The sequence below is a fragment of the Amycolatopsis sp. GM8 genome (assembly GCF_021653975.1).
Classification (GTDB): domain Bacteria; phylum Actinomycetota; class Actinomycetes; order Mycobacteriales; family Pseudonocardiaceae; genus Amycolatopsis_E.
The window spans coordinates 1,390,563-1,503,143 of the sequence record NZ_JAJKFK010000001.1; the positions used below are offsets into that span (position 1 = coordinate 1,390,563).

Sequence of the window (112,581 nt, forward strand, 5' to 3'; positions counted from 1 at the left end):
ATCCTTCGGCATGGCGTCGAAACGGGCGGTCGCCGGCCGGACCCGCACCGACAACGTGTTCGACCGGGCCCGCAAGGCATTGTTCGAGGAAGGCATCTCGTCCTCGCGGATGATGCTCGACCCGGCGCGGCCCGGCGTCGAGGATCTGCTCGACTCGATCTGCTCGGGCGTGCGGTCCTCGTTCACCTACGCCGGCGCGCGCACCACGGTGGAGTTCCACGAACGCGCGGTGCTCGGCGTGCAGTCCGCCGCCGGGTTCGCCGAGGGCCGCCCCCTCCCCTCCGGCTGGTGAGCAGGGGGCGGCGACACTCGTCAGCCGTGGTCCTCCAGCATTTCGGTGACCAGGGCGGCGATCGGCGAACGCTCCGACCGCGTCAGCGTGATGTGCGCGAAGAGCGGGTGGCCCTTCAGCTTCTCGATCACCGCGGACACGCCGTCATGCCGCCCGACGCGCAGGTTGTCGCGCTGCGCGACGTCGTGGGTCAGCACCACGCGTGACGCCGTGCCGAGCCGGGACAGCACGGTGAGCAGGACGTTGCGCTCCAGCGACTGCGCCTCGTCCACGATCACGAACGAATCGTGCAGCGAACGGCCACGGATATGGGTCAGCGGCAGGACTTCCAGCATTCCGCGGTCGAAAACCTCGTCCAGCACCTCCTGGCTGACCAGCGCCCCGAGGGTGTCGAACACCGCCTGCGCCCACGGCTGCATCTTCTCGGTCTCGGATCCCGGCAGGTAGCCGAGATCCTGACCGCCCACCGCGTAGACCGGGCGGAACACCACGACCTTGCGGTGCTCGCGGCGTTCCAGCACCGATTCCAGGCCCGCGCACAGCGCCAGCGCCGACTTGCCGGTGCCCGCGCGGCCGCCCAGCGAGACGATGCCGATGTCCGGGTCGAGCAGCAGGTCGAGCGCGATGCGCTGCTCGGCGGACCGGCCGTGCAGGCCGAACGCCTCGCGGTCACCCCGGACCAGCCGCACCTGCTTGTCACCGGTGAGCCGCCCGAGCGCGCTCGAACTGCCCCCCAGCATCCGCAACCCGGTGTGGCACGGCAGCTCGCCGATATCCGGCCGGCCGTACGCCGCGATGTCGATCGTGCCGTTCTGGAACAGCGCGTCGATGGCCTCCTGCGGCACGTCCACGTCCGCCATCCCGGTCCAGCCCGACGGCGTGACCTCCTGGGCGCGGTACTCGTCCGCGTCCAGACCGACCGCACCCGCCTTGACCCGCAACGGGATGTCCTTCGTCACGAGGGTGACGGTCCGGTGCTCGACGGCGAGGTTGAGCGCGCAGGCAAGGAGCCGGTGGTCGTTGGAGTCCGTCCGGAACCCGGGCGGGAGCACGGTGGGGTCGGAGTGGTTCAGCTCGACGTGCAGGGTGCCGCCGGCGTTGCCGATCGGCACCGGGGAATCCAGACGGCCGTGGGTGCGGCGCAGGTCGTCGAGCATGCGCAGGGATTCCCGCGCGAACCAGCCCAGCTCGGGATGGTGCCGTTTCGCCTCCAGTTCGCTGATCACGACCAGCGGCAGCACAACGGCGTGCTCGGCGAACCGGGTGACAGCCCAAGGGTCCGAAAGCAGGACCGAGGTGTCGAGCACATAGGTGTGCCGCTGGATTTCGGGGGATAGCGGACCAGCCGCTGATTCTCCGGCGCCTTCCGCACCGGACGAGGCCTTTCGGGGCAAACGCTGCGCAGTCACGACGGCATCTCCCTTAGGCGTGGCACCACGCCCGCACTCGCTGGGCCGGGCACCGCCCTGGCTGACCGTTCGTCCTCCGACGCTGGTTCGCGTCAGCGGGCGCGGCCACGAGGGCCGGGTGCCGGCCCCCTCGTGCGTTGCGCGAACGACGTCACGGCTGGTACCGCCGTCGTCCCGTCAACTACTGCCACGTCCAGGGCCTCCCGCGATGACCCGCAAGGTCACGGACCATCACTTCGGAAGTTACCTGCGAATCCCGGATCGTGCAGGCAGCCAACGAGGTGATTCGCCAAGTTGTCATCTCACCCACGGTAGATTTAACGTGACGGGGCAGCCACGTTCGGTGAGATGTCAAGTACCGAATCGGCGGTGCCGCCAGGCGTAATCCCGCAGTGCACGCAGGAAATCGACCCGGCGGAAGGCGGGCCAGTAGGCCTCCGTGAACCAGAACTCCGAATGCGCGGACTGCCAGAGCAGGAAGCCGGAGAGGCGCTGTTCACCCGAGGTCCGGATGATGAGATCCGGGTCGGGCTGGCCCGAGGTGTACAGATGCTCGGAGATGTGGTCGACGTCGAGGATCTTGGCCAGCTCGCGGATCGAGGTGCCCTCGTCGGCGTGTTGCAGCAGGAGCTTCTTGACCGCGTCCGCGATCTCCTGGCGGCCGCCGTAGCCGACCGCGATGTTGACCTCCATGCCGTTGCGCCCCTCGGCGCGCGCGGCGGCGGCCTTGAGGCTGCGCGCCATGTCGGCGGGCAGCAGCTCGAGTGCGCCGACCATGCGCAGTCGCCATGGCTTCTCGGGGCCGGCCAGTTCGTCGACGACGTCAACGATGATCTTCAGGAGTGCCTCGACCTCTTCCGGCGCACGCGAAAGGTTGTCGGTCGAGAGGAGCCACAGAGTGACGACCTCGACGTCGGCCTCGCGGCACCAGGACAGGAAGTCGGCGATCTTCTTGGCCCCGGCGCGATGGCCGTCCGCGACGTCGGCGAAGCCGGCTTCGCGCGCCCACCGGCGGTTGCCGTCGAGCATGATCGCGATATGTCGGGGGTGCTTGCCGGCAGCCTGCTGGATCAGCCGCTTGCTGTAGGCGGTGTAGACGAGACGGGACCCGATCGCGCGAAGACTCACGTCGGCCAAGCGTACGCAACTTGGTGTGAGGACGTGGTTCCGGCCACGGAGACTGGCATAAACCCTACGCTCCCGTAACCTCAAAGCGTGACCGTTGCTGAGCCTGTCGTGCAGGACACTCGCCCGCGCCTTCGCGGTCATCTGCATTTCTGGTCGTTCTTCGGCGCGCTCATCGGATCGGTGACGCTGGTGGCGCTGGCCGGCTCCACCGTGTCGGGCATCGCGGCGGTCGCGACCGCGGTGTACGGCGTGACGGTGATGGGTGTGTTCGGCGTGAGCGCCCTGTACCACCGGCGGCGGTGGAGCCCGCGCGGGTACAAGTGGATGAAGCGCGCGGACCACTCGATGATCTTCCTGTTCATCGCCGGGACTTACACGCCCTTCACGGTGCTGTCCATGTCGAAGCCGACGGGCTGGGTGATCCTGGGCGTCGTCTGGGGCGGGGCGCTCGCCGGGGTCGCGCTGAAGATGCTGTGGCCGTCCGCGCCACGCTGGCTCGGCGTGCCGATTTATGTCGCACTGGGCTGGGTGGCGATTTTCGTCCTACCCGAACTGGCCCGGCACGCCGGCGTTGCCGCTTTGGTGCTTCTGTTGGTGGGTGGCTTGTTCTATACGGTGGGCGCGGTTTTTTATGGCACCCGCTGGCCCAACCACTGGCCGGAGACGTTCGGATATCACGAGTACTTCCACGCCTGCACCGTCCTGGCGGCGATCTCCCACTACATCGCGATCTGGTTGGCGCTATACGCGTAGGCGGGGTTTGGCTTATGGACCATGATCAGGCCGTCACGCCGCCGCCTTTCCGACCGGGCGGCCTGGACGCACCATTCAACGGAGTTACCCCGACGCCTGTGTTCCGCGATGGTCCTACCTTGAACACGCAGAGCGAGATCTTCGACTCTGATGCCCTCGGCATTCGGGCTGCCAAGGAGATCGATCGCGGCACGGTCCTGGTCGTAACGGGCAGCGGCTGCCCACGCCGCGGCGACCTGGTCTGGCTTCGCATCAGCGGTTGACCAGTCCACCCGCTTGCCGATCGCAAACTCGAACTGCTTCACGATCGTGGCTCGGTAACGCTCGGATGACTTCCAGTCGGTTTTATGAGACCGCCGCCGACGGAAAGCCTCGCGTTCTTTGCAGTTGAGCCCGAACTCACGTAAGCCCTCATCAACGCGGTCAGTGACGTTTTTGATCTCGACGCTCCTAATCGGATCACGTAATCCTGCCACTGCCGCCTCCGACCCAACGTCGTCTCGACCAGAGAGAAGCCACGCCAGTAAGGCTTTGTCCTCAGATTCTTGGCTCACGTCAACCTCTCCTTTTTGATCAACTGGCGACGCTGCCCACCCATGACCGTACATGTGTTCGACTGGCATTCCTGGCAGCTCTGCGGCGTGTCTCGATATTCGTCAGGCGGCCTGCTCTCGGTCGACGTCCAGAGCGCTCGCGAAGAAAGCGTCCAGTGCACGCCGGGACCGCTCGTGACTCGTCGGCATCAGGTGCGTGTAGATGCGGAGAGTGAAGCCCGGATCCGAGTGGCCGAGGTACCCTGGCGGCGCCTTGATCGACTCTCCCGCATCGAGCAGGACCGATGCGTACAGGTGCCTGAGCGCGTGCATTCCATCGTCCCGAGTCGGCGCGGTGATCCCGGCACGCCTGAGCGCCGGGAGCCAAACGCTGAGCCGGAACCCGCCACGCTGGAAAGGCAGGCCGTCGTGATCCACCATCAGCAGGTTCACCGTCACCGGCTTCCCGTCGGGGTGAATCCACGGCAAGGTGATCGGAGTCGGCGGAAACTCTTCGGTGTACTCGTCCAACTCGCCGAGCAGGATGGCTCCGATCGGCACCTCCCGCGTCTTGCCCCCTTTTGGGAAGCGCGAAGGTCAGCACGTTGTCGACGATCCGGACCTGCCGCTCGACCCGCACAATGTTCCGCTCGCGATCTACGTCATCGAGCGAGAAGCCGAACACCTCGCCCTGCCGCAGCCCTAGCCCCGCAGGCACTTTCACCGCAGGCCGATACCAGCGCGGCAAAGCCTTCAGCACCACTTGTGCACGCTCAGGCGACAACGGCTGGACTCGGCGCTGATCCTTGGCTCTATGGGATCAAAAGCGGCGCAAGCGCGCCGCTGGGCGGTCCGGCCTGGCCTCCCGCTCCGCTCCGGCAGCCGGCCGCCCGTCGATACCGCGCACCTACGTCTCCGCGGGCCAACACCGTTACGGCGCTTCGATCGTCGGTGGCTCGTCGAACCACGGCTGTGCGTCGCGACTTTCAACTTCGCGGTCCAACTCGTACCTGACCTGCCGTTGGACATTGCCGCGACGCGACCAGTACGTCCAGACGCCATCTTGCGCGCCGTCGACATAACGCCCATGCATGCACACCTGTGCGCCCTCGTCCCAGTACACGGTGTACGAACCGTGGAAGGTGCCATCGGGCAGCACATGCCAAACCTGCCTGAAGCCTTCAAACTGCTTGTCCACCCGACGAAGGTCGCCTCGGTCCGTCACACGCCCAGCATGGCCGGACGCGCAACAGCCAACAAGCACCAGGGCTCTGCCCCGGACCCCGGCACCGCCTCAGAGATCAGCCGAACGGACCAGTCCGGTCATCGCCTCGCAGCGCGCCCGAGGGCTACCAGACCGGGCGGCATCGATCAAGGGCGCTTCGCGGCCTCCGGCAAACCCCTTGACCGGCACCACCCGGCCCGGCAGGGATGAACCCGCGCCCCGAGGAGATCACCTCAGCCCGGAGGAGTAGGGGAGGGGACAGAGCCGTGCCCCCCGCGTGCCCCGAGGGACGGCGATCAGCGGTAAACGAAGGTCAACGGTGGGCAGGGCCGTGATCGACCCTGGGCATGAAAACCCGCCCCGACCTGCATCGGAGCGGCTTCCTGAAGGGGGGCCAGGGCCGGGGTCGAACCGGCGACCTTCCGCTTTTCAGTCAGGCCGTCTACAGGCCGTGTCGCGTCGGGCACAGGCGAGAACCCGCGAGAACTGACCACAAACATCAGCGCAGGTCAAAGCCGCTAAGAGCCGAGTTCGCCCAGGTCAGCTCGTTCTCGTGATCAAATCATCGCGATCTGGTTGGCGCTATACGCCTAGCTCGGCATCCAGTTTTGCCGGCCAGTCTTCATCCGCCAGGCCGCTGGCTACGAGCACATCGCGCCAATCGGCGCAGGCCAACTGAGCTGCCTCGTCGAGACGGTCCAGATCACCGTGCGCGAGGATTACCACGCCGCATAAGATCCGCTCGACCGCATGATCGTTCGCGGGATCAACGACGGGAAAACGCAGGTCGGACAGCACGCTCAGGACGAGATCCGCGTCTAACCCGAAGTCCGCGCATATCCGGCGGGTGAGGCGCTCAGAACATCGCAGCTCAGGCAGGCGGATCACCCGGCGAGGGGGCCGGGGCCGGAGCCTCCTGCCGCGCTTCGATCTCGAAGCGCATGCGGTGGGCTTCTGGGTAGCCCCAGATTTCCTCGATCGGGCCCAGGAGGCCGGCACCGACGCCGCGGCGGCGGACGCGGGCCGCGAGCCACGGCAGACCGGCCAGGGGCACGCCGAACACGACCAGGATCGCGATCAGCACAAAGAGCCCGTTCATGGGTGCGAGGGTACGCCGCCTAGACGTCCAGCATTTCCGCTTGCAGGAACGGTTCGGGGATCGCGAAGGCATCCACCAGGGCACGGGCCCGCGGCCGCAACTCACGGCACAGGTCGTTCACCGTGGCGACGACCGACTTCGCGTGCGCCGAGGTGATACGCCCGTGTTCCAGGAACCACGCCCGATCGCCCTCGATGTTCGACAGCGCGTACAGATCACACAGCTTGCCCAGTAAAGCCGCCGCCTCCGCATCTTCACACCGCGAGATCGCCCCGACGAAAGCCGTCAGCACCACCCGGTCGACATGCGCCTGCGCCGCCCGCAGGATGTGGTCCTGCGCCCCGTTGAACGTGTCGAACGGGTCATCGCCCGCCCGCAGCCGCCGCGCGGCGCCTTCCAGCACGTGCCTTTCCCGGTCCTCGAACATCGCCAGCTGCCACTCCCGCTGCAACAGCGCGCCTTCGGAGGTGGCGAACGCGCGCACCGCGGTCCGCTCGATCACCGTCTCCACAACCTGTTCCGCCACGAACCGCGCGATCGCCAGCGGGCTCAGGTCGGCGAAGTGGTCGCGATAATTCGTCAGCAATCCCTTCGCGACCAACTGCAGCAACACCGTGTTGTCACCCTCGAACGTGGTGAACACATCGGTGTCCGCCTTGAGCACGCCCAGCGCGTTCGCGGCGAGATATCCCGCGCCACCGCAGGCTTCCCGCGCCGCCTGAATGGCCCGTGTCGCATGCCAGGTCGCCGTCGCCTTGATGCCGGCCGCCCGCGACTCCAGTTCGCGCTGCGTGCGGTCGTCGACCTCCGAAGCGCTCTGGATGTCGTGCAGCGACTGGACAAGCTCCTCCTGCGCGAAATGCAGAGCGTACGTCTTCGCCAGCGCGGGCAGCAGTTTCCGTTGGTGCGCAAGGTAATCCAGGACGACAACCTCGCCGCCGCCATCCGGTCGCCCGAACTGCCGCCGCCGCTCGCCGTACCGGACGGCCAGCGTCAGCGCGCGTTCCGTGGCACTGACCGCCGCGCCCGCCACGCTGATCCGGCCGCGGATCAACGTGCCGAGCATCGTGAAGAACCGCCGGTTGTCGCTCTCGATCGGGCTCGAATAAGTCCCGTCCTCGGCGACATCGCCGTACCGGTTGAGCAGCGCTTCCCTTGGCACACGCACGGAACGGAACGTCAGCCGCCCGTTGTCGACGCCGTTGAGCCCCGCCTTGCGCCCGCAGTCCCCGATCTCCACACCGGGTAGCGGCTCGCCGAGCTCCAACCGGATCGGCACCAGGAAGGCGTGCACCCCGCGCTCGTCGCCGCCGGTGACCAGCTGCGCGAACACCACCGCCATCCGGCCGTCCCGGGCCGCGTTGCCGATGTAATCCTTACGCGCCAATATATCCGGCGTGTCGATGACGAACTCACGCGTCCGCGGGTCGTAGGTCGCGGTGGTCCGCAGGTGCTGCACGTCCGAGCCGTGCCCGGTCTCGGTCATCGCGAAACAACCCGGCAGCTCCAGGTCCATGATCCGGGCGAGGTACCGCTCGTGGTGCCGCCGCGTGCCGAGCAGTTGCACCGCACCGCCGAACAGGCCCCACTGCACCCCGGCTTTGACCATCAGCGACAGATCGCCGTACCCGAGCATCTCGAACGACACGACCGAGCCGCCGATATCGCCGCCTCCGCCGTATTCGCGGGCGAACCCGAGCTGTGGGTGCCCGGTCTTCGCCAGCACACGCAGCTGTTCGAGCACCCACGCCCGGTAGTCCTCCGTGCTGACGTCGCGCGGCTCCACATAGCCGTTCTCCGTCAGCCGCGCCCGGACCTCGCGCCGCAGCGACGCCCACTGTCCGTCCAATACGACCGTCAACGGGTTCATACCGACAGCTTTGCCCAGCGGGCGCGAGTTCGCAGCCCTCAGCCGAGATCGGGTCCCTTGGCGCGCAGGTCATCCACAGTGGACATCGCGTCGCGCAGTTCGGTGAGCCACGCGTCGGCGTGCTCCCCGACCAGCCGGACCGCCCAGGCCAGCGCCTCGGAACGGGACCGCGCCACGCCGGACGAGACCAGGGTGTCCAGCACCTGGCGTTCCGGCTGGCGCAGGCGCGTCATCACCGGGACCGAAAGCGTGGTGAACAACTCCTGGGTGTCCCCGATCTTCGCGCCCCAGGCCACCTTGCGCTGGTACCGGTGCTCGGCCTGCCGGGCGATTTCGATTCGCTGGTCGCGCGTGTCCTCCCGGAACCGGCTGATCCGGCCGGACTCCGCCGCGGCACGCGCCGCGTCGTCGGCGAACTCGTCCGTCAGCGGCGGCAGCTCACCCACCACCAGGATCTCTTCACGATCGACGGTCAGCTCCGGTGCCCCGGTGAACCAGCCATCCGGCAGGCGTCCGGCGAACCAGCCCGCGGCGTCTTCGGCCGAGGGCACCTCGCCCTGTTGCCACCCGCCGCGTCCTTTCCAGCCTCGCATCGCAACCTCCTTGATTACATGATTACGACGCTACAAACGCTACGCCGATACCGCGCTGAACAGGAGGTTGTTTGCCGAGGGCTTAACTCTCAGCGCGCGAGGGCGGCTTCGAGGGCATCCGCCGAGGTGACCGGCCGGTCGCAGACGTAGCCGCGGCATACGTAAGCGGCGGCGGCACCCTCGACGAGCGGGCGTTCAGCCAGCAGCGGCGCGCTGTCCGGCTCACCGGCCAGGACCACGCCGCCGCCGTGCACGAGCTGCGCCGCGGTGGTCCGCAGCTCGGACCAGGCCTCCGCGTCGAGACCGACGACGGCGACCTGCACCGGACCCGCCGCCAGTGCCTCGGCGACGGAAAGCCAGTTGCCCGCGAACCGCGGCACCTTCTCGACCAGTCGCCCGACGCGGCTCAGCGCCTGCTCAGCCGCGTCGCGATACGCCGCCGCGCGTTCGGGGCCGGCGAGCACCGACGCGGTGACCAAGGCGCTCGCGAGCGCGGACGCACCCGACGGGCTCGCGTTGTCACCCGGGTCGGAAGGCCGCTGTACCAACGTTTCCGCGTCGTCCGCGGTGTCGTGGTAAGCGCCCGGGGCATCACTCGCGGCGAACCGGTCGAGCGCGATGTCGAGCAGTTTCGTGGCTTCGCTGAGCCAGTTCGCGTCGCCGGTCGCCTGGTGCAACGCCAAGAGCCCGTCCGCGAAACACGCGTAGTCCTCAAGTACCCCAGCAGCTTCGCCGACCTGACCGTGCCGGGAACTGCGGCGCAAGCGGCCGCCGACGAAATGGAGGTCCAGGATCGCCGCAGCGGCACGATCGGCCGCCACGATCCAGCGCGGCTCGTTCAGCGCGACGCCCGCCTCGCACAACGCGGTGATCGCGAGACCGTTCCAGGCGGCGATCACCTTGTCGTCCCGGCCGGGCTGCGGCCGCTCTTCGCGGATCACGAGCAACGCGGCACGCACGCGCTCGAATCGTTGCCAGTCATCGGGATCGCGCCGCAGCTGCAACACCGACGAGCCGCGCTCGAACGTGCCGGACCCGGTCACGCCGAACAGTTCCGTCGCCCACCCGGCATCCTCGCCGAGGGCCTCCCGCAGCTCGCCCGGCGTCCAGACGTACGTCAGCCCTTCCTCGCCGAGCGTGTCCGCGTCGAGTGAAGCGGCGAACCCGCCTTCGTCCGTGCCGAGCTGGCCGACGATGAACTCGCCGGTCGCCCTGGCCACGGCCAGCGCCCGCGTCGAACCCGTCAACCGCGCGAGATGGGCGTAGACCCGCAACAGCAAAGCGTTGTCGTACAACATCTTTTCGAAATGCGGGACCACCCAGTGTGAATCCACCGAGTACCGCGCGAAGCCACCGCCCAGCTGGTCGTACATCCCGCCACGGGACATCGCCTCGGCGCATTCGTCCACTAAGGACAATGCTTCGGCGGAGCCCGTGCGTTCGTGGTGGCGCAGCAGGAACTCCAGCACCATCGACGGCGGGAACTTCGGTGCGGCACCGAATCCGCCGCGTTCGTGATCCGCGTCGGCGTCCAGCTTCACGACCGCGTCCGCGAGCACCCGCCCGTCGACCGGAGCCGCTGGCAGAGGCCCCGTCTGCTGCGCCAACTGCTCGACGATCCGCCCCGCGCCCTCCCGCAACTCGTCGCCGCGGTCCTGCCAGGCCTGGGCAACCGCGACGAGCAGGTGCTGGAACGACGGGATCCCGGGGCGCGGCTGCGGCGGGTAGTACGTGCCGCAATGGAAAGGTTCGCCGTCCGGGGTCAGGAAGCAGGTCATGGGCCAGCCGCCCTGGCCGGTCATCGCCTGCGTCGCGGTCATGTAGACGGCGTCGATGTCAGGACGTTCTTCGCGGTCCACCTTGATGTTGACGAAGTTCTCGTTCATCAGGCGCGCGGTTTCGGGATCTTCGAACGACTCGTGGGCCATCACGTGGCACCAGTGACAGGCCGCGTAGCCCACGGACAGCAGGATCGGCACGTTCCGGCGGCGCGCTTCGGAAAGCGCTTCCACACCCCACTGCCACCAGTCCACCGGGTTTCCGGCGTGCTGGAGCAGATATGGCGAAGTCGCGCTGCCGAGCCGGTTCATGGAACCCACTCTCCCACAGCAGCGACGTCAGGAGCTCTTCTCGGTCTTCTCCGGCTCGACGGCCTCCGACGGCTCCGCGGCCTGCTCGCCGGGCTCTTCCTTGTCGAAACTCGCCGGAACGCGCTTGAGGTGCTTGGTCATCGACCGCACCAGGAACGCCACCGCGATCAGGAACACCAGCAGCAACAGGAAACCGACCGGCGAGGACTTGCCGAAGTCCTCACCCTGCCCGCCGTTGTCGCCACTGTCGGGCTGCTGCACCAGGACCAGCGCCGTCGTCGCGACGGGCGCTACTCCCGGCAACACGAAACTCATGCGGTCACCTTCTCCCGTACGCCTGCGAACAGATCGTCCTCCGGCAAGGTGCTGTCCACAAGCGAACGGACCAGTTCGTACTCCTCCGTCGGCCAGATCCTGCGCTGCATCTCCAGCGGCACCGCGAACCAGCGGCTGGTCGGGTCGATCTGCGTGGCGTGCGCCTTGAGCGCCTCGTCACGGATCTTGAAGTAGTCGGCGCATTCGATGCGCGTGGTGACCCGCTCCATCACGTCCGGGTGTTTCGGATCCCACTTCTCCAGCCACTCGCCGTACGGCGATTCGAGACCGGCCTCGAGCAGCGCCTCGTGGAACAGCTGCATGCGCTGCCGCGAATGCCCGTGCATGTAGTAGAGCTTCAGCGGCTGCCACGGCTCGCCCGCCTCCGGGAACCGGTCCGGCTCGGCGACCGCGTCGAACGCCGCGACCGACACTTCGTGCGTGCGGATGTGGTCCGGGTGCGGGTACCCGCCGGTCTCGTCGTACGTGAGCACCACGTGTGGGCGGAACTCCCGCATCACCTTGACCAGCTCGCGCACCGGCTCCTCCAGTGGCACGACGGCGAAGCTGCCCTCCGGCACCGGCGGCAGCGGGTCGCCCTCGGGCAGCCCCGAGTCGATGAAACCCAGCCAGTGGTGTTCGATGCCCAGGATCTCGGCGGCGCGCGCCATCTCCTCGCGGCGGATCCGCGGCATGTTCTCGTGGACGCCCGGCTTGTCCATCGCCGGGTTGAGAATGCTGCCGGCCTCGCCACCGGTGCAGCTGACGACCATGACCTCGGCGCCTTCGGCCACGTACTTGGCCATGGTCGCCGCGCCCTTGCTGGACTCGTCGTCCGGATGGGCGTGCACCGCCATCAGGCGCAAGCGCGAACCCGGCTCGGAACTGCGCTCATCTGCTTCCACCATGCCTGCAACGACCCCTTCTGCACTGCTATTCCGAGCCTGACGGATACTCGATCCGTGCCCCATTGTTCCCCAGGGGTACGACAAGACGGATCAGGAGGCCCGGCTTTGACGACGCGTGCGCTGCCGGAGGGTCGCTACGGCGCGGCGCGCGGCGGCACGCCCAAACGCTGGCGGCGATGGCTGTTCACCGCGGTGGCCCTGATAGTCAGCCTGGCCGTCGCGTGGATTGCGTACCTCAACCTCGGGCCGGCGCCGATCGACGCCGAGCGCGTCTCCTACGACGAGGTCCCGGGCAATGCGATGTCGGTCACGATCAACGTGACCCGGGACGCCCCGTCGAAGCCCGGCGTGTGCATCGTGCGCCTGCGCGACCTGTCCGGCGCGGAGAGCGGCCGCAAGGAGGTCTTCGTGCCCGCCGGGGACAACCACGGCCTCCAGACCACCGTCGTCCGCAGCACCGACCGGCCGGTCACCGCGGATGTTTTCGGTTGCTCGTACGACGTACCAACATATTTGTCAAGCAGCTAGCGGCCAACGGGGTGAATCGCGCGCCGAACGCCGGGAGGGGGCGAAAACGGGCGGTCTCCCACCGTGTCATCGTGCTATCCTGGTCTACCGGCACGGCCCAACGGGCCGTGTTTTTCCTTTATCACGAGCCTCGCCGGGCCCCGGTTCGGTGAGGCTGCCGGCATGTATACCCATGCCCGGCAGGGACGACGAGGAGATGGTGACCGTGAGCGACACCCAGGTGACCTGGCTGACGCAAGACGCCTTCGACAGGCTCAAGAACGAGCTCGACAAACTGATCGAGGATCGTCCGGTCATCGCCGCGCGCATCAACGACAGCAGGGAAGAGGGCGACCTCAAGGAGAACGGGGGCTACCACGCCGCCCGTGAGGAGCAGGGCCAGGCGGAGGCCCGGATCCGGCACCTGCAGGAACTGCTCCGGTCGGCCAAGGTCGGCGAGGCGCCCGCGAACGACGGCACGGCGGAACCGGGCAAGGTCCTGACCGTGCGCTACGACGGTGATGACGAGGACGAGAAGTTCCTGCTCGCCACTCGGGAGGAAGGCGCCGAGGGGGCGCTGGACGTGTACTCCCCCGAGTCGCCGCTGGGCAGGGCGCTGCTCGGGGCCAAGGAGGGCGAGTCGCGTGAGTACGACCTGCCCAACGGCAAGAAGCAGAAGGTCAAGCTGGTCAAGGCCGTCCCGTACGACGCCTGACCCGGCGCGCGTGCTCGCGGGGGCGTGACATGAGCTTTCCCCTGTGCCAGACGTGCGGTATGCAGTACGCCGCCCCTCGGTCCGACTGCCCGATCTGTGAGGACGAGCGCCAGTACGTGCCGCCGTCCGGTCAGCAGTGGACCGATCTCGACACGCTGCGCGCCGGCGAGTACACCGGTGTCGTCCGCGAGCAGGGGCCCGGCGTCATCGGCATCGGCTGTGAGCCCAGGTTCGCCATCGGACAGCGGGCGCTGCTGGTCCGGGCGGCGTCCGGCAACTTCCTGTGGGACTGCGTCGCGTACCTGGACGACGAGCTGATCGCGGCGATCACCGAACTCGGTGGGATCACCGGGATCGCGATCAGTCATCCGCACTACTACTCGACGGTCGTCGACTGGGCGCACGCCTTCGACGTGCCGGTCTACCTGCACGAGAACGATCGTGCGTGGCTCGGCCGGCCCGATCCGGCCGTCGAGTGGTGGAGCGGCGAGACGAAACAGGTCGCCAGGGACCTGACGCTGATCAACCTCGGCGTGCACTTCGCCGGCGGCACCGTGCTGCACTGGCCCGACGGCGACGGCGCGCTGCTGTCCGGCGACATCGTGCAGGTCATCCCGGACCGCAAGTTCGTCGGCTTCATGTACAGCTACCCGAACCTCATCCCGGAGCGGCCGCCGGTGGTCCGCCGGGCCGCGGAAATCCTTGCGGGCTACCGGTTCGAGGCGATCTACGGCGCCTGGTGGGACGCGGTCATCCCGGCCGGCGGGCAGGACGTCGTGCAGCGCTCCGCCAAGCGCTATCTGGATTTCGTGTCGTCCTCGTAGGCGACTCGCTCCAGCAACGGCCGCACCCGGGGCGGGATCGGCGTGGTCAGCGCGAGCGAGGTGCTGGTGCGCTGCACCCCCGGCAGGGCGACGATCTGGTCGATGGTGTCCTGCAGGTCCTCGTGGTCGCGGGCGACCATCCGCACGAACAGGTCGCCCTGCCCGGTGGTCGCGTGCGCCTCGCAGACCTGGCCGATCGCGGCAAGCCCGGCCGCGACCTCGACCCGGCTGCCCTGCGCGATCTCGATGACGGCGAACGCGGTGAGCCCATAGCCGATCCCGGCCAGGTCGACCCGCGGCGGGAACCCGTCGAGCACGCCCTGTTCGGTCAGCCGATCCAGGCGTGCCTGCACGGTGCCGCGCGCCACGCCGAGCCGGCGCGCGCATTCGAGCACCCCGAGCCGGGGCGCGTCGGTCAGCAGGAGCAGCAGCTTCGCGTCGAGTGCGTCCACGTTCGTGCTCCTAGAAGGGCTGTTCGCGCACGAAGCGCTGGAGTTCGGCGGTGACTTCGGCACAATGCGCCGCACCGCGGGTTTCCAGGTTGAGCGCGACCTCGACCTCGCCGAGCGCGAGCGCGCCCGCGACCCGCGAATGCTCGACGTCCAGCACGTTCGCGCCCAGCTCGCTGACCCGCGACAACACCGCCGCGAGTACCCCCGGCCGGTCCGGCACCTTCAGCCGCAGCGAAAGGTAACGCCCGCCCGCGGTCATCCCGTGCTGGATGATCTGCAGCAACAGCAACGGGTCGACGTTGCCTCCGGACAGGACGCCGACGATCGGGCCGGCGAACTCCCCCGGGTACTGCAGCAATGCCGCGACCGCCGCCGCACCCGCGGGTTCGACGACCAGCTTGCGGCGTTCCAGGCACAGCAGAACCGCACGCGAGAGCGACTCCTCCGTCACCGTGACCACGTCGTCGACCAGCGTTTTCACATGCTCGAACGTGATCGCGCCCGGCTCGCCGACCGCGATGCCGTCCGCCATCGTCTGGGATTCCCGCAGCCGCAAGGGTTTCCCGGCGGCAAGCGAAGGCGGGAACGCGGCCGCGCCCTCGGCCTGCACGGCGACGATCCGGACTTCCGGCCGCAGCGCCTTCACCGCGCCTGCCACGCCCGAGACGAGACCACCGCCACCCGCCGGGATGAGGATCGTGCCCACGTCCGGCGCCTGTTCGAGCACTTCGAGCCCGAGGGTGCCCTGGCCGGCGATGATGTCCTCGTGGTCGAACGGGTGGATGAACACCGCGCCCGTCTGCTCGGCGAAGCTGATCGCCTCCGCCAGCGTCTCGTCGAACACCGCGCCGTAGAGGTGCACGTCGGCGCCGTAGCCGCGGGTGGCGGCCAGCTTCGGCAGCGGCGCGCGCATCGGCATGAACACGGTCGACTTGATCCCCAGCAGCGACGCGGCCAGTGCCACCCCCTGCGCGTGGTTGCCGGCGCTCGCCGCGACCACCCCGCGGGCGCGTTCTTCCTGGCTGAGCCCGTGGATCCGGGTGTACGCGCCACGAATCTTGAACGATCCGGTGCGCTGCAGGTTCTCGCACTTCAAATACACCGGACTGGCGTGAACCTTTTCCAGATCCCGTGCGTGTTCCATCGGAGTGACACGGACGATCCCCTCGAGGAGCGCGCGCGCCTCGTTGATCCGGTCCAGGGTCACCAATCGCATAACCGGGATCATGCCACCGGCGGTTCGTGCGGTTTAGGTACCCTGGAGCCGGCCGGGACAGGAATCAGGGAGTGACCATGCGAAGGCGGAACGAAGCGGACGGCACCACTCGCCGCGCCAGTCGTTCGGCCGGGGTGCTGCCTCTGGCCGCGGCCATCACCTCGGCACTGGCGCTCACCGGCGCCGCGTTCTACACGGTCGACCGCGCCGCCTGCACCGATCCGGCGCAGTACATCCGCCATGACAACCACCTCGAACTGGTGGGCGGCTGCGTGGACCAGACCAAACTCGACCAGATGCGGTCCACACAGTCCCAGCCCGTCGGCCAGATCGCCGAGTACAACAACTTCCGCCCTTAGCCGAGGGCGTGCAGCAGGTCTTCGACGAGGTCCCGGCCGTCCTCGATACCGACCGACAGCCGCAGCAGGTCGCTCGGCACCTGTAGCGTCGAACCGGCGACGCTCGCGTGCGTCATGCGGCCCGGGTGCTCGATCAGCGACTCGATCCCGCCCAGTGACTCGGCCAGGATGAACAGCTTCGTGCGCGCGGACGTGTCCAGCGCGGCCTGCTCCCCGCCGGCATGCCGGAACGACACCATCCCGCCGAACCGCCGCATCTGCTTCGCGGCCACCTCGTGCCCCGGATGCCCGGGCAGCCCCGGGTAATAGACCTGCGCGACCTTCGGGTGCGCGACCAGCGCCTCGGCGACCCGCTCGGCGTTGTCGCAGTGCCGCTCCATCCGGACCGCGAGCGTCTTGACCCCGCGCAGCGTGAGCCACGCGTCGAACGCGCCGGGCACCGCGCCGGCCCCGTTGCGCAGGAAGAACAGCTGCTCGCGCAGCTCGTCCTCGTTGGTCAGCACCGCACCGCCGACGACGTCGGAATGCCCGCCCAGGTACTTCGTGGTGGAGTGCACGACGATGTCCGCGCCCAGCTCCAGCGGGGTCTGCAGGTACGGCGTCGCGAACGTGTTGTCCACGACCAGCCGCGCCCCGGCGGCATGCGCGACCCCGGCCAGCGCCGGGATGTCCGCGATGCCGAGCAGCGGGTTGCTCGGGGTCTCGCACCAGACGAGCTTCGTCTCCGGGCGGACCGCGGCGCGCACGGCGTCGATGTCGGCGAGGTTCGCGACGGTGTACGTCACCCCCCAGTTCGTCAGGATCTTGTCGATCAGCCGGAACGTGCCGCCGTACGCGTCGTTGCCGAGCACGAGGTGGTCACCGGGACGCAGCGTGGTGCGCAGCACGGCGTCCGTCGCCGCCATGCCCGACGCGAAGGCGAGCCCGTGCCGGGCGCCTTCGAGCGCCGCGAGCTGCTGCTCCAGCGCGGTGCGGGTCGGGTTCGCGGTACGCGAGTACTCGTAGTCACCCTCACGGGTGCCCCCGACGCCGTCCTGGGCGTAGGTCGAGGTCTGATAGATCGGCACGATGACCGCACCGGTTCGCGGATCAGGCTCCTGACCAGCGTGAATGGCGCGCGTCTCGAAACCGAACCGGGAGATTTCGTCCGTCATACGCCCAGGCTACGACCAGCCGCTGGTGACCCACCGTGCGGTCGGCCGCAGGCTCGCCAGCACGATCGTCGCAATCGCGGGAATGCACAGCAGAGCGGTGTACCCGATCGGCAGCGTCTGGTCGGCCAGGCCGAGGAAATAGACCCCGAACGCGCCCAGGACCAGCACCGACGCGTACAACACCAGCGCCAGCAGGGCGCCCGCGATCGTGTAGGAACGGCCGAACGGTTTGGCGAGAATCAGCCCCACCCCGCCGATGATCAACGTCGCGGCGACGATCAGGTGCAGCAGGAAGGTCAGCAGCGCGCGGCCGAGGTTGCCGTCCCCGGCCAGCAGCACCGCACCGCCGGCGACACCGACGAGATGGAAGATCCCGCCCAGCAACGCGAGCACCGCCGCGGGGATACCGGTACCGCCGCCGCGGGATTGCCGAGGTTCCATGCCAATGGCCTACCAGCCCGCGGGCGGGTGGCTGCCTTCTGGGTGGGTTTGCGGCGCGTTCGCGTACTCGCCCGGCTGGTACCGCAGATACCGGAATGTCCCGGGAAGTGCGGAAAGGACCAGGACGACCGGCCCGCCGACGGTCGCCGCGACCCGCACGAACGCGTCGTCCGGCTCGAACCGGAAGATCGCGGTGAAGAACTGCGTGAAGAACCCCGGGTAGAGCAGCACCGGCTCGGTGACGACCGCGCCGATCGTGGTGAGCGCCCCGATCAGCAGCAGCACGGCCCCGGTGACGGCTCGGAGGAACGCGACGAGCGCGCCGATCACCAAGAACAGCGCGGCCACGAGGTACAGCCCGAGGACGATCTTCGTGTCCCGCGGCAGATCGTCGATGCCGTAGTCGATGAACACCTTCACCGGCAGGTACCCGAGCGCGGCGGCCAGCGCCAGCGCGGCCAGCCCGGCGAGGATCGCCGTGACGCCGCTGGGCCGCCGAACGGAAGCCACGCGCTGTTCCGACTGGCCGTACGGGTTCGTCACGATGGCCCCCAGAGGCGAGCGCAGGCTGGTGCGCTCACTGTAGCGGCGGGCCGGTCTTTCCGGACACGATTCCGTTCCCCAGAACACCGATGCCCCCGGCCATGATGGCCGAGGGCATCGGTGTGGTTTCAGCCTGTCACCAGGGCTGTTGCGGCGGCTGTCCCGGCTGCTGGGGCGGCTGGCCGTACGGACCCGGCTGGCCCGGCTGCTGCGGAGGCTGCCCGTAAGGTGCCGGCGGCTGCCCGTAGGGGCTGGGCTGCTGCGGGAACCCGCCGCTGCCCGGCATCGGTCCGCCCGGCTGCTGGCCGTATGGCGGGGCCGGCTGGCCGAACGCCTGCGGCGGCTGGCCGTAGGGCGCCGGCTGGCCGAACCCGCCGGGCTGGCCCGGGTACCCGCCGGGGGGCGGTCCGAAGCCACCGGGCCCACCCGGTCCGCTGGGACCACCCGGCCCGCCGAGACCGACGTACTGGGCCGTCTGCGGGAAGAGCGCCAAGGCGCCGACCGCGGCGATCAGGATGCCGAAGATCAGCTCGAACACCACGCGGGTCAGGTTGCCCAGATCCGAGAGGAAGACGATCGAGATGATGAGCAGGACCGCACCGGCGCCGACGATCACGTAGCTGGCGAGCTTGTTCTTCAGGTACAGCAGCACCGCGCCACCGACGGCGGCGAGGCTGGCGAGCGCCAGCAGGATCACGTAGATCCAGCCACGGGTCGTCTCGCCACTGCTGGCGTCGGCCGCGGCCTGGCAGAAGCTCGGGTCGAGACCGTACTGCCGTGCCTGCTCCGCACACGAGGAGCTCGCACCGCCGATGTCACCCATGATCGTGAAGGCGAGGATCGCCCCGATCAGGCCGAGCACCCCGACGACACCGGCCGCGATCCAGCCGAACAGCTGGGAGTTGCCACCGCCACCGGCGGGCGCGCCGTAGGGCGAGCCGAACCCGGGCGGCGGTCCGCCGAACCCGCCGGGCTGACCCGGCTGGCCGGGGAACCCACCGGGCTGGCCGTACGGGCCCGGCTGCGGCGGCTGGCCGGGGAACCCACCGGGCTGCGCACCGAAGCCGCCCGGCTGCCCGGGCTGACCCGGCTGGCCGAAGCCCTGCGGCGGCTGGCCGAAGGCGCCTGGCTGCTGACCAAGCGCGGCGGGGTTGTCCGCGGCGCTCGGCGGCGGGGCGTAGGGGATCGACGACGGCGGCTGCGTGCCCGGGGGCACCAGCTGCGTCGACTCGCCCTCCTCGCCCAAGGCCTGCTGGCCGGGCTGCACGACCTGGGTCGGCTCGGCCGTCTCGCCGAACGAGCCGCCCTCCACCGGGGGCGTCTGGCCTGGCTGCACCACCTGGGTCGGCTCCGACGAACCGAACGGACTGTCTTGCTGCGGCTGTGGACCACTCGGTGGGCCCTGCGGCGGCTGTTGCCCGCCGCCCCAGGGCTGGTTCGGTGGCTGCGGAGCGCTCATGTGGGCCTGGAACCCCCTTGCAAAAGGCTGTGTGTGGCTCTGGCCGCACACGCTATCGGATGCCGAGACTCCGTGCTCGTAACGGCCCGGACGAAAAGGACGATAAGTCTACCCGCGCCGGCCCGCGAGAAAACCCAGCAGATCGTGGCGTGTCACGACGCCGGCAGGCTTGCCGTCGAGCAGCACGAGCGCCCCGTCGGCGCCGGAGAGCGCTTTCATCGCGGCACCGACCTGCTCGCTCGCACCGATCGTCGGCAGCGGCGGCGACATGTGGCTGTCCAGCCGGTCGGCGAGATTGGCCTTGCCGGTGAACAGCGCTTCGAGCAGGTCCCGCTCGACGACCGCGCCGACCACCTCGGCCGCCATCACCGGCGGCTCCGCGCTGACCACCGGCATCTGGCTGACGTCGAACTCGGACAGGATCGCGATCGCCTCGGCGACGGTCTCGTTCGGATGCGTGTGCACCAGGTCGGGCAGCGCGCCCGTCTTCGCCCGCAGCACGTCGCCGATGGTGGCGCCGGAGCTGTCCGGGGAGAGGAAGCCGTACGACGACATCCACTGGTCGTTGAACACCTTGCCCAGGTAGCCGCGGCCACCGTCGGGCAGCAGCACGACGATGACATCATCCGGGCCGAGCCGCTTCGCCAGCCGCAAGGCCGCGGCGACGGCCATCCCGCACGAGCCGCCGACGAGCAGCCCTTCCTCGAGCGCGAGGCGGCGGGTGATCTCGAACGACTCGGCGTCGGACACCGCGATGATCTCGTCGGCGATGTCGCGGTCGTAGGTCTGCGGCCAGAAGTCCTCGCCGACACCCTCGACGAGGTACGGCCGCCCGGTGCCGCCGGAGTACACGGAGCCTTCCGGGTCCGCGCCGACGACGGCGACCTGCCCGTCCGAAACCTCCTTGAGGTACTTGCCGGTGCCCGAAATCGTGCCGCCGGTACCGACGCCCGCGACGAAATGCGTGATCCGGCCGTCGGTCTGCCGCCAGATCTCCGGGCCCGTGGAGTGGTAGTGGCTCGCCGGGTTCTCCGGGTTGGCGTACTGGTTCGGTTTCCAGGCGCCGTCGATCTCCTCGACGAGCCGGTCCGACACCGAGTAATAGGAGTCGGGATGCTCGGGCGCCACCGCGGTCGGGCACACGACCACGCGCGCGCCGTACGCCTTGAGCACGTTGCGCTTGTCCTCGCTGACCTTGTCCGGGCAGACGAAGACGCACTGGTATCCCTTGCGCTGGGCGACCATCGCCAGCCCGACGCCGGTGTTGCCGGAGGTCGGCTCGACGATCGTGCCGCCCGCCTTCAGCAGCCCCGCGCGCTCGGCCGCCTCGACCATCCGCAGCGCGATGCGGTCCTTCACGCTGCCGCCGGGATTGAGGTACTCGACCTTGGCCAGTACGAGCGGCTCCAGACCGTCGGTCAGGGCGTTCAGCTTGACGAGCGGGGTGTTGCCGACCAGGTCCACGACGTGCTCCACGTATTCCACGCGCTCACCTTAACGGCCTAGCCGCACCACTCGCTTGGCCGTGGAACCGCGGTGACTACGGATCGTATGGTCACGAATACCGGCGGCGGTAGGGGAACCGCGCATGAAGCTGAACGTGCACCTCTTCGGCGAACAGACGCAGACCTTCGACGACCTGCTCGACCTCGACGGCGAGGGCGTGCACATCCAGCGGGAACCGGCGCGGGGCCTGCCTTTCCGGTGCGACGTGGTGCTGGTGACCCGGCGGCGGGACCGGCCGCACTGGGCCGGCTACCTGCGGGACTTCTTCGACCTGCAGTGGTCCGCGACCTCGGCCAGCTCGGCGGTGCTGCTGGTGAACGTGCACAACCGGTTCTTCGCGGTCACCTTCGGCCAGGGCCGGCACCTGCTCGACGTCACCCGGCTCGTGCCGGACTTCGGGATCAGGGTCGCGGCGAACTCGGTGGCGCCCGACCAGGTGCGGGCGATCGGCAGCAGCACGCTGAGCGCCGCACCGCGGGTCACGCACCAGAGCGTGCGGACACCCGGGCGCCTGTCCGATTTCTCGATCGACTACGAGACGGAATGGGTACGGACCCTGTCCGGCGGCACCGATGACGGGCTGACCAGGAGCATGTCCGGCGCGCAGTCGGTAACGGTGGACGTCTCGGGCGAGCACGCGGAACTGTCCCGGCTCGACGACGTGCTGCAGTACCTGCTCAAGCAGTACCAGGACACCGGCTACCGGGCGCACTACCCGTTCCTCGACCTGCTGCGGCCGATCCCGGCGCGCGACCCGAGATTCGGTGCGCTGGAACGGAAGCTGCTGGAACGCCTGCTCGAACTGCCGCACCGGGACGTCGGTGTCGCCTGCCCCGACACGTTCGCCGCGGATGCCGACGTGCGGTACGACATCCAAGGCAGCGTCCGGCACGAGATCGACCTGCACTGGGTGCACGGCCGGATCCGCAACGGCGGCTCGGATCCGTTGCGGCGCTTGAAGGTCACGCCGATCGACGCCGATGACAACCGGCTCGCGAGCCCCCGCCCACTGCGCGATTACCTGACCGCCGAGGTGACGCTGGCGGACGAGAAGTACGTGCTGGCCAACGGGTTGTGGTTCCACGTCGAGGAGGACACGCTCGCGCTGATCGACCGCGGGCTCGACCGGATCGAGGAGATCGACCTCGCGGTCCCTCCGTGGCACCTGGGCGAGAACGAGAACGACTACAACGAGCGTGCCGCGCGGGCGAAGAACTGGATCAACATGGAGCGGCACCACATGCAGCTCGTGGACCACTACGGCCGCGTCGAGGTGTGCGATCTGCTCAACCGGGAGTTCCAGTTCATCTGCGTGAAGAAACTCAAGCAGTCGGCCACGCTGTCGCACCTGTTCAGCCAGGGCAGCGTGTCGGCGCGGCTGTTCCACGGCCGGTCGGCGCTGTTCAACGGCAGTGGCGACTACCAGTCGTACGTGCGCGAGCTGCACGCCTCGGAGTGGCCGCTCGCCGCGAGCGAGCGGCCGAGCCCGACAGTCGTGTATGCCGTCGGCACCGAACGCCGGGGTTCGGTGCGCGAGCTGCTGCCGTTCTTCAGCCGGGTGAACCTGGCCAACCAGGCCGAAACCATCACGAATCTCGGCTACCAGGTGCGGGTGGCGAGGATCTCGATCGAACAGCCGCTTTCCCGGCCGGCACGGCCACGGCCCGCGCGGCGTGGTAAGCAGGGCGAACTGTTCTAGGCGGGTGTTCCCCGTCGCGTTCCGGTTTGCCCGGAAGCTTTGAGAGGGCAGGATAGACCTAAGCAGTCGCTTAGTTCGACCCGAAGGAGTGTCACCCCATGCCCGAAGCCGTGATCGTGTCGACCGCCCGCTCGCCCATCGGGCGCGCGGGCAAGGGATCGCTCGTCACCATGCGCCCGGACGACCTGGCCGTCCAGATGATCAAGGCGGCGCTCGACAAGGTCCCGCAGCTGGACCCGAAGGACATCGACGACCTGATGCTGGGCTGCGGCCTGCCCGGCGGCGAGTCCGGGTTCAACATGGGCCGCGCCGTCGCCGTCGAGCTGGGCTACGACCACCTGCCCGGCTGCACCATCACCCGGTACTGCTCGTCGAGCCTGCAGACCACCCGGATGGCGCTGCACGCCATCAAGGCCGGTGAAGGAGACGTGTTCATCTCCGCCGGGGTGGAGACCGTGTCCCGCTTCGGCAAGGGCAGCTCCGACTCGTGGCCCGACACGCAGAACCCGCTGTTCGCCGACGCCGAGGCGCGCACCGCGAAGGTCGCGGCCGAGGGCGCCGACACGTGGGTCGACCCGCGCGAGAACGGTCAGCTGCCGGACATCTACATCGCGATGGGCCAGACCGCGGAGAACCTGGCGCGGCTGAAGAACGTCTCCCGCGAGGAGATGGACGAGTTCGGCGTGCGCTCGCAGAACCTGGCGGAGAAGGCGATCGCGGACGGGTTCTGGGCCAAGGACATCACCCCGGTCACGCTGCCCGACGGCACCGTGGTCGCGAAGGACGACGGCCCCCGGGCGGGCGTGACGATCGAGGGCGTGTCCGGGCTCAAGCCGGTGTTCCGTCCCGACGGCCGGGTCACCGCGGGCAACTGCTGCCCGCTCAACGACGGTGCCGCCGCGGTGATCATCATGTCCGACACGAAGGCGAAGGAGCTGGGCCTGACCCCGCTCGCGCGCGTCGTGTCGACGGGCGTGACGGGGCTGTCCCCGGAGATCATGGGTTACGGCCCGGTGGAGGCTTCGAAGAAAGCGCTTGCCAAGGCCGGACTGTCCATTTCGGACATCGACCTGGTGGAGATCAACGAGGCGTTCGCCGCGCAGGTCATCCCGTCCTACCAGGACCTGGGCATCGAGCTGGACAGGCTCAACGTCAACGGCGGCGCGATCGCGGTCGGCCACCCGTTCGGCATGACCGGCGCCCGGATCACCTCGACGCTGATCAACTCCTTGCAGCACCACGACAAGCAGTGGGGCCTGGAGACGATGTGCGTCGGTGGCGGCCAGGGCATGGCGATGGTCCTCGAGCGGCTCAGCTGACCTCGAGCTGACGCGGCCGGGGCGCCTTCGGTTGCCGAGAAGGCGCCCCGGCTCCGGTCAGATGTTGTTGATCTCGCTCGTCGCGCAGATCGTGGTGGCGGGCTGGGTGTAGGTCAGGACCAGGTCCGCGTCGCCCCCGTCACAGGCCGAATCGCTCGCGATGCCCCCGACCACCTTGAGGACCTTCACCTCGGTGGTCGGATCGGTGCACGCCACGCGCTTGTAGCCGTCGCTGGTGTTCTTGACGCTCGCGAAGCAGTCGCCGTCGTGGGCGTTGAGCATCAGGCACAGCTTGTACGACTTCTCGCCGCTCACGGAGTACTCGCCGTAGTCCCCGTCGGGGCAGTTCGCGCAGGCACTCACCGGCACCGGCGCGGTCGGTGGGCGTGCCGATGAAACGGATGGCGAAGGATGCGACCGCGATCAGTACGACGACCACCGGGATCCTGAACCGGAGTACGGCCGCGGTGGGTACGGATCTGGTTGCGGCGCATAGGGATTCGGCTGGCCATCCGGCGGGACACTCACGGAGAACATCTAACACCGCGCGATCTCCGGTGAAAGCACAGTTACCGAAAGACAACAGAGGACGCTCGTAGCGCACGAGCGTCCTCTGTCTCTTCCGGGAAAGTCCGCTAATCCCGTAGGTACGAAAGCAACCGCAGGATCTCGAGGTACAGCCAGACCAGCGTGGTCATCAGGCCGAACGCGGCGAACCACGCCCATTTCGACGGGTAGCCCTCGCGGATCATCTTGTCGGCCATGTCGAAGTCGAGCAGGAAGTTGAACGCCGCGATCCCGATGACCACGAGGCTGAAGATGATCGCCAGCGCACCGCCGTCGCGCAGCCCCATGTTCACGCCGAACAGCGAGAGCACGAGGTTCGCGAGCATCAGGATGACGACACCCGCGGTGGCCCCGATGATCCACTTGGTCAGCTTCGGTGTGACCTTGACCGCGCCGGTCTTGTAGACCACCAGCATCGCGATGAACACACCCGCGGTGCCGATGATCGCCTGCAGCGCGATCCCCGGGTAGATGTACTCGAACAGTCCGGTGATGGCACCGAGGAAGACACCTTCGACCGCCGAGTACGCGATCGTCATCGGGCCGCTCGGCTTCTGCTTGAAGATCATCACCAGCGACAGCACGAGGCCGACGAGCAGCGCGACGATCATGACGCCGAACAGCGCGCCGGTGGAGCGCCCTTCGACCTGTCCCTGCGCCCAGATCGCCGTGATGATGCCGGTGACCAGCGCCGTCCCGAGCGAGAGCCCGGTCTTGATGACGACGTCGTCGACCGTCATGGGGCGGTCGCCGGCGCCGGCCGGCGCCTGTGGCGTCCCGTATCCGGGCACTCCGCCCTGCGGCTGGTTGAAGCCTACGTTCGGCCCGTACTGGCCGTGGCCCGCGTTCGCCGGCAAGCGGCGGAACGCGGGATTGCTTGTGGAACGCACCTTGATCCTCCTGGATCTCCTGGCACCTGCATGAGGTCTAACGCCGGCGGCCGCCGGCCAGTTCCCGTCAAGTAAAGGAGACTTTACCCAGTCTCCCGGCGGCGCTCATCAACGACACCAATCACGATTTCGGCGGATGGTTCATGAATCATTTTCTGCGACCCTCACTGGGGGTGCCCGCCCGGTCACCTGATCCGTGTCGGGGAGAACGATAGCGAAGGAGCCGGCGCCCGATGGGCAAGACTCGGTCCCTCCTGGCGATCCTTGCCGCCTGTGTCCTGTGTGTCCTCACCGTGGCGCCGGCGTCGGCCGCCTTCCAGCAGCAGACCGGTCATCTGGTCACGCCGGGCCAACCCTACGGTGGGAAGGGCCGTTCCGGCGACTGGCTCGGCTCGTATCTCGTGGGCGGCAAGCAGGTTTTCTGCGTGCAGTTCGAGTACAAGGCCCCCGACACCGACGAGCAGTACCAGCCCGGCGACGAGCTGAAGACGAAATGGGGCGACCCGCTGCCCGCGGACGTCTCGGCGAACATCTCCTATCTGTTGCTGCGCTACGGCGACACCACGAACCCGGACCAGGCGGCCGCGCTCGCGCACCTGCTGCATTCGTGGACGTCGCCGCCGCGACCGGGCCACGACGATCTCAACCCCGCCAACGACTTCCGGCACATCGCTTACGACGCACCGTTCCACCTGTCGAAGCTGCCCGCCGGGGCGCAGCAGGCGGTGCAGGCGCTGACCGCGGACGCCGAGGCGAACCGCGGCCCGTGGACCGCGTCGGTCACCCCGCCCAAGGCCGCGCAGACCATCGGCACCGCGGACAAGTGGACGATCACCGTGCGCAACGCCAAGGGCACGGGCATGGCCAAGGTCCCGCTGACGCTCACGCTCGCCGGCGCGGACGGCCCGAAGACCGTCACCACCGGCGACGACGGGACGGCGACCGTGCAGGTCGCGCCCACCGGGGACGATCCGCAGCTGACCGCCGCCCTGTCCGCGCCGGCCGACAAGCCGTACGTGCGGGCGCCGGTCGACGTCGACACCCAGCGCGTGGTGTCCACCGGTGGCGAGAAACAGTTGACGGCGAAGGGCAGCGTCAAGGCGCGCACGAAGCCCGGCGCGGTGCAGGTCACCAAGATCGACGCGCGAAGCGGCAAGGGGATCAGCGGGGTTGCCTTGCGGCTGACCGGAAAGGACAAGGTTTCGCCGGCCAAGGACCAGGACGGCAAGCCGATGGCCGGGCCGGACGGCAAACCCGCGGTGCTCACCACGGCGGGCGACGCGGGTACGGCCGGCGTGCCGAATCTCCAGACACCGCAAGAGATCTGCGTCATCGAGGTCACCCCGCCCGATGGATACGACCAGGCGTTCGATCCGGCGAACCCGCCGACCGCGTGCGGGACCGTCCAACCTGGACAGACGCTCGCACTCACGATCAAGAACACCCCCAACCAGGTGCCGACAGCCATTCCCGCGGGTGTCGAACCACCGTCGGCGGTGCTGCACGCGAGCACGACGATGACCACCTCACCACTGGGCTTCGCCGCCTTGGGCGTGCTCGCGATCCTCGGTTCCGCGCTCGTCGGCTTCCTCGCGCGGCGCCGCTCGCGGCCATGACCCGGCCGAGCCCGGTGCTGGTGTTCATCGCCGGCCTGCCGGTGGTCCTGGCCGCCGGGGCGATGCTGTGGTCACCGGCGTCGCCGGTGACCGGCACGGCGCACGCACTGCCCGCGCCGCCCGCCCCAGTGGTCCAGACCGCGCCGGTGCCGACCACGACCCTCCCACCGCCGCCTCCTCCCCCACCCCCGGCGCGTTCGACCGCCCCGGCTCCGCCAGCCACGTCGAGCCGGGTTCCGGCGCCGCCCGCCGCACCGGTGGTGACGCAGGCGCCGGGCACGGTTCGCCTGCCCAGCGGAAGCACCGCGCAACTGGTGCGGCAGGAGGTCGTCGGCGGCGTGCTGCCGGTGCCGAAGGGCTTGGGCGAGGCCGCGTGGTGGGGCGCCGATCTCGACGCGACACGCGGCGCGAGCGTGTTCGCCGGACACGTCAACTGGGGCGGCCACACCGGCCCGTTCGCCGAACTGTGGCACGCGCAGGCCGGACAGCTGATCACCGTCGTCGCGCCGGACGGCCGGCGCGCGCAGTACCGGATCTCGCAGCTCATCAGCGTGGACAAGGGCGAGCTACCGCAGCGGGCCCCGGACCTGTTCGCCCAGACCGGCCCGCACCGGCTGGTCCTGGTCACCTGCGGCGGCGAATGGATCGGCGGCGAACAGGGCTACGCCGACAACCGCGTGGCCATCGCCGATCCCGCCTGACGGGTCATTCGGCGAAACAGGACAAAGACATGACAATTCCCGGCTGATCGTTACGTTCGCCGCTATGGCTTCGATTGAACGGGCGCCGCGTCGCCCGATCAATGGAGTCCTTGTGAGAAACAGCGAAGCCTTGGCGGGCAAAGTCGTGTCCGCACTCTCCCAGTACCTGAGCCACCAGGCGAAGACCGGTGGCTCGGCATTTCGCCAGGACCTGGAAATGGTGCGCGGCGAAGTCGAGATCATCCTGTCGGACCCTTTCCACGCCGAAGCCTTCGCCCGTTTTCTTGATCATCCCGGCGACGCCACCGAAATGGCGACCCTGCGGCTCTACCTGGCCAGGGCGCTCGAAAAGAATCCGGCCGGCTACGACCGGCTGGAAGCCAGCCTTGGAGGTTCGATGCACACCGGGCGGAACAAGCGGCGCCGCGGATTCCTGATCGCGGCCACGGTCGTCGGCCTGGTCGTGGCGGTGGGACTCGGGTACCTGCTCGCGAGGACCACCGGGACGGACAGCGCTTCGCCGTCCAGCGCCCCGCCTGTCGTACCGCCCGCGAACACCGTGCAGACCACCGTGCAGCCGATCACCTCGGGCTCGGAAGAATCCACCACGCCGAGCTTCCCGAGTTCCAGCGCCACCGCGTCCGCCGCGCCGGGCGACGGCAGCGCCATCAGCAAGGGAACTCCCGTGTTCCTCACGGAATTGCCGCGTCCGAGCAGCAGCGGATGGGAGTACGAGCACGGCGACCACGACGTTCAGCTCACGCCGTACCCGAACTCGTTGTGGCACGGGCTCAACACCTGTGGCAGCAACGCCAGCAAGGAACAGCAGTTCCGGCTGAAGAACTTCGACCACCTCGAAGTCAAGGCGGCCGGCACCGACTCCACTTCGGACCCCGGGCTCGGCGTCAAGTTCGAAGTGTTCGCCAACGACAACGAGGTCAACCCGTTGTCGTCGGTGGTGGCGGGACCGGGAGAGACGAAGACGGTGTCGGTGGATCTGCCGGCGAACACCTTCTCGCTCACGTTGAAGGCGTCGTTGACGACCGTCGACAAGTCGAAGTGCCGCACGGTCAACGCGGTCTGGGGCGCGCCCTACGTCGTCGCGGCCGGCAGCTGAACCGGGGTCACTCGACCACCATCGGGTTGCCCCAGGCCAGCTCCGGCGTCCGGCCGCTCTGGCCGCCGGTCATCAGCACCCCGACCTGCATCGGGGAATTGACGGAGTCGGGCCGGTACGCCACCAGGCGCATCCGGAGCGCGCCGGAGATGTCTTCGTTCACGATGACCGGCCGGCCCAGTTCCGTCCTGAACTCCGCGTGCAGCTGGTTGTCGAGCCAGATCTGGAAAAAGCCCGTCTGCCCCGCGTCGGTGGCGTCGTCGAGCACGCCGGCGACGGCCTGGAAGTTGCGGAACCTGCGGGCCAGGTTGAACTCGATCTCGCCTCTCGGCGCGTTCACGAACAGCGACGGCCGCAGCACGATGCTCTCCCCGTAGTGCGTCGCGTTGATCTCCGCGCTGCCGAACCGGATGTCGTGTCCTTGACTGGCCGGTTTCAGCGAAGCGGTGAGCATGGTGGCGCGGACGCGCGTGCGCACCGGGCTCGCGGCCGGCGATGAGCGCGGTCCCGCGAAACGCCCCAGCGGCGGCAGCTGCACGGCCGGGATCCCGGTGAACGCGCGCAGCAGCTCGTCGACGCCCTCGATGGTGAACTCGTCGATCACGTAGTGGGTGGTGGAATAGGCGGCCAGGAAGGTCGGGATCTCGTCCAGCGAACTGCCGGGAAGGACGATCGGAAGCACTCGTCTCGTTTCCTCGGGCAGGTTCCGGGTGAGGTTGTTCCGGATGATCGCGGCCTCGAACTGGCTTCCCCGGCCCACATTCGGCGGCGCCTCGCCGTCGGCACGGCGCCGGTACTCGGGTGAGGCGATGACCAGAATGAAATCCGCCTCGTTCAGCTCACGCAGCGCCCACAACGACCAGTCCCGCCGCTGCCCCTCGACCCAGCGGTCGAGGCTCACGTCCACTCCCGCATCGGAGCGCAGGAACGTCGCGAACCGCAGCACGGAGTCCTTGTGCTCTTCGGAATCGTGCGAGTACGAGATGAAGACCCGGGGAGAATGCGGGGCCTCGGCGTCAGCGGCCTGATTCCGCTCGAACACGGTCACGGTGCTTTCCTTCCACCCGGATGCTGCGATACGACCCGGTATTCGGCCGGACCGGGCCCGCCATTACCGGCTGGGGTGGATCTGTCATGTTTCTGACCGGAAACGCCCGGCGGTGGTCCTCGCACCGGTGAGCGAGCACAATGCCCCCACAGGTTCCGCAAGCAATGAGGGGGCGCACCCGATGCCCGGCTATCTCGTGACCGGCGCGACCGGCCTGATCGGCCGCCAGTTCACCCGGCTCCTGCTGGCCCAGGACGACACCGAACACGTCCACCTGCTGGTCCGCGCCTCATCCCGCGACCGGCTCGCGGACCTGGTGCGACGCTGGCCCCACCCGGAGAAGGTCACGCTCGTGACCGGCGACCTGTCGGCCGACCGCCTCGGCGTTGACGACCAGGCCCGCGAAGAGCTGCGCGACACGATCGACCACCTCGTGCACCTCGCCGCGCTCTACGACATCACCGCGGACGACGAGACCAGCATCCAGGCCAATGTGGACGGCACCCGCAAGGTCGTCGAGCTGGCCGCCGACATCCACGCCGGCTGCCTGCACCACGTGTCGTCGGTCGCGGTCGCCGGGGACCACGAGGGCGTGTTCACCGAGGACATGTTCGACGTCGGCCAGCGGTTGCCCACCGCGTATCACCGGACCAAGTTCGAGGCCGAGCGCTTGGTGCGCCAGCAGGAGGACGTGCCGTGGCGGGTGTACCGGCCCGCCATCGTGGTCGGGGACTCCGAGACCGGCGAGATGGACAAAGTGGACGGTCCCTACTACCTGTTCACCGCCATCGAAAAGCTCAACCGGGTGCCGAACGTGCCGCTCGCCGGGCCGGATCTCGGCGACACCAATATCGTCCCGGTCGACTACGTGGCCGAGGCGCTGGTCACGCTGGTGCGCAAACCGAACCTCGACGGCCGCACCTTCCATCTGGTCAACCCGAAGCCGCAGCCGGTGGTGTCCGTCTACAACGCGTTCGCGAAGGCCGCCGGCGCGCCGACGATCAACGTGCAGCTCGACGAGCGCGTCTCGGACGGCATCCTGCGGCTGGTGAAGCTGTCCGAGCACGTGCCCGGGGTTTCGCTGGTCCGCGACGCGTTCCTGCACCGCCTGGGCATCCCGCCGGTGCTGCTGGAAACGATGTCGTTCCCGTCGGTTTTCGCGTCCGCGGCCACCCGCAAGGAGCTCGCGGCCGCCGGTGGTGTCGACGTGCCCCGGCTGGAGAAGTACGCCGATGTGCTGTGGCGGTACTGGCGGGAGAACCTCGACCCGTTCCGTGCCCGCGCGCACGGTGGCCGCGGCGAGCTGGACGGCCGTCGCGTGATCATCACCGGCGCGTCCTCCGGGATCGGCCGCGCGACCGCGCTCAAGGTCGCCGCCGAGGGCGGGGTGCCGCTGCTCGTCGCCCGCCGCCGGCACGAACTGGAAGAGGTGCGCGACGAGATCCTGGCCGCCGGCGGCACCGCGTCGGTGTATCCCGCCGACCTGACCGACGAGGAGTCGATCACCAAGCTGGTCAAGCAGATCCTCGACGAGCACGGCCGGATCGACATGCTGGTCAACAACGCGGGCCGGTCCATCCGCCGCTCGATCAAGCTGTCCTACGACCGGATCCACGACTACGAGCGCGCGATGGCGATCAACTACTTCGGCGCCGTGCGGCTGATCCTGGCCGTGCTGCCGCACATGTCGGAGCGCAAGTTCGGGCATATCGTCAACGTCTCGTCGATCGGCGTGCAGGGCATCGCGCCGCGGTTCTCGGCGTACGTCGCGTCGAAGGCGGCGTTGGACTACTTCAGCAAGATCGCGGCGACCGAGACACACGGTGACGGCATCACGTTCACCACCATCCACATGCCTCTCGTGCGCACCCCGATGATCCGGCCGACCAAGATCTACGACGCGTTTCCCACGAAATCGCCCGACCAGGCGGCGGACATGGTGCTGCGCGCGCTCAAGGAACGGCCGAAGCACATCGCCACCCCCGAGGGTTACCTCATGCAGGCGGCGTACACGTTCCTGCCGGGAGTCGTGGATGCGCTGGCGTACGAGGCGTTCCGCGTCTTCCCGGACTCCGCGGCGGCGGGCGGCACCGGCGAGCTCAAGCTGGGCAAGGGTGAACGGCATCTGTCCAAAGCCGCCACCCGCTTGATCAAACTCACCCGGGGGTTCCACTGGTGAGTCCACGGCTGGAGGCACCGCACGAGCAAGCGTGACGCAGGAGCGCGGCGTGGAGGACCGATCGGGTGCGGGGTGTCCCGCTTGGACACTGCCGGACACGCGGTGACCTGGCGGCGCTAACGCCCTGTACGCGGGTACCTTCGTCGGCATGGTTCCCGAGCGAGACAATGCCCTGCTCCCGCTGAAGCGTGACTACAACCAGGTGTGGCACGGTTTCGACCGCGGCCAGGTGCTGCAGTACCTGGATCACGTCGAGATGAATCTCCGGCGCGTGATGGCCGACCGTGATGCGGCCATGGCGCAGGCGAGCACGATGTCCCGGGAACTGGAGAACGCGCGCGGCGAGATCCAGCGGCTGCAGGCCCGCGTGGAGGAGCTGAAGAAGCCGCCGGAGCGGGTCGAGGACCTCGACGAGCGGATGCAGCGCACGGTCGAACTGGCCAACGCCCGCGCCGACGAGATCGTCACGCGCGCGCAGGCCGCGGAGGAGCACTGGGCGTCGAGTACCGACGTGTCGCGCAAGCTGCGGGAACGGTTCCAGAAGCTGATCGACAAGCTCGAGGTGCACGCGGAGGCGCTGGAGGCCGAGCACCGGAACGCGCTCGACTCGACCAAGGCCGAGGTCCGCAAGCTCACCACGGAGGCCGCCCAGCGGCGGGCCACCCTCGACATCGAGGCCGAACGCAAGCGGCGCACCGTCGAGCACGATTTCGACGCGGCCATCGCCTCGCAGCGGGCCGCGCTGGAGAAGCACATCGCCGACCAGCAGACGGCGAGCAAGAACCAGGCCGAGCGGCGCATCGCCCAGGCGACGGGCGAGGCGAAACGCCTGGTCGACGAGGCCAACGCGCGTGCCAAGCGGCTCGTCGCCGAGGCCACGGCGGACGCCGAGCGGCGCGAGGACGAGGCGAACCGCCGGGTGCAGCGCCTGAACTCGCTCAGCGAGCAGGCCGTCGCGCGGCTGCGCAAGGCCAACGACGTGCTGGCGCGCAGCCACTCGTCGCTGTCGCCGCTGCGCGAGGAGTCGGTCGTCGACATGAGCCGCCCGGCGCCGGTGGACCCGCCGACGAACCCGGTGTCACCCAAGCCGGTGGCCGCGTTCACGCCGCCGACGAAGGTCGCCAAGCCGGTCGAGAAGCCGTCACCGGCGACGAAGCCCTCGCAGGAGCCGGTGCAGCCGGCGTCCGCGAAGAAGGTCTAACCCGGCAGCCGCGGCCAGGGGTTGCGCTCTTCGAGCTGGGCCGCCAGAGCCAGCAGCCGCGCCTCGCCCCGCGGCGGCGCGACGAGTTGCACGCCGATCGGCAGGCCACGCGGGTGCTGCCCGGCCGGCACGGACATCGCCGGGTACCCGGCCAGGTTCCACAGGCCCGCGAAACCCGCCAGCCGGATCGACGGGATCGCGTTCGCGAGGGCCGAGCGCTCGTGCCAGCGCGCCGCCTTGGGCGAAAGCGTGGCGAGCGCCGGGGTCAGCAGGATGTCGTAGCCGTCGAAGAACTCCTCGGCGCGGGCGAGCCAGCGCGTCCGGGTCCCGGCTTGGATCACCCCGGCCGTGCGCAGCGCGCGGCCGAGCTTCACGTGTGCCCGGGTGCGCGGCTGCAGCAACGCCTTGTCCAGACCATCCGCCTGTTCGGACGGTCCGGCGAACCAGCGGGCCAGAATCCCCAGCGTGGCCTCGATCCCGTATCGCGGGGTCGCCCGCTCGACCGCGTGTCCCGCCGCGGCGAGCACGTCCGCGACGCGGTCGACGGCGTCGCGCAGGGGTTTCGGCACCGGCGCGTGCGTCATCGGGACGTCGGTGGAGACCGCGATCCGCAGTTTCCCCGGCTCGCCTGGCCGGGCGAGGTCCGGCCGGTCGGCCAGGACCGAGAGCAGCAGCGCGGCGTCGGCGACCGTGGTGGCGAGGCTGCCGTGCGCCGACATGCCGTACCAGCCGGTCTCGGCGAGCAGGTCCGCGCCCGGTTTGATGCCGACGAGCCCGCAGTTGGCCGCCGGGAAGCGGACGGAGCCGAGCCCGTCGGTGCCGTGCGCGACCGGCACCAGCCCGGCGGCGACGGCCGCGGCGCTCCCACCGGACGAGCCGCCCGCGGTGTACGCGGGGTTCCAGGGGTTGCGCGCGATGCCGTCCGGCGAGTCGCTCATCGGCCAGATGCACAGCTCCGGCACGCGGGTGATGCCGACGAGCACCGCTCCCGCCCCCCGCAGGCGTTTCACGATGTCGGAGTCTTCTGTGGACGGTGCGCTCGGGGTGGCCGCGGAACCCCAGGACGCGTACTCCCCGGCGATCTCGGTGACGTCCTTGACCGCGACGGGCACCCCGGCGAGCGGCAGCTCGGCGAGATCCGCGCGGCCCGCCAGCTCGCGCGCTTCGCCGACCGCCTCGGGGCGAATCTTCCGGAACGCGCCCACCACGCGGTCCGCCGTCTCGATCCGGTCGAGCACGCGCTCGGTCAAGGCGACCGGGTCGACCTCGCCCGCCCGGACCGCTTCGGACAGCTGCGTCGCTTCCATGGACCTGACCCTAACCGCTTGTTGAGGAAGCCGTTGGTACGCGCGTGATCAGGTGAACAACGCGAGGTCGATCGAGGCCGCGAGCGCCGCATAGCCGGCGTCGTTGCCGTGCAGGTGATCGCCCATGTGGAAATCGTCCCTGATGTGGCCGGGTGTTGGGGGTCGCGCCACACGGCGTCGAAGTCGAGGACCGCGTGGCGCCGAGCACCGTCAAACCGTGCGCGTGCGCTCGTTCGATGATCTGCCCGTGCGCGCGGAGGAGATCCGCGGCGTCAACGGGCGCGTCGGTTTTCATGATCCCGGCGAACTCGGGGTCCACTTCGCCGGGCGCGATGGAGAAGGCGATGTCGTTGGCGCACCGGGCGGCGAGCAGCTCGGGCCAGCCGCCACCTATCGCTCCCGCGCCGTCGGTGGTGGAACTGCCGATCGCGACAACACCGACGGCAGGCTCCGGCACGAAGGTCTCCACGGCCGAGAGCAATGCCCGGCCGTGCAACGGCTGCGCGGCGGGCGGCAGGCCGGCGGTCGGCGTGTGGTCGCCGGGAATGATCCAGCCCGGCCCGGCGACCAGGTTGTGGCCAGTGACGTCCTCGACGCGTCCGGGCAGATACACGCTGACGACCAGCGTGGCCATCGGCGAAACGGTGAGATCCACGGGGTCGCTGACCGCCGGTGCGCCCGCCGGGACGAACGTGGCTGGGCTCGCTCCGAAGGTCACGGGTCGGTCGCTGCCCGGCAGCACTGTCCCGTCCGGGCCTGCGATGCCCACGCGTGCGGCCCCGATGGTCAGCCCGGTGCCGCCGAGTTCGTTCGTGAACCGGATCCGGACCCGGCTGCCGCCGCAGCTGATGCGCACCTCCTGGCGCAGGGTCGCGTCGGCGATACCGGGGATTTCCCACGTTGTTCCAAGAGACAGTTTGGAACAACGTTCCGGTCGCTGGCCGCCCGGTTGTCGACGGGGGCCGGCGCCATCTACCACCACGTCGCGAACAAGGACGAACTCCTCGCCGCCGCGGCGGTGGAACTGGTCGCGCGCGTGGCTGGCACGGGGCCTTCCGACGCGAGCGTGCGGGCGCTCATGCTCAGCGTGTTCGACGTGATCGACGCCCACCCGTGGCTCGGCGCGCAACTCTCGCGCGCTCCGTGGCAGACGGCCGTCCTGCTGATCCTCGAAAGCGTCGGGGAGCGACTGGAGGCGTCGGGTGTCTCAAAGCGCCACCGCTTCGACGTCGCGACCGCGCTCGTGAACTACATCATGGGCGCAGCGGGACAATACGCCGCGGGCTCGCGCCTCCCACCGGGCGTCGGCCGGACCGCCTTCCTCGAAACGGTCGCCAAGGACTGGACATCGCGAGCGGGCCGGGAACAGTTTCCGTTCGTCCACGCGATCGCCGCGCAGCTGGCGCGCCACGACGACCGGCGGCAGTTCGCGGCCGGCGTCGATCTCATCCTCGCCGGCGCCGCGGCCCTCCCGTAACGCCTTCTCCGCCCAGCGCGACTCCGAATGGTCCAGGCCACAAAGGAGTCGACTTGTCCGCCAAGAGACTTTCGAGCTGGGTCGGTGCGTTCGCGCTCGGCGCCGTGCTCGCGGGATGTGGGGTCACCACACCCAGCACTCCCGTCACCCCGCCGACCACCACGACGATCAGCAGTTCGGCCGTCGCACCGGTCGCGCCCGCCCCGGTCATCACAACCACGACCACGCCACCGGCCGCCGCGGCCCCGGCTCCGGTGGTGCAGCAAGCGCCACCGCCGCCCGCCGCGCACACCACGGCGAAGCGCACGACGGAAACCACCCAGAAAGCGGCTGTCGGCTGCTCAGGCGGGTACATCAACGTCGACGGCAACTGCGTGCCCCGGCCGACGCACGCGGACTCCCCGCCCGCGGGCGCGACCGCGCACTGCAAGGACGGCACCTACAGCTTCAGCCAGCACCGGCAGGGCACCTGTTCGGGCCACGGCGGCGTCGCGCAATGGCTTTAGCCGTCGGTCGTCGCGGGCGCTGAGATCGTCCGGTCCGAACCAAAGCTGATGCCCTTCGCCTCCTTGCCCACCAACGTCAGCACCGTGACCACGACGAGCACCGGGATGACCGTCACCATCAGCGCGAACGGGTAGCCGTGGCTCTCCGCCAGGCTTTCCTGGATCGGCAGGTTGAACGCGGCGAGGCAGTTGCCCAACTGGTAGGTCACGCCGGGGTAGAACCCGCGGATCGCGTCCGGCGACATCTCCGTCAGGTGCGCCGGGATCACGCCCCACGCGCCCTGCACCATGACCTGCATCAGGAACGCGCCAAGACACAGCATCGCGGCGGTCGTCGACAGCGCGAACAGCGGCACGATCGGCAGCCCGAGCACGGCGCAGAACGCGATCGTGTAGCGGCGGCCGAAACGTTCCGACAGGGAACCGAAAATGAGGCCGCCGGCGATCGCGCCGATGTTGTAGATCACCGCGATCCAGGTCGCCGTCGTCGTCGACAGGCCCGCGCCGCCGTTGGTGTGCGAGGAAAGGAAGGTCGGGTAGACGTCCTGCGTACCGTGGCTCATCCAGTTGAACGCGGTCATCAGCAGCACGAGATAGACGAACCGGCGGATGATCTTCGGGTCCAGCAGGATGTCCTTTATGGACGTCCGGGTGACCCGCATCTTCTCCCGCGTGCTCTCCCACACCTCGGATTCCTTGACGCGCGCCCGGATGATGAGGCTGATCAGCGCGGGAATGATGCTCAGTGCGAACAGCCATCGCCAGGACAGTCCCGCCCAGTCGAGAATCAGAAGCGACGCGAGCGAAGCGAGCAGGTAGCCGAAGGAATAGCCTTCCTGCAGCATTCCGGAGAAGAAACCGCGCCGCTTCACCGGAATCTTCTCCATCGCGAGCGCGGCGCCGAGCCCCCATTCGCCGCCCATGCCGATGCCGTAAAGCAGCCGCAGGATCAGCAGCACCGTGAAGTTCGGCGCGAACGCGCACAGGAAACCGACGATCGAATAGAAGATGACGTCCACCATCAGCGGGATGCGACGGCCGACCCGGTCCGCCCACAGGCCGAACAGCAACGCCCCGACCGGCCGCATGATCAGCGTCGCGGTCGTGATGAACGCGACGTCGGCCTTGCCCATCCCAAAGCTCTTGGCGATATCGGCGTAGACGAACACGACGATGAAGTAGTCGAACGCGTCCATCGTCCAGCCGAGCACCGCGGCGAGGAAGGAGTTCCGCTGATCGGAGGTGAGGCGCTGACGCGCTGACGACTCTGCCATAGCTGGACACCCTATTGAGGCAATCACCAACGAACCAGCCCGCAATGGCGGGAATTTTCCTACATTTCGGGCAAAAGGTCGGGGCTCAGAGCAAGAGTCCGGCCAACTCGTCCAGCAAGGCGATCACCTGAGCGGCCCGTGCTCGATCGCCGACCGCGGACTCGACGGCCTTGTCGATCCGGCGGCCGGCCCGGCGACTGATCGCCCGCATGGCCTCGCCGGTCACCTGGACCTGGGTGCGCCGCCCGTCGCGCGGGTCGGCGACAGAGGTGATCAGCCCGCGCTCACGAAGCCTGGCCACCGACGCGGACACGTGACTCTGCACGAACCCGGTCCGCTCACGGATCTCGCCGACCGAAGCACCGGGATGCCGGATCACGTCCTCCAGCACGGCCCGTTCGCCCGGCGTGAGCACGAGGTCGCCGGGTTTTCCCGTCGCCACCGCCGAAATCTCGATCAGCCGCCTGCCGAGCCGATGCACCTGCCCACCGTCCATGCCTGCCAAGATACATCGCTGAAGATGTATCGTTGGCGATATGTCTTTGACCGGAGTCGGCAAGACCGCGCTGGGCGTAGCGGTCATCCGCGCCCACGAGAGCCGCCGTGCGGACCGGCTCTTCGACGATCCCTATGCCCAGGCCTTCGTCGACGCGCTGCCGGATGCCTTTCCGCAAACCGCTGACACGACAGGGATCGGCGCCACTTTCGTCGCGCATGCCGCCATCCGCACCAGGTTCTTCGACGACTACCTGCTGGGCGCCGGTTGCGCACAGGTCGTGCTACTCGCGGCCGGCCTGGATACCAGGGCGTTCCGGCTGTCCTGGCCGCCGGGCACCGGACTGTTCGAACTCGATCTCCCGGATGTACTGGCGTTCAAGGAAAAAGTGCTCGCCAACGCAACGCCCCGGTGTGCGCGCACAGTGGTCTGCGTCGACCTCCGTATGGACTGGACCAGTGCGCTCTCCGAAGCCGGATTCGATCCCGGCGTGAAAACCGCCTGGCTCGCCGAAGGTCTGCTCACCTACCTGACGGCCGACGAGGCCAGGCGCCTGATGACCGCCGTCTCGGAACTTTCCGCGCCCGGCAGCACTCTCGCGCTCGAACACGGCTCCGTGCCCGCGCAGGCCTGGAGGCTACCGGCGCAGTACACCTCGCTCTGGAAAGGCGGCCTGGGCGACGACGCACCGGAATGGTTCGCGAGCCACGGCTGGCAGGTGCGGTTCACTGCGTTCTCTGACGTGGCAATCTCTTACGCGCGAACGATTTCCGTGGAAGGCGGTTTCCTGACGCTCACTCGTCCTTGACCTCGAATTCGGCCCGTACACCGAGCAGCCGCACCGGGCGGGTGCTCTCGAAGCGGGCGAGCACCCGCAAAGCCGCTTCCCGCAAGACTTCCGCGTCGCTGGTCGGCGCGTCGAGCGTCATGCTCCGGGTCTGGGTGATGAACGGCGCGAACCGCACCTTGACCGCGACGCGCGCCGCGGGACGTCCCTCGGCGACGACGTCGTCCGCCACCAAGGCGGCCAGCGCGGCGACCTCGCGAGCGATCTCCGCCGGCTCGGTCAGGTTCTGCTGGAACGTCACCTCGCGACTGCGCGACCGCGGCACATACGGCGTCGCGGTCACCTCACGATCGCCGAGCCCGCGCGCCAGCAGCCGGAACCACGGCCCCATCGTGGGCCCGAACCGCGCGGCCAGCGCGTCCCGGTCGGCCGCGGCGAGCGCGCCGACGGTCTCGATGCCCAGCTCCGCCAGCTTCTTCGCGGTCCGGCGGCCGATCCCCTGCAGTGCCTCGGTGGGACGGCCGTCCATCACCTCGGACCAGTTGTCCTCGGTCAGCCGGTACACGCCCGCGGGTTTGCCGAACCCGGTCGCGGTCTTCGCGCGCAGCCTGTTGTCCCCGATGCCCACGGAGCAGGACAGCCCCGAGTCCTCGGTCACCGCGCGCCGGATCTCGGCCGCCAGCGCCTCCGGATCGTCCGTGCTCGCGCCGACGAACGCCTCATCCCAGCCGAGCACCTCGACGACGACCGGGAACCGGCGCAGCGTCGCCATGACCCGCTCGGACACCTCTTCGTAAGCCGGCTTGTCGACCGGCAGGAACACCGCATCGGGGCAGCGCTTGGCTGCGGTCCGTAACGGCATGCCCGAGTGGACACCGAACTCACGCGCCTCGTACGAGGCGGTCGCCACCACCGCGCGCTGGGTCGGGTCGCCCGTGCCGCCGACGATCACCGGCCGTCCTCGCAGCTCCGGGTGCCTGGCCACCTCCACGGCCGCGATGAACTGGTCGAGGTCCACGTGCAGGATCCAGTTCCCAGGCACCCGCCCAGTATGCGCGCGGGCCCGGTTTTCCGCGCGAAACTCTTGCCCGCTGGGGTGTGTCACACGATAGGGTGACCCGGGCTCAAAGCGGCCCGCTAGGCTGTGGCCACCCAGACGAAGGACGAGGAGGGCACGCTCCGTGACGACAGCGACCCACAGTCTCGACGCTACGTCCGGGGCGACCACCGTCGCCGAACTGCTGGCCCGGAACGGTGCCCGCGCCGGCCAAGCGCCGCACCGCCGTTCCCGGGTGAGCGAAGAATGCTTCGAAGGCACCCTCCCGGCGTTCCCGCCGGTCGACGACACGCCGACCACCCAGTACCGCTACGACAAGACCACGGTTGCCGCGCTGCTCGAAACCGCGCCGGCCGAAGAGCCGCGTGCTGGTGTCGAGAAGGTCCGTCCCGCCCGCGCCGGGCTCAAGATCGCCGGGCTCGCCTTCGCCGGCGCCGTCCTGGCGGGTGGCTGGGCGCTGGCGAACGCGCAGGCACCCGGTACCGAGGACGGCGGCACCGCCTCCGGCCCGGTGCCGAGCAACAACACTCCCGAGTCCGACAGCCAGCTGCTCGCGTCGGCCCCCGTCGGGGCGCAGGTCGTGACGCTGGCGTCGTCGTCGCCGACCGGCACCGCCGAGATCCCGGCGAGCGCCCCGGCGCAGCAGCCGGACCGCGGCAAGTTCAGCGGGACGCTGCCGAACACGACGACCCAGTCGAAGACCACGCCGCCCAAGACCACGGCGGCCGCGCCGCCGGCGCCGCAGATCAGCGCGCCGAAGCTGCCGCCGGGTACCTACGTCTGGCCGGTCAACCCGTACCAGTGGCCCGGCAGCCACGACAACGGTGGCAAGTACAACGGCGGCGGCCACCACCGTCACCGCTGAGGCCGGCTTATTTCGGTCGGTAGGTGCGTGAGGTACGTGCTACCGTCCGCGGCATGATGCGCGCCGCAGTCACGACGACGCCGGAAACGCTCCCGGCGCGCTGAATCATGTCCCGGGGCGAGCGGCCCCGGGAGGTGTTCTTCTGGCGCGGTCCTCGCCCACTACTCGCGAGGAGACCACAGCCATGCACGATCACCGCAAACTGGGCCGCGAACTCGGCCTGTTCGGCAGCGATCCCCTGATCGGTGCCGGACTGCCGTATTTGCTCCCCGATGGGGCGACCATTCGGCACATCTTGGAAGAATATGTTCGCGCGCTCGAACAACGGGCGGGCTACCGGCACGTGTATTCGCCGGTGCTCGGCAAACGCGAGCTTTATGAAATCTCGGGTCACTGGGCGAATTACGGCGACGACATGTTCCCGCCGATGGACGTGGGTGGCGAGCAGGTCGTCCTGCGGCCGAGCCTGTGCCCGCATCACGCGCTGATCTACCGGTCCCGCGCGCACAGTTATCGCGAGTTGCCGTTGCGGTTCGCGGAACTGGGCGGGATGTACCGGTCCGAGCTGTCCGGTGTGCTCGGCGGGCTGACCCGCGTGCGCGCGATTCAGCTCAATGACGCGCATATTTTCTGCACTCCGGAACAGGCGGTCGGCGAGGCGCGCGCCGCGCTACAGCTGATCCGGCGGGCGTATGAAGACCTGGGGATCGAGCCTTCCCGGTACCGCCTTTCACTGCCCGGCGCGGACGGAAAATACGTCGGGGACCCGGAATTGTGGCAACGTGCGAATGCCATGCTGCTCGACGTTCTCGCCGATTTCCCTTACGAGGCGGTCGAAGGCGAGGCAGCATTCTACGGGCCGAAAATCGACGTGCAGATCATCGACAACGCGGGCCGTGAATCGACCCTGTCGACCGTGCAGATCGACTTCTATCAGCCGGCCCGGTTCGACCTGCACTACATCGGCGCGGGCGGCGACCGGCACCGGCCGGTCATGGTGCACCGCAGCGTCATCGGCAGCATCGAACGCGCCCTCGCGCAGTTGATCGAAGTACACGGCGGCGCGTTCCCGGCGTGGCTGGCACCGGTCCAGGTGGTCATCCTGCCGGTGTCCGACGCGGAACACCTTGCCGCGGAAGGGTTTCTGCAACAATGCGTCGATGCCGGACTGCGGGCGGAGGTCGTCGACTCAGCGCACGGCAGCCTCGGCGCGCGAATCCGGACCGCGCGACTCGTGCCGTTCCAGGCGATCATCGGTTCCCGGGAAGCGGCCGACGACCGGGTCGCGCTGCGCCTACGCGCCGGACAACGACTGGATCCCTTGCCGCGCAAGGAAATCCTGGCACACTTGGGGGCAGCGGGTAAGCCGCCTCGCAGGGGCTGAGCCCGTCAGCCGATCCAGCGGCGCATTTGGCCGGCCAGAACGCGCCCGAATCGCAGTTCGGGGAAATGCGCGCCCACGCCGTACGTGTTGTCACCCTCGAGCTCCCGGAAGAGCCGCTCACGAACCCGGGCGGCGAGGTCCGGGTCGACATCACCGATCGACCGCCAGGTCGGCTCGTCCAGCTGGACCGGGCAGACGATCGCGTCCCCGAGAATGAGCACCCGATGCGCCCCTGAGGACACGATGACCGAGAGGTGGCCGGGGGTGTGTCCTGGCGTCATGATGATGTCGACTCCCGGCGCGACCGTCGTGTCGTCGGCGATCAGACGCAGCCGGGACCCGTCCACGTTCTGCAACCCGTGGCGAATGTGGTCGAACATCCAGACATTCGGATCCTGCACGAAATGCTGCCAGTCGGGAGCGCCGATCCAGATCTCGGCATTGGGGAAGACGGCCGCGGCGGTGGCGTCGAAGAGCCAGCCGCAATGGTCCGCGTGGAGGTGAGTGCAGATCACCGCGTCGATTTCTTCGACGCCCACCCCCGCGGCACGGAGACCGACGAGAAGTTGCCCGCCGACAAGCAGCCTCCGGTCACCGTCGTCGCGCATTTCGGGGCCCATTCCCGCGTCGATCAGAATTACCCGTGATCCGGTCCGGACGAGGAAACAGCCGATGGGCAGCCAGGCCTTTCCGTACCGGGTGAACAGGTCTTCGTGGCCGTGGGCCGTGACGTGGTCGCCGAAATAGCCCGGCCCGGCACGGAAGGTGCCGTCGGCGATCGGGTGAATGTCGATCTCACCAATACGCATCAGCGGATCCTGTTCCGAATAGAGCCGAGCCGGGTGATACCGCATTCCACGACATCGCCCAGTTTCAGGAAGCGGGGCGGTTCGAATCCGATGCCGACACCGGCGGGCGTCCCGGTGGCGATGATGTCGCCGGGCAGGAGTGTGATGCCCGCGGAGATGGTCGCGATGAGCTGCGGCACAGAGAAGATCAGGTCGGCCACAAGCGCGTCCTGCCGTGGCTCGCCGTTGACGCTGCTGGTGACGCGGAGCGTGCTGAGGTCGCCGGCCTCGTCCGCGGTGACGGCCCACGGTCCCATCGGGCCGTGGGTGTCGAGGGACTTGCCCAGCAGCCATTGTTTGTGGTCACGCTGGAGGTCTCGGGCGGTCACGTCGTTGATGATCGTGTAGCCCCACACGTGGGCCATCGCCTCGGCCTCCGTGATCGCGCGGCCGCCACGCCCGATGATGACCGCAAGCTCTGCCTCATAGTCGAGCTCCGAAGTGACCTCAGGGTGGGATTCGATGTCGTCGAAGGGGCCGGTCACCGTCGTCGTCGCTTTGGAGAACACGATGGGCTTGTCCGGCAGTTCCTCGCTGCGACTGGGAGTGTCATAACCGGAGCGGCCGAACTCCGCCACGTGCTCCCGATAGTTCTTGCCCACGGCGAAGATGTTTCGTCGCGGTCGCGGGATTGGTGCCAGCAGGCGATATTCGTCGATGACCGGCAGGTCGTTCGCCTGTGTCAGCTTCTCGGCCACACCATCCCAGTTCTCGATCAGTTCGAGCAGCGACTGCTCCCCGACGAGCGCGTGCGCGGTGCGTTCGTCGTCACCGATGACAGCGACCGTTTGGCCGTCACCGGTTTGCACGGTTGCCAGTTTCACGAGCTTCCTTCCTACCAATTCAAACCAATACGTGCTTTGGACTCGATTGATTTCACCAGTATGTAGGGGCAATGCAGGGCACGCAAGGCGCCCTGCCTGCTACAATTGGTTCAGATTGGTGAGAGAAGGTTGGATATGTCAGGGATACCGGTCGTCGACCGGCTGCGGTCGGTTCTCGAACGCGGGCAGGAGTCGGGAGAACTGCGAGCGGGATCACGCCTGCCGACGGAGCGAGCCTTCGCCGAGTCCTTGTCGGTTCCGCGCAGCGCCGTCCGGCAAGCCCTCGGCGTGCTGGAGCGCGAGGGCCTGATCAGCCGCCATGTCGGGCGAGGCACGTTCCTGACCACGGATGGCGGTCACGTCGACGCGCAGGAACTCATGACGAGCCCGGCCGAGATCATGGACACCCGTCTCATGATCGAACCCGAGATCGCCATTCATGCCGCTCGCAACGCCACACCGTCCGACCTGGCCGAGATCGAGCGGTGCATGCGCCGCGGGAACGCGTGCGAGCCGTATCTGGAGTTCGAAGCCTGGGATTCGGCGTTCCACCGGGCGATCGCCGCGTCGGTGCACAATGGTCTGCTCCTGCGCATGTTCGACACGATGAACGCCGCCCGGGACCTCCCGGTCTGGGGCAACAGCAAGCTGCGCTCAGCGACGAAGGACCGCCGGGTGGCCTACGAGCAGGAGCATGCCGCCATCTTGACGGCCTTGGCCGATCGCGACCCCGGTTCCGCACAGGTCGCCATGCGCGAACACCTCAACAGCGTGAAGTCCAACCTCTTGAATCCGCCGCGCTAGACCGCGCCCCGACACGACTGTCAGTGCCGGCGAAGGCGCCCATCGCACGTGGCCAGGTTGACGCCTTCGCCGCTGGACGCGGTGAGGTGGGCGGCGTCGCCGAGCAGAGTCACCCCTCGGCGTCCAGCCCCACCGGCGCCCAGCTCTGACACCCAGCCGTCGAACTCCCACGCGATCCGCCCGATACCTGGCCGGCAGCGACACGGACCGTACCCTGCCAACTGACCACTGTGGACGGTCGAATGTCTCCCCGATCTACATGCGCACCCCGGCATTTGACACTTTGTTAGGCACCTAGCTATATTCGTTAGGTGGCTAACGAACAGGCGGATCCCGAGCACCAGTCCGCGGGTGCGTGGGCGAAGAAGTACCACTTGGCGACCCGCGTCGTGATGGAGACCGTCCTTCGCCCGTTCGATCTCGGGCCCACCCAGTGGTACGTCATGTACCAGCTCATGACCGTGGGGCCGACCTCGCAACGTGACCTCGTGCGCATGCTCCAGGTCGAGCGCGCGACGCTGACGGGTGTCGTGGCCGCCCTGGTCCGCAAGGGTCTGGTCGAGCAGAAGCCTGATGCCACCGATCAGCGCCAGAAGGTGTTGACCGCCACCCCTGCCGGCGCCGCGCTCTGGCGTGAGTTGCCCGATCCGATCGCGCTGATCCTCCAGACAGCGTTCGACGGCGTCCCGCAAACCGACATCGACACGACCGCCCGCGTACTGCGCGAGGCGACCGGCAGGCTCACCAAGCGCTTTCCGAAGGGAAACGAATCATGACCATCCTCATCACCGGCGGAACCGGCCTCGTCGGAACCCGCCTGCTCCGCCGTCTCGTCGACGCGGGCATCGAGTGCCGCGCCCTCGTCCGCGCGGGCAAAGAACTCCCGGCGGGTGTGACGCCCGTCGCGGGTGATCTGCTCGACCCGGCGACGTTGCCCAAGGCTGTCGAAGGCGTCTCCGCGGTCATCCACCTCGCCGCGGTCCTGCGCACTCCCGACCCCGCGCTGATCGAGCAGGTGAACGTCGGCGGCACGAAGAACCTCATCGACGCCATGCTGAGCCACGCTCCCGAAGCACGCGTCATCATGGCCAGCACCAACCTCGTCTACGACGCCGACCTGTCGCGGCCGGCCCGTGAAGAGGACCCGGCCAACGCGCAGCAGCCGTACCCGGCGACCAAGATCGTCGCGGAACGCCTCGTGCGCGAAAGCGGTCTGGCGTGGAGCGTCCTGCGATTCGCCTTCGTCTACGGCGACGCCGACGGCCACCTGCAGTCCGCGCCGCAGCTGCTGGGTTCCTGGGACTGGCACCCCGCGGCGACGATGAGCCTCATCCACCACCGCGACATCGCAACCGCGATGCTGCTCGCACTGACCGGCGTGATGGACGGCCGCGTCGTCAACCTCTCCGACGACGCCCCCACATCGGTCTACGAGATCGCCCGCATCGTCGGCGCCGAGTACAAGGAATCCGGAGAGCCGTTGGAGAACCCGTGGCGGGGACACGTCGACGGAACTCTCGCGCGGGAACTCGGCTTCCGGCCGGTCGTCCGCAGTGTCCACCAGGCCGCCGCCGAAGGCGTGCTGTGACGACATGGAATTGCCTCGCGAAGCTTCGGCGGGTGGCGGCATGAGCACGACCGATGTGCGGTTCCTCGATCCAGTTCGATGGTCGGAGCGGATCTGGGTGGATGGTCAGTGGCGGCCCGGAGCCGGCGGCCACCACGCCATTGTGTCCCCCTCGACCGGCGAACAACTCGGAAAGATCGGTTTCGCGTCACCGGCGGATGTCGACGCGGCGGCCGAGAGCGCCATGATCGCTCAGCGAGAGTGGGCGGCACGAAGCTACGAGGATCGTGCCGCGGTGCTCCGGCGGGCGGGCGACATCTGGAACGCCCAATCCGCCGAGATCGTCGAGTGGCTCCAGCGCGAATCCGGCTCTGCTACGGCGAAAGCCGAGCACGAGGTCGCCACGGCGGCACAGGAATGCTACGAGGCCGCCGCGCTGGCCGCGGTGCCCTACGGCGAGGTTCTGCGAAGTACCGAACCACGTCTCAGCTTCAGTCGCCGGGTTCCCGTCGGCCTCGTCGCGGTCATCGCGCCGTTCAACGCACCGATCGTCCTGTCGATCCGCGCGGTCGCTCCCGCTCTCGCGCTCGGCAACGCCGTTCTGCTCAAGCCGGACAGCCGGACCTCCGTCAGCGGCGGGGTCACACTGGCCGCGGTGTTCGAGGAAGCCGGTCTGCCCAAAGGACTCCTTCAGCTGTTGCCCGGCCGCGGCGTGGACGTGGGCGAGCGGCTCATCACAACGCCGCACACTCGCGTGGTCGCGTTCACCGGCTCGACGGGTGTGGGCCGCCGGGTGGGCGAACTGGCGGCGCACCATCTCAAGCGCGCTCACCTCGAACTGGGCGGCAACAACGCGCTGATCGTCCTTGACGACGCCGACCTCGCCCATGCCCCGGGCGTCGGCGCGATGGGTTCCTTCATCCACCAGGGCCAGATCTGCATGGTTACCGGCAGGCAGCTCGTCCACGAGTCGATCGCGGACGAGTACGCGACCAGGTTGGCCGAACGGGCGCAGGCGCTCGTCGTGGGTGATCCGGCCGGGTCACAGCCGGTCCAGCTCGGTCCCATCATCGACCAGAAACAGTTGCACAGCATCGATTCCATCGTGCGCGACACCGTCGCGGCCGGAGCCCAATTGAAGGCGGGCGGCACGTTCGACGGTCTGTTCTACCGGCCGACCGTGCTCGACCACGTCACGCCGGAGCATCGCGCGTTTCGCGAGGAGATCTTCGGTCCGGTGGCTCCGATCACCCGATTCGCGACCCTCGACGAAGCGGTCGAACTGGCCTGCGACACGGAGTACGGCCTGTCGCTCGGAATCCTCACCGGCAACGTCATGCGCGGGCTGGCGCTGGCCGATCGGATCCCGTCCGGCAATGTCCACATCAACGACCAAACCGTCAACGACGAGGTCCCGGTTCCGTTCGGCGGTGTCGGTGCTTCCGGCACGGGTTCTCGTCATGGCGGCCATCAGGCCAATCTGGAAGCGTTCACGGAACTGCAATGGGTGACGGCGCGCGGCGAGCTTCCGCGCTATCCAGAAATGGAGCACGTGTGACTCACCTGTCTTCGACGACCGGTGCACCAGTGCAGGGCCTGTCTCTGCATGAGAGGGATCGGCGGTGGACCGTGACGCGTGAGTTCATGCGCGAACGCGGCCTCGATCTCTTGCTGGTCGGCGGATTTCGCAGTCGTGACCACTACGAGCACTACCTGAGCAACGACTACATCGAAGGGGCGGTGGTCTTCCCTATTGCCGAAAACCCGGTGGCCGTGACCTGGGCGGGCACCCGCATTCATCGCGCGGAGGACAGTTTCGCCCGGGGCATGGTCCCCTGGATCACCGATTACCGCATCGGCTCGGACGGCGGCGCCGTCGCCGGCCTGATCAAAGATCTGAGCCAGGGCGGGAAAATCGGCGTCGTTGGGCTCGACACCCAGACCGCAGGCGAGTTCAGTGGATTCATTCCCGCCCGCTTCTGGCTGGATCTGACCGCCGGCTTGTCAGGTCGCGAGATCGCCGATGTTTCCTGGGACTTCAACGAAATGATGCTGCCCAAGAGTGCGGAGGAACTGACCCTGCTGCGCTGGGCGGGCAGTGCCGCCGAGGCGGCCGGCCAGGTCATGCTGGACGTCGTCGCCCCCGGTGTGCCGGAAACCGAGATCTATGCCGAGATTCTCGCCACGCTGTTCCGGCGCGGGTGTGGCGTGCGCTATCCGACTCTCATCCTGAACTCGGGCTATCCGAGCTTGTCGTGGGGGCCGCCGCGGTGGACCACGACGGCCGAACCGCCGCGCCGGATCGCCGCCCGGGACCTCGTGATGGCGGAGATCTTTCCGACCTACGGCAATGCCGAAGTCCAGGTGCAGATGTCGATCGCCGTGGGCAAGCCGGATCCGGTCGTCGCGCAGTGTGCGGCCGTGGCGCGAGCCTCCTACGAGGCGGGCCTGTCCGTGCTGCGGGCCGGCATCACGTTCGGCGAGCTCGTGCGGGCGATGGAACAGCCCTTGCTGGAAAACGGTTGCTGGGCTCTGACGCCGCTGGTCCACAGTCTCAACCCGCAGGCGTTCCTCGGCTTCACGCGCGTGAGGCAGCAGGACGCGGCCACGCTGACGTCACTTCCCGGTCCTCCGCCGCGGAACCTGTCACGGCTTCAAGCTGCGGATTTGGTGCTGCCGGCGGGTACCACGCTGGCCTTCGAACCGAACGCCTGCATCGAACGCACCCGGGTCGTCGTCGGTGGCACCATCATCGTCACCGACGACGGCTACGAGGAGGTCAACAGTCTCTCCTGCCGGATGCACGTGATGGATGTCTAGACCCGGCGATACGGATTAGGCTCCGGCTGTTTCACCACTGAACGTCGAACACTGGAGATTGGCCGTTATGACCGAGCGCGCGGCGGAAGCTGCGGCACTGATCGAATCTGTCGTTGCCTGGGCCCGTGAACAGCCCGGAACATACGGATTAGTGCTTGTCGGTTCGTACGCGCGCAATGCGGCACGCCCCGACTCCGATGTCGATTTCGTGTTGCTGTCCACCACCCCGGACTTCATGCCGCCGGCTGACTTCGGCCCTCCGATTCGGCGACAGCGTTGGGGTGACGTGTGGGAATACCGATTCCGCACAAGAAGAGGATTGGAGTTCGAGATCAACGTTACCGATCCGGGCTGGCCCGGCGCGCCGGAAGCGACCCGGGCACCCGGCGCGTCGTCACTGACGGGGCACGCGTGTTGTTCGACCCGAGCGGGGAGGTCGCCGAACTCCTGGCCGCATCAGCGAGCCCCGGAACAACCCACTGACCAGCGCAAACGTGCCCCCGACGGGACTCGAACCCGCACTGGGTCGATTCCCAGGCGGTGTTGCGCGACGTTTCCCGACGCTTCCCGATACGTGGCGCTAGCTGCTCAGATAGCGAAAGCAAACATGCGAAGGTGTCTGTCGTTTGCCGTCGCGCGACAGCCAATGTGGGGCGTAAGTGGGGCGGCGATCAAGCGAGACGAGCGGATGCCTCACTTGGGCCGTAGTCGTCACACCGGCGACTGAGCGCCCGGACGTGTCCCCTAACAGGAAGCAACTCGGTCAAAGCGTCTCACACCCCTCCCGCTCATACGAGCCGGGCGTAAAGAGTTATCCGATCCCGGCGGTCGATGACCTTGTGGTTTCTCTAGTGTGATCTCGTGACAAGCACTGAGCGTGGAGACGACTCAGCTTCATCGATACCTGAGCCGGCCGCGAGCGGCAGGCGGTCTCGACCGAGCTCCATCAAGGCGGCTTTCATCCTGTGGATGGTCGCCGCGGTCTTGCAGCTTCTTGACGTCGTATTGGGTCTTGTCGCGGGCATTCAGACCACGGGAAGTGCGATCTTGCTCGCACTCCTTACGGCCTTGTTGATCGCTCTGGCACTGAAGATGCGCAGCGGCGAGAGGTGGGCCCGCACGGTGCTCACCGTGTTAGCAGTGCTCGCACTTCTTGGAGCGGTCGCTGAAACCGCCAAGTTCGGCGTGCACGCCTGGCTCACCACTTCGCCGCCGGGCGGGCTGGCCGTTGGTCTGCTGCTGTTGAACAACCTGCAATTCATCCTGTGGGTTGTCGCGCCAATTCCGATGTTCACTGCGAATGCAGCTCGCTACTTCGGGGCGGTCCGACGTGCAAGGTAGGAGAACCGGCCTTATCGTGCAGGCTTCGAGTTTGTCGCTCGCCTCACCCGGTTGCCTTGCCCGAACGTGGTGCGCAGCGACGAAACCAGCAGCAGCTCATGGCTCAGGGAGTGTTCCACGCCGGACAACTCCGACACCCGCTTTATGGCGGGACGTCTGCTGTCGTTGCTGGTCGGCTGCCGGTACCGCACGTGAGCTGGCCTGATCGCGAACGCAAATGGTGGCCGTTCGTCCTTGGATTCGGTCGTTTGCTGTTGATTAGCGAGGGTAAAGCGTGGGAGATGAGTCCTGCCCAGCTCGCCTGATGCCTAGCCCCGAGCAAGGTCACGGCGCGCACTTCTATGTGTTCCCCTGGGAGCACATAGACAACGACCAGTTCGGGAGCGCACTGCCAGCAGCAGAAATACGACCAAGGCGACTGGTGGTGACCCCAAGGCAACGAAGCGGGCCGCGATCACGGGCAGCCCAGCCTTGGGGGGCGGGGCGCCGGCGGGTACGGGCGGCGGCGTGAACCGCAGCCGCGAGTCCATGTGGTGCCACCTGGTCACTTCCAGGTAGATCACGCGCCAGCTTCCTGCCCAGAGCGCCAGCGCAATGGAGAACAGGCACCACAGAAATCGGGTGGAACGTCGAGACGAGCATAGAGTCATGTCGTTCATCGTGGCCGCCTCGCCTTCCTGGGTGTTACAGGCCCGGTTCCCGACCGAGACGGACACGGACACGGGAAACATCGGGGCCTACGTCAAGGTGCGACGCAGCGACTTGACCACCGATCCTTCTGATCCAGCTTCCATGATCATCGGTATTCGCCGTCGCCTGCCGAACCCCTTCGTGACCTTCAAGAACCCTGAGACGACGCTTCATACGCCATGCCATCGTTCTCGGTCGCTTGCGGTTGATTTTTGGCGATAAGTTGGCGATCACGGTGGTTTTCATCCGAACCACGTCACGTTGACCACGTCGACTCTGTCCTGGTCTTCGAGCACGAGGTAGGTGATGAAACCGCGGGCGTCGGCGAAGTCAAGGTTCCGCATCCAGCCATCCGGATCCGATCGCCTGTACGGCCGACCATTCCACGGAGTCAGCCCAAGGACACTCAGCGCCTCGGCGATCAGGGGCAACGCTTCGACGGGAAGGGCACGAATCTGGGCACGGACCTGCGAGTCCGTCACGATGCGATAGGCCACCGGCCGGTCAGACGCCCAACTCGGTCCGGAACTGCTGCCAGTCCATCGCGCCTTCGGGCAGCTCCCCGGTCCTCATCGTCCGCTTAGCCTGCTCCAGCATCCGACGGTGCCCGGCGGGGTCCGCCTGCGTCATCTGTGCGATGCGCCGCCAGTTCGCCAACGTCGCCTGTAGGTCCTCCAGGCTCAACGTCTCCGACGCCTGCCGAAGGGCCTGCTGGTAGTCCGCGTCGAACTCCCCAGCCTCTTCAGGCAGCAACGCAGCCCGAATCTCCCGAGGCGAGTCGAAACGGGCCCCGCCCGGGGTCGGGCCGTGGTTCGCAGCGGCGGCAGTCATGCGTCCACGATAGCCCCTGACGCGCGTCGGACGCGCAACCCGAGCCTGCGCCCCGTTGACCTTATTCGGGTCTTCGCTGACCAGCAGGGGAGCGTCGGTACAGCCCCTGGCCTGCGGCTTGAGTACCTGTCAGTCAGCGTCGTTTGTCGTGCTTCGCCGCCGCCATATTGCACGAATGTGGTATGCGGGGGTCACTCCTCTGGTAACGCCTCTACGGCCGGATCACTGGTCTGCCACCAGATAGGCGGCCACCCTGCCGTAGGCGGCGCATACCCAACATGGTTCACGATCTTCCAACCGTCATCCGTTCGCCTCACAAGGACGGTCATTGCGTTCGGCAGAGCAGTCGCGCTCATCACAAAATAAGCGCCTCTACTTCCCATCGGCACCAGGATGACTAAATCGATATCACGCGCAAGACGGCGGCGGCGTCCAGCGAATCCATATTCGTCGGTTTTAATGGCTCCCCAAGCAGCGATAAACTGCGCCGTTTCCGTGGCGACAAAGTCGTTCCATGTTGGATGAGTTTGACGTTTGTTAAGCATACTCTGAGCCAAAATCTCAAGCGTTTCGACATCGTCGCCAAAGCTCTGGCTTGCCTGGCAGGAGCGGCGCGTCGAGTCCGGTGAGCGGGCACCCGGGACGGTCGACAACTACCGGAGCATGATCGACAACCACGTGCTCGAAGCGTTCGGAGAGCTTCGGCTGTCCGAGGTAACGGTGCCTCGACTAGACAAGTTCTTTCCGACTCTGCAGGCCAGGAGCAGTGCGGCGCATGCTCGGGACCGCGCGAGCAGTGGTCGGTGGGATTCTGCGATACGCCGCGCGGCACGGCGCGATCACCACGAACCCGATTCGGGATATCGAGCCGATCGCGGGCGGGACGAAGAAGAAAACTCGCGCGTTGACGCCCGAGGAACGGCGGGAGTGGTTGTCCCAGCTCGAACTCGATCCGAAGGCAGTCGCGAAGGATCTGCCCGACCTGACGCGGTTCATGCTCGCAACGGGAGTCCGGATCGGTGAAGCTCTGGCCCTCTGCTGGGAGGACGTCGACCTCGACAACGGGCGGGCCTCGATTAGGTACACCGTCGTCCGGGTGCGCGGAGCGGGTCTTCAGCGGAAGGAACCGAAGACCGAATCCGGGGTGCGAGACCTGCCGCTGCCATCGTGGGCGGTCGAGGTGCTGAAGCGGCGCCATAGCATCGCTACGGCAGAGAATCGGCCGGGCGCGAGTCCGGTGTTCCCGGACACGTTCGGCGGACTGCGGGATCCATCCAACACCCGGCGGGCGCTGCGGGAGGCTCGGGGCAACGACGGGTTCGCCTGGGTCACCTCGCACGTGTTCCGGAAAACTGCGGGCACGGTGATGGATGAGGCCAAGCTCAGCGCTCGCCAGATCGCCGATCAGCTCGGGCACGCAAAAGCCGTCAATGACGCAGGACGGCTATATGGGTCGCGGTACGGTGTCAACAGAGAACGCCGCCGCTCTCGAAGACATGTTGTGAGGGTTCAGGCGTAAATGGGGCGGATGATCTTGCACGCGCCCCACCTCGACCCACTGATCAGCGTAAACGTGCCCCCGACGGGGATCGAACCCGCACTGGGTCGATTTTAAGTCGACTGCCTCTGCCGATTGGGCTACGGGGGCACCGCTGAGCATAATGCGGTGCCTCGCGCCGTCAGGACTTGGACGCCCTCGCGAACTCTTCCTTCGGGTTGTTGATCTGCCCGAGCGACACGACCTCGCGCCGGAAAAGGCCGCCGAGCAACCAGTCCAGCAGGATCCGGGTCTTCCGGTTGAACGTCGGCATCGACTTGAGGTGGTAGGCGCGGTGGAACACCCACGCCGGGAAGCCCTTGATCTTCAGGTTCAGCGCGTCCGCCACACCCTTGTGCAGGCCCAGACCCGCGACCGCGCCGAGGTTCTTGTGGAAGTAGTCCTTCGGCTGCCCGCCCCGCAGCACGCGGATGATGTTCTCCGACAGCACCTTCGCCTGGCGCACCGCGTGCTGGGCGTTCGGCGGCGTGGTCGCCGTCGGGTCCTGCTCGGTGCGCGAAAGGTCCGGCACGGCCGCGTTGTCACCGGCGGTCCACACATCCGGATGCCCGACGACCTGCAGTGCGGCGGTCGCCTCGACACGGCCGCGCTTGTCGATCGGCAGATCGGAGGTGGCCAGCACCGGGTTGGCCTTCACACCGGCCGTCCAGATGATCGTGTCGCTGTCGAACTCGGTGCCGTCGGACAGCACGACATGCCCGTTCTCGAACGACTTCGCCGCCGTCGACAGGAACACCTCGATGCCGCGCTTCTCCAACTGCTCGACCGTCCACACACCGAGGGTCTCGCGCACCTCGGGCAGGATCCGGCCGGCCGCCTCGACCAGCACCCAGCGCAGGTCGGACGGGTCGATGTTCTCGTAGTACCGGGTCGCGAACCGGGACATGTCCTCGAGTTCGGCGAGCGCCTCGATACCCGCGAACCCGCCGCCGACCACGGTGAACGTCAGCAGCCGCTTGCGCAGCTCCGGGTCCAGGGTGCTGGACGCCTGGTCGAGCTTCGTCATCACGTGGTTGCGCAGGTAGATGGCCTCACCGATGGTCTTGATGCCGATCCCCTGCTCGGCCAGCCCCGGAATCGGCAGCAGCCGCGCGACGGCGCCGAGCGCGACCACGAGCACGTCGTAGTTCAGCTGCTCGATATGCCCGTCCGCGGCCTCGACCGTGACGGCCTTGCGCTCGTGCTCGATCTTGGTGACGCGCGCCGTGAGCACGTGGCACCGCTTGAGGACCCGCCGCAGCGGCACGACCACGTGCCGCGGCTCGATGGCGCCGGCCGCCGCCTCCGGGAGGAAGGGCTGGTACGTCATGTGCGGCTGGGGGTCCACGATGGTGACGGACGCTTCGTTCGCGCGAAGCTTCTTCTGCAGCCCCAACGCGGTATAGAGCCCGACGTAACCACCGCCCAGGATCAAGATCCGGGTCGGTTCCGACTTCACTGCGGCCATACCACTATCTTTCCACCACCCCAAGCCCTGCGCTTGCATACCCCAGCCTGCTGTGACGCGGGTCGCCGTCCCAGCGCGAAACGATTCAGACGAGACAGCGGGTCAAGCCAATCCCGCCGCGTCCTTGGCCCGCGCGAGCACGTCACACAGCATCGCGGGCGTCAACCGGCCGGTGAAGGTGTTCTGCTGCGAAACGTGGTAGCAGCCCAGCAGACGCAGATCACCGATGACGACCTCCACGCCGTGCCCGAACTTCGGCAGCGGCCTGGGCAGCGGCCGGCCGTGCGCGAGCACCGGCAGCAGGGCCTGCCAGCCGAACGCACCCAGCACGACGATCGCCCGCAACGTCGGCTTCAGCAGGTCCAGTTCATGTTCCAGCCAGGGACGGCAGTTGTCGCGCTCCGCGGGCGTCGGTTTGTTGGCCGGCGGCGCGCAGTGCACGGGCGCGGTGATCCGGGTGCCGTACAACTCCAGACCGTCGCCGCGGCGAACGGAAGTCGGCTGCGAAGCCAGGCCCACGTCGTACAGGGCTTGGAACAGCACGTCGCCGGACCGGTCGCCGGTGAACATGCGGCCCGTCCGGTTGCCGCCGTGCGCCGCGGGCGCGAGGCCGACGATCGCCAGCGCGGCGTCCGCCGGTCCGATGCCGGGGACGGGTCTGCCCCAATACTCCTCGTTCGCGTAGGCCGCCCGTTTCGTCCGGGCGACCTCCTCCCGCCAGGCGACCAGGCGCGGGCAGCGGCGGCATTCGCTGACCTGTTGGTCGAGCTGCGCGATCGTGTCCGGCCTGATCTTTGTCACACCTCCACAGTATGTTGAGCCCATGGCCGACACCCCGGAAGAGGAGTCCGACGACAAGAAGGCTCCTGAGCCGAGCGATGACCTGGTGACAACTGGGCACACGCTCACCGTCGAGGGCCGCGAGTTCGCCTACACGGCGCGCACCGGCCGCATCGTCCTGCGTAAGGAGGTGTTGACGGACGGCAAGTTCGAGGGCCACCAGGCCAAGGCGGAGGTGTTCCTCACCTCGTACACGCTGGACGACGCCGAGCCCGGCGACCGGCCGGTCACGTTCGCGTTCAACGGCGGTCCCGGATCGGCGAGCGTGTGGCTGCACATGGGTCTACTCGGCCCGCGGCGGGCGGTGTCCGGCGACGTAGACTCCCCCGAACCGCCCCCGTACCGGCTGGTCGACAACCCGGAAACCCTGCTCGCGCACAGCGACCTGGTGTTCATCGATCCGGTCTCCACCGGGTACTCGCGCGCGACGAAAGGCGAGAAACCCAAGGAGTACCTGGGTTTCACGCCGGACATCGAGTCGGTCGGCGAGATCATCCGGCTGTGGACCTCGCGCAACGGCCGCTGGCTTTCGCCGAAGTTCCTCGCGGGCGAGTCCTACGGCACGCTCCGGGCAGCGGCGCTCGCGGCGCATCTGCAGGAGCGGCATGGGATGTACCTCAACGGGTTGATGCTGATCAGCAGCGTCCTCGACATGGGCACGATCCGGTTCACCGAGGGCAACGACAAGCCGTTCCCGCTGTACGTGCCGACCTACGCCGCCATCGCGCACTACCACGGCCGGCATGGCGACCGCCCGCTCGACGACGTGCTCGCCGACGCCGAGGAGTTCGCCGCGCGCGAGCTGCCGTACGCGCTCGACCGTGGCGCGCGCCTGACGCCGGAGGAGCGCACCGCGGCGGTGCAGACGCTCGCCTCGCTCACCGGGCTTGAAGAGTCCTATGTGGACAGGGTGAACCTGCGCATCGAACACATCCGGTTCTTCACGGAACTGTTGCGGGACCGGGGTTTGACGACGGGGCGAATGGACGGCCGGTTCACCACGTGGGAGCCGGACGGCGGCCGCGAGCAGATGAGCGACGACGCGTCGATCTCCCGGATCATCGGCGCCTATTCGGCCGCGTTCAACCATTACGTGCGCACCGAGCTCGAATACGAAAACGACCTGCCGTACGAGATCCTGTCGATGGACGTCGTGCGCGACTGGTCCTATTCCGATTTCGAGGGCCGCGCGGTGTCCTCTGTGGACGCACTCGGCTCGGCGATGCGGGCGAACCCGCACCTGAAGGTGCACGTCGCGCTGGGCTACTACGACGGCGCCACGCCGTACTACGCGGCCGAGCACGTGCTGGCACGCTTGCAGATCCCGGAAGAGCTGCGGGAGAACGTCGAGTCGGCGTACTACCCGGCCGGGCACATGATGTACGTCCACGAGCCCTCGCGCGTCCAGCAGTCGGCCGATCTCAGGGCGTTCATCGCGAGCAGTTCGAACAGGTAGCCGTCTGGCCGAGGCTGGACGGGAATCGGACAAACGTGGGACCGAAGGGCCATCGCTCCGAGCGGGCTGGTCCCATGGCCCCTACCTGTTCCGGCCGTCACCGACTGCTGTGGGCATAACTACACGCCCAGCGCGCCGCCTGGCTGCACGTGCCGGAAGGTCAGCAGATCACGCTCAAGGTGTGACCACGGCCGTTAGCGCACGCCCGTCTCGTCGACGGTGAGGGACGCTTGCGGGCCACCGCCGCCGCAGGTGGGGCCGTTGGGGTACAACAACTTCGGCGTCACGGTCACCGTCTCGCCGGCGAACGTCGCTTGCACCGGAGCGGCGGGAAGGTCCGGAATCGTGGCGAATCCGGTCTTCCCGCCGGTTTCCCGCATGTGCGCCGTGCACGCGTCATCGGGGCCGGTGCCGGTGCAGCTCGTCTCGGCAGCCGCCGTCGCCGCGTGAAGCTGGACCTGGTACGTGTGGCACGAACCGTTCCAGCACGCGTCCAGGCTTGTCGTGTCCATGAACCGCGCGGCGACCGCCGGCGCGATCTGCACGCCGATACCCACCGGCGTGCCGATCCCGGTGCACGGCTGTCCGGGAGCGCCGGCCTGAGTCCCACAGGCCGCGAGAACCACCATCAGCAGCAACAGCGTCAGTCTCCGCATGACTGATGGACGTCCGGCGCTCCCGGATCGGTTGCACTCAGCCCCGGACGTACGGCGAACCGTGCGTCACGGCGGCGTAGGCGTCGACGGCACCGTTGCCGTAGAAGCCGTTGAACTCCGGCGTACCATTGCAAGTCGCGGTGAACGACGCGTCGCGGCCCTCGTCGAGGTAATCGAATGTCCGCGGAACCGGGCACGCGATCGGCGCGGCGGTCCCTTCGATCACCCGCTGCACGGCGTCCGGGCTCAGCCCGAACCCACCATGGCTCGCCTTGCCGTACTGCGAAACGATCAGCGCGGCGACCCCCGTCGCGTGCGGCGTGGCCATCGAAGTCCCTTGCAGGAACTGGTAATAGCCCACCCGACCATCCGCCGCGACCGCCTTCTGCACGCCGAGCGCGGCCCCGTCCGGGGTCACGTTGCCCGCCGCGTCGATGTTGCCCTCCGCGACCCCGACGTTCTTCGGGTACGCCGACAGGATCTCGTTTTCGTTGGTGCGGTACCAATCCGTGCCGAACCCGTCGCGGAAGTACCCGCCCGGCGCCGAAACGGAGATCTGCTCGGTGCCGTAGTTCGAGTAGTCGGCCTTCGCCCCGGACGGGCCGAACGCGCCGACGCCGATCGTATGCGGCCCCTCGGTGGGCAGCGACAGGCAGCTCGCGTTGTCGATGGTGCGGGGATGCGTCGACGCGGCCGGGTAGTCCGGGCTGGTCGTGTCGGGCTGCGGCGCGCCGAGGTCGGTGTGCTGGTTGCCCAGCGCGACGACCGACGTGACGCCCTTGCGGTAGGCGTAGTTCAGCGCCCGGTTGACGGCTTCGGTGATGGTCCGCTGTTCGAGCTTCTCGGCCTGCGAGTCGGCCGGGTTGTTCGCGCAGTTGTAGAGCCACGGGTCGACGTAGAACGACATGTTCACCACGTCGATCCCCGCGTCACCGGCATAGGTCAGCGCGTCGACGGTCGGCTGCAGGAAGAAGAAACCCGAGTCCTGACCGGCGCGGACGTTGACGATCGTGACGTTCGGGGCGACGCCGGAAACGCCGAAACCGTTGGCGGCAGCGGCAATCGTGCCGGCGACGTGGGTGCCGTGACCATTGTCGTCGTGGTTGGCGGGGTCGACGCAGCCGCGGTATTCGCACGGCCCGTCGACGACAGCGCCGGTCTCGTCGGTGGGGATGTCGCGGGTGAAGTTGCGGGAGTCGGCGGCGTCGAAGTTCGGCGCGATGTCGGGGTGTGAGCCGTCGACACCGGTGTCGATGATGCCGACCTTGACACGCTTGTCGCCGGCCTGGACCGTGCGCGCGAGGTCCGAACGAGTGGATTTGAGGCCCCACAACTGGTCGTCGAGCGGGTCCGTGCCGACGGGCTTCGGGGCGGCCGGCTTCTTCTTCGAGGCGCCGTGCTCCTGCTCGGCGCCGGGCTTGGCGGCCGCCCGATCCTTGGGCGCCCGGCCGATCGAGGTTGCCTTGGCCGCACCGTAAATGGCACGGTCGGCCGAGACGCGTTCGGTGAATCCGTTGGCCGGTGCGCTGGCGGTGATCAGCCCGACGGCGCTGTTGGTGTGCACCACTGTGCCGCCCGCGTCGCGGATGGCCTGTTCGGCGGCGGCGACGCTCTGCCCCTCGGCCGCCAGGACGGTGAATTCCGTTGTCTCGCCGGAAAGCCGCGGTTGTGCCACGGCGGCCGGCCCGGCCACCACGATGCCGCCGATCAGCGGTATCGCGAGCACAGCGATGAGTAATCTGGATCTTCTCAAGATCAGCTCCTCCTCAGCCAAGAATGAGGAGGAACATACCTAAGGTTTTGGTAAAGCGGAACGAAAACCCGACTAAAGTCAGGCCAGCGAAAGCGCGATACCGTCGAGGATGTCGTGCTCGCTGACGACGAGTTCCGCCGGGCCGCCGCGCTCCGCCAGTTGCTCGGCGAGCACTCGCACGATGAGCGCGCCGCCGCCGATGACGTCGACGCGGCCCGGGTGGATGACCGGGTTCGCCGCCCTGGCCTCATGATCCTCGCCGAGCAACCGGTCCGAGACCTCGAAGAGCTGAGCCTGCGACAGGCGGGAGAGGTGGGTGCGCTCGGAGTCGTACTCCGGCAGCTTCTGCGCCACGGCCGACAACGTCGTCACCGTCCCGGCGACCCCGATCCACGTCTTCGCCTTCGCCTTCGCGACATCAACCGCGTCGAAAGCCTGCTCCAGCACCCCGGTGGCGAACTCGCGAGCGGCGGCGATCTCGTCCGTGGTGGGCGGATCCGACCGCAGGGCCCGCTCGGTGATCCGCACGCAGCCGACGTCGACCGACTTCGCCGCGGTCACCGTCGCGCGCTGACCGTCCCAATCGCCGAGTACGAGTTCCGTCGACCCGCCGCCCACGTCGACCACGAGGAACGGGCCGTCGTCGGGATCCTGCTCCCCGACCGCGCCGGTGAACGACAGCCGCGCCTCTTCGTCGCCGCTGATGACCTCGGCCTCGACGCCGAGAGTTTCCCTTGTCATGGCGAAGAACTCGTCGCGGTTGCGGGCGTCGCGGGTGGCCGAGGTGGCGACCATACGCACGCGCTCGACGCCCTTGCGCCGCGCGGCGATCGTGTAGTCGGCGAGCGCGGCGCGGGTGCGCTCCAGCGCTTCGGGCGCCAGCTCGCCGGTCGCGTCGACGCCCTGCCCGAGCCGCACGATGCGCATCTCGCGGTGCAGGTCACGCAGGTCGACGGTGCCGTCGTCGCGATGCGTCAGCTCGGCGACGAGCAGGCGGATGGAGTTCGTTCCACAGTCGATCGCGGCAACTCGGGGCATGCGCCGAGCTTAGGGGATCACCGGGGCACAGTCGCCCGACGGCCAGTCCGGGCGAAGCAGCTCCACCGTCTCGTCGCCGAATGGGTTCACACCAGGGCCGCAGGCGAGGGTATGCGCGAGATGGACGTGCAGGCACTTGACGCGCCCCGGCATCCCGCCCGCGGTGACCTGGTGCCCGAGCGGTTCGATGGCGTCCCGCTGGGCCAGGTACGACTCGTGGGCGCGCTGGTACGCCGCGGCCAGCTCGTCGTCGACCGCGAGGCGATCGGTCATCTCCTTCATCAGACCGGACGCTTCGAGTCGCCCGACGAGCGACGCCAGGCGCGGGCAGGTGAGGTAGTAGAGCGTGGGAAACGGAGTGCCGTTCTCGAGCCGTGGACTGGTCTGTACCACTGCGGGATGGCCACTGGGGCAGCGCGCCGCGATCGCCCGCAGCGCGCGCGGCGGGCGGCCGAGCTGCTGCGCGATCGTCTCCCGGTCGGCCTCGGTCACCGGCTCGAACATCGTCTCCACGACACCATTGTCGCAAGCTCGGTTCAGTGCCCGACCGTGGACCAGAGCTGCTGGTACCAGGCCGTGTCGCCGGGACCGGCCTGGCGCTGCGCCAGCTGCTGCTGCCCCTGCGGGGTGTCCTCGGGCAGCTGCACGAGATACGGCGTCTCGCCGGGCATCACGTATCGCAGCCGTTTCCGGGCCTCGGCCTCGACCTGCGCCGGGTCGTTGAGCGCCGCCTGCCGCGCCTGCAGCTGGCTGACCTCGTCGCGCAGCTGTGCCTGGCGCTGCTCCTGCTGGGAGATCTCGCCCCGTTGGCTCAGGTAGGTCCGCAGCGGCACGGCGAGCGTGAACGCCAGCGCGCACACCACGATCGCGATCACCGCGGCCCGCCGGGTGGTGGACATGCCCAGCACCCGGGTCGCCCCGGCGGCTTGCTTGGCGCCGAGGCCGCGGCGCAACCGCGTCCGGACCGACTCCCGCCGCGCGCGAGCGGGCCGGTCGCGCCGGACGGACTGGCCGTCCGCACGGCGTACCGTGCGGCGGCCCCGTCTGGTGCGCTCCCGGCCCCCCCGCTGGCTCATCGGCCGCTCAGCTCTCCGGCGTGAACCGCGGGAAAGCCAGCTCGCCCGCGTAGCGCGCCGCCTCGCCGAGAGTCTCCTCGATGCGCAGCAGCTGGTTGTACTTCGCGACGCGCTCGCTGCGGGCGGGCGCGCCGGTCTTGATCTGGCCGACCCCGGTCGCGACCGCGAGGTCGGCGATCGTGGTGTCCTCGGTCTCGCCGGAGCGGTGGCTCATCATGCTCTTGTAGCCGTAGGAGGTCGCGAGCGTGATCGCGTCGAGGGTCTCCGACAGCGTGCCGATCTGGTTGACCTTGACCAGCAGCGCGTTCGCGGCACCGCGGTCGATGCCCTGCTCGAGCCGGTCCGGGTTGGTGACGAACAGGTCGTCGCCGACGATCTGGACGCGCTCGCCGAGCTGGCTCGTCAGCGCGACCCAGCCGTCCCAGTCGTCCTCGGCCAGCGGGTCCTCGATGGACACCAGCGGGTACGCGCCGAGCAGTTCGCCGTAGTAGGCACTCAGCTGCTCGGCCGTCTTCTTGCTGCCCTCGAAGCTGTACGTGCCGTCGGCGAAGAACTCCGTCGCGGCCACGTCGAGCGCCAGCGCCACATCCCGGCCCGGCCGGTAGCCCGCCTTCTCGATCGCGGTGGTGATCAAGTCCAGCGCCTCGCGGTTGCTGGACAGGCTCGGCGCGAACCCGCCCTCGTCACCGAGGCCGGTGGCCAGGCCGCGGCCCTTGAGCACCGACTTGAGCGAGTGGTAGACCTCGACGCCCCAGCGCAGCGCCTCGCGGAAGGACTCGGCGCCGATCGGCGCGATCATGAACTCCTGGATGTCCACATCGGTGTCGGCGTGCGCGCCACCGTTGAGGATGTTGAGCATCGGCACCGGCAGCACATGCGCGTTCGGGCCGCCCAGGTAGCGGAACAGCTCCAGCTCGGCGGACTCGGCGGCGGCCTTGGCGACCGCGAGCGAAACGCCCAGCAGCGCGTTCGCGCCGAGGCGGGACTTGTCGGGGGTGCCGTCCAGGTCGACCAGCTTCTGGTCGACGACGCGCTGCTCCACCGCCTCGATCCCGGTCAGCTCCGGGCCGATCTCGTCGAGCACCGCGGAGACCGCGCGCTCGACGCCCTTTCCGTTGTAGCGCTTGGCATCGCCGTCGCGGAGCTCGACGGCCTCGTGCTCACCGGTCGACGCCCCCGACGGCACGGCGGCGCGGGCGAGTGTCCCGTCGTCGAGCGCCACCTCCACCTCGACAGTCGGGTTGCCGCGCGAATCCAGGATCTCGCGGGCGCCTACCTGCTCGATGACCGCCACTCGTCGCTCCTCATGGTTGTGCCGGGCGCTGACCCGCTCAGCCTAACGGCAGGTCCTGATCACCCGTTGGAGGCTCGGCCCGGATTTCCTGCCAGCCCGGCGGCAGCTCCGCGGTGTCCGAGGTCTGCTGCCAGAACGTCCAGCTGTTGCCGCCGATATCGGCGACCGTGAACACGCGGGCGCCATAGGGCTGGTCCTGCGGCGCCGTGACGTCGCCGCCCTCGCCGAGCGCCGCACACACCCGGTCGAACTGGGCGTCCACGTCGTCGACGTAGACCACGTTCAGCTGGCCGACGGGCCGGTCGACACCCTTGCTCTCCCAGTAGTCCGAGCCCACCCCGGCCAGCACGATCTCGGCGGCACCGGCCGCGACAGTGGCCTGGAAGACCTGGCCGGCGCCGTCGACGTAGCGGACCCGCTCGCTGAAACCGAACACGCGGACCAGCCAGTCGAGGGCCTCGGTCGCGTCGGTGTAGTACAGGTACGGCGAGAGACCTAGGTACCGAGCTTCGCTCATGGACGTGTAGTGCATCAGATGGGCATCCCGCCCTGTGATCGCACCCCTGCCGAAAGTGGGTGATCCGGGGTAACGTCGATCTGACTATGGATGACGAGAACAGGACTCTGGACCATGTCGGCGACAACCGGTTCAAGGCGTTCCGTCAGGCCGAGGCGTTGGTCGAGAACAGACGCCCGCTGGACGCGCTGAAGGCACTGCAGCCCGTGCTGGAAGCCGAACCGGACAAACCCAGTGTGCAGCTGCTGGCCGGCCGCGCCTACTTCCATTCCGCCCAGCTCAACCACGCCGAGCAGGCGTTCACGCGGGTGCTGGAGCTCGATCCGTCGGACCACTACGCCCGGTTCGTTCTGGGCCGCACACTGCAGCGCCTCGGCCGGTTGGTCGAGGCGCTCGGTCAATTACGGATGGCTTGGGCGATGAACCCGGTGCCGGAATACCAGGACGCGCTGTCCGAAGTGAAGGCCCGGGTCCAGCTCCGCGAGACCTAGTCCGCGAGTTCGACACTCGCGACGCCGAGTTCGACGTTCGCGACGCCGAGTCCGACACTGGCGACGCCGAGTCCGACATTCGTGGAGCCGAATTCAGTGCTCCTCTCCGGCGAGTGCCGACCCCGCGGGCCGACACCTGCCCGAACGTCGAACTCGCGGTCCCGAACGTCGAACTCGCGGTCCCGAACGTCGGACTCGCCCTACCGAACGTCGGACTCGCCCTACCGAACGTCGAACTCGCCGTACCGAACGTCGGACTCACTGTCGTGAGTGTCGGACTCGCCGTGGGGGTGGTGGCGCGTCGGCCGTGCGGCGTTTGCGTGGGGCCGCGGAGCGGGGCGGCTGCGCGCGCATGTGGTCGCGGACGCGCGTCATGATGTCGCCGAGGTGGCGCAGATCCTCCTCGGACAACGGGTCGAGCAGCAGGCGGCGGACGTCCCTGACGTGCCCGGGCAGCACCCGGTGGAACAGCTTCCGGCCGTCCTCCGTGATGGCGACCAGCGTCGCGCGCTCGTCGTCCGGGCTGGGGCCGCGCGTGATGAGCCCGGCCTTCTCCAGCAGACCGGCCTGGTAGGTCAGGCCGCTGCGGCTGTAGACGACACCATCGGCGAGTGCGGTCATGGTCAGCTGGCCGTCGGCGCCGATGAGCAGGCCCAGGATCTGGAACTGCACCGGGCTGAGGTTGCCCTCGGCGCGCAGGTGCTGTTCGACCTGGTGCTGCAGCAGGCTGTTCGCTTCGGTGAGCGCGAAATAGGCCGCGAGCTGCCGGGCATCGAGCCCGTCGCCGGCGTCCTTACCCCGCTCCGTCATGCCTCCATCGTATCTGCTTTGAAGTCGAAGCAATCTCGCGGTAGCCTGGTGCTTCAAGTTCAAAGCACTTTCCGAGGAGAGCTCATGAAGGCAATGCGGTACCACTCCTACGGCGACAGCGACGTGCTGGTCTACGAGGACGCGGACCAGCCGGCCGCGGGCGCGGGGCAGGTCGTGTTGCGGGTGGCCGGCACGTCGTTCAACCCGCTGGACGCCGCGATCAGGACGGGACTGATGCAGGAGGTTTTCGCCGTCGCGTTCCCGCACGTACCGAACTACGACGTGGCCGGCGTCATCACCGAGGTCGGCGAGGGCGTGACCGGCTGGAGCACCGGGGACGCAGTGGTCGCGTTCCTGCCGCCGGCCGAGCCGGGCGCGGCGGCCGAGTACGTCGCCGCACCCGCCGAGTTGCTGGCCAGCGCTCCCCGCGCGGTCGAACTCGCCGACGCGGCGGCGCTGCCGTCGACCGGCCTCACGGCCATGCAGGCGCTGTTCGAGCACGCCGAGCTGAAGACGGGTCAGAGCATCCTGGTCAACGGTGCGGGCGGCGCGGTGGGCGGGTACGCCGTCCAACTCGCCCACCAGGCCGGGGCCACCGTGACCGCGACCGCCAGCGCGCGCAGCATCGACCGGCTGCGCTCCTACGGGGCGGACCACATCGTCGACCACGCCGCCACGCCACTGCCGCAGGCAGTGGCCGGGCAGCGGTTCGACGTGGTGCTGAACCTGGTGCGCACCACCCCGGAGGAGACGGCGCAACTGGTCGACCTGGTCGCCGACGGCGGAACGCTCCTCAGCGCCACCGGCCCGGTGCCGGACGATGCCCGGGTTCGGGCGGCCTGGGTGTTCGTGCGCAGCGACGCGGCTCAGCTCGCCGAACTGGTCACCCGGGTCGATGCCGGTGAACTGAAGATCGACGTCGCGGAGCGGCGGCCGCTGACCGACCTGCCCGCGGTCCACGAGGAAGCCGCCAGCGGGCGACTCGCCGGCAAGACCGTGCTGACTCCCTGATTCAGGGCTTCGCCGAGGCGTAGACGTCGGCGGCGGTCAGGGTGTCCTGGGTGTCCTGAAGCGATTGCGTGTAGCCGAGAATCGTCGTCCACCACCCACCCGCCGTCGACAGGTCCGCGCCCGTCGAGCAGAGGTACCGGCTCACCGTGTACGCGGCGTCGGCGGCGTTGCGCATGTCCGCGGGCTTCGAGTCGTGCAGCGCCCGCGAGGACCAGCGGTCCCAGATCGGCTGCGGCACCGGCAGCGGACCGGTCCCGACGGCCTGCACCTGCCCGAGCCCGGCGAGCGTCGCCCACGACAGGTGACAGTTCGGGGCTTCGCCGCGCATCCGCATCTCGGCGCGGCCGTAGGCCGACAGCACCACCGGCGCGAGCTTGGCCGGACCGGCGAGCTTCCGCGACCATGCGTCCAGTTCGGCTTCGTCGGACTGGGTGGGCCGGTCGACCGGTGGGGCGGCGGCCGGTTTGGGCGCGGCGGCCGCGGGCGGCGGGGACGGCGGCGCGGGCGTCGTGGGCGCGGGCGCTTGGGGGTTGCCGGGCCGGCTGGTGCCCAGCGTGAAGATCAGGACGAGACCGGTCGCCAGGACGCCGATCGCGAGCCACAGCGACGACGAAGACCGACGCTGGGTGACATCCCCTGATGGGGTGGGCTCAACCACCGGATCAGGTTAGCGACCTCACCCTCAGCGCCCACTGCCGCCGGGATCACACAATTCGTTATCAAGCCGCCGATTGATGCCCTGACCAGCTCAAACACTCTCAGCAAGATCCGTTTTGCCCGGATTGGGACACCCTCAGAGCACTTCGCCACTAGACATACAGGCAAGGCTTACCTAAAAACATCTGGACGGACCGCACTGAGGAGGCCCTAAGTTGTTGCTCTCGAGCCTGCTCATCGGCCTGCGGGAAGGCCTTGAGGCCGCCCTGGTGGTCAGCATCCTCGTCGCGTTCCTGGTCAAGACCGACCGGCGGCCGGCGCTGCGCTGGGTCTGGCCCGGCGTCGGGCTCGCCGTGGTGCTGTCGATCGCGGTCGGCGCGGTGCTGACCTTCACGACCGCACAGCTTTCCTTCGAACAGCAGGAGTTGCTCGGCGGAAGCCTGTCGATCGTCGCCGTCGCCTTCGTCACCGTGATGATCTTCTGGATGCGCAAGGCGTCCCGCAGTATCGCCGCCGAACTGCGCGGGAAGATGGACGAGGCGCTCGCCGTCGGACCGCTCGCCGTGTTCCTGCTGTCGTTCCTCGCGGTCGGCCGGGAGGGCCTGGAGACCGCGGTCTTCTTCTACGCCACCGTGCAGAGCGCGCAGGGCGGCACCACCCAGCCGCTGATCGGGTTCGCGATCGGCATCGCCGTGGCGGTGATCATCGCCTACCTGATCTACCGCGGCGCCGTCCGGTTCGACCTGGCCAAGTTCTTCAAGATCACCGGCGTGCTGCTGGTGTTCGTCGCCGCCGGCGTGCTCGGTTACGGCCTGCACGACCTGCAGGAGGCCGCGTTCCTGCCCGGCCTGCACAACCTCGCGTTCGACGCGTCGAACGCGATCCCCGAGACCTCGTGGTACGGCGCGCTGTTGAAGGGGATCTTCAACTACTCGCAGCAGACCACCGTTCTGCAGGCCGTCGCGTGGGTCGCCTACGTCGTCATCGTGCTGCCGCTCTTCCTGCGGCGGACCAGCCCCAAACCCGCGCTCGCGGGCGCTACCAAGGAGTGACCTTGCCGAAGAGACTGTTCGCGCTGGCCGGTACGGCCGCGCTGCTGACGCTGGCCGCGTGCTCGGGCGGCCAGGACTCCGCGAGCGGCGGCGGTGCCGGCGGGCCGATCACCGTCGCGGCTTCGGACACCGCCTGCGAGGTCTCCACCGCCACCGCGAACGCGGGCAACCTGACCTTCGAGGTCACCAACAAGGGCAACAAGGTCACCGAGTTCTACCTCTACGCCGAGGGCGACCGGATCATGGGCGAGGTCGAGAACATCGCGCCCGGCCTGACCCGCAAGCTCAACGTCGAGGTCGCCGACGCGGGCACCTATCAGACCGCCTGCAAGCCCGGCATGGCCGGCGACGGGATCCGCGGGCCGTTCACCGTGACCGGTGGCGCGACGAAGCAGGCCGACGCGAACACGGAACTGGCCGACGCCACCAAGAGCTACGCCTCGTTCGTGGCCAACCAGACGGACGCGCTGGCGACCGAGACGCAGAAGTTCGCGGACGCGGTCAAGTCCGGCAACGTGGCGGACGCCAAGGCGCGCTACGCGACCACCCGCGTCTACTACGAGCGGATCGAGCCGGTCGCGGAGAAGTTCGGCGATCTGGACCCGGCGCTCGACGTCCGCGAGGCGGACCTCGAAGAGGGCCAGCAGTTCACCGGTTTCCACCGGCTGGAGAAGGACCTGTGGGTGACCGGGCTGCAGCCCGACAGCGCGCAGATCGCGGACAAGTTGGTCACCGACGTCAACGACCTGGTCGGCAAGACCAAGACCCTTCAGCTGACCCCGCTGGACCTGGCCAACGGCGCCAAGGAACTGCTCGACGAGGTCGCCACCGGCAAGATCACCGGCGAGGAGGAGACCTTCTCGCACACCGACCTGTGGGACTTCCAGGCCAATGTGGACGGTTCGAAGGGCGCGATCCAGGCGCTGCGGCCGGTGCTGCAGGCCAGGGACGCCGCACTGGTGTCCACAGTGGACACCCAGTTCGCGAACGTGCAGAAGCTGCTGGACGCGACCCGCAGCGGTGACGGGTTCAAGCTCTACACCGAGCTGACCCAGGACCAGATCAAGCAGTTCGCCTCCGCGGTGGACGCGCTGAGCGAGCCGCTGAGCAAGGTGTCGGAGGTCGTCGCGCAATGAGCGGTGACGACCGGAGGGAGGAGGCGCTCAAATTGACACAGCCACCTCGTGCCTCATGGGCGTTCATGCGGGCCGAGGAACGAGCGGAGCGTGAACGCCCATGAGCACGCTGTCCCGGCGGCAGATGTTCGGTATCGCGGGCGCCGGTGTCGCATTGGCCGGCGCGGGTGCCGCCGGGGCCGGGATCGACCGTGCGCTCGGCACTTCGACCGCCGAAGCGGCGACGGACATCGTGCCGTTCAGCGGCGAGCACCAGGCCGGCATCGTCACACCCGCCCAGGAGCATCTGCACTTCGCGGCGCTGGACGTCACGACGACCGACCGCGCGGCGCTGGTGTCGCTGTTGAAGACGTGGACCGATGCCGCCCGGAAGATGACCGCGGGACGGGAGGTCGGCGCGACCGGTGCGGTCGACGGGCCGAAGGCCGCGCCGCCAACCGACACCGGGGAGGCGCTCGAACTGCCGGCGTCGGCGCTCACGCTGACGATCGGCTTCGGGCCGTCGCTGTTCGACGACCGGTTCGGCCTCGCCGCGCACCGGCCGGAGTCGCTCACCGAGCTGCCGTCGTTCCCGAAGGACAAGCTCGACCCGGCGCGCAGCGGCGGTGACCTGTGCATCCAGGCCTGCGCGAACGACCCGCAGGTGGCGGTGCACGCGGTGCGCAACCTGGTCCGGCTGGGCTTCGGGAAGACCGAGGTGCGCTGGTCGCAGCTGGGTTTCGGGCGCAGCTCGTCGACCTCGACCACGCAGTCCACGCCGCGGAACCTGTTCGGGTTCAAGGACGGCACGCAGAACCTGAAGGCCGAAGACCCGACGCTCGGTGACTACGTGTGGGCCACCGCGGGTGACGGCCAGCCGTGGCTCGCGGGCGGCTCGTTCCTGGTGGCGCGGCGGATCCGGATGCACATCGAGACGTGGGACCGGACGTCGCTCGACGAGCAGGAGAAGATCATCGGCCGGTCGAAGGGCAGCGGCGCCCCGCTGGGCCAGAACGCCGAGTACGACCCGATGGACCTGCAGGTCGGCGGCGCGGACGGCGAACCGCTGATCCCGGCGGACTCGCATATCCGGCTGGCCGCGGCGGAGTCGCTCAACGGCGTGAAGATCCTGCGGCGCGGCTACAACTTCGTCGACGGGTCCGATGGGGTCGGGCATCTGGAGGCCGGGCTGTTCTTCATCTGCTTCAACCGGGATCCGCGCAAGCAGTTCATCCCGATGCAGAAAGCGCTTTCCGCGAAGGACGCGATGATGGAGTACGTGCAGCACACCGGTTCGGCGCTGTTCGCGGTGCCGCCCGGCGTGTCGGACACCGGCTACTGGGGCGATTCCCTCTTCGGCCAGTAGGAACGCCAGCCGTCGGCTTCCAAAGTGGACGGATCGACACCGGCCGCCCGCGCGTTCGTCTCGGCCGCGCGGACGGCGGCGGCGAACCGCTTCGCCACGGCGCGTAGCTCGCCCTCCGGGTCCACTCCGGCGCGGCGGGCGGTGGCGGCGAGCGTGAAAAGCCTTGCGGGCGCGTCGAGTCCGGCCGGGAACAGGTCCAGCGGGATGCCCGCGCGGCCAGTGCGCTGCCCGAGCTTCCCGGCGAGCGCGGCGGCGGGCTGACCGAGCGCGACACCGTCCACAATGGACTTACGCTGCTTCTCGGCCTGCTTGAGCTCCTCCCACTTCGCTTCCTGGTGCTCAGGCGTGTGGAGCTTCTCCCCGTCGGCGAACACGTGCGGGTGCCGGCCGACCAGCTTCGCCACCAGCGCACCCGCGACGGCGTCGATGTCGAACGGGTCGTCCGTGTCTTCGGCGGCGAGCCGGGCATGGAAGAGCACCTGCAGGAGTACGTCGCCCAGTTCCTCGCGCAGCGCCGGACGGTCGTTCTCCTCGATCGCCTCCAGCAACTCGTACGTTTCCTCGACGAGGTACTGGCGCAACGATTCGTGGGTCTGCTTGGCGTCCCACGGGCAGCCGCCCGGCGACCGCAGCACGTCCATCACCTGTGCCGCCTCGATCAGCCCCGCGCCCTGCGGTTGCGCGATGACCCGGGCGCCGGGCAACGCCCGCACCGCGGGGTCGTCGGCCGAGGCCGCGAACAGCACGAGCGGCCCTTCTTCGGCCGCCAGTGTGTGCGGAGCGGGCGCCGGTTTCGCACCGGCCAGCTCGAGCCCGCTGGCGTAAACGGTTCGCGCGTCGCGGAGATACGGGATCGCGGCTAGCGGCACACCGGCGTCGGGGTAGGGCAGGAGGACGACCGTGGCGGTCAAGGCTGGGCTGGTCCCTTCACGGAGACGACGGCACCGGTGGTCTCGGCGGCGCTGGCCGCGACATCCATCGCGACCGGGTCCCACACACCGTAGCGCGGGTTCAACCGCAGCCCGGACTCGTCGACGTACGGCTGCAGCAGCCGCTGCCCGATCGCGACCAGCTGGCTCGCCGTCGGCTCGGTCGCCTGGTCCACGGACTGCGGGGTGGACAGGTCCCGCTGCCGGATCACCGCGACGATCCACGCGGCCTGCTGGGCGCTGGGCTGGAAGGCGACCACCGTGCCCGGCAGGGCACCGAACACGACCGTGGCGGCGAGGTCCGGCGCCTGCACGGCGGGCACCCGCTCGCCGATGCTGGTCTGCTGGCCGGCCGCGGTGTCGGCCTGGATGACCTGCGCCGCGGCGGCCGGGCTCGCGGCCATCTCGTCGGCCTTCGCGAAGGCCTTCTCGCGCATGCTCGCGGGCTGCGCGCCGCCGTCGTCGGAAACCACTGAGGTGTAGTCGAAGGTGACCGACAGTTTCTCGAAGTACTTCTGTGCCAACGCCCGCATCAGCACCTGGTCGGTGATCGCCTCGCGGTGATCGCGCGTGCGGTAGGCGATCTGGCCCGGCAGCTGCGACGGGTCGACTCCCGTCGTCGGCACCGGAGTGGCAAGCGGATCCTGGGCCAGCGCCTGATTGACGAGCTGCTCGTCGGCCGCGAGCCCTTCGCGCTGCGCGGCGCGGGTCACCAGCTCGTGCACGACGAGCTGGGAGACGATCGCGCGGCCGAGCTGGTCGAGCTTGTGCTGCTGGGCCAACTGCTGGGCGGCGGGCTGTTCACGCACCGCCTTGTCGATGAGCTCCTGCACCTGGTCCTGGGTGACTTCGCGGTCTCCCATCAGGAACGCGGCCCCGACCTGGCTGGGCCCGGACCCGCACCCGGCGAGCAACAGGCAAGCGGCGACGGCGGCTACCAGCGCACGAGGACGACCCATGATCCGCATCACACGCGTACCCTCTCACAGCCCCGCCACTTTCGGGACCCCGGCGTGTCCGACATTAAAGACGCTGTGTCCGACGCTCACGACGGTGAGTTCGACACTCGCGAGTCCCGAATGTAGAACTCACGATCCCGAGCGTCGGACTCGCCCGGGGTCAGCCGACGGGGGCTGGTTCCTTGGTGAGGTTCGTCAGCAACTTCTGGCACCACTCCAGCAAGGCTTCGTCCCGCAGCGGGGGTGCGCCGATCCGCCCGCCTGCCGGGCCTTCCGTCGGCTTGGGCACCGAAACCGTGTTCGTCACGGCCTTGAACATCGCCTTCGGGTACAGGCGCTTCAGCCGGATCTGCTTCGAGTCCGCCAGCGGTAACGGTGCGAAGCGGATCGTGTTGCCCTGCATGGTCACTTCGGTCACCCCCGCCGCGCGGCAGGCGTGCCGGAACCGCGCGACCGCCAGCAGCCGGTGCACCGGCGCGGGCGGCTGGCCGTAGCGGTCGATGAGCTCCTCTTCGACCGCCGCCAGTGCCTCCGAGTCCGGCGCGGCCGCGATCTTCCGGTACGCCTCCAGACGCAGCCGCTCACCCGGCACGTAGTCGTGCGGGATGTGGGCGTCGATCGGGAGGTCCACCCGCACCTCGCCGAGTTCCTCGTCCTCGATCGGCTCGGCGCCCGCGCTGCGGCGGAACACGTCCACCGCCTCGCCGACCAGGCGCACGTACAAATCGAATCCGACGCCCGCGATGTGACCCGATTGTTCCGCGCCGAGGATGTTCCCGGCGCCACGGATTTCCAGGTCCTTCATCGCGACCGCCATGCCCGCGCCCAGTTCGGTGTTCTGCGCGATCGTCGCGAGCCGGTCGTGCGCGGTTTCCGTCAACGGGGATTCGCCCGGGTACAGGAAGTACGCGTACCCGCGCTCACGGCCGCGGCCGACCCGGCCGCGCAACTGGTGCAGCTGAGCCAAACCCAGCAGGTCACCGCGTTCGACGATGAGCGTGTTGGCATTCGAGATGTCGAGCCCGGTCTCGACGATCGTCGTGGAGACGAGCACGTCGTACTCGCGCTCCCAGAAACCCTGGATGATCTTCTCCAGCTTCTCCTCGTTCATCTGCCCGTGCGCCGTCACGACCCGCGCGTCCGGCACCAACTCACGCAACCGCCGCGCGGCCTTCTCGATCGAGGAAACCCTGTTGTGCACGTAGAAAACCTGGCCGTCGCGCAGCAGCTCACGCCGGATCGCGGCGCCCACCTGCTTGTCGTCGTACGCGCCGACGTAGGTCAGGATCGGGTGCCGGTCCTCCGGGGGCGTCAGGATCGTCGACATCTCGCGGATGCCCGCGAGCGACATCTCCAGCGTCCGCGGGATCGGCGTCGCGGACATGGTCAGCACATCGACGTGCGTGCGCAGCGCCTTGATGTGTTCCTTGTGTTCCACGCCGAACCGCTGCTCCTCGTCGACGATGACGAGGCCGAGATCCTTGTACCGCACACCGGTTTGCAGCAACCGGTGCGTGCCGATGACGATGTCCACCTCGCCGTCGGCGAGCCCGGCCAGCACACCGTCCACTTCGGACTTGTCGGTGAACCGCGACAGGCCCTTGATCGTCACCGGGAACGACTGCATGCGCTCGCCGAACGTGTTCAGGTGCTGCTGGGCGAGCAGCGTCGTGGGCACCAGCACCGCGACCTGCTTCCCGTCCTGCACCGCCTTGAACGCCGCGCGCACCGCGATCTCGGTCTTGCCGTAGCCGACGTCACCGCAGATCACGCGGTCCATCGGCACCCCGCGCTCCATGTCCGCCTTGACCTCGTCGATCGCGGCGAGCTGGTCGTTGGTCTCGACGAACGGGAACGCGTCCTCCAGCTCGCGCTGCCACGGCGTGTCCGCGCCGAACACGTGCCCTGGCGCGGCCTGGCGGGCGGCGTAGAGCTGCACCAGCTCGGCCGCGATCTCCTTGACCGCCTTGCGCGCCTTGGCTTTCGTGTTCTTCCAGTCCGACCCGCCGAGCTTGTTCAGCGCGGGCAGTTCGCCGCCGACGTACCGCGAGACCTCGTCGAGCTGGTCGGTCGGCACGTACAACCGGTCGCCCGGCTGGCCGCGTTTCGACGACGCGTACTCCAGCACGAGGTACTCGCGGGTGGCGCCGGAAATGGTGCGCTGCACCATTTCCACGAAGCGTCCGATGCCGTGCTGGTCGTGCACGACGTAGTCGCCCGTCTTGAGCGCGAGCGGGTCGACCGCGTTGCGCCGCCGGGACGGCATCTTCGTGCCGAGGTCCTTTGTGGACGATCCTGCGGTCGCGCCGCGACCGGTGAGGTCCGCCTCGGTGAGCACGACCAGACCCAGCTCCGGCGCGCTGAAACCCTCGGTCAGCCCGCCGCACACGACGGTGACCACACCGGGTGCGGGCTCCTTGACCAGCCCGTCCTCCGCGAGCGTCGCGGCCACGTCGGCGCTCGACAGTTGCTCGACCGCGCGGCTCGCCGTGCCGTGTCCCGCCACGACGAGCACACCGGTGCCCTGGGAAGCGAGATGCGCCCGCAGGTCCGCGATCGCGCGCTCCAGGTCACCGCGATACGCCGGCGCGGGCTCGACCGCGACCTGATAGACGTCCTCGCTCGTCAGCTGCGAAAGCGTCCACCATGGACGGTCGGTCGCGCCGGCATGCGCGGCCACCTCGGTGAGATCGCGGTACGCGGACGCGCCGAGATCGATCGGCGCCTGGCCGCCGCCGGCCGCGGCCAGCCACGACGCTTCGAGGAACTCCTGACCCGTGCGCACGAGGTCGTGCGCACGCGCGCGGATCTTCTCCGGGTCGGCGAGCAGCACGTGCGTACCCTCGGGCATCGCATCGGTCAGCAGCTCCAGCTCGCCCTCGCACAGCACGGGAATGAGCGCCTCCATGCCTTCCGACGGGATACCGCCGGCCAGCTTGGTGAGCATCTCGGCCAGCTGCGCGTCCGCCGCGTACTGCTCGGCCAGCTCGCCCGCGCGGGCTTTGACCTCCGGCGTGAGCAGCAGTTCGCGGCACGGCGGCGCGTGCACGGCCTGGATTTCGCCCGGCAGCGACCGCTGGTCCGACACCGCGAACGCGCGGATCTCGCTGACCTCGTCACCCCAGAACTCGACGCGGTACGGATGATCAGCGGTCGGCGGGAACACGTCGAGGATGCCGCCGCGCACCGCGAACTCGCCGCGCTTCTCGACCATGTCCACGCGCGTGTACGCGAGCACGACGAGGCGGTCCAGCACGCCTTCGAAGTCGTTCTCCTCGCCGACGACCAGGTCGATCGGTTTCAGCGCGCCGAGTCCGGGCGCCATCGGCTGGATCAGGCTGCGCACGGTCGCGACCACGACCCGCGGCGCGTCGCCGCCGCGCAGCCGGTGCAGCACGTCGAGCCGCCGCCCGACCGTGTCCGCACGCGGGGACAGCCGCTCGTGCGGCAGCGTCTCCCAGGACGGGAAGTCGGCGACCTTGTCCCCGCCGATCAGCGAGGCCAGCGCCGCCGTCAGCTCGTCGGACTCGCGGCCGGTCGCGGTCACGGCCAGCACCGGCCGGCCGCCGCCCTCGTCCGCCGCGAGCGCGGCGACGACGAGCTGGCGGGCGGCCGTCGGGCCCTGGAGGTCGAGCAACGGTGAACCGGCCCGCTCGAGGACGCCACGCAGCGCGGGGTCGGCGAGGACGGAGGACAGCAGACCGGACAACACCCCGTCTGTCACGAACATCTCCCCTGTGCAGACATGCGGACACACCTCTGCCCAGGACGAGACGGGGCACAGGCTCTCGCTAACCAGCGTACGGCAGGACGTCCACCAGCTTTTCCAGCTGTCCGGCGAAGGCAGCGGGGTCGACCGCGGCTATCCGCAGCAGGACGTGCTCGGCGTCGGTGAACCGGCTCAGCTGAGCGAAAATGTCCGGCCCGGTGAGCATCACCTGGATCCGGCCGATGACGTCGAGCGGTTGCCGGTAGGTGGCCCGGCAGTACGCGTCGAGTGCCGCTGTGCCGCGCTCGACATCGTCTTCGAGGTACACGGTCGCGAAGAGGGCCGGCGTGACGGGGCGGTCGGTGGTCCCGCGGATCGTGGCGAGCGCGCTCGCGTATTCGGCCGGGTTCGGCGGGTACGGCAGCCAGCCGTCGTAGAGCCGGGCGGTGCGGTCCAGTGCGGCCGGGGTGATCCCGGCGAGCCACACCGGCGGGCCGCCGGGCCGCGCGGGGCGGGGTACTTCGGGGAGCCAGTCGTAGTGGAGAACCTTGCCGTGGAACGACTCCGGGTTGCCGGTCCACAACTGGCGCCACAGCGTGACGGTGTCGTCGAGGTGCGAGAACCGGGTCTTGAACCGCACGCCGACGAGGTCGAACTCCTGCTCGCTGAAACCGGGAAAACCCGCGCCGACGCCGAGTACGAGCCGCCCTTCCGACAGCAGGTCGAGCGAGGTGATGGTCAGCGCGGCCTGCGCGGGGTGACGGTGGGCCGGGATCAGCACGGCGGTGCCGAGCGTGATCCGCTCGGTCGCCTGCGCGATGGCGGTCAGCAGGGTGAGGGGTTCGATCCGGGCGCGGACCAGCGAATCACCGACCCACACCGAGTCGAAGCCGAGTTCTTCCAGCCGCACGGCGGTTTCCACGAGCGCGCGGGCGGAGCCGCCGGCCTGCAGCTGGGCTTGCCCCGAGGGCAGGAGTAGTCCGAATTTCATGGCTCAACCGTTGTCGCGGCGGGGTATACGCTCAATTCCCTGGAGGGAATGGCACGTGAGCGGTTTCGGCGGTGCGCTACGCGAATGGCGTGGACGGCGGCGGTTGTCGCAGCTCGAACTCGCGGTGCGGGCGGGGACGACGCAGCGGCATGTGAGCTTCATGGAGAGCGGCCGGTCGACGCCGGGGCGCGGGATGGTCGTGCGGGTGGCGGAGTCGCTGCAACTGCCGCTGCGGGAGCGGAACGCGTTGCTGCTCGCCGCCGGGTACGCGCCGAGCTACCCGGAAACGCGGCTGGAAGACCCCGAACTGAAACCGGTGCTGGACAGCCTGCGGCGGCTGTTGGAGGCGCATTACCCGTATCCGGCGATCGTCGTCGACCGGTTCAGTGATCTGGTCGCGGCGAACGGCGCGCTGGACATCCTCACCGAAGGTGTCGCACCCGAGCTGCTCGAACCGCCGGTCAACACGCTGCGGATGGCGTTGCATCCACGCGGAATGGCGCCGCGGATCGTGAACTTCGACGACTGGGCACAGCACGTGCTGGAACGACCACGCCAGGAGCAGGCCCGCGCGCCGCACGACCGGCACGTCTCGATGCTGGCGGAACTGACGAACTACCTGCCGCGGCCGCTGAGCCCGGGCCCGGAGCATCTCGGTTTCGCCGTCCCGTTGCGGTTGTGCTCGCGGCTCGGTGAACTCCAGCTGATCAGCGCGATCACCACTTTCGCGACAGCCGTCGATGTCACGATTTCCGAACTGCGGCTGGAAACCTTTCTTCCCGCCGATCACGCCACCGCGGCGGCGCTCGCCGGGCCACAATGACGGCATGCGCCGAATCGGAATCGTCCTGTTCGCCCTGCTTCTGACCGCCTGCACGGGTTCGCCGTCGGCGGTCCAGGTTCCACCCCAGCAGACGAACCTGCACGTCGACGTCCTCGCCCGCGGGCTCGAGCACGGCTGGGATGTCGGTTTCCTGCCGGACGGGAACCTGCTCGTGACGCAGCGTCCCGGGCGGCTGTCACTGGTGGATTCGTCCGGCGCGCACGATGTGAACGCGGATCTGTCGGATGTGTACGCCCAGGGTGAGGGTGGCTTGATGGGCCTGGTTGTGCATCCGGACTTCGCGCAGAGCCGCCAGTTCACGGTGTGCCACACGCACCAGGAAGGCGGCCGGCCGGTCGACATCCGGCTGACCACCTGGACCCTGTCACCCGACGACCGCGCCGCGACGCGGGTGCGAAACCTGCTGACGGGCCTGCCTCTGAACCCGAGCGGCCGGCATTCCGGCTGCCGCCCGGTAATCGGCGCCGACGGTGCACTGCTGGTCGGCACCGGGGACACCGCACGGTCGACGATCTCGCAGGACCGGCACCAGCTGGGCGGAAAAGTGTTGCGGATCGACCTGCACACGGGCGCACCCCTGCCGGACAACCCGTTCATCTCGTCGGCGGACCCGAACGAGCAGCGAATCCTCAGCTATGGACACCGGAACGTGCAGGGAATCGCGGTCCGGCCGGGCACGGGCCAGGTGTTCACGGCGGAGCACGGCCCCACATTCGACGACGAGATCAACCTGATCCGCGCGGGCGGAAACTATGGATGGGACCCGTCGAAGGGCGGCACGGACTCCTCGTACGACGAAAGCGTCCCCATGACCGACACGACGCGCTTCCCGGGCGCCGTCAATGCACTGTGGACGTCCGGCCACATCACAGAAGCCATCTGCGGCGCTGCTTTCCTCACAGGCTCACAATGGGGCCCACTCGAAGGTCGGTTGGCAGTCGTGGCGCTGAAGGGCCAGAAGATGCTGCTGTTCAGCCTCGACCAAACAGGAACCGTCACAGACGTAACCCTGCCAGCAGAATTCGACGACACCTACGGACGATTGCGTGCAGCAAGAACAGGCCCAGACGGCGCCCTATACGTAACCACCTCAGACGGCAACGACGACAAGGTCCTACGCATCACGCCGCAGGCGTGAAAGGCCACGGGCCGAGTTGGGTGGTCATCCCGTCGCCTGAAACAGGAACGATCACTTTTCGTCAGGGCCGCAACATCCCTGCACGGCGCGCAGCCGAAAGACCAAAGCTTGCGGCCCTGAGGAAAAGTGATAAATGAAAACCGCAGGCGACGGGATGACCACCCAACTCAACCACCCACCCAAGGTGAGATCCCCTGGCCCCCTCATCCTGGAGCCTGCCCGCCGGCGAGGCATCTTTTGATCTTTTTCTTTTGTCTTTCGACCCTCACGGTGCAAGTTCGCCGTAGAGACTCCCAAGCCACCCCGCGCCCCGCCACCACCCCGATCGCGCGATCGTCTAACGGTCGCCATACCGCGTCAAGGCGGGAAAGAGTGCCTTGACCCGGCATGGCGACCGCTAGGGCGCTGGGGATCGGGATGGAGGCTCCGGAGTGGGTGGTTGTCGTCGTGGGTTTTGTTGCCGGGTGGCGGTTTTGTGGTGGTGGTGGTGCTCGCCGGCTTCTGGCCCCGGGCTAGTTCAACCGTAGTTTTGGTTTGTGTTCCAGGTTGGACAAACCGTTCCACGCCAGGTTCACCAAGTGTGCGACGACCTCGTCCCGTTTGGGGCGGCGCGCGTCCAGCCACCATTGGCCGGTCAAAGCGACCATCCCGACCAGCGCCTGCGCATAGAGCGCCGACAGTTTGTCGTCGTAGCCGCGTGCGTCGAATTCTTGGCCGAGGATGTGCTCGACCTGGCTCGCGATGTCGTTCAGCAGCGTGGAAAAAGTGCCGCTGGAACTCGCGACCGGCGAGTCCCGGACCAGGATCCGGAACCCGTCGTGCGATTCTTCAACGTAACCCAGCAATGCACTGGCAGCCTGTTCCAGCATCGCCTTCGGATGCCCACCGTGCAGAGTGGACACCATGCGATTCAAGAGTGCCTGGGTCTCCCGGTCGACAACGACCGCGTAGATCCCTTCCTTGCCACCGAAATGTTCGTACACGACGGGCTTGGAGACGTTCGCGCGGTTCGCGATCTCTTCGATCGAGGTGCCGTCGAAACCCTTTTCCGCGAACAGCGCGCGGGCCACGTCGAGCAGTTGCTGCCGGCGTTCCGCGCCGGTCATCCGGACACGTGTCACCGGCACCGGCGGACGTGCACCGGTCGCCGCATCGCGTTTGGCCCGTCGTCTTCCTGCCACCGCCGCAGGCTACCCGCCCCTATTCGGCCCGCAGCCGTGCGAGGCGCGTCGGCGTGGGCCAGCGGACGTTGTCCACCCAGCCGAACTTCTCGAACAACCAGATGAGACGCGCCGAAATATCGATCTGCCCGCGCTGCACACCGTGCCGCGCCGAGGTCGGGTCCGCGTGGTGCAGGTTGTGCCACGACTCACCGAACGACAGGATCGCCAGCGGCCAGAAGTTCGCCGACCGGTCCCGCGCGCTGAACGGCCGCTCGCCGATCATGTGGCAGATCGAGTTCACCGACCACGTCACGTGGTGCAGCACGCACACCCGCACCAGCCCGGCCCAGAAGAACCCGGTCACCAAACCCCACCACGACCACGAGATGAGCCCGCCGAGAATGCCAGGCGCGACAAGGGTGATCACGGTCCACAGCCAGAAATACTGGTCGACCTTCTTGATCGCCGGGTCCTTCAGCAGATCCGGCGCGAACCGCTCCGCGTTGCTCTGGTCGCGCTCGAACAGCCAGCCCATGTGCGCGTGCCAGAAGCCCTTCACGATCGCCAGCGGCGAAGTGCCGTACGCCCACGGCGAATGCGGGTCGCCGTCACGGTCGGAGAACGCGTGGTGCCTGCGGTGATCGGCCACCCAGGTGATCACCGGCCCCTGCACGGCAAGGCTGCCCGAAATCGCGAGCGCGACCCGCAGCCAGCGCTGCGCCTTGAACGATCCGTGCGTGAAATACCGGTGGAAGGCGACGGTGATGCCGAGGCCGCTGAGGCAGTAGAACACCGCGGACAACGCGACATCCACCCAGCTCAGTCCCCATCCCCAGGCGAAGGGCACGGCTACCGCGAGCGCGACGATCGGGAGCAGTACCCCGACGTACACCGCGAACTGAAGGCCGCCCGGGCGCTGCCCGTTGATCAGCGGTTTTGGACCTTTGGTGGGAGTCGGCTCCAGCGTAGCCGTCATGCGCAACCACTTCTTCCTGCGGAAACGACCCGGGAAAGGGTCACCTAACCTACGATGCCGTAAGTTACGGTACAGGAGGTTCCGGCGGCTGGGGAGAGCACAAATGCCCGCCGTACCCCAAGCCTGGAACCACTTTCCCGTTTCGCTATCCTGACCAGGCACGATCCGCCGTAGTGTAATTGGCAGCACTCCAGATTTTGGTTCTGACAGTTCAGGTTCGAATCCTGGCGGCGGAGCTGCTGTGCCCGACCCCGACGAGCGAGGGGGTGTCCCGCTGCAAGGCGAAAGCGAGACCAGCAAGAGGCCGGCGCTGGCCGAGTTGTCCGACGCCTGGCTGGTGGGGCGCGCCCGCGAACTGATCGCCGCGGTACAGCACACGAATCACGAAGAACAACTCGAGATCGTGCGCACGATCGACGAGCTGCTCGACGAGACCCAGCGCCGCGGCGAGCCGATCCTGATCGCGCAGCTGCTGCGCGCCGCCGCGCTCGCCAGGCTCGTGACGCGTGGGTACGCCGCCGAGTCCGAGCCGCTACTCGACGAGATGCTCGCGCACACCCGCCGGCACGGCCTGTCGCTCTACCGCGCCGACGCCCACGCGCTGCGCGGGCGCCGGCTGGTGCTGGCCGCCCAGGAGGACGCGGCGCTCACCGAGATCGCCCGCGCACTGGCGATCCTCGACGACTCCGACCGCCCGGACATGCAGATCCCGCGCCGCGAATGGGCGAAGACCCAGGCCAGCGCGTTCATCGACTGCTGGCTCGTGCTCAACCAGCTCGGCGTGTACGAGGCCGCGGAGGAGGTCATCGCGCGGGCGCACCAGGCGATCCGCGAGACCGCCGGCCCGCACGAGATCACTTTGCAGCTGATGAACCGGATCAAGATGCTGCTCGGCTGGGCGCTGCGGCTGGAACGGGTCGACCGGCATCGCGACGCGGTGCTGAAGTTCGAGACGGCCGCGTCCATGGCCGTCGCGGTCGAGGCGCCGTTCGCCGAATCGCTGTTCCCGCGCCGGATCGGGGTGGCCGCGGTCGACCAGGTCGGCGTGCTGGCCGCCGCGCTCGCGTTCGCCGAGCCCGACCCCACGCACTCGGACCGGCTGCAGCGGTTGCTCATCGAGCCGGGCTATCCGCACGAGCAGGTCCTGGTGGCGATCGCACTGTCCCGCTGCCTGTACGTGGGCGGCCGTCGCGACGAGGCGTTGCAGGCACTGCAAAAGACCCGGCTGCACCTCGACGAGGACAACTCCCAGCCCTCGATGCGGCTCAACCTGATGCGCGAGCTGGCCCGGCTGGACTCCGAGGAAAGCCAGGAAACCAAGCAGCTCAACTCGTTCATCGAGTACGCCACGTCGCTGGAGCTGGAGCTGTGGTCGCTGCGCGAGTCGCAGATCGCCACCCTCAACACCCGCCGGGAGCACGAGCGGCTTTCGGCCCAGCACGGCGCGATCAGCCAGCAGGCGCTGCAGGATCCACTCACCGGCCTGCCGAACCGGCGCGCGCTCGACGAGCACCTGCGCACGTTGTCGGCGTCGACCACCGCGCAGCCGCTGGCCGTCGCGCTGATCGACCTCGACGGGTTCAAGGGCGTCAACGACGAGCACTCGCACGCCGAGGGCGACGACGTGCTCAGGGTGGTCGCGAGCACGCTCCGGGACGCCTTGCGCGGTGATGACATCGTTGCCAGGTACGGCGGCGACGAGTTCGTCGCGCTGCTGCCCGGCGCGCCGGTCTCCGCCGCGAAGCAGGCGCTCGGCCGCGCGGTGAACGCCGTGTCGTCCCTGCCACATCACCTCTCGCACGGGGTAACCCTCTCGGTCGGCCTCGTTTCACTGCGTCCGCAGGAACGGGCGGACCAGGTCCTCTCCCGCGCCGATGCCGCGATGTACCAGGCAAAACGCGGTGGCGGCGACCAGGTCGCCACGGCCAACGCGATCCCCGGCGAGGCGGCCGCCGGCTGGGCGGAGGCCGACCCGGCGCCGAGCCTCGAAGAGCTTCCGTAGGATCGGTGCCCCGCACGTACACGTACACAGCCGTCTGCAGTTTGGGAGTGCCGTGACCGGCTCGCTGAGCACGTTGGTCCTCGCCGCGGGTGAGGGCACCCGGATGCGTTCGACCACCCCGAAAGTGCTGCACCCGATCGCCGGCCGGCCCCTCGTCGACCACGCGGTCCGGGCCGCCGCCGGCCTCGACCCCGAGCATCTGGTGGTGGTCGTCGGGCACGGCCGCGAAGCGGTCGCCGCCCACCTCGACGAGCTCGGCAAGACGCTCGGCCGCCCGATCGCCACCGCGGTCCAGGAGGTCCAGCACGGCACCGGGCACGCGGTGTCCTGCGGGCTGGACGTGCTGCCGGCCGCGCCGACCGGCACCGTCCTCGTCAGCTACGGCGACGTGCCGCTGCTCGACACCGAGACGCTGGCCGCGCTGCTGGCCGAACACCACGACGAAGGCAACGTGGTCACGGTCCTGACCGCCGTCCTCGACGACCCGACCGGCTACGGCCGCATCATCCGCGACCCGGACGGCGCCGTGCGCGGCATCGTCGAGCAGCGTGACGCGACCGAGGACCAGCTCGACATCACCGAGATCAACTCCGGCGTCTACGCGTTCGACGCGGCCCTGCTGACCGAGGGCCTGACCCGGCTGTCCACCGACAACTCCCAGGGCGAGCTGTACCTGACCGACGTGCTCACCAACGCGTGCGCGGACGGCCGCAAGGTCGGCGCGCTCGTCGTCGACGACCCGTGGCTGACCGAGGGCGTCAACGACCGGGTGCAGCTGTCGGTGCTCGGCGCCGAACTCAACCGCCGGATCGTGCGCCGCTGGCAGCTGTCCGGCGTGACCGTCGTCGACCCGGCCACGACGTGGCTCGACGCGGGCGTGACGCTCGCGCGCGACGTCCGGATCGAGCCGGGCGTGCAGCTGCACGGCGGCACGGTGGTCGGCGAGGGCGCGGTGATCGGCCCGGACAGCACGCTCACCGACGTCAAGATCGGTGCCGGCGCGCACGTGATCCGCACCCACGGGTCGGAGTCGGAGATCGGTGAGAACGCGAACGTCGGCCCGTTCGCCTACCTCCGCCCGGGCACCGTGCTGGGCGAGCAGGGCAAGATCGGCACGTTCGTCGAGACGAAGAAGGCGAACATCGGCAAGGGTTCGAAGGTGCCGCACCTGACCTACGTCGGGGACGCGACCATCGGCGAGCACAGCAATATCGGCGCGGGCAGCGTGTTCGCCAACTACGACGGGATTCGCAAGCACCACACCACCGTCGGCTCGTACGTGCGCACCGGTTCGGACACGACGTTCGTCGCCCCGGTCGAGGTCGGCGACGGCGCGCACAGCGGCGCGGGCACGGTGATCAGGCGCAACGTCCCACCGGGGGCACTCGCGGTCTCCACCGGACCGCAGCGCAACATTGAAGGCTGGGTGGCCCGGCGAAGGGCGGGCACACCTGCGGCGGAGGCGGCGGCAGCCGCCCTCGCCGCTGACGGGAACCACGAAACCGAGCGGGAGTCGTCGAATGAGTCCTAAGTCCGGCACGCCGAAGAAGAACCTGATGCTCTTCTCCGGCCGCGCACACCGGGAACTCGCGGAAGAGGTGGCCAAGCACCTCGACGTGACGATCACCCCGCAGACCGCGCACACGTTCGCCAACGGCGAGCTGTTCGTGCGGTTCGAGGAGTCGGTGCGCGGTACGGACGCCTTCGTGATCCAGAGCCACACCAACCCCATCAACGAGTGGGTGATGGAGCAGCTGATCATGGTGGACGCGCTCAAGCGGGCGAGCGCGAAGCGGATCACCGTGGTCGTCCCGTTCTACCCGTACGCACGGCAGGACAAGAAGCACAAGGGCCGCGAGCCGATCTCGGCGCGGCTGATCGCGGACCTGTTCAAGACCGCGGGCGCCGACCGGATCATGACGGTCGACCTGCACACCGCGCAGATCCAGGGTTTCTTCGACGGCCCGGTGGACCACCTGTTCGCGCAGAACATCCTGGCCGAGCACATCAAGCGCACCTACGGTGACGCCGATATCGCGGTGGTCTCGCCGGACTCGGGCCGTGTGCGGCTGGCGGAGAAGTGGGCGCAGCAGCTGGGTGACCGGCCGATCGCGTTCATCCACAAGACCCGTGACCCCGACAAGCCGAACCAGGCGGTCGCGAACCGCGTCGTCGGCCAGGTCGAGGGCAAGCTGTGCGTGCTGGTCGACGACATGATCGACACCGGTGGCACGATCGTGAAGGCCACCGACGCGCTGCTGACGGAAGGCGCGGCCGACGTCGTCATCGCCTCGACCCACGGCATCCTGTCCGACCCGGCGACCGAGCGGCTGTCCAACTGCAAGGCGCGCGAGGTCATCGTGACGAACTCGCTGCCGATCCCCGAGGAGAAGCGCTTCCCGCGGCTCACGGTGCTGTCCATCGCGCCGCTGCTCGGCGAGGCGATCCAGCAGGTGTTCGAGGACGGCTCGGTCACCAGCCTCTTCGACGGCCACGCCTGATCTTTCCGCCCGGCGCGAAAGCAGGTGCCGGGCCGGGCGCGGGGGCGATAGCTTCGCGGGGTGTTCAGATTCGGAGTGAGTCTGCGGGCGGTCGACGGCGAGTTCGCCGCGAAATGCCGCAGGGCCGAGGAGCTCGGCTACGACGTCATAACGATTCCCGACCATCTCGGTGCCCCCGCGCCCTTCCCGGCGCTCGTCGCGGCCGCGGCGGCCACGCGCCGGCCGCAGGTCGGTCCGCTGGTGCTGAACGCGCCGTTCTACAACACCGCGCTGCTGGCGCGTGACATCGAGTCGACGGTGACACTCACCGGCGGCCGGTTCGAGTTCGGGCTCGGCGCCGGGCACATGAAACACGAGTTCGACGACGCCGGTTTGCCGTGGTGGCCCGCGAAAACGCGCATCGGCTACCTCGAGCGCATGCTCGCCGAGCTGCGGGAACGGCTGCCGGAGATGCCGCCGCTGCTGATCGCGGGCAACAGCGACGGCGTGTTGTCGCTCGCCACGAAACAGGCCGACATCATCGGGTTCGCGGGGCTGAAGCAGGCGCCCGGCAAACAACCCGGCAACTTCGACCTGACCAGCGGCGAGGAGCTGGACGACCGCGTAGCGTTCGTGCGCGGGCAGGCCGAGCGCGAGCTGGAGTTCAACATGCTGATCCAGAAGGTGGTCGTGGCCGATGATCCGCGGGCCGAGCTGGACAGCTGGATCCCCGGCGAGTACGGCGCCGACGAACTCCTTGCGGCGCCCCAAATCCTGGCCGGTTCACCGGAGCAGATCGCCGAGGAGATCGAAACTCGCCGCAAGCGCTTCGGCTTCACGTACTACACGGTCTTCGACCCCGCGATGGAAGCTTTCGCCCCTGTCATCGACCTAATTCGACCGCGGCCGCCTGCTTGAACCCGGCCGCATCAACGCGCGCGACGGGTTCCGCGGTCACCACCGGCACCGCGGACACCTTCGCCGTACCCGACAGCTTCGGCAGCGCGAACTTCACCGAGCACGACATCGTCGTGGACTCGTCGAGCGCGGCGACGACCTCCTGACCGCAGCTCTGCTCACCGAGCCGGCTGGAGGAGACCGAGGACGTCAACGCCAGCCGCGCCGAAGCCCTGGGCGCGTCCCCGACGAGCTTGTTCGACACCTGCACGGTGTCGGTGCACGCACCACTCGCGGTGCAGCTCAACGCGTTGTCCGTGACCGACGCGGCGACCACGGGCCCGGCCACGAACGGCTGGCCGAGGCTGTCCACGGCCCCGTTGTACGCATCCCGCAGAGCGGGCAGCTCCGCCGGGCGGAGTCCGCGCACGCCGACGCTGCCGTCGCCCAGGGCCTGTGTCGAGCCCCCGCCGAGCAACGACGAATCGAAACTGACCACCCGGTACGGCGGCTCTGTGGTCACCCGCAGGCCACCGGTGTCGAACACGTCGAGCCCGCCCGCGGTCGTCCGCGTGGCGCGGACGGTGCCCTGCACCGCCGTCCGCAGCGTCTGCGCGATGGTCGCCGGGGCGAGCATCCAGCCGGGGTCGAACGCCAGCACCGACCGGGCCCAGCGCGTGCCGTACTGCGCGGCGCGGTCGGCCGACATGCCCTGCGCCTGCCAGTACGCGGCGGGCGCCCGCAGGTACAGGTCGCCGCCCGCGCGCAACGCGCTCACCTGCTGGTCCCGCAACGACAACATGCCCTGCGCGAGGCCCTTGCCGGTGACGGTGAAGACCGTGCCGCCGGCCAGGTCGTAGGTGACCGCCGTTTCCGCGGACAGTGCTGTCAGCGCGGCGTCGATCGCGGCGCGGGGATCCTGGGCGTGCTGGGCCGGTGGCGAGGCCTCGCACGCACTCAGGACGAGGACCGCGATGAGCATGAGGAAGCCACTCACGGTCCCACGCGGCATCCCAACACCCCCTGACTCACCAGTTTCCTACTTGGCGAAGCGACCCACCGCAACCCCTGTGCGATGGGTTGCTTACACTGAACAGGTTGTCTCGGCGAGGCGGGCGCCAGCCCGGCGTGATCGACGCGGCGGCTTGAGTAGCCACGCGCTATCCACGTGCCGCGAGCTCGCCGCCGCAGACTCCCGCTCGAGCCCCGCGCATCAGAGTTCCATCGTGTTGAAGGAGTGCAAGACCGTGTCCGAGGTACGTCTGTCCGTCGAGCCGCGCACCGAGTTCGGCAAGGGCGCCGCGCGCCGCACCCGTCGCGCCGGAAAGATCCCCGCCGTGCTGTACGGCCACGGCACCGACCCCCGGCATCTCGCGCTGCCGGCGCTCGAGTTCGCCCGCGTCGTGCGTGAGAACGGCAGCAACGCCGTGCTCACCCTTGATGTGGAGAGCAGCACCGAGCTGGCGCTCACCAAGACCATCACCGTGCACCCGATCAAGAACTACATCGAGCACGTGGACCTGCTCGTCGTGAAGCGCGGCGAGAAGGTCACCGTCGACGTGCCGCTCGTCGTCAACGGCACCCCCGGCCCCGGCGGCCTGGTCAACCAGGGTGTGGACACCCTGTCCGTCGAGGTCGAGGCGCTGCACATCCCCGACCAGATCGAGGTCTCGATCGAGGGCGCCGAGGTCGGCACCCAGATCCTCGCCTCGCAGGTCACCCTGCCGGCCGGCGCGACGCTGCTGACCGACCCGGAGGCCCTGGTCGTCGCGATCAACGAGCCGCAGGCCGAGGAGTCCGCCGCCGAGGCCACCGGTGGCGAGGGCGAAGCCGAGGCCGCCGCGGAGTGACGGCTGATCTGCCGGGTGCCGGCGAGCAGGTGCTGCTCGCCGGCCTCGGCAACCCCGGGCCCCGCTATGCCGGCAACCGGCACAACGTGGGGTTCATGGTGCTCGACGAGCTGGCCGCGCGGATCGGCGGCAAGTTCAAGGCCCACAAGGGCGGCGCCGACGTGCTCGAGGGGCGGCTGGCCGACCGGCGCGTCGTGCTGGCCAAGCCGCGCTCGTTCATGAACCTCTCCGGCGGGCCGGTGTCGGGCACCGCCAAGTTCTACAAGATCGAACCGAGTGGTGTCGTCGTCATCCACGACGAGCTGGACCTGCCGTTCGGTGGGCTCAAGCTGAAGCTCGGCGGCGGCGACAACGGGCACAACGGCCTGCGGTCGATCACCAAATCGCTCGGCACGAAGGACTACTACCGGGTGCGGTTCGGCATCGGCCGGCCGCCCGGGCGGATGGATCCGGCGGACTTCGTGCTCAAGGACTTCGCGACGGTCGAGCGCAAGGAGCTCCCGTTCGAGGTCGATCGCTGCGCCGACGCCGTCGAGGCGCTCATCGGCAAAGGGCTGACAGCGGCCCAGAACGCGTTCCACGCTGCGTAGCGATCTTCACCCAAAGGCGTGCGCGACTGCCTCCATCGAGTTCGATGCCGCCGCTGGACCTTCCAGGCGCGTTGCGCCGCGGCTAGGACTGATACGGGAAACGCCCCCACCTGCCGACTGGAGCTCCTCATGTCCTTGACCGCTGAAGACGTGTACCGCGCCGAGTTCGGCAACGCGCCGATCGGGCGACGCGGCTACGCCAAGCAGGAGGTCGACGCGTTCATCCGGCGGATCGCGAAGACCCTCGAAGACGAAGACGACCTGACCGCCGCCGAGGTGCACCACATCGAGTTCAACAGACCGCTGCTGGGCAAGCGCGGCTACGACGAGCGTGAGGTCGACGTCTTCCTGGAGAAGGCCGAGGACACCCTCGCCCAGCGGTTCGGCCAGGCACACCCGCTACCGTCCGCACGCACCGACGCGGAGGCGACGGCCAGCCGCGCGCCGTCGCCGCACCTGCGGCAGGAATCCCTGGACACCAAGACTTCCTGAGGCCGACGGGGCGGGACGCGGACGAGCGTCCCGCTCTTCGTCGTGCCGGACGTCGAACTTCGCGTCAGCCGCCTGCGGTTTGCTCGATCCGGTCGGCGAACTGGATCGCCGTCGCGGCGCGTTTCACCTTGCCCGACGGGGTTTTCGGCAGGCTGCCGGCCGGAAGTACGACCACCGCGAACGGCCGGACGTCCACGGCGTGGTGCACGCGGGCGGCGACCTCCTTCATCAGCACCCGCTCCGCCTCGGTGTCACCGGCGAGCTTCGACTCCAGCACCACCGCGAACCGCTCGCGGCGGCTGCCCGCGTCGATCCGGACGGCCACCGCGTTCCCGGCCCGCACGCCGTCGACGGAGGTCGCGGCCCGCTCGATGTCCGTCGGGTAGATGTTGCGGCCGCCCATGATGATGACGTCCTTCTGCCGCCCGGCGATGATGATCTGCCCATCGACCAGGTACCCGAGGTCGCCGGTGGCCAGCCAGCCTTCGGCGTCCTGCGTCGGCACCGGGCCGTCGACCGTGAGGTAGCCCGGGGTCACCGCCTCGCCGCGCAGCCGGATCTCGCCGACCTGGCGTTCGCCGAGCACGTTCCCGTCGCCGTCCACGATCTGCGCTTCCAGCCCGTCCAGCGGCCGCCCCAGCACCGCGAACGACCGCACCTCGTCGGTGCCCCGCCGGGAATCGCCTTCGGGCACCGGCACCGCCCGGTTGTCCGCCTCCAGGGCGTCCGCCTCGACGTAGTCCAGGGTCAGCCCGGTGAACAGGGGCGCGAACGACACCGCGAGCGTCGCCTCGGCCATGCCGTAGGCCGGGAACACGCATTCGGCCGGCATGTCGAACCGGGCGCCGGCGTCGGTGAACGTCTTCACCGCGGTCTCGTCGATCGGTTCGGCGCCGTTCAGCGCGATCCGCAGCGTCGACAGGTCGTAGGCGCCGTCATCGGCTCGCTCCAGGCGGCGGCCGACGATCGCGTACGCGAAATTGGGCGCGGCCGTCGTCGTCGCGTGGTACTTGGTGATCAGCTCCGGCCAGATCAGCGGCCCGGTCAGGAACTCGACCGGGGTGATCTTGATCAGCTCGACGCCGAAGGTCATCGGCACGGTCAGGAAGCCGACCATGCCCATGTCGTGGAAGGTCGGCAGCCAGGACACCATGATGTCCTCGTCGAACACGAACTCCGCCCGGTCGACCATCGCCTTGATGTTGACGTACAGGTTGCCGTGGGTGATCCGGACGGCCTTGGGCTCCGCGGTCGAGCCGCTGGTCAGCTGCAGCAGCGCGAGGTCGTCCTCGCTCATCGGCACGGGCTCGGCGAGCGGCTCGGCTCCGAGCAGGTCGGTGATCATCCGGAACGCGATGCCGTGCTCGGTGAGCACCGGCCCGAGCGCGTCGAACGGCTCGCCGAGCACGACGAGTCCGGCGCCGATCATGGTGAGCACCTTGACCGTGTCCTCGGCCCACACGGCGAGGTCCGTGCGCGGGGTCGGCTGGTGCAGCATGGTGACGCTGCCGCCGGCGAGCCACACGCCCTGCACGGTCGGCGCGATGAGTGCCGGCGCCGCCGCCAGCACGGCGACGGGTGTGCCCGGCGTCAGCCCATGCTCGACGAGCCCTCCCGCCAGGCGCTTGGCCTCTTCGTGGACTTCCGCCCACGTCCGCCGGACCGGCTCCTTGGGCTCCCCGGTGACCATGCCCCGCTGCTGACCGCCACCCGCGGCGGTAGCGACGAGTGTGTCCACGAACCTGCTCATAGCGGAGACGATAACTGGTCAGCCGAGGACGAACGGGAGCCTGGCGGCCAGCGCACCCAGTGCCGCCTGCTCCGCGCCGGTCGAGGCACGCGGGCGGTTCGGCCGCGCCCGGCAGCTGCGCGATCAAGTCGAGGTGGTGCAGCGTCCATTCCAGGACGTAGGCGGTGACCACCTGATCGCGGGTAGGCAGCGGCCAGCCGGACGATCAGCGCGTCGAGCGGGTCCGCACCGCTCGGCGTCCGGCCACCTGATCATCGACGCGCAGGACGAGCTGATCAGGCAAGCCCGGAGGCGTCGTCCGGGAGTCCGGCCACCGCCGCGCGCAATGCCGTCCACGACTCGGCGAACAACCCCTACTCCACCAGTTCCGACGTGTCCAGCCACCGGGCCTCGACGTCGTCCTTTTCGGTCAGTACGCGCTTCAGTTCGGTGTTCAGCTCGACGAGCTGCTCCGGGTTCGTGGCGTTGGCGGCGAGTTGTTCGTGCAGTACGGTCTCGCGCTTGGCCAACTGGTCCAGACGACGCTCCAAGCGCCCCAGTTCCTTCATCGCCGCACGGTGCTCCGCGGCGCCCGACTTCGGCTGGAGTGCGGCCGGAGCCGGGGCGGCCGCCTGGACGGCTCGCGCGCGGCGCGTCAGATACTCGTCGATCCCGCCGGGCAGGTGCGTCACCCGGCCGTCGCCGAACAGCGCGTACACGCCGTCGCAGACTCGCTCGACCAGGTACCGGTCGTGCGAGACGACCACGAGCGTGCCGGGCCACGAGTCGAGCAGATCTTCCAGCTGCTGCAACGTATCGATGTCGAGATCGTTCGTCGGCTCGTCGAGCAGCAGCACGTTCGGCTCGGCCATCAGCAACCGGGCGAGCTGCAACCGCCGCCGCTCGCCGCCGGACAGGTCGTCGACCGGGGTCCACTGCCGCGCCGCGGGGAAGCCGAGGCGCTCGGCGAGCTGCGAGGCCGACATCTCCTGCTTGCCCAGCACGACCCGGCCGGCGATCTCCTCGACCGCTTCGAGCACCCGCAACTGGCCGGGCAGTCCCTCCAGCTCCTGCGAAAGATGCGCCAGCGACACGGTCTTGCCCTCGACGCGCCGCCCGGACTCCGGCGACGACTCCCCGGCGAGCAGCTTCAGCAAGGTGGTCTTCCCGGAGCCGTTGACGCCGACCAGACCGATCCGGTCACCAGGACCGATCTGCCAGGTGACGTCGTCGAGCACGGGCTTGTCCCCCGCGTGCAACGTCACGTCTTCCAGCTCCAGCACGGTTTTCCCGAGCCGCCGCCGCGCGAAACTCAGCAGCTCCACGGAATCCCGCGGCTCCGGCACGTCCGCGATCAGCGCTTCGGCCGCCTCCACGCGGTACCGCGGCTTCGACGACCGTGCCTTGGCGCCGCGCTGCAGCCACGCCAGCTCCTTGCGGGCGAGGTTCCGCCGCTTCTCCTCGGCGCTCGCCGCGAGCCGTGCCCGCTCGGCGCGCGCGAAGATCCAGTCCGCGTAACCGCCTTCGTACTGCTCGACGTTGCCGTTCGCGACCTCCCACGTCTGGCCGCACACGGTGTCGAGGAACCACCGGTCGTGGGTGACGACGACGAGCGCGGTCCGCCGCGCCAGCAGGTGATCGGCGAGCCAGCGGACACCTTCGATGTCGAGATGGTTGGTCGGCTCGTCGAGCACGATCAGATCCAGATCTCCGACGAGCGCGGCGGCCAGCGCGATCCGGCGGCGTTCGCCACCGGACAGGTTCGCGGTCGGCGAGTCCAGGCCCAGCGCTGTGATGCCGAGTCCGTCCACAATGGACCGGACGCGCGCGTCGGCGGCCCACTCGTGCTCGGCGGAGTAGTGCCACAGCACGGCGTCGCGCACCGTGCCGGCGGGGAGCTCGGTGCGCTGCGTGACGACCGCCAGCCGCAGGTCGCGGACGCGGCTGACCCGGCCCGAGTCCGGCTCGGCCACCCCGGACAGGACTTCGAGCAGCGTCGTCTTGCCGCCGCCGTTGAGGCCGACGACCCCGATGCGCTCACCTTCGGCCACGCCGAGCGACACGTTGTCGAGCAACGGTTTGACGCCGTAGGACTTACTGACGGCTTCAAGATTTATGAGGTTGGCCATCTATGCGTGTACCTGGGGAGGAGGAGTGGGGCGGTGCACATCGTCACCGCCGACGAAACGGGCACCGGGCACCGGGCCGTGCGCGACGCGGACGGTCCGGCAGACCCCGGCGCCGGACAGCTCGGCCGCGACTTCGAGCGCGGCTTCGCCGTCCTCGCACAGGAACGCACACGTCGGGCCGGACCCGGACACGGTCCCGGCGAGCGCGCCCGCGTTCACCCCGGCGCGAAGTGTGCGACGAAGGCCCGGGCGCAGCGACACCGCCGCTGCCTGGAGATCATTGCCGAGCAACAGCGCGAGCTGCCGCGGATCACCGGACGCGAGCGCCTCGACGACCGGTGCGTGTGAGCCGACCCGCGGCGGATCACCGTTCTCCCGCAACTGATCCAGCTCGCCGAACACCTGCGGAGTGGACAGTCCACGATGGTCGAACGCGAGCACCCAGTGGAAGGTGTGCCGGGACAGCACGGGCACGAGCTTCTCGCCGCGGCCGGTGCCGAGCGCCGTGCCGCCGTAGAGCGCAAAGGGGACATCGCTGCCGAGGCTCGCCGCGATGTCGGCCAGCTCGTCCCGGCCGAGCTCCAGTTTCCACAGCGAGGTCAGCGCGACGAGCGTCGCCGCGGCGTCCGCGCTGCCGCCCGCCATCCCGCCGGCGACCGGAATTCCCTTGCGCAGCACCACGCGTACCTTCGGCTCGATCTTGCCGGCGCGCCCGGCGAGCGCCTCCACCGCCTGCCAGGCAAGGTTCTCCGGGCCGGTCGGCACCGCGTCCTCACCCTCGCCGTAGACCTCGAGACCGGGTTCGTCGGTGACCGCGACGGTCACCTCATCCGACAGCGACAACGCGTGGAACACCGTGGTGAGGTCGTGGTACCCGTCGTCGCGCAGGTCGCCGACGGACAGGTGCAGGTTGATCTTCGACGGCACCCGCACGGTGACTGGAGGCGGAACGACGGCTAGCACCCGTCAAGACTACGTGGCCCCGCCCGCGCCCTGCCCGCGAGGAGAAACAAGTTCCAGCGCGACCTCGAGCGCCACCTTCGACGGGGCCACTCCGGGGTTCTCCTCCTGGAACTGCGGGTTGTTACCGACCATCAGCGCGATGAGCGCGAGCCGGGCCCGCAGCTGCGCGTGCGGATCCCGCTCGTCGGCCGCGATGATGGTGAACAGCTCCTTCATCCGGTGCACCAGCGGGTTGCGATCTTGGAAGCCCTTGAGCGTGGGCTGGTTCTCCTGCATGAACCGCATCAGCGGACCGAACTGGCCTTCGACGAGGTCCGCCAGCCGCCGGATCAGCTCCTGGCGCGTGCCGGTGTTGTCCTCCTGGGCGCGCGCCCAGGTGAGCACCTCGTCCATCGACTTCGCGAGATCGTCGAGCAGGCTCGCAACGATGTCCTCTTTGGTCCGGAAGTGGTAGTAGAGCGCGGCCTTGGTGACATCGAGCTTCTCCGCGATCTCGCGCAGCGACGTCTTCTCGTAGCCCTGCTCGGCGAACAACTCCAGCGCGATCCGCTGGATGCGCTCCCTCGTGTCACTGCGCCGCCCCGCCATCTCCGTTCCTTCCTGAGAAGCCCCTCAAACTAACTTGACGCCCGACTAGTTCGAGCTTACCTTACGACTAGCAAGTTAACTTGCCGGCCGACAAGTTAATGAGCTTGCTCAGCATACTGCTTGGGAGTTTTCCCAAGCGGCGGAGCCGCTTTGTGGTGTGGGTGGTTCCTCGCGAGGACCGCGCCGACGCGGTGCAATTCCAGCCAGGCGATCCCAGAGCGAGGGCCCGCCTGAGGTTCCGCTACCGGCACCGTCAAGCAAGCCGCTTCAACTTCATCTGTGAGGGGATCGCCATGACAACGACACTGAGCGCGCCACCCGACGCGCGCACGGACCAGCGCAGATGGTGGGCACTGGTCGCCATCGGGCTGGCGCAGCTGCTGGTCATCGTCGACACCACCATCGTCAACATCGCGCTGCCGTCGGCGCAGCGCGAACTCGGCATGTCCGACGTCGCCCGGCAGTGGACGATCAGCGCGTACACGCTGGCGTTCGGTGGATTGCTGCTGCTCGGCGGCCGGCTGGCCGACCGGCTCGGGCGCAAGAACACGCTCATCGTCGGCGCGATCGGGTTCGCCCTCGCGTCCGCGGTCGGCGGCGCGGCGACCGGACCGGGCATGCTCATCGCGGCCAGGGCGGCGCAGGGGGTCTTCGCCGCACTGCTCGCGCCGTCCACCCTGTCCCTGCTCACCATCACGTTCACCGAACCCAAGGAACGCGCCAAGGCGTTCGGCATCTTCAGTTCGATCATGATGTCCGGCGCCGCGCTCGGCCTGCTCGCCGGCGGCGCGCTCGCCGAGTACCTCGACTGGCGCTGGTGCCTGTACGTGAACCTGCCGCTGGCCGCCGTCGCCGCGATCCTCGGCTGGTACGTGCTGCCGAAGGTCGAGGCGCACCGCGAGACCCGGTTGGACTGGATCAGCGCGATCCTCGGCAGCGGCGGCATCGTGTCGCTCGTCTACGGGCTGTCCGAGGCCGCGACCCGCGGCTGGAGCTCCGGCCTGGTGCTGGGCTTCGTCGGCGCGGCCGTGGTGCTCGTCGTGGCGTTCGTGTACCGGCAGAGCCGGGTCGAAAACCCCTTGCTGCCACTACGAATTCTCGGTGACCGCACCAGGTCGGCCGGCTTCCTGACCATTGCCGCGACCGCGTTCGGCATGTTCGGGATGTTCCTGTTCCTGACCTATCAGCTGCAGGGGATCATGCACTACGGCGCGTTCCAGGCGGGGCTGGCGTTCCTGCCGTTCCTGGTGGGCAACCTGGCCGTGTCGCTGCTGATCTCGCGCCGGCTGCTGCCGAAGACGGGACCGCGACCACTGCTGGTGATCGGCATGCTGCTGATGGCCGGCGGGCTCGCCACGCTCACGCAGCTGACCCCGGACTCGTCGTACTGGGGCCTGATCCTGCCGGTCGAGCTGATGCTGGGCGCGGGTGCCGGGCTGTCGATGCCGGTGGTCATGAACACCGCGACCGCACGGATCGAGCCCAAGGACGCCGGTGTCGCGTCGGCCTTCATCACGACGTCACAGCAGGTCGGCGCTTCACTCGGGACAGCTTCGCTGAGCACCATCGCGTCGGGCGCGACCGCCTCGGCGGCCGGGCTCGGGGTGGCGGCCGCGACGGTGCACGGATTCGCCGTGGCGAACGGCTGGGGCGCCGCGATCATCGCCGCGGCGGCGATCGGCGTCGGCGTCCTCGCCGGCTCCAAGAAGTAGCCCGCGAGTCCCCCTGTTCCGGCGTGACCGGAACAGGGGACTCGCGCGGTTCGTCAGGCGGCGACGCTGCGCGGGCCGGCGGCGAAGTGGGTGACGTGGGCACCGCGGTCGGCGATCCAGGCCAGTGCACTGTCCGCCTGCCGGCCGGTGACGCCGACCCGGAACCGGGCGACGGGGGTGTCGCCGACACGGGTCAGCCCACCGCCGATGGTCGCGAGCTCGACCTCGAACCGGACCGCCGCCTCGGGCAGCAGCGCGCCGACGGCGGCGAACCCGATCAGCACCACATCGGCGGCCCGGTCGTACGCGGCGCTCTGCGAACGCGGCGTGTCGATCGCCGGCAGCAGCGCGTCGGCGGTCCGGCTGCCCGGCACGGCCAGCAGGTCGAGCACGGTGCCGTGCTCGACGACGCGGCCGGAGTCCAGCAGCGCGACCCCATCGCAGACGCGCCGGGCGACGCCGGCGTCCTTCGTCGTCAGCACGACCGTCACGCCCAGCTCGGCGCGCGCCCGGTCGAGAACCGTCAGCACCGAGCCGGCCTCGTCGGCACCCAGGCCGGCGGTCGGGTCGTCGGCGAGCAGCACCGCGGGGCCGGAAGCGACCGCGCGGGCGATCTCGACGCGGCGGCGCTGGCCGTCGGTCAGCTCGCCCGGGTGCTGCGTCGCCCGCTGGGTGAGGCCGGCGATGTCGAGCACGCGGCCGACCCGGCTGCGCCGCTGCGGACCGTCGACACCGAGCTGTTCGAGCGGGGCCGCGACGTTTCCGGCAACCGTGCGCTCGGCGTACAGCGCCGGCGCGGTGTCCAGCGCCGCGACCTGGCGGCGCACCTCGCGCAGCCGGCGGCCGTCGAGACCCGCGGTGTTCAGCCCGTCGAGCCGCACCGTGCCGCGGTCGGGTTTCTCTTGCAGTGCAACGACTTTGGCAAGCGTGGACTTGCCGGACTTCGCCGGGCCGACGACGCCGTACAGCGCGCCGGCACCGATTTCGAGGTTCACCTCGCGCAGGGCGAGCACGGGCGAACTCTTGCCGGGAAAGGACTTGGTCAGATTTTCGAGTGTGATCAACGAAAGCTCCATGCTGCGGGCGCGCATCGCGCCGGACGTCACCGACTAGACCGTCCTAACCGGACAGTCGCAAAAGGAATCGAACTCAGCGGGTGAGAACGGTCAGCGACGACATGCACACACAGAACGGCGGCACTCATCGACGACTCGGCGCCTCGTGAGCATTCGCGTCCGGTACACAGCTTCCTCCATCGATCCTGGCGGTAGCACCTGCCCGGGAGGGTGGTTGCTGCGACTTCGGCGAGCCAGGTCTCTCAGTCGCTCGGGATGGATACCTTCAAAAGTAGAACGGATGTCCTGTGTTCCGCGCAAGTGTCCAGCCGCAGATCACACGCCTCAATCACACGGACGGCCGTAAGTGGGCACGCTCCGCTATCCGCGCGAACTCCTCGACGGTGAGTTGCTCACCACGAGTGCGCGGCTCGATACCGGCTGCCTGGAGTACAGCGCCCGCCTGTTCGGCCGAACCGGCCCATGAGGCCAGCGCGGCCCGAAGCGTCTTGCGCCGCTGCGCGAACGCGGCGTCGACGACCGCGAACACGGCCTCCCGGTCGCCGGAGCGCTCGGCACCCCGTTCGAACGACACGAGCGCCGAGTCGACGTTCGGCACCGGCCAGAACACAGCGCGCGGCACGGCGGCGACCTTGCGCGCCTTCCCGTACCAGGCGAGCTTGACGCTGGGCACGCCGTAGATCCGGCTGCCCGGCCCGGCGGCCATCCGGTCGGCGACCTCCGTCTGCACCATCACCAGCGCGCGGCTCAGCGACGGCAGTTCGGCGAGCAGGTTCAGCACGACCGGCACGGCGACGTTGTAGGGCAGGTTCGCGACCAACGTCGACGGCGGCGCGGGCAGCTCGCCGGCCCGCAGCTTGAGGGCGTCCCGCTCGAGGACGGTCAACGCGCCCTCAGGGACGCGCTCCCGGGCCGTGGCGGGCAACCGCGCCGCGAGGACCGGATCGATCTCGACCGCGGACACCTGGGCGCCGGTGGCCAGCAGGCCCAGCGTCAGCGAGCCGAGCCCCGGGCCGACCTCCAGCACGGCGTCGCCCGGCCCGACACCGGACAGCTCCACGATCCGGCGCACGGTGTTCGGGTCGTGCACGAAGTTCTGGCCGAGCTTCTTCGTCGGCCGCACGTCCAGCTCGGCCGCCAGCCCACGGATCTCGGCCGGACCGAGCAGTTGCGCCACGCCTGAAGACTACTGCGGCGCGGATCCGGCCTCGGTCAGGCCGCTCCGGCCTTCTTGGAGCACACCGGCCACGCGCCCCAGCCCTGCCCGGCCTGGACCTTCTGCGCGATCGAGATCTGCTCCTCGCGGCTCGCCTGGTAGGCGTGCTGCGCGTAGGAGCCGCCGCCGTAGGCCAGCCAGGTGCTGTTCGTGAACTGCAGGCCGCCCTCGAAACCGTTACCGGTGTTGGCCGCCCAGTTGTTGGTGGACTCGCACTTCGCGATCGCGTCCCAGATCCCGGCGTTGCTGATGTCGGGCTGCTTGGTGCCGATCCGGATGATCTTCGGCTTCGCGTCGACGAGGACCTTCACCGACAGCTGCTCGCGGCCGGTCTCCTTGCCGTTCTTCTTGGTGATGCGGTAGGTGACCAGCTGCTGGCCCGGCGTGCCCGGGTCCTGCACGACCTGCTTGCCCGAGTCCAGGGTGTTGTCCTGGATCTGCTGGACCGGCGGGTCGATGGACTCCTGCTGGTTGATCACGGAGATGCCGGTGCGGCTGATGTGCACCTCGGCGCCGTCGGCGATCTTGAACTGCAGGCCTCCGTCGATCGCGTCGTCCGGGCCCAGCGACAGGTTCTGGTCCTTGAGGAAGTCCGCGGCGGTGAGCGCCGTGGTGGTGACCTGCTCGGGTGCGCGGTCGCCGTCGTAGACCGTGACGTGCTTGAGGGTGTTGATCGTGACCGTCGCGCCGTCGAGCGGCAGCGCCGCGGTCGGCGCCATCGAGAAGAAGCTGCCGTTGGCGAACTTGCCGGTCATGCCGAGCTGGTCCATCGCCTCGGCGAGGGTGTCGGCGCGGACCCAGGAGTCCTTCGCGACGCCGTCCACGATCATGTTCAGGTGCCGGCCGCGCTCGAGCTTGATGACGCCCCCGTCGCCGACGGGGGCCTGCGGGGACGGGGAGAGCGCGTCGTGCTCGCCGACGCTCACACCGGCGTCCTTGAGCACCTCGCCCACGGTCTTGCCGAAGCTGTGCACGGTCTGCTCGTGGCCGTCCACGTCGACCGTGACGCTCTTGTTCATGGCCAGCGCGGCCGCGCCGCCGCCGGTGATGCTGATCAGCAGGGCCAGGACCGAGCCGCGGAGGAACCGCTTCTTCCAGGTCTTGACCGCGGTCATCAGAGCCCGCTCGGGCTCCGGCTCGACCTCGACGTACTCCGTCCGCTCCTCGGACACGCGGTCCGGGATCATGGACAGCGAGGGGAGCATGGTGGTTTCGGCGTTGATCAGCCGGATGAGCTCGTCGACATCGAGCTCGGCTTCCGCCATCAGGTCATCGGCGTCCGGGCCGAGAACCGTCCGCACATCGTGCTCGGTGATGGCGAGGTCGTCGGAGAAGTCCCAGTCGGCTTCGGTCGGCCAGTCCAGCGTGCCAACTCCGCCACGGGGGGACCCGTACCAGTCGATCGTGTCGTCGAGGCGCGCGTGAGCCTGTCTACTACCAGTCACAGCAGGTCGTTCCCTTTCGCACTATCGGCAACCACAGTCCATGTCATCCCCGACCCCGACCTGCACTGACTGACTGCGGCTCGTGCCGGCCGATTAATCACCCGGCACGATCACGGGACAGTAACGGGTGCCGCGAGGTTGCGCAAACACCGCCCGGAATCTAGTGGCCTTCGTCACTCCTCCGTGTGGTGTACGAGGCTTCACGAATGTCGCAATCCGTTCAACTCGTTGTGACAGAAGGGAGTTGGAACACGCGCTCGGCGTTTCGGCAAGCCCCCGTTGCGATCTCTTCGACGCTCTGTTGTCGCAGCTCAGCCAGGTAGCGCACGGTGTAGGCCGTGCAGTAGGGCTCGTTCGGCCTGCCGCGGAACGGATGCGGGGTCAGGAACGGCGCGTCGGTCTCCACCAGAAGTTGCTCCAAAGGGAGCAATTTCGCCGCCTTCTGGAGCGCGTGCGCGTTCTTGAACGTGACGGTGCCGGCGAACGACAGTACGTAGCCGGCGTTGGCGCAGCGGCGGGCGAACTCGGCGTCACCGGAGAAGCAGTGGAACACCACCCGCTCCGGCGCGCCCTCCTCGGTCAGGATGCGCAGGATGTCCTCGTGCGCGTCCCGGTCGTGGATCATCAGCGGCTTGCCGACCCGCTTGGCGAGGTCGATGTGCCAGCGGAACGCCTCCTGCTGGGCGTCGTGCGGCGAGTAGTCCCAGTAGTAGTCGAGCCCCGTCTCGCCGACCGCCACGACTCGCTCGGCGCGAGCCAGGCGCTCTATTTCGGACCGCTCCGCATCGCCGAAATCCTTGGTACGCGTGGGATGTATGGCGACCGCCGCGAACACCCGGCTGTCCCATGTGGACGCTTCGGTGACCCAGCGGGCGGACGCGACGTCGTCCGCGACCGTCACCACCCGGGTCACCCCGGCAGCCTCGGCGCGATCGACCATCGCCCGCACGTCGGCCGCGTTCACCGCGCCGCAGGCGTCCAGATGCGTGTGCGAGTCGACCACCGGCGCCGGAAGACGCTCCGGCACCGGTGGCCTTTCCTTCTTATTCGTCACGTTCGATCGGGGCCCACTCCGGCCCGGTCTCGCCCAGCTTCGGGTCGAGCTTCGCGAACAGCGGGGTCGGCTTGGCCAGCGGCCGCCCGACCTCGATCGGCGTGGACTGCCAGCGCGCCTGCTCGGCCGCGTAGTCACCGGTGAGGATCGGGTTGGTGCGGCCGGGGATGTCGAGGTCCTCGACGTCGTGCAGCTCCGGCTGGGCCGCCCAGACACCCGTCCCGCCGAGCGCCTCGTGCACCTTCTGCGCCGAGTGCGGCAGGAACGGCGTGAGCAACGTGTTCGCGTCCGAGACGACCTGCAGGGCGGTGTGCAGCACCGCGTCACGCCGCTCCGGGTCGTCCTTGAGCTTCCACGGCTCCTGGTCCGACAGGTACCGGTTCGCGGCCGTGACGACGCGCATGGCCTCGCCCGCGGCCAGCTTGAACCGCGAGCGCCGCAGGTGCCCGCCCGCGGTGTCGAACGCCGTGCGGGAAAGCGCTTTCAGCTCCTCGTCCGCGGGGGCCGGCTTGGCCGGGGCCGGGATCGCGCCGTTGTTCTTGTGCGCCATCGAGATCGACCGGTTGACCAGGTTGCCCCACTCGTTCGCGAGCTCGAAGTTCGTCCGCCGGACGAACTCGTCCCAGGTGAAGTCGGTGTCCTGGGTCTCCGGACCGGCCACGGAGATGAAGTACCGCAACGTGTCCGGGCCGAACTCGCGCAGGAAGTCGTGCACGTAGATGACCGTGCCGCGCGAGGTGGAGAACTTCGAGCCGCTCATCGTCAGGAACTCGCTGGACACGATCTCGTCCGGCAGGTTCAGCGTGCCGTACCGGCCGATCTCGCCGCCGTGATCCCCCGCGCCGTTGTGCCCGAGCAGCAGCGCGGGCCAGATCTGGGCGTGGAAGGTGATGTTGTCCTTGCCCATGAAGTAATAGGTGCGGGCGTCGGCGTTGCTCCACCACTCCTGCCACGCGTCCGGCTGCCCGGTGCGGCGCGCCCATTCGACGCTGGCCGAGAAGTACCCGATCACCGCGTCGAACCAGACGTAGAACCGCTTCAGCGGCTGGTCCCGCCAGCCGTCCAGCGGCACCTTCACACCCCAGTCCAGGTCACGCGTGATCGGCCGGGGCCGCATGTCGTCGACCAGGTTCTTGGTGAACTTCAGGACGTTGGGCCGCCAGTCGGTCCGGGTGGACAGCCACTTGCCGAGCGTCTCGGTGAACGCGGGCAGGTCCAGGAACAGGTGCTCGGTCTCGACGAACTTCGGCGTCTCGCCGTTGATCCGCGACCGCGGGTTGATCAGGTCGGTCGGGTCGAGCTGGTTGCCGCAGTTGTCGCACTGGTCGCCGCGTGCGCCGTCGTACCCGCAGATCGGGCAGGTGCCCTCGATGTAGCGGTCGGGCAGGGTGCGGCCGGTGGACGGGCTGATCGCGCCGGTCGTGGTCTTGGGCAGGACGTAGCCGTTGCGGTAGAGCGCGAGGAAGATCTGCTGGGTGACCTCGGCATGGTTGCCGGTGGTGGTGCGGGTGAACAGGTCGTAGCTCAGGCCGAGACCCTGCAGGTCGGAGCCGATCTGCCGGGTGTACTTGTCGGCCGTCTGCTGCGGGGTCAGGCCTTCCTTGTCGGCCTGCACCGTGATCGGCGTGCCGTGCTCGTCGGTCCCGGACACCATGAGCACCCGGTTGCCGGCCATTCGCTGGTAGCGCGAGAAGACGTCGGAGGGGACCCCGAACCCGGACACGTGGCCGATGTGACGGGGGCCGTTGGCATACGGCCAGGCCACCGCCGTCAACACATTGGTGCTCATGCTTTATTAGCGTACGGGGACTGTCAGGTCCGTTATTGAGAGGTAGCGATGTCCGCGACCAGGCTGCTGGTGCTCGGCGTCGTGCGCATGTACGGTCGCGCGCACGGCTATCAGGTGCGTCGCGAGCTGCTCACCTGGTCGGCGGACAAATGGGCCAACGTGCAGCCCGGCTCCATCTATCACGCGCTGAAGAAGATGACGGCCGAGCACCTGCTGGAACTGGTGGAGGTCGAACCCGGCGAGTCCGGCCCGGAGCGCACCGCCTACCGGGTGACCGACATGGGCGAGCGAGAGTTTCACGTGCTGCTTTCCCACGCGCTGTCGGAGGCCGACCGCGACGGCGCGGAGATGGCGGCCGCGCTCACGCTGATGACCACCCTGCCGCGCAAGCGCGTGATCGGGCTGCTGCGGCACCGGATGTTCAAGATCGAAGCCGACCAGCGCAGTGCGGAACTGCTGATCAAGGAGAGCACCGACTGGGGTCAGCCGGCGCATATCCGCGAGCTGTTCCGGATCTGGCAGCTGCATTCCGAGACGAGCCTGAAATGGCTGAGCGAGCTGATCGGCCGGCTCGAGTCCGGGGAATACGTGATGGCCGACGACCCCGGACGGTCATTCGGCGAACCTCCAGAGTAATCAAGTTTGACCACTGCCTGATACTGCCAGATAGAGTGCACGGACTGACTAATCAAACTTGATTACCGGAAGGGGAGCCCATGATCAGGGCACGCGGCCTGGCGCGGAGCTTCACCACGCGCCGCCGCACGGTCGAGGCCGTCAAGGGCGTCGACATCGATGTGTCGGAGGGGGAACTGGTCGGCTTCCTCGGCCCGAACGGGGCCGGGAAGACGACCACCCTGCGCATGCTCACCACCCTGCTGCGCCCGACCGCGGGCGAGGCGACGGTCGGCGGGTGCGATCTGCGGAAGGACCCGCTCGGGGTGCGGCGGCGGATCGGGTACGTCGCACAGGGCGGTGGCACCGCGGCCGAATGCAAGGTGACCGAGGAGATCGAACTGCAGGGCCGGTTGTACGGGCTGACGAAAGCCGCCGCGCTCAGCCGCGGTGCGGAGTTGACCGAGCAGCTCGACCTGTCGGGCCTGGATCAGCGGCTGACGAAAACGCTTTCCGGCGGCCAGCGCCGGCGCCTCGACATCGCGCTGAGCCTGATCCACGACCCGAAGCTGCTGTTCTTCGACGAGCCGACGACCGGGCTGGACCCGCAGAGCCGCGCGAACCTGTGGGACCACATCCGGCGGCTGCGGTCCGAGCACGGCGTGACGCTGTTCCTCACCACGCACTATCTCGACGAGGCGGACTCGCTGTGCGACCGGATCCTGGTGATCGACAACGGGGAGATCGTCGCGGAAGGCACGCCGGACTCGCTGAAGTCACGCGTATCCGGTGACGGTGTCACGGTCGGCGTGCCGGAGGGATCGGTGGTCGTCGCCGCCGAGATCGCCGGGCAGCTGCCCGGCGCGCACGAAGTGACCACTGTGGACACCGCCGTCACGTTCCGGGTGCCGCGCGGGGACACCGCGATGCCGGAACTGTTGCGCGCGCTGGATTCCGCGGGGATCGCGATGACGTCGGTGCAGGTGCAGCGCCCGACGCTGGACGACGTGTTCCTGACCCTGACCGGTCGCAGCCTGCGCGACGCCGAAGAGGGTGCGAAGCCGAAGGAGGCCGTCCATGCGTGAGACGTGGCTGATCTTCCGGCGCGACATGACGTTGTCGCTGCGGAACCCGGCGTGGATCATGATCGGGATCATGCAGCCGGTGCTGTACCTGGTGCTGTTCGGTCCGCTGATGGAGAAGGTCGTCAACAACACGCCCGGCTTCCCGCCCGGCAGCAGCTGGACGATCCTGACCCCGGCGCTGATCATCCAGCTGGCGTTGTTCAGTTCCTCGTTCGCCGGGTTCTCGATCCTGATGGAGTACCGCAGCGGGCTGCTGGAACGGCTGCGGGTGACACCGGCGAGCCGGATCGGGCTGCTGATGGGGAAAGTGCTGAACAACGCGGTGCAGGCGGTCGTGCAGGCCATCCTGATCATCGTGCTGGCGTACCTCGTGTTCGGCCTCGACGCACCGATCGGCGGGATCCTGCTGAGCCTGGTGATCGTGGCGCTGACCGCGATCACGCTGGCGTCCGCGTCGTACGCGGTGGCGCTGACGATCAAGAGCGAGCAGGCTTTCCCGGCGCTGCTGAACGCCGTGCTGATGCCGGTCCTGCTGCTGTCCGGGATCCTGCTGCCGATCACCAGCATCCTGGCGCCGAACTGGCTGTACACGATCTCGCGGATCAACCCGTTCACGCATGTCGTGGACTCCGAACGGGCCACCTTCCGCGGCGACTTCACGTTCGGCGGTCTGTACCTCGGTGTCCTCGTCGTCCTGGTGATGGCAATTCTCGCGGTGTGGTGGGGTGCAAGGACTTTCCAACGGGAGAACGCCTAGGTAGCCCGCCGGACACCTCCGCGCCACCCACCGGTGCTGGGGTGTCGGCATGCCGAGATCTCCCCGAAGAACAACCCTCTTCCTCGCGGCCACCACCATCGCCGCCAGCGCGGCCGGGCTCACCACGGGCCCGGCCGCCGCGGCGTCCGCACAGCCCTGGCTGCCGGCCACCCCGGCCGGCTGGAACCTGGTGGTGGACCAGACCAGTACTCCCCCGGTCACGATCACCCGCGGCGTGACGCGGTATTCGGAAACCTACGACACGGTCGGCGGCCGCCAGCACACCCAGGTGCTCGACGTGAACCTGACCGACCCGAACGTGCGCCTCGGCGTGGTCGAGGCCGGTGACACGATCACCGACCCCGCCGACGAGACGGTGGGCTCGATGGCCGACCGCACGCACGCGATCGCCGGCGCCAACGGCGACTTCTTCGAGATCAACGCGACCGGCCGCCCGCTCGGCGGCGTCATCACCGGCGGCAAGCTGCTGAAGAGCCCGCGGCCGGACTTCAACGCCCAGCTCGGCATCCGCGCCGACGGCAGCATGGTGCTGGGCCCCCAGGACTTCAGCGGCACGGTCGCCGATGGCACCGCGTCCACCACCCTGACTTCCGTCAACGTTGTCAACGATGTCGCCTCGGGCGGGATCACCGAGCTCACTCCCGCGCTCGGCGGGGCGACCGGGTTGCCGGCCGGCACGCTGGTGCTCGGGCACGAGGGCGCCGCCGGTTCGCTGGTGGTGGACTCCATGCAGACCGGCGTGACCGCCGCGCCCGCGCTGCCCGCCGGGCAGCTGGGCCTGCTCGGTGGCGGCGCGGGCGGCCAGTGGCTGGCCAGCACTGTCCACAATGGAGATACGCTCGCCCTTGAGCGGAAGATCGCGCCAGACAACGATTTGCGCGAGCTGATCAGCGGCTCCACGATGCTCGTCAAGGACGGCGCGGTCTACGACGACCCGACCGGCAACCCGCCCGGCGGCGTGAACCCGGAAACCGTGATCGGGCTGACGAAGGACGGCAAGCACACGATCATCGCCACCATCGACGGCCGGCTCGGCTCGTCGGTCGCGACGGGGGTCACCCCGGCGCAGGTCGCCGGTTACATGGTCGCCCACGGCGCGTACACCGCGGTGCTGTTCGACGGCGGCGGCTCGACCGAGATGGTCGGCCGGCATCCCGGCGACGCCGGGGTTTCCGTGCTCAACAGCCCGTCCGACGGGCATGAGCGCCCGGTCGCCAACGGCCTGTTCGTCTACACCACCGCACCGGCCGCGGGGCCGGCCAAGTCGGTCGTGATCAACGGCGGCAAGCCGGTGGACACCGTCCCGGGCGCCACCGTGCCGGTTCCGGCGTTCGGCCTCGACTCGCTGGGCAACCCGGCCCGGGACGCGGCGTCGGTCCAGGTGGTGCCGCCGTCACTGGGCACCTGGGCGAACGGCACGTTCACCGCTCGCGACGCGGGCACCGGCGTGTTGGTCGCGCGAGCCGGGAATGCCGTCTCCGTCCAGCCGCTGCGCGTGGTGTCCCACCTGTCCTCGTTCACGATCTCGCCCGGCGAGCCCGATCTCAACAACGGTGGCACACAGGCCTTCACGTTGTCCGGCACCACCGGGACCGGCGCCGCGGTGGACATCCCGGCCGCCGCGGCCACCTGGTCCACCGACCGCAGCGGGCTCGGCACGATCGACGCGAACGGCCTGTTCACCGCGGCCGCGGATGGTTCGGGGCTCGCCACCGTGACCGCCAAGGTCGGCGGGACCACGGCATCGACAACGGTCGCCGTCGGCAGTGTTTCCCAGCTGATCAACGACTTCAGCGATCCGGCGAACTGGAACCTGCGGAACACCACCGGTCAGCCGGTCACGTTCACGGCCGCGCCTGGCGTGGTTCCGCCCGGCTCGACCGCGACCGGCTCGTCGCAGCTCAGCTACACCATGCCCGCCGGTTCCGGGGTCAAGCAGCTGGTGCTGTCATCGAAGACCACGCTCCAGGCCGCCGCGAACGCCGACGGCCAGAACCCGACCGGCATCGGGTTGTGGGTGAAGGGCGACGGGACCGGCATCCAGCTGGCCGAGTCGTTCATCGGCATCGACGGGGCGACGACGACGCTGTACCCGACGACGGTCACCTGGCAGGACTGGCGGCTCGCGGTGGCCACCCTGCCGCCCGGCCTGAACTTCCCGCTGAAGATCAACTTCGTCGACTTCCTGACCATCAACCCGAGCACGACCACCTCCGGCACGCTCAACGTGAGCGGGCTGCAGGCGCTGTACTCACCGCGGCCGGTCTCCACACCGCCGTACCAGCCGTTCCCGCAGAACCCGTCGTGGCTGCGGTTCAGCGAAAACGCGGCCGACTTCGACCGGCGGGGCACGACGATGCTGGTCGGCGACGACGCGCACCTGCTGGCGAACGACCCGGGGTCCGCGAGCAGCAACGTGCTCACCGCGATCGGCAACCGGCTGCCGGCCCTGCCACCGCAGGCCCGGCCGTCGCAGGTCCAGGCGCTCGGTGACATGCCCGACGACGGGCAGCTCGCGGACCTGCAATTCGCGCAGTCGAAGCTGGCGTGCCTCGGCGTGCCCTACCGCGACGCGGTGGGCAACCACGAGATCAGCCAGGGCGCGCTGCCGGAGAACGGCAACTTCACGCAGGTCTTCGGCGACACGCACTACGCCTACCAGTCCGGGCAGGCGAACGTGATCGTGACCGACAACGCGCACGGCAGCCTGCTTTCCTCGGACGCCTTCCAGGTGCCCGCGCAGGCGCAGTACCCGTGGCTGGTGCAGCAACTGACGAACACGACCGCGCCGGCCGTGCTGGTCGTGACGCACATGCCGGCCTACGACCCGCACCCGGTCGCGAACAGCCAGTTCAGCGACCGCGGGGAGGCCCGGATGTACGTCCGCCTGTTGCAGCGCTACCAGCAGACGCATCCCGGGAAGCATGTGGTCATGCTGTACGGCCACTCCCGCGGGTTCGCCGAGCAGATGATCGATCCGCTGGGCAACCCCGCGTCACCGGCGCAGGGCGGTATCCCGCAGCTGACCGTGGCCGACCTCGGCATGCCGCCGTACGCGCCGCCGGACCAGGGCGGTTTCTACAACTTCGGGCTCATCCACACCACTTCCCGCGGGGACATCCAGTTCTCGGTGGAACCGGTGCTGTCCTCGATCACCGTCAGCCTGCCCGCCGGCACGGCGACCGCCGGCTCCTCGCTGACGGCGACCGCGACCGGTGCGGAAGTCGGCGGGGACAACCTGCCGGCGGCGACCATGCCGATCGCGGATCCCGCGTCGCACGTGTGGTCCACGAGCGATTCCCGGATCGCCTCGATCGACCCCGTCACCGGCAGGATCACGGCCCGGCGCCCTGGTACGGCAACGATTTCCGTCACCAGCGGCGGTGTCACCGGCACCGCCACGCTCACCGTCACCCGGTGATCCAGGTGCGTCCGCGCCGGAATTCCTGGTGCGGACGCACCCATTCAATACGGCATCTTCGCGTTTTCGCACCTAGAGTGGCTGGACGGTGTTCGGGGGAGCGCGAAGGTGGAGGTTTGGCGGAAGAAGAAAAGGCGCGTGGGATAAACCTGTCGCTGCACGCGACCGTGGCCGATTGGGACACGGTCCGGGCCGCTTCGATCGTTTTCGCTTCGATCACGGTCACCGAGAACGTCAATTGGAGCGATACGGGCGCGTACAAGCAGATCGCCGCTGCACAGGAGGCCGGGGTACGCGCCGGGATCAGGCATTACGCCCGGCCCGGCGCGCCCCAGGATCAGGCGGAACATTGCGTCCGGCTGGGCAAGCAACTCGGCGTGTTCGGCCCCGGGGCGCTCGCGCCCGCGCTCGATGTGGACGCGGTCGGCATCAACGACAGGTTCATCAAGTCGTGGATCAAGACCGTGCGAAACGCGGCGGGGATTCGGCGCGTCCTCGTTTATGCGTCTTACGACTCGTGGCTGCATCAATTGCGTCCCGCCAAATGGGCCGACTCCGACGTGGTGCTGTGGGTGCGCCGGCACAACGGGATTCCCGGCCGCCCCGGTTGGCAGCATCCGCGCCTGGGCCTGCACCAGCATCGCGCGGCGCCGCTCGCGCCCGGCTACGACGGCCCGATCGGGCTCGACGCGATCGTCTACCCGTTCACGCTGGCCGACGTGCTGCTCTGAGCGCTCACCACGGCACCACACCGTCGTCCTCGAAGAATCCGCAGGTCGGGCCGTCGTCGGGCAGGGTCGCGAGCTGGATCGCAATCGCCGCGCCCTGTTCGGGGGTGCGCCCGCCACGGAAGCCGTTGAGGTCGGTCGCGGTGTAGCCGGGGTTGCCGGCGTTGATCAGGATGTTGGTGTCGCGCAGTTCTTTGGCGTACTGGACGGTGACCGCGTTGAGGAAGGTCTTCGACGTCGAGTACGCGACGGAAATCGGTCCCGTGTCGACGCCCGGCGTGGTCTGCAGGGTCAGCGAGCCGACGCTGCTCGACATGTTCACGATCCGCGGCGACGCCGACCGGCGCAGCAGCGGCAGCATCGCGTTGGTGACGCGGATGACGCCGATCACGTTGACCTCCACGGCCGCCCGCACGGCGTCGAGATCGGCCGTGGTGGGCTGCTGTCCCGCGCCGCCGGACACCCCGGCGTTGTTGACGAGCACGTCGAGGCGTCCCGCGCGCTCGTCGAGCAGCTTCGCGGCGGCGGCAACGCTCGCGTCGTCGGTCACGTCGAGCGGCACGCCGAACGCGTCGACACCGGCCGCGCGCAGCTTCTGCACGGCGGCTTCGCGGAGCTGCTCGTCCCGGGCGCCGACGCCGATGCTCCAGCCGAGGGCGCCGAGGCCGACGGCGATTTCGTATCCGATCCCCTTGTTCGCGCCGGTGACCAGCGCGATCGTCTGTTGACTCATGCCATTAATCCTGGGCCTGACCTGGGCGAACTGGCCAACACCGATTGGGTGGTCAGCGATACCGCACGGGTATCGTGGCGGTATGGAGACGCGGGAGCTGCGGTACTTCGTCGCCGTGGCCAGGGCGCTTCTAGTGCACACTTGGTGTCATGGGAGCTTCGCAGCCACGTCGTGAGCGGGGTCGGACGCTTATCGAGCACGACCCTGACCAGCTAGTTTGGGTCCTGTCGGCCCGTGAGTCCAGGGCCACGCCGGGGCGTGACGCGCCGGGTGAGGGTCAGGTTGACTACCAGCTCAGTGACCTTCGCGCGTTCGTGGGCAAGGTCGGCGGGCGGATCGACCGGGAGGTACCCGAGCCGAACGTGTCGTCATTCAAGCGGCGGCGCGTCATGTTGCCGGATGGCACCTACGGCTACCGCGTGGTGCGTCCGGACTGGGAAGCGATCCTGACCTCGTTGCGGCGGGCGAGTGCAACGCTCTGGCCGTGGTGGACATCGACCGGGCGACCCGTGACCCGCGCATTCTGGAAGACCTGATCGACGCGGTCGAGCTGTATGGCGTGTATGTGGTCAGCATGACCGGCAACATCGATTTGTCCAGCGACGCGGGAATCTCGGCCGCCCGGAACCTGGTGAATCAGCGTAACGCCGAGTCGCGGAATACTTCGCGTCGGGTCATCGACGGGAAGCGGCGGGCGGCGAGGGCGGGAAAGAATCATGATGGCCCGAATCGCGCGTTCGGGTGGCGTAAGGATCGGCTCACTCTGAACAAGCGGGAATCGGCGCATATCCGCAAGGCGGTTCCGCGTATCCTCGCCGGGGTAAGTCCGCTCACAGTCGCCCGTGAGTGGAATGAGCGCGGGATTCCCACGGTGACGGGTGTGCAGTGGCGGTCGGCAACGATCCGGAACATGTTTCTCCGGCCGCGCATGTGTGGAATGGTTGTCTACCGCGGCGAGATCCTAAAAGACGACACCGGCAGTCCAGCGCGCGGCAAATGGGAACCGATCCTCACTGACGACGAGTATGCGAACATCGTGCGCGCGTGGACGCCGGCTGAACAGTCCGAACATTCACGGGTGGGCGGCAAGGGCCGGGGGTATCGCACGATCCATCTGCTGTCGCCCTTCGTTCGGTGCGGGAAATGCAACGCCCGCATGGTCGGCTCGAATCGGCGTGATCCCCGCTCCGGAAACCTGGTGGAGATCTATCGGTGCCCAGCCAAAGGACAAGGCGGGTGTGGCAGTATCGCGCGAGTGGCCGCGCCAATCGACGCCTACGTTAAAGCGCTGGCCATCGCGGAACAGCAGAAGATCCAGTCCCGCAAGGTGGAAGAGTTGCCGCCGCGGCCGAAAGAGAAGGAACTCGCAGACCTGGAAACCCGGATCGAGGAGTCCACGCGGCGATATGAGTCTGGCGAGTATTTGGCGGAACGCTACTTTCCCAGCCTTGCCCGCATGGAAACGGCCGTGGCCAACCTGCGGCGCGAACAGCGCAATTATGCGGCGCGGCAGGATGCGCGCCGGACATTTATTGCTAACCTGGCACAGGAGTGGAACAATCCGAGTTTCACGATGGAACAGAAACAGGCTGCCGTTGCGCAGAGTTTGACGGCTGTGGTGATCGGTCCGGCGAGCAAGGGCGTCCGGTTCCACCCGGATCAGATCATCCCCATATTCCGACAGGAATCGTAACCGCCATAACATACGTGTAGGCCCCCGCCCGTCCGGTCAATCCTCCCCGGACAGGCAATACCGC

The 112,581-nt window shown here is 68.7% G+C and carries 111 protein-coding genes, 2 tRNA genes, 1 pseudogene and 1 riboswitch (1 of these 115 cut by a window edge); of the genes and pseudogenes, 53 read left to right on the forward strand and 61 right to left on the reverse strand.

Annotated elements, in window-relative coordinates:
- Positions 1–292 carry the end of a GuaB1 family IMP dehydrogenase-related protein gene (locus LOZ83_RS06625; RefSeq protein WP_236789282.1) on the forward strand. The gene continues 1,148 nt to the left of window position 1, outside the view, so 292 of the gene's 1,440 nt are visible here — the last part of the coding sequence; its start codon lies off the left edge, out of view; its stop codon occupies positions 290–292.
- A gap of 20 nt (positions 293–312) precedes the next feature.
- On the opposite strand, the gene LOZ83_RS06630 is transcribed toward LOZ83_RS06625, so the two are convergent.
- The gene (locus LOZ83_RS06630; RefSeq protein WP_374202637.1) at positions 313–1,599 is read right to left on the reverse strand and encodes a PhoH family protein; all 1,287 of its coding nucleotides are present in this window, start codon (positions 1,597–1,599) and stop codon (positions 313–315) included.
- Between the two features lie 453 nt (positions 1,600–2,052).
- Positions 2,053–2,829, reverse strand: a complete 777-nt coding sequence (locus LOZ83_RS06635; RefSeq protein WP_236789283.1) for an isoprenyl transferase — start codon at positions 2,827–2,829, stop codon at positions 2,053–2,055.
- An 87-nt stretch (positions 2,830–2,916) separates the two neighbouring features.
- Between LOZ83_RS06635 and LOZ83_RS06640 the strand changes: the two genes are divergently transcribed.
- Positions 2,917–3,582 carry a hemolysin III family protein gene (locus tag LOZ83_RS06640; protein WP_236789284.1) on the forward strand — a complete coding sequence of 222 codons (666 nt, stop codon included), beginning with the start codon at positions 2,917–2,919 and terminating at the stop codon, positions 3,580–3,582.
- On the opposite strand, the gene LOZ83_RS06645 is transcribed toward LOZ83_RS06640, so the two are convergent.
- Together LOZ83_RS06645 and LOZ83_RS06650 are read right to left on the reverse strand one after the other, a co-directional pair.
- Positions 3,549–4,136, reverse strand: a complete 588-nt coding sequence (locus LOZ83_RS06645) for a hypothetical protein (RefSeq protein WP_236789285.1) — start codon at positions 4,134–4,136, stop codon at positions 3,549–3,551. The two genes, LOZ83_RS06640 and LOZ83_RS06645, sit on opposite strands and share 34 nt — an antisense overlap.
- Positions 4,137–4,238: 102 nt before the next feature.
- On the reverse strand, positions 4,239–4,676 hold the full coding sequence (locus tag LOZ83_RS06650) for a hypothetical protein (RefSeq protein ID WP_236789286.1): 438 nt from the start codon (positions 4,674–4,676) through the stop codon (positions 4,239–4,241).
- Between the two features lie 10 nt (positions 4,677–4,686).
- Between LOZ83_RS06650 and LOZ83_RS39710 the strand changes: the two genes are divergently transcribed.
- Entirely contained in the window at positions 4,687–4,821 is a 135-nt protein-coding gene (locus LOZ83_RS39710; protein ID WP_255823109.1) for a hypothetical protein, read from the forward strand.
- Between the two features lie 225 nt (positions 4,822–5,046).
- Here LOZ83_RS39710 and LOZ83_RS06655 read toward each other — a convergent pair whose 3' ends face one another.
- From LOZ83_RS06655 to mca, 8 genes are all read right to left on the reverse strand, one after another.
- Positions 5,047–5,313, reverse strand: coding sequence for a hypothetical protein (locus LOZ83_RS06655; RefSeq protein WP_236789287.1), 267 nt, complete (start codon positions 5,311–5,313; stop codon positions 5,047–5,049).
- A 609-nt stretch (positions 5,314–5,922) separates the two neighbouring features.
- Complete coding sequence (locus LOZ83_RS06660; RefSeq protein ID WP_236789288.1) at positions 5,923–6,138, reverse strand: hypothetical protein; 216 nt, start codon at positions 6,136–6,138, stop codon at positions 5,923–5,925.
- Positions 6,139–6,211: 73 nt separating this feature from the next.
- Positions 6,212–6,439 carry a hypothetical protein gene (locus LOZ83_RS06665; RefSeq protein ID WP_236789289.1) on the reverse strand — a complete coding sequence of 76 codons (228 nt, stop codon included), beginning with the start codon at positions 6,437–6,439 and terminating at the stop codon, positions 6,212–6,214.
- A 19-nt stretch (positions 6,440–6,458) separates the two neighbouring features.
- Positions 6,459–8,309, reverse strand: a complete 1,851-nt coding sequence (locus LOZ83_RS06670; protein WP_236789290.1) for an acyl-CoA dehydrogenase — start codon at positions 8,307–8,309, stop codon at positions 6,459–6,461.
- 38 nt (positions 8,310–8,347) lie between these two features.
- The gene (locus tag LOZ83_RS06675) at positions 8,348–8,902 is read right to left on the reverse strand and encodes a hypothetical protein (RefSeq protein ID WP_236789291.1); all 555 of its coding nucleotides are present in this window, start codon (positions 8,900–8,902) and stop codon (positions 8,348–8,350) included.
- Positions 8,903–8,991: 89 nt separating this feature from the next.
- Positions 8,992–10,992: a thioredoxin domain-containing protein gene (locus tag LOZ83_RS06680; RefSeq protein ID WP_236789292.1), complete on the reverse strand. Its 2,001-nt coding sequence runs from the start codon at positions 10,990–10,992 to the stop codon at positions 8,992–8,994.
- A gap of 27 nt (positions 10,993–11,019) precedes the next feature.
- Positions 11,020–11,307, reverse strand: a complete 288-nt coding sequence (locus tag LOZ83_RS06685) for a hypothetical protein (protein WP_236789293.1) — start codon at positions 11,305–11,307, stop codon at positions 11,020–11,022.
- A complete protein-coding gene (gene mca / locus LOZ83_RS06690; RefSeq protein ID WP_236789294.1) occupies positions 11,304–12,215 on the reverse strand; it encodes a mycothiol conjugate amidase Mca in 912 nt (303 codons plus the stop codon). The genes LOZ83_RS06685 and mca overlap by 4 nt, the downstream gene beginning before the upstream one ends.
- Positions 12,216–12,320: 105 nt before the next feature.
- On the opposite strand from mca, the gene LOZ83_RS06695 reads away from it, so the two are divergent.
- The 3 genes from LOZ83_RS06695 (at position 12,321) to LOZ83_RS06705 (ending at position 14,261) form a co-directional block, all read left to right on the forward strand.
- Positions 12,321–12,743, forward strand: coding sequence for a DUF4307 domain-containing protein (locus LOZ83_RS06695; RefSeq protein ID WP_236789295.1), 423 nt, complete (start codon positions 12,321–12,323; stop codon positions 12,741–12,743).
- A 196-nt stretch (positions 12,744–12,939) separates the two neighbouring features.
- Positions 12,940–13,437 carry a transcription elongation factor GreA gene (gene greA / locus LOZ83_RS06700; protein ID WP_236789470.1) on the forward strand — a complete coding sequence of 166 codons (498 nt, stop codon included), beginning with the start codon at positions 12,940–12,942 and terminating at the stop codon, positions 13,435–13,437.
- A 29-nt stretch (positions 13,438–13,466) separates the two neighbouring features.
- Positions 13,467–14,261, forward strand: coding sequence for an MBL fold metallo-hydrolase (locus LOZ83_RS06705; RefSeq protein ID WP_236789296.1), 795 nt, complete (start codon positions 13,467–13,469; stop codon positions 14,259–14,261).
- On the opposite strand, the gene LOZ83_RS06710 is transcribed toward LOZ83_RS06705, so the two are convergent.
- Together LOZ83_RS06710 and ilvA are read right to left on the reverse strand one after the other, a co-directional pair.
- A complete protein-coding gene (locus LOZ83_RS06710) occupies positions 14,234–14,713 on the reverse strand; it encodes an Lrp/AsnC family transcriptional regulator (RefSeq protein WP_236789297.1) in 480 nt (159 codons plus the stop codon). The two genes, LOZ83_RS06705 and LOZ83_RS06710, sit on opposite strands and share 28 nt — an antisense overlap.
- Before the next feature lie 10 nt (positions 14,714–14,723).
- Positions 14,724–15,929: a threonine ammonia-lyase gene (gene ilvA, locus LOZ83_RS06715; RefSeq protein WP_236789298.1), complete on the reverse strand. Its 1,206-nt coding sequence runs from the start codon at positions 15,927–15,929 to the stop codon at positions 14,724–14,726.
- Positions 15,930–16,006: 77 nt separating this feature from the next.
- Between ilvA and LOZ83_RS06720 the strand changes: the two genes are divergently transcribed.
- Positions 16,007–16,288, forward strand: a complete 282-nt coding sequence (locus LOZ83_RS06720; protein ID WP_236789299.1) for a hypothetical protein — start codon at positions 16,007–16,009, stop codon at positions 16,286–16,288.
- On the opposite strand, the gene LOZ83_RS06725 is transcribed toward LOZ83_RS06720, so the two are convergent.
- The 5 genes from LOZ83_RS06725 to LOZ83_RS06745 form a co-directional block, all read right to left on the reverse strand.
- Positions 16,285–17,442, reverse strand: a complete 1,158-nt coding sequence (locus LOZ83_RS06725; protein ID WP_236789300.1) for a cystathionine gamma-synthase — start codon at positions 17,440–17,442, stop codon at positions 16,285–16,287. The genes LOZ83_RS06720 and LOZ83_RS06725 overlap by 4 nt on opposite strands.
- A 9-nt stretch (positions 17,443–17,451) precedes the next feature.
- The gene (locus LOZ83_RS06730) at positions 17,452–17,883 is read right to left on the reverse strand and encodes a hypothetical protein (RefSeq protein WP_236789301.1); all 432 of its coding nucleotides are present in this window, start codon (positions 17,881–17,883) and stop codon (positions 17,452–17,454) included.
- Between the two features lie 9 nt (positions 17,884–17,892).
- Positions 17,893–18,393 carry a hypothetical protein gene (locus tag LOZ83_RS06735; RefSeq protein ID WP_236789302.1) on the reverse strand — a complete coding sequence of 167 codons (501 nt, stop codon included), beginning with the start codon at positions 18,391–18,393 and terminating at the stop codon, positions 17,893–17,895.
- Between the two features lie 169 nt (positions 18,394–18,562).
- Positions 18,563–19,885 (reverse strand): hypothetical protein, encoded by a 1,323-nt coding sequence (locus tag LOZ83_RS06740; RefSeq protein ID WP_236789303.1) that lies wholly within the window; start codon positions 19,883–19,885, stop codon positions 18,563–18,565.
- Positions 19,886–19,993: 108 nt separating this feature from the next.
- Entirely contained in the window at positions 19,994–21,370 is a 1,377-nt protein-coding gene (locus LOZ83_RS06745; RefSeq protein ID WP_236789304.1) for a cystathionine beta-synthase, read from the reverse strand.
- A 103-nt stretch (positions 21,371–21,473) separates the two neighbouring features.
- Here LOZ83_RS06745 and LOZ83_RS06750 point away from each other — a divergent pair, with 103 nt between their 5' ends.
- Both LOZ83_RS06750 and LOZ83_RS06755 read left to right on the forward strand, forming a co-directional pair.
- Entirely contained in the window at positions 21,474–23,090 is a 1,617-nt protein-coding gene (locus tag LOZ83_RS06750; protein ID WP_236789305.1) for a DUF6119 family protein, read from the forward strand.
- A 98-nt stretch (positions 23,091–23,188) separates the two neighbouring features.
- Positions 23,189–24,409, forward strand: a complete 1,221-nt coding sequence (locus LOZ83_RS06755) for an acetyl-CoA C-acetyltransferase (RefSeq protein WP_236789306.1) — start codon at positions 23,189–23,191, stop codon at positions 24,407–24,409.
- 57 nt (positions 24,410–24,466) lie between these two features.
- Here LOZ83_RS06755 and LOZ83_RS06760 read toward each other — a convergent pair whose 3' ends face one another.
- Together LOZ83_RS06760 and LOZ83_RS06765 are read right to left on the reverse strand one after the other, a co-directional pair.
- Positions 24,467–24,778: a hypothetical protein gene (locus tag LOZ83_RS06760; protein WP_236789307.1), complete on the reverse strand. Its 312-nt coding sequence runs from the start codon at positions 24,776–24,778 to the stop codon at positions 24,467–24,469.
- A 266-nt stretch (positions 24,779–25,044) separates the two neighbouring features.
- The gene (locus LOZ83_RS06765; RefSeq protein WP_236789308.1) at positions 25,045–25,866 is read right to left on the reverse strand and encodes a Bax inhibitor-1/YccA family protein; all 822 of its coding nucleotides are present in this window, start codon (positions 25,864–25,866) and stop codon (positions 25,045–25,047) included.
- Between the two features lie 233 nt (positions 25,867–26,099).
- Between LOZ83_RS06765 and LOZ83_RS06770 the strand changes: the two genes are divergently transcribed.
- The 3 genes from LOZ83_RS06770 (at position 26,100) to LOZ83_RS06780 (ending at position 29,300) form a co-directional block, all read left to right on the forward strand.
- Positions 26,100–27,482 (forward strand): collagen binding domain-containing protein, encoded by a 1,383-nt coding sequence (locus LOZ83_RS06770; protein WP_236789309.1) that lies wholly within the window; start codon positions 26,100–26,102, stop codon positions 27,480–27,482.
- Positions 27,479–28,183 carry a class F sortase gene (locus LOZ83_RS06775; protein WP_236789310.1) on the forward strand — a complete coding sequence of 235 codons (705 nt, stop codon included), beginning with the start codon at positions 27,479–27,481 and terminating at the stop codon, positions 28,181–28,183. Before LOZ83_RS06770 ends, LOZ83_RS06775 begins: the two co-directional genes overlap by 4 nt.
- 112 nt (positions 28,184–28,295) lie before the next feature.
- On the forward strand, positions 28,296–29,300 hold the full coding sequence (locus LOZ83_RS06780) for a hypothetical protein (RefSeq protein WP_236789311.1): 1,005 nt from the start codon (positions 28,296–28,298) through the stop codon (positions 29,298–29,300).
- Positions 29,301–29,307: 7 nt separating this feature from the next.
- On the opposite strand, the gene LOZ83_RS06785 is transcribed toward LOZ83_RS06780, so the two are convergent.
- The gene (locus tag LOZ83_RS06785; RefSeq protein ID WP_236789312.1) at positions 29,308–30,348 is read right to left on the reverse strand and encodes an SEFIR domain-containing protein; all 1,041 of its coding nucleotides are present in this window, start codon (positions 30,346–30,348) and stop codon (positions 29,308–29,310) included.
- 181 nt (positions 30,349–30,529) lie between these two features.
- Between LOZ83_RS06785 and LOZ83_RS06790 the strand changes: the two genes are divergently transcribed.
- Together LOZ83_RS06790 and LOZ83_RS06795 are read left to right on the forward strand one after the other, a co-directional pair.
- Positions 30,530–32,527 carry an SDR family oxidoreductase gene (locus LOZ83_RS06790; RefSeq protein ID WP_236789313.1) on the forward strand — a complete coding sequence of 666 codons (1,998 nt, stop codon included), beginning with the start codon at positions 30,530–30,532 and terminating at the stop codon, positions 32,525–32,527.
- A gap of 148 nt (positions 32,528–32,675) precedes the next feature.
- On the forward strand, positions 32,676–33,728 hold the full coding sequence (locus tag LOZ83_RS06795; RefSeq protein ID WP_236789314.1) for a cell division protein DivIVA: 1,053 nt from the start codon (positions 32,676–32,678) through the stop codon (positions 33,726–33,728).
- Here the strand turns inward: LOZ83_RS06795 and LOZ83_RS06800 are convergent.
- Positions 33,725–35,035: an amidase gene (locus LOZ83_RS06800; RefSeq protein WP_236789315.1), complete on the reverse strand. Its 1,311-nt coding sequence runs from the start codon at positions 35,033–35,035 to the stop codon at positions 33,725–33,727. The two genes, LOZ83_RS06795 and LOZ83_RS06800, sit on opposite strands and share 4 nt — an antisense overlap.
- Positions 35,036–35,045: 10 nt before the next feature.
- Positions 35,046–36,146, reverse strand: coding sequence for a hypothetical protein (locus tag LOZ83_RS06805; RefSeq protein ID WP_236789316.1), 1,101 nt, complete (start codon positions 36,144–36,146; stop codon positions 35,046–35,048).
- On the opposite strand from LOZ83_RS06805, the gene LOZ83_RS06810 reads away from it, so the two are divergent.
- Complete coding sequence (locus LOZ83_RS06810) at positions 36,123–36,512, forward strand: TetR/AcrR family transcriptional regulator C-terminal domain-containing protein (protein WP_236789317.1); 390 nt, start codon at positions 36,123–36,125, stop codon at positions 36,510–36,512. The genes LOZ83_RS06805 and LOZ83_RS06810 overlap by 24 nt on opposite strands.
- A 53-nt stretch (positions 36,513–36,565) precedes the next feature.
- On the forward strand, positions 36,566–37,018 hold the full coding sequence (locus tag LOZ83_RS40265; RefSeq protein WP_304512145.1) for a DUF3761 domain-containing protein: 453 nt from the start codon (positions 36,566–36,568) through the stop codon (positions 37,016–37,018).
- Here the strand turns inward: LOZ83_RS40265 and LOZ83_RS06820 are convergent.
- Together LOZ83_RS06820 and LOZ83_RS06825 are read right to left on the reverse strand one after the other, a co-directional pair.
- Positions 37,015–38,292, reverse strand: coding sequence for an MFS transporter (locus LOZ83_RS06820; RefSeq protein ID WP_236789318.1), 1,278 nt, complete (start codon positions 38,290–38,292; stop codon positions 37,015–37,017). The genes LOZ83_RS40265 and LOZ83_RS06820 overlap by 4 nt on opposite strands.
- Positions 38,293–38,377: 85 nt before the next feature.
- The gene (locus tag LOZ83_RS06825; protein WP_236789319.1) at positions 38,378–38,788 is read right to left on the reverse strand and encodes a MarR family winged helix-turn-helix transcriptional regulator; all 411 of its coding nucleotides are present in this window, start codon (positions 38,786–38,788) and stop codon (positions 38,378–38,380) included.
- A gap of 40 nt (positions 38,789–38,828) precedes the next feature.
- On the opposite strand from LOZ83_RS06825, the gene LOZ83_RS06830 reads away from it, so the two are divergent.
- Positions 38,829–39,596 (forward strand): SAM-dependent methyltransferase, encoded by a 768-nt coding sequence (locus tag LOZ83_RS06830; RefSeq protein ID WP_236789320.1) that lies wholly within the window; start codon positions 38,829–38,831, stop codon positions 39,594–39,596.
- Here LOZ83_RS06830 and LOZ83_RS06835 read toward each other — a convergent pair.
- Entirely contained in the window at positions 39,583–40,617 is a 1,035-nt protein-coding gene (locus tag LOZ83_RS06835) for a DNA polymerase IV (RefSeq protein ID WP_236789321.1), read from the reverse strand. The two genes, LOZ83_RS06830 and LOZ83_RS06835, sit on opposite strands and share 14 nt — an antisense overlap.
- Before the next feature lie 139 nt (positions 40,618–40,756).
- Here LOZ83_RS06835 and LOZ83_RS06840 point away from each other — a divergent pair, with 139 nt between their 5' ends.
- Together LOZ83_RS06840 and thrS are read left to right on the forward strand one after the other, a co-directional pair.
- The gene (locus LOZ83_RS06840) at positions 40,757–41,497 is read left to right on the forward strand and encodes a hypothetical protein (protein ID WP_236789322.1); all 741 of its coding nucleotides are present in this window, start codon (positions 40,757–40,759) and stop codon (positions 41,495–41,497) included.
- 142 nt (positions 41,498–41,639) lie between these two features.
- Positions 41,640–42,881 (forward strand): threonine--tRNA ligase, encoded by a 1,242-nt coding sequence (gene thrS, locus LOZ83_RS06845; RefSeq protein ID WP_255823409.1) that lies wholly within the window; start codon positions 41,640–41,642, stop codon positions 42,879–42,881.
- Between the two features lie 5 nt (positions 42,882–42,886).
- On the opposite strand, the gene LOZ83_RS06850 is transcribed toward thrS, so the two are convergent.
- The gene (locus tag LOZ83_RS06850; protein ID WP_236789324.1) at positions 42,887–43,690 is read right to left on the reverse strand and encodes an MBL fold metallo-hydrolase; all 804 of its coding nucleotides are present in this window, start codon (positions 43,688–43,690) and stop codon (positions 42,887–42,889) included.
- A complete protein-coding gene (locus LOZ83_RS06855; protein ID WP_236789325.1) occupies positions 43,690–44,625 on the reverse strand; it encodes a fumarylacetoacetate hydrolase family protein in 936 nt (311 codons plus the stop codon). Before LOZ83_RS06855 ends, LOZ83_RS06850 begins: the two co-directional genes overlap by 1 nt.
- Positions 44,626–44,688: 63 nt before the next feature.
- Between LOZ83_RS06855 and LOZ83_RS06860 the strand changes: the two genes are divergently transcribed.
- The 8 genes from LOZ83_RS06860 (at position 44,689) to LOZ83_RS06895 (ending at position 51,997) form a co-directional block, all read left to right on the forward strand.
- Positions 44,689–45,357, forward strand: coding sequence for a FadR/GntR family transcriptional regulator (locus LOZ83_RS06860; RefSeq protein WP_236789326.1), 669 nt, complete (start codon positions 44,689–44,691; stop codon positions 45,355–45,357).
- A gap of 311 nt (positions 45,358–45,668) precedes the next feature.
- Positions 45,669–46,133: a MarR family winged helix-turn-helix transcriptional regulator gene (locus tag LOZ83_RS06870; protein WP_236789327.1), complete on the forward strand. Its 465-nt coding sequence runs from the start codon at positions 45,669–45,671 to the stop codon at positions 46,131–46,133.
- Positions 46,130–46,945: an NAD(P)-dependent oxidoreductase gene (locus tag LOZ83_RS06875; protein WP_236789328.1), complete on the forward strand. Its 816-nt coding sequence runs from the start codon at positions 46,130–46,132 to the stop codon at positions 46,943–46,945. The genes LOZ83_RS06870 and LOZ83_RS06875 overlap by 4 nt, the downstream gene beginning before the upstream one ends.
- Before the next feature lie 55 nt (positions 46,946–47,000).
- A complete protein-coding gene (locus LOZ83_RS06880) occupies positions 47,001–48,482 on the forward strand; it encodes a benzaldehyde dehydrogenase (protein WP_374202638.1) in 1,482 nt (493 codons plus the stop codon).
- A 71-nt stretch (positions 48,483–48,553) separates the two neighbouring features.
- Positions 48,554–49,744 carry a Xaa-Pro peptidase family protein gene (locus LOZ83_RS40355; RefSeq protein WP_236789330.1) on the forward strand — a complete coding sequence of 397 codons (1,191 nt, stop codon included), beginning with the start codon at positions 48,554–48,556 and terminating at the stop codon, positions 49,742–49,744.
- A 67-nt stretch (positions 49,745–49,811) separates the two neighbouring features.
- On the forward strand, positions 49,812–50,471 hold the full coding sequence (locus tag LOZ83_RS40720) for a nucleotidyltransferase family protein (protein ID WP_374202628.1): 660 nt from the start codon (positions 49,812–49,814) through the stop codon (positions 50,469–50,471).
- A 242-nt stretch (positions 50,472–50,713) separates the two neighbouring features.
- Positions 50,714–51,085 (forward strand): hypothetical protein, encoded by a 372-nt coding sequence (locus LOZ83_RS06890; RefSeq protein WP_236789331.1) that lies wholly within the window; start codon positions 50,714–50,716, stop codon positions 51,083–51,085.
- Positions 51,086–51,733: 648 nt separating this feature from the next.
- Entirely contained in the window at positions 51,734–51,997 is a 264-nt protein-coding gene (locus LOZ83_RS06895; RefSeq protein WP_236789332.1) for a hypothetical protein, read from the forward strand.
- 282 nt (positions 51,998–52,279) lie between these two features.
- Here LOZ83_RS06895 and LOZ83_RS06900 read toward each other — a convergent pair whose 3' ends face one another.
- Positions 52,280–52,606 (reverse strand): DUF6247 family protein, encoded by a 327-nt coding sequence (locus LOZ83_RS06900; RefSeq protein WP_236789333.1) that lies wholly within the window; start codon positions 52,604–52,606, stop codon positions 52,280–52,282.
- A 191-nt stretch (positions 52,607–52,797) separates the two neighbouring features.
- Positions 52,798–53,259 carry a hypothetical protein gene (locus LOZ83_RS06905; protein WP_236789334.1) on the reverse strand — a complete coding sequence of 154 codons (462 nt, stop codon included), beginning with the start codon at positions 53,257–53,259 and terminating at the stop codon, positions 52,798–52,800.
- On the opposite strand from LOZ83_RS06905, the gene LOZ83_RS06910 reads away from it, so the two are divergent.
- Complete coding sequence (locus tag LOZ83_RS06910; RefSeq protein ID WP_374202639.1) at positions 53,165–53,629, forward strand: hypothetical protein; 465 nt, start codon at positions 53,165–53,167, stop codon at positions 53,627–53,629. The genes LOZ83_RS06905 and LOZ83_RS06910 overlap by 95 nt on opposite strands.
- Positions 53,511–54,125, forward strand: coding sequence for a site-specific integrase (locus LOZ83_RS06915; RefSeq protein ID WP_236789336.1), 615 nt, complete (start codon positions 53,511–53,513; stop codon positions 54,123–54,125). The genes LOZ83_RS06910 and LOZ83_RS06915 overlap by 119 nt, the downstream gene beginning before the upstream one ends.
- A gap of 55 nt (positions 54,126–54,180) precedes the next feature.
- On the opposite strand, the gene LOZ83_RS06920 is transcribed toward LOZ83_RS06915, so the two are convergent.
- The 3 genes from LOZ83_RS06920 to LOZ83_RS06930 all read right to left on the reverse strand — a co-directional run bounded on the left by LOZ83_RS06920 (position 54,181) and on the right by LOZ83_RS06930 (position 56,436).
- A tRNA-Leu gene (locus LOZ83_RS06920) sits at positions 54,181–54,254 on the reverse strand.
- Positions 54,255–54,285: 31 nt separating this feature from the next.
- Positions 54,286–55,611, reverse strand: a complete 1,326-nt coding sequence (locus tag LOZ83_RS06925) for an NAD(P)/FAD-dependent oxidoreductase (RefSeq protein ID WP_236789337.1) — start codon at positions 55,609–55,611, stop codon at positions 54,286–54,288.
- A gap of 102 nt (positions 55,612–55,713) precedes the next feature.
- Positions 55,714–56,436, reverse strand: coding sequence for a uracil-DNA glycosylase (locus LOZ83_RS06930; protein ID WP_374202629.1), 723 nt, complete (start codon positions 56,434–56,436; stop codon positions 55,714–55,716).
- Here LOZ83_RS06930 and LOZ83_RS06935 point away from each other — a divergent pair.
- Positions 56,435–57,907: a S10 family peptidase gene (locus LOZ83_RS06935; RefSeq protein ID WP_236789339.1), complete on the forward strand. Its 1,473-nt coding sequence runs from the start codon at positions 56,435–56,437 to the stop codon at positions 57,905–57,907. The genes LOZ83_RS06930 and LOZ83_RS06935 overlap by 2 nt on opposite strands.
- 194 nt (positions 57,908–58,101) lie before the next feature.
- Here the strand turns inward: LOZ83_RS06935 and LOZ83_RS06940 are convergent, their stop codons facing one another.
- The 7 genes from LOZ83_RS06940 to LOZ83_RS06970 all read right to left on the reverse strand — a co-directional run bounded on the left by LOZ83_RS06940 (position 58,102) and on the right by LOZ83_RS06970 (position 64,241).
- Positions 58,102–58,563 carry a hypothetical protein gene (locus LOZ83_RS06940; protein WP_236789340.1) on the reverse strand — a complete coding sequence of 154 codons (462 nt, stop codon included), beginning with the start codon at positions 58,561–58,563 and terminating at the stop codon, positions 58,102–58,104.
- A 37-nt stretch (positions 58,564–58,600) separates the two neighbouring features.
- Positions 58,601–60,316 carry a S8 family serine peptidase gene (locus LOZ83_RS06945; RefSeq protein ID WP_236789341.1) on the reverse strand — a complete coding sequence of 572 codons (1,716 nt, stop codon included), beginning with the start codon at positions 60,314–60,316 and terminating at the stop codon, positions 58,601–58,603.
- Between the two features lie 78 nt (positions 60,317–60,394).
- Positions 60,395–61,354: a Ppx/GppA phosphatase family protein gene (locus LOZ83_RS06950; RefSeq protein WP_236789342.1), complete on the reverse strand. Its 960-nt coding sequence runs from the start codon at positions 61,352–61,354 to the stop codon at positions 60,395–60,397.
- A gap of 9 nt (positions 61,355–61,363) precedes the next feature.
- A complete protein-coding gene (locus LOZ83_RS06955) occupies positions 61,364–61,858 on the reverse strand; it encodes a DUF501 domain-containing protein (protein ID WP_236789471.1) in 495 nt (164 codons plus the stop codon).
- Positions 61,859–61,890: 32 nt separating this feature from the next.
- A complete protein-coding gene (locus tag LOZ83_RS06960) occupies positions 61,891–62,430 on the reverse strand; it encodes a septum formation initiator family protein (protein WP_236789343.1) in 540 nt (179 codons plus the stop codon).
- A gap of 7 nt (positions 62,431–62,437) precedes the next feature.
- Complete coding sequence (gene eno / locus LOZ83_RS06965) at positions 62,438–63,724, reverse strand: phosphopyruvate hydratase (RefSeq protein ID WP_236789344.1); 1,287 nt, start codon at positions 63,722–63,724, stop codon at positions 62,438–62,440.
- 37 nt (positions 63,725–63,761) lie between these two features.
- The gene (locus LOZ83_RS06970) at positions 63,762–64,241 is read right to left on the reverse strand and encodes a glyoxalase/bleomycin resistance/extradiol dioxygenase family protein (RefSeq protein WP_236789345.1); all 480 of its coding nucleotides are present in this window, start codon (positions 64,239–64,241) and stop codon (positions 63,762–63,764) included.
- 86 nt (positions 64,242–64,327) lie between these two features.
- On the opposite strand from LOZ83_RS06970, the gene LOZ83_RS06975 reads away from it, so the two are divergent.
- Positions 64,328–64,732 (forward strand): tetratricopeptide repeat protein, encoded by a 405-nt coding sequence (locus tag LOZ83_RS06975; RefSeq protein WP_236789346.1) that lies wholly within the window; start codon positions 64,328–64,330, stop codon positions 64,730–64,732.
- Positions 64,733–64,990: 258 nt separating this feature from the next.
- Here LOZ83_RS06975 and LOZ83_RS06980 read toward each other — a convergent pair whose 3' ends face one another.
- On the reverse strand, positions 64,991–65,542 hold the full coding sequence (locus tag LOZ83_RS06980) for a MarR family winged helix-turn-helix transcriptional regulator (RefSeq protein ID WP_236789347.1): 552 nt from the start codon (positions 65,540–65,542) through the stop codon (positions 64,991–64,993).
- A gap of 84 nt (positions 65,543–65,626) precedes the next feature.
- Here LOZ83_RS06980 and LOZ83_RS06985 point away from each other — a divergent pair, with 84 nt between their 5' ends.
- Positions 65,627–66,553, forward strand: coding sequence for an NADP-dependent oxidoreductase (locus LOZ83_RS06985; protein WP_236789348.1), 927 nt, complete (start codon positions 65,627–65,629; stop codon positions 66,551–66,553).
- A gap of 1 nt (position 66,554) precedes the next feature.
- On the opposite strand, the gene LOZ83_RS06990 is transcribed toward LOZ83_RS06985, so the two are convergent.
- Positions 66,555–67,211, reverse strand: a complete 657-nt coding sequence (locus LOZ83_RS06990; protein WP_236789349.1) for a hypothetical protein — start codon at positions 67,209–67,211, stop codon at positions 66,555–66,557.
- A 214-nt stretch (positions 67,212–67,425) separates the two neighbouring features.
- Between LOZ83_RS06990 and efeU the strand changes: the two genes are divergently transcribed.
- From efeU to efeB, 3 genes are all read left to right on the forward strand, one after another.
- Entirely contained in the window at positions 67,426–68,262 is an 837-nt protein-coding gene (gene efeU, locus LOZ83_RS06995) for an iron uptake transporter permease EfeU (protein ID WP_236789350.1), read from the forward strand.
- Positions 68,259–69,398 (forward strand): iron uptake system protein EfeO, encoded by a 1,140-nt coding sequence (efeO, locus tag LOZ83_RS07000; protein WP_236789351.1) that lies wholly within the window; start codon positions 68,259–68,261, stop codon positions 69,396–69,398. The genes efeU and efeO overlap by 4 nt, the downstream gene beginning before the upstream one ends.
- 100 nt (positions 69,399–69,498) lie before the next feature.
- Positions 69,499–70,743 (forward strand): iron uptake transporter deferrochelatase/peroxidase subunit, encoded by a 1,245-nt coding sequence (gene efeB / locus LOZ83_RS07005; RefSeq protein WP_236789352.1) that lies wholly within the window; start codon positions 69,499–69,501, stop codon positions 70,741–70,743.
- Here the strand turns inward: efeB and LOZ83_RS07010 are convergent.
- From LOZ83_RS07010 to LOZ83_RS07025, 4 genes are all read right to left on the reverse strand, one after another.
- Complete coding sequence (locus LOZ83_RS07010) at positions 70,713–71,654, reverse strand: MazG family protein (RefSeq protein ID WP_236789353.1); 942 nt, start codon at positions 71,652–71,654, stop codon at positions 70,713–70,715. The genes efeB and LOZ83_RS07010 overlap by 31 nt on opposite strands.
- Positions 71,651–72,631 carry a SurA N-terminal domain-containing protein gene (locus LOZ83_RS07015; protein ID WP_308190193.1) on the reverse strand — a complete coding sequence of 327 codons (981 nt, stop codon included), beginning with the start codon at positions 72,629–72,631 and terminating at the stop codon, positions 71,651–71,653. Before LOZ83_RS07015 ends, LOZ83_RS07010 begins: the two co-directional genes overlap by 4 nt.
- A 160-nt stretch (positions 72,632–72,791) precedes the next feature.
- Complete coding sequence (mfd, locus tag LOZ83_RS07020) at positions 72,792–76,340, reverse strand: transcription-repair coupling factor (protein WP_374202640.1); 3,549 nt, start codon at positions 76,338–76,340, stop codon at positions 72,792–72,794.
- 82 nt (positions 76,341–76,422) lie between these two features.
- Complete coding sequence (locus LOZ83_RS07025; protein WP_236789356.1) at positions 76,423–77,331, reverse strand: LLM class flavin-dependent oxidoreductase; 909 nt, start codon at positions 77,329–77,331, stop codon at positions 76,423–76,425.
- A 55-nt stretch (positions 77,332–77,386) separates the two neighbouring features.
- Here LOZ83_RS07025 and LOZ83_RS07030 point away from each other — a divergent pair, with 55 nt between their 5' ends.
- Both LOZ83_RS07030 and LOZ83_RS07035 read left to right on the forward strand, forming a co-directional pair.
- Positions 77,387–78,154, forward strand: coding sequence for a helix-turn-helix domain-containing protein (locus LOZ83_RS07030; RefSeq protein WP_236789357.1), 768 nt, complete (start codon positions 77,387–77,389; stop codon positions 78,152–78,154).
- 4 nt (positions 78,155–78,158) lie between these two features.
- Positions 78,159–79,313: a sorbosone dehydrogenase family protein gene (locus LOZ83_RS07035; protein ID WP_236789358.1), complete on the forward strand. Its 1,155-nt coding sequence runs from the start codon at positions 78,159–78,161 to the stop codon at positions 79,311–79,313.
- A 512-nt stretch (positions 79,314–79,825) separates the two neighbouring features.
- Here LOZ83_RS07035 and LOZ83_RS07040 read toward each other — a convergent pair.
- Positions 79,826–80,419 carry a TetR/AcrR family transcriptional regulator gene (locus LOZ83_RS07040; protein WP_236789472.1) on the reverse strand — a complete coding sequence of 198 codons (594 nt, stop codon included), beginning with the start codon at positions 80,417–80,419 and terminating at the stop codon, positions 79,826–79,828.
- 94 nt (positions 80,420–80,513) lie between these two features.
- On the reverse strand, positions 80,514–81,452 hold the full coding sequence (locus LOZ83_RS07045; RefSeq protein WP_236789359.1) for a fatty acid desaturase: 939 nt from the start codon (positions 81,450–81,452) through the stop codon (positions 80,514–80,516).
- Between the two features lie 164 nt (positions 81,453–81,616).
- Here LOZ83_RS07045 and LOZ83_RS07050 point away from each other — a divergent pair.
- The 5 genes from LOZ83_RS07050 (at position 81,617) to LOZ83_RS07070 (ending at position 86,852) form a co-directional block, all read left to right on the forward strand.
- Positions 81,617–81,688: transfer RNA gene (locus LOZ83_RS07050), tRNA-Gln, on the forward strand.
- 5 nt (positions 81,689–81,693) lie between these two features.
- Entirely contained in the window at positions 81,694–83,454 is a 1,761-nt protein-coding gene (locus LOZ83_RS07055) for a diguanylate cyclase domain-containing protein (protein ID WP_374202630.1), read from the forward strand.
- A gap of 52 nt (positions 83,455–83,506) precedes the next feature.
- Positions 83,507–84,985: a bifunctional UDP-N-acetylglucosamine diphosphorylase/glucosamine-1-phosphate N-acetyltransferase GlmU gene (gene glmU / locus LOZ83_RS07060; RefSeq protein WP_236789360.1), complete on the forward strand. Its 1,479-nt coding sequence runs from the start codon at positions 83,507–83,509 to the stop codon at positions 84,983–84,985.
- On the forward strand, positions 84,975–85,955 hold the full coding sequence (locus tag LOZ83_RS07065; protein ID WP_236789361.1) for a ribose-phosphate diphosphokinase: 981 nt from the start codon (positions 84,975–84,977) through the stop codon (positions 85,953–85,955). Before glmU ends, LOZ83_RS07065 begins: the two co-directional genes overlap by 11 nt.
- Positions 85,956–86,015: 60 nt before the next feature.
- Positions 86,016–86,852 (forward strand): TIGR03621 family F420-dependent LLM class oxidoreductase, encoded by an 837-nt coding sequence (locus tag LOZ83_RS07070; RefSeq protein WP_236789362.1) that lies wholly within the window; start codon positions 86,016–86,018, stop codon positions 86,850–86,852.
- On the opposite strand, the gene LOZ83_RS07075 is transcribed toward LOZ83_RS07070, so the two are convergent.
- Positions 86,818–87,843 carry a hypothetical protein gene (locus tag LOZ83_RS07075; RefSeq protein ID WP_236789363.1) on the reverse strand — a complete coding sequence of 342 codons (1,026 nt, stop codon included), beginning with the start codon at positions 87,841–87,843 and terminating at the stop codon, positions 86,818–86,820. The genes LOZ83_RS07070 and LOZ83_RS07075 overlap by 35 nt on opposite strands.
- Positions 87,844–88,078: 235 nt before the next feature.
- On the opposite strand from LOZ83_RS07075, the gene LOZ83_RS07080 reads away from it, so the two are divergent.
- The 3 genes from LOZ83_RS07080 (at position 88,079) to LOZ83_RS07090 (ending at position 89,763) form a co-directional block, all read left to right on the forward strand.
- A complete protein-coding gene (locus tag LOZ83_RS07080; protein WP_236789364.1) occupies positions 88,079–88,681 on the forward strand; it encodes a 50S ribosomal protein L25/general stress protein Ctc in 603 nt (200 codons plus the stop codon).
- Entirely contained in the window at positions 88,678–89,271 is a 594-nt protein-coding gene (pth, locus tag LOZ83_RS07085; RefSeq protein ID WP_236789365.1) for an aminoacyl-tRNA hydrolase, read from the forward strand. Before LOZ83_RS07080 ends, pth begins: the two co-directional genes overlap by 4 nt.
- 129 nt (positions 89,272–89,400) lie before the next feature.
- Positions 89,401–89,763: a DivIVA domain-containing protein gene (locus tag LOZ83_RS07090; protein WP_236789366.1), complete on the forward strand. Its 363-nt coding sequence runs from the start codon at positions 89,401–89,403 to the stop codon at positions 89,761–89,763.
- Positions 89,764–89,827: 64 nt separating this feature from the next.
- Here LOZ83_RS07090 and LOZ83_RS07095 read toward each other — a convergent pair whose 3' ends face one another.
- The 5 genes and pseudogenes from LOZ83_RS07095 to LOZ83_RS07115 form a co-directional block, all read right to left on the reverse strand.
- Positions 89,828–91,513 (reverse strand): fatty acyl-AMP ligase, encoded by a 1,686-nt coding sequence (locus LOZ83_RS07095; RefSeq protein WP_236789367.1) that lies wholly within the window; start codon positions 91,511–91,513, stop codon positions 89,828–89,830.
- Between the two features lie 18 nt (positions 91,514–91,531).
- A pseudogene (locus LOZ83_RS07100) lies at positions 91,532–91,758 on the reverse strand (hypothetical protein); the annotation flags it as partial.
- A 108-nt stretch (positions 91,759–91,866) separates the two neighbouring features.
- Positions 91,867–93,621, reverse strand: a complete 1,755-nt coding sequence (locus tag LOZ83_RS07105) for an ABC-F family ATP-binding cassette domain-containing protein (protein ID WP_236789368.1) — start codon at positions 93,619–93,621, stop codon at positions 91,867–91,869.
- Positions 93,622–94,584, reverse strand: coding sequence for a 4-(cytidine 5'-diphospho)-2-C-methyl-D-erythritol kinase (locus LOZ83_RS07110; RefSeq protein ID WP_236789369.1), 963 nt, complete (start codon positions 94,582–94,584; stop codon positions 93,622–93,624). It lies immediately after the preceding gene.
- 9 nt (positions 94,585–94,593) lie between these two features.
- Entirely contained in the window at positions 94,594–95,172 is a 579-nt protein-coding gene (locus tag LOZ83_RS07115) for a TetR/AcrR family transcriptional regulator (protein WP_236789370.1), read from the reverse strand.
- A 293-nt stretch (positions 95,173–95,465) separates the two neighbouring features.
- On the opposite strand from LOZ83_RS07115, the gene LOZ83_RS07120 reads away from it, so the two are divergent.
- A complete protein-coding gene (locus LOZ83_RS07120; RefSeq protein ID WP_236789371.1) occupies positions 95,466–96,884 on the forward strand; it encodes an MFS transporter in 1,419 nt (472 codons plus the stop codon).
- Positions 96,885–96,937: 53 nt separating this feature from the next.
- On the opposite strand, the gene LOZ83_RS07125 is transcribed toward LOZ83_RS07120, so the two are convergent.
- From LOZ83_RS07125 to metG, 5 genes are all read right to left on the reverse strand, one after another.
- Positions 96,938–97,948 (reverse strand): methionine ABC transporter ATP-binding protein, encoded by a 1,011-nt coding sequence (locus LOZ83_RS07125; RefSeq protein ID WP_236789372.1) that lies wholly within the window; start codon positions 97,946–97,948, stop codon positions 96,938–96,940.
- A 185-nt stretch (positions 97,949–98,133) separates the two neighbouring features.
- Positions 98,134–98,222: riboswitch (SAM riboswitch) on the reverse strand.
- 66 nt (positions 98,223–98,288) lie between these two features.
- Complete coding sequence (gene rsmA, locus LOZ83_RS07130; RefSeq protein ID WP_236789373.1) at positions 98,289–99,137, reverse strand: 16S rRNA (adenine(1518)-N(6)/adenine(1519)-N(6))-dimethyltransferase RsmA; 849 nt, start codon at positions 99,135–99,137, stop codon at positions 98,289–98,291.
- Positions 99,138–99,172: 35 nt separating this feature from the next.
- Positions 99,173–100,621, reverse strand: a complete 1,449-nt coding sequence (locus tag LOZ83_RS07135; RefSeq protein ID WP_374202631.1) for a transglycosylase family protein — start codon at positions 100,619–100,621, stop codon at positions 99,173–99,175.
- A 220-nt stretch (positions 100,622–100,841) separates the two neighbouring features.
- Complete coding sequence (locus tag LOZ83_RS07140; protein ID WP_236789374.1) at positions 100,842–101,648, reverse strand: TatD family hydrolase; 807 nt, start codon at positions 101,646–101,648, stop codon at positions 100,842–100,844.
- Between the two features lie 16 nt (positions 101,649–101,664).
- On the reverse strand, positions 101,665–103,464 hold the full coding sequence (gene metG / locus LOZ83_RS07145) for a methionine--tRNA ligase (RefSeq protein WP_236789375.1): 1,800 nt from the start codon (positions 103,462–103,464) through the stop codon (positions 101,665–101,667).
- A 48-nt stretch (positions 103,465–103,512) separates the two neighbouring features.
- Between metG and LOZ83_RS07150 the strand changes: the two genes are divergently transcribed.
- The 5 genes from LOZ83_RS07150 (at position 103,513) to LOZ83_RS07170 (ending at position 110,094) form a co-directional block, all read left to right on the forward strand.
- Entirely contained in the window at positions 103,513–104,100 is a 588-nt protein-coding gene (locus LOZ83_RS07150; protein ID WP_236789376.1) for a PadR family transcriptional regulator, read from the forward strand.
- Positions 104,101–104,180: 80 nt separating this feature from the next.
- Complete coding sequence (locus LOZ83_RS07155) at positions 104,181–105,164, forward strand: ATP-binding cassette domain-containing protein (protein WP_236789377.1); 984 nt, start codon at positions 104,181–104,183, stop codon at positions 105,162–105,164.
- Positions 105,157–105,921, forward strand: coding sequence for an ABC transporter permease (locus LOZ83_RS07160; protein ID WP_236789378.1), 765 nt, complete (start codon positions 105,157–105,159; stop codon positions 105,919–105,921). Before LOZ83_RS07155 ends, LOZ83_RS07160 begins: the two co-directional genes overlap by 8 nt.
- A gap of 49 nt (positions 105,922–105,970) precedes the next feature.
- Positions 105,971–109,363, forward strand: a complete 3,393-nt coding sequence (locus LOZ83_RS07165; protein ID WP_236789379.1) for a phosphodiester glycosidase family protein — start codon at positions 105,971–105,973, stop codon at positions 109,361–109,363.
- 116 nt (positions 109,364–109,479) lie between these two features.
- Entirely contained in the window at positions 109,480–110,094 is a 615-nt protein-coding gene (locus LOZ83_RS07170; protein ID WP_236789380.1) for a glycoside hydrolase family 25 protein, read from the forward strand.
- Between the two features lie 4 nt (positions 110,095–110,098).
- Here the strand turns inward: LOZ83_RS07170 and LOZ83_RS07175 are convergent, their stop codons facing one another.
- Positions 110,099–110,824 carry an SDR family oxidoreductase gene (locus LOZ83_RS07175; RefSeq protein WP_236789381.1) on the reverse strand — a complete coding sequence of 242 codons (726 nt, stop codon included), beginning with the start codon at positions 110,822–110,824 and terminating at the stop codon, positions 110,099–110,101.
- 314 nt (positions 110,825–111,138) lie between these two features.
- On the opposite strand from LOZ83_RS07175, the gene LOZ83_RS07180 reads away from it, so the two are divergent.
- Positions 111,139–111,360 carry a hypothetical protein gene (locus LOZ83_RS07180; RefSeq protein ID WP_236789382.1) on the forward strand — a complete coding sequence of 74 codons (222 nt, stop codon included), beginning with the start codon at positions 111,139–111,141 and terminating at the stop codon, positions 111,358–111,360.
- Entirely contained in the window at positions 111,309–112,517 is a 1,209-nt protein-coding gene (locus LOZ83_RS07185; protein WP_236789383.1) for a recombinase family protein, read from the forward strand. Before LOZ83_RS07180 ends, LOZ83_RS07185 begins: the two co-directional genes overlap by 52 nt.
- The last annotated feature ends 64 nt before the right edge of the window (positions 112,518–112,581 follow it).

What these genes read in the sequence shown, in the direction of transcription:
- metG (WP_236789375.1), bottom strand. Translation starts at nt 103,464, where the DNA reads ATGAGCACCAATGTGTTGACGGCGGTGGCCTGGCCGTATGCCAACGGC.
- LOZ83_RS07065 (WP_236789361.1), top strand. Translation starts at nt 84,975, where the DNA reads ATGAGTCCTAAGTCCGGCACGCCGAAGAAGAACCTGATGCTCTTCTCC.
- LOZ83_RS06730 (WP_236789301.1), bottom strand. Translation starts at nt 17,883, where the DNA reads ATGGAACCTCGGCAATCCCGCGGCGGCGGTACCGGTATCCCCGCGGCG.
- LOZ83_RS06830 (WP_236789320.1), top strand. Translation starts at nt 38,829, where the DNA reads ATGTCTTTGACCGGAGTCGGCAAGACCGCGCTGGGCGTAGCGGTCATC.
- LOZ83_RS07090 (WP_236789366.1), top strand. Translation starts at nt 89,401, where the DNA reads ATGTCCTTGACCGCTGAAGACGTGTACCGCGCCGAGTTCGGCAACGCG.
- mca (WP_236789294.1), bottom strand. Translation starts at nt 12,215, where the DNA reads ATGGTGGAAGCAGATGAGCGCAGTTCCGAGCCGGGTTCGCGCTTGCGC.
- LOZ83_RS06925 (WP_236789337.1), bottom strand. Translation starts at nt 55,611, where the DNA reads ATGGCCGCAGTGAAGTCGGAACCGACCCGGATCTTGATCCTGGGCGGT.
- LOZ83_RS07035 (WP_236789358.1), top strand. Translation starts at nt 78,159, where the DNA reads ATGCGCCGAATCGGAATCGTCCTGTTCGCCCTGCTTCTGACCGCCTGC.
- LOZ83_RS07120 (WP_236789371.1), top strand. Translation starts at nt 95,466, where the DNA reads ATGACAACGACACTGAGCGCGCCACCCGACGCGCGCACGGACCAGCGC.
- LOZ83_RS06685 (WP_236789293.1), bottom strand. Translation starts at nt 11,307, where the DNA reads ATGAGTTTCGTGTTGCCGGGAGTAGCGCCCGTCGCGACGACGGCGCTG.
- LOZ83_RS40720 (WP_374202628.1), top strand. Translation starts at nt 49,812, where the DNA reads ATGACCGAGCGCGCGGCGGAAGCTGCGGCACTGATCGAATCTGTCGTT.
- LOZ83_RS06800 (WP_236789315.1), bottom strand. Translation starts at nt 35,035, where the DNA reads ATGGAAGCGACGCAGCTGTCCGAAGCGGTCCGGGCGGGCGAGGTCGAC.
- LOZ83_RS06955 (WP_236789471.1), bottom strand. Translation starts at nt 61,858, where the DNA reads ATGTTCGAGCCGGTGACCGAGGCCGACCGGGAGACGATCGCGCAGCAG.
- LOZ83_RS06975 (WP_236789346.1), top strand. Translation starts at nt 64,328, where the DNA reads ATGGATGACGAGAACAGGACTCTGGACCATGTCGGCGACAACCGGTTC.
- LOZ83_RS07115 (WP_236789370.1), bottom strand. Translation starts at nt 95,172, where the DNA reads ATGGCGGGGCGGCGCAGTGACACGAGGGAGCGCATCCAGCGGATCGCG.
- LOZ83_RS07095 (WP_236789367.1), bottom strand. Translation starts at nt 91,513, where the DNA reads ATGAGCAGGTTCGTGGACACACTCGTCGCTACCGCCGCGGGTGGCGGT.
- LOZ83_RS06900 (WP_236789333.1), bottom strand. Translation starts at nt 52,606, where the DNA reads ATGACTGCCGCCGCTGCGAACCACGGCCCGACCCCGGGCGGGGCCCGT.
- LOZ83_RS07075 (WP_236789363.1), bottom strand. Translation starts at nt 87,843, where the DNA reads ATGCCGCGTGGGACCGTGAGTGGCTTCCTCATGCTCATCGCGGTCCTC.
- LOZ83_RS06750 (WP_236789305.1), top strand. Translation starts at nt 21,474, where the DNA reads ATGAAGCTGAACGTGCACCTCTTCGGCGAACAGACGCAGACCTTCGAC.
- LOZ83_RS06875 (WP_236789328.1), top strand. Translation starts at nt 46,130, where the DNA reads ATGACCATCCTCATCACCGGCGGAACCGGCCTCGTCGGAACCCGCCTG.
- LOZ83_RS07150 (WP_236789376.1), top strand. Translation starts at nt 103,513, where the DNA reads ATGTCCGCGACCAGGCTGCTGGTGCTCGGCGTCGTGCGCATGTACGGT.
- LOZ83_RS06985 (WP_236789348.1), top strand. Translation starts at nt 65,627, where the DNA reads ATGAAGGCAATGCGGTACCACTCCTACGGCGACAGCGACGTGCTGGTC.
- LOZ83_RS06950 (WP_236789342.1), bottom strand. Translation starts at nt 61,354, where the DNA reads ATGCCCCGAGTTGCCGCGATCGACTGTGGAACGAACTCCATCCGCCTG.
- LOZ83_RS06960 (WP_236789343.1), bottom strand. Translation starts at nt 62,430, where the DNA reads ATGAGCCAGCGGGGGGGCCGGGAGCGCACCAGACGGGGCCGCCGCACG.
- LOZ83_RS06890 (WP_236789331.1), top strand. Translation starts at nt 50,714, where the DNA reads ATGGTCGCCGCGGTCTTGCAGCTTCTTGACGTCGTATTGGGTCTTGTC.
- LOZ83_RS06940 (WP_236789340.1), bottom strand. Translation starts at nt 58,563, where the DNA reads ATGCGGAGACTGACGCTGTTGCTGCTGATGGTGGTTCTCGCGGCCTGT.
- LOZ83_RS06850 (WP_236789324.1), bottom strand. Translation starts at nt 43,690, where the DNA reads ATGCGTATTGGTGAGATCGACATTCACCCGATCGCCGACGGCACCTTC.
- LOZ83_RS07165 (WP_236789379.1), top strand. Translation starts at nt 105,971, where the DNA reads ATGCCGAGATCTCCCCGAAGAACAACCCTCTTCCTCGCGGCCACCACC.
- LOZ83_RS06790 (WP_236789313.1), top strand. Translation starts at nt 30,530, where the DNA reads ATGCCCGGCTATCTCGTGACCGGCGCGACCGGCCTGATCGGCCGCCAG.
- greA (WP_236789470.1), top strand. Translation starts at nt 12,940, where the DNA reads ATGGTGACCGTGAGCGACACCCAGGTGACCTGGCTGACGCAAGACGCC.
- LOZ83_RS07045 (WP_236789359.1), bottom strand. Translation starts at nt 81,452, where the DNA reads ATGACGGCTACGCTGGAGCCGACTCCCACCAAAGGTCCAAAACCGCTG.
- LOZ83_RS06720 (WP_236789299.1), top strand. Translation starts at nt 16,007, where the DNA reads ATGCGAAGGCGGAACGAAGCGGACGGCACCACTCGCCGCGCCAGTCGT.
- LOZ83_RS06860 (WP_236789326.1), top strand. Translation starts at nt 44,689, where the DNA reads ATGTCAGGGATACCGGTCGTCGACCGGCTGCGGTCGGTTCTCGAACGC.
- LOZ83_RS07155 (WP_236789377.1), top strand. Translation starts at nt 104,181, where the DNA reads ATGATCAGGGCACGCGGCCTGGCGCGGAGCTTCACCACGCGCCGCCGC.
- LOZ83_RS06970 (WP_236789345.1), bottom strand. Translation starts at nt 64,241, where the DNA reads ATGAGCGAAGCTCGGTACCTAGGTCTCTCGCCGTACCTGTACTACACC.
- LOZ83_RS07025 (WP_236789356.1), bottom strand. Translation starts at nt 77,331, where the DNA reads ATGAAATTCGGACTACTCCTGCCCTCGGGGCAAGCCCAGCTGCAGGCC.
- efeB (WP_236789352.1), top strand. Translation starts at nt 69,499, where the DNA reads ATGAGCACGCTGTCCCGGCGGCAGATGTTCGGTATCGCGGGCGCCGGT.
- LOZ83_RS06740 (WP_236789303.1), bottom strand. Translation starts at nt 19,885, where the DNA reads ATGAGCGCTCCGCAGCCACCGAACCAGCCCTGGGGCGGCGGGCAACAG.
- LOZ83_RS06705 (WP_236789296.1), top strand. Translation starts at nt 13,467, where the DNA reads ATGAGCTTTCCCCTGTGCCAGACGTGCGGTATGCAGTACGCCGCCCCT.
- LOZ83_RS06895 (WP_236789332.1), top strand. Translation starts at nt 51,734, where the DNA reads ATGTCGTTCATCGTGGCCGCCTCGCCTTCCTGGGTGTTACAGGCCCGG.
- LOZ83_RS06675 (WP_236789291.1), bottom strand. Translation starts at nt 8,902, where the DNA reads ATGCGAGGCTGGAAAGGACGCGGCGGGTGGCAACAGGGCGAGGTGCCC.
- LOZ83_RS06770 (WP_236789309.1), top strand. Translation starts at nt 26,100, where the DNA reads ATGGGCAAGACTCGGTCCCTCCTGGCGATCCTTGCCGCCTGTGTCCTG.
- LOZ83_RS06820 (WP_236789318.1), bottom strand. Translation starts at nt 38,292, where the DNA reads ATGGCAGAGTCGTCAGCGCGTCAGCGCCTCACCTCCGATCAGCGGAAC.
- LOZ83_RS07015 (WP_308190193.1), bottom strand. Translation starts at nt 72,631, where the DNA reads ATGGGTCGTCCTCGTGCGCTGGTAGCCGCCGTCGCCGCTTGCCTGTTG.
- LOZ83_RS06755 (WP_236789306.1), top strand. Translation starts at nt 23,189, where the DNA reads ATGCCCGAAGCCGTGATCGTGTCGACCGCCCGCTCGCCCATCGGGCGC.
- LOZ83_RS07160 (WP_236789378.1), top strand. Translation starts at nt 105,157, where the DNA reads ATGCGTGAGACGTGGCTGATCTTCCGGCGCGACATGACGTTGTCGCTG.
- LOZ83_RS06980 (WP_236789347.1), bottom strand. Translation starts at nt 65,542, where the DNA reads ATGACGGAGCGGGGTAAGGACGCCGGCGACGGGCTCGATGCCCGGCAG.
- ilvA (WP_236789298.1), bottom strand. Translation starts at nt 15,929, where the DNA reads ATGCGATTGGTGACCCTGGACCGGATCAACGAGGCGCGCGCGCTCCTC.
- LOZ83_RS06725 (WP_236789300.1), bottom strand. Translation starts at nt 17,442, where the DNA reads ATGACGGACGAAATCTCCCGGTTCGGTTTCGAGACGCGCGCCATTCAC.
- LOZ83_RS06670 (WP_236789290.1), bottom strand. Translation starts at nt 8,309, where the DNA reads ATGAACCCGTTGACGGTCGTATTGGACGGACAGTGGGCGTCGCTGCGG.
- LOZ83_RS06930 (WP_374202629.1), bottom strand. Translation starts at nt 56,436, where the DNA reads ATGGGCTCAACATACTGTGGAGGTGTGACAAAGATCAGGCCGGACACG.
- LOZ83_RS06680 (WP_236789292.1), bottom strand. Translation starts at nt 10,992, where the DNA reads ATGAACCGGCTCGGCAGCGCGACTTCGCCATATCTGCTCCAGCACGCC.
- LOZ83_RS07040 (WP_236789472.1), bottom strand. Translation starts at nt 80,419, where the DNA reads ATGACCGGCGCGGAACGCCGGCAGCAACTGCTCGACGTGGCCCGCGCG.
- LOZ83_RS06775 (WP_236789310.1), top strand. Translation starts at nt 27,479, where the DNA reads ATGACCCGGCCGAGCCCGGTGCTGGTGTTCATCGCCGGCCTGCCGGTG.
- LOZ83_RS07175 (WP_236789381.1), bottom strand. Translation starts at nt 110,824, where the DNA reads ATGAGTCAACAGACGATCGCGCTGGTCACCGGCGCGAACAAGGGGATC.
- LOZ83_RS06825 (WP_236789319.1), bottom strand. Translation starts at nt 38,788, where the DNA reads ATGGACGGTGGGCAGGTGCATCGGCTCGGCAGGCGGCTGATCGAGATT.
- LOZ83_RS07105 (WP_236789368.1), bottom strand. Translation starts at nt 93,621, where the DNA reads ATGGCCAACCTCATAAATCTTGAAGCCGTCAGTAAGTCCTACGGCGTC.
- LOZ83_RS06665 (WP_236789289.1), bottom strand. Translation starts at nt 6,439, where the DNA reads ATGAACGGGCTCTTTGTGCTGATCGCGATCCTGGTCGTGTTCGGCGTG.
- LOZ83_RS06795 (WP_236789314.1), top strand. Translation starts at nt 32,676, where the DNA reads ATGGTTCCCGAGCGAGACAATGCCCTGCTCCCGCTGAAGCGTGACTAC.
- LOZ83_RS06935 (WP_236789339.1), top strand. Translation starts at nt 56,435, where the DNA reads ATGGCCGACACCCCGGAAGAGGAGTCCGACGACAAGAAGGCTCCTGAG.